The 91322-nt window shown below is 70.4% G+C and carries 77 protein-coding genes and 1 tRNA gene; 40 read left to right on the forward strand and 38 right to left on the reverse strand.

Annotated features, from left to right (window positions below):
• The first annotated feature begins 87 nt into the window (after window positions 1-87).
• The 7 genes from ABD679_RS08745 to alkB all read left to right on the forward strand — a co-directional run bounded on the left by ABD679_RS08745 (window position 88) and on the right by alkB (window position 4930).
• On the forward strand, window positions 88-435 hold the full coding sequence (locus ABD679_RS08745) for a RidA family protein (protein WP_344759664.1): 348 nt from the start codon (window positions 88-90) through the stop codon (window positions 433-435).
• A gap of 136 nt (window positions 436-571) precedes the next feature.
• Window positions 572-871, forward strand: a complete 300-nt coding sequence (locus tag ABD679_RS08750; protein WP_344759589.1) for a hypothetical protein — start codon at window positions 572-574, stop codon at window positions 869-871.
• A 205-nt stretch (window positions 872-1076) separates the two neighbouring features.
• Window positions 1077-1724, forward strand: a complete 648-nt coding sequence (locus ABD679_RS08755) for a glutathione S-transferase family protein (RefSeq protein WP_344759590.1) — start codon at window positions 1077-1079, stop codon at window positions 1722-1724.
• 144 nt (window positions 1725-1868) lie between these two features.
• On the forward strand, window positions 1869-2297 hold the full coding sequence (locus ABD679_RS08760) for a hypothetical protein (protein WP_344759591.1): 429 nt from the start codon (window positions 1869-1871) through the stop codon (window positions 2295-2297).
• A 134-nt stretch (window positions 2298-2431) separates the two neighbouring features.
• Entirely contained in the window at window positions 2432-3520 is a 1089-nt protein-coding gene (gene ada, locus ABD679_RS08765; RefSeq protein ID WP_425561876.1) for a bifunctional DNA-binding transcriptional regulator/O6-methylguanine-DNA methyltransferase Ada, read from the forward strand.
• Window positions 3517-4266, forward strand: coding sequence for a 2OG-Fe(II) oxygenase (locus tag ABD679_RS08770; RefSeq protein WP_344759592.1), 750 nt, complete (start codon window positions 3517-3519; stop codon window positions 4264-4266). The genes ada and ABD679_RS08770 overlap by 4 nt, the downstream gene beginning before the upstream one ends.
• 28 nt (window positions 4267-4294) lie before the next feature.
• The gene (alkB, locus tag ABD679_RS08775) at window positions 4295-4930 is read left to right on the forward strand and encodes a DNA oxidative demethylase AlkB (protein WP_344759593.1); all 636 of its coding nucleotides are present in this window, start codon (window positions 4295-4297) and stop codon (window positions 4928-4930) included.
• 585 nt (window positions 4931-5515) lie between these two features.
• Here the strand turns inward: alkB and ABD679_RS08780 are convergent.
• From ABD679_RS08780 to ABD679_RS08825, 10 genes are all read right to left on the reverse strand, one after another.
• Window positions 5516-6160 carry a hypothetical protein gene (locus tag ABD679_RS08780; protein ID WP_344759594.1) on the reverse strand — a complete coding sequence of 215 codons (645 nt, stop codon included), beginning with the start codon at window positions 6158-6160 and terminating at the stop codon, window positions 5516-5518.
• Window positions 6161-6946 carry a DUF4124 domain-containing protein gene (locus ABD679_RS08785; RefSeq protein ID WP_344759595.1) on the reverse strand — a complete coding sequence of 262 codons (786 nt, stop codon included), beginning with the start codon at window positions 6944-6946 and terminating at the stop codon, window positions 6161-6163.
• Between the two features lie 98 nt (window positions 6947-7044).
• On the reverse strand, window positions 7045-7605 hold the full coding sequence (gene tsaC, locus ABD679_RS08790) for an L-threonylcarbamoyladenylate synthase type 1 TsaC (RefSeq protein WP_344759596.1): 561 nt from the start codon (window positions 7603-7605) through the stop codon (window positions 7045-7047).
• A 134-nt stretch (window positions 7606-7739) separates the two neighbouring features.
• Window positions 7740-10256: a DNA topoisomerase I gene (locus tag ABD679_RS08795; RefSeq protein WP_344759597.1), complete on the reverse strand. Its 2517-nt coding sequence runs from the start codon at window positions 10254-10256 to the stop codon at window positions 7740-7742.
• Window positions 10257-10421: 165 nt separating this feature from the next.
• A complete protein-coding gene (locus ABD679_RS08800; RefSeq protein ID WP_344759598.1) occupies window positions 10422-11306 on the reverse strand; it encodes an RDD family protein in 885 nt (294 codons plus the stop codon).
• A gap of 36 nt (window positions 11307-11342) precedes the next feature.
• Entirely contained in the window at window positions 11343-12071 is a 729-nt protein-coding gene (locus ABD679_RS08805) for a GYF domain-containing protein (RefSeq protein ID WP_344759599.1), read from the reverse strand.
• Between the two features lie 80 nt (window positions 12072-12151).
• Window positions 12152-12520 (reverse strand): VOC family protein, encoded by a 369-nt coding sequence (locus tag ABD679_RS08810; protein WP_344759600.1) that lies wholly within the window; start codon window positions 12518-12520, stop codon window positions 12152-12154.
• 28 nt (window positions 12521-12548) lie between these two features.
• Entirely contained in the window at window positions 12549-13022 is a 474-nt protein-coding gene (locus ABD679_RS08815; protein ID WP_344759601.1) for a DUF494 family protein, read from the reverse strand.
• Window positions 13019-14206 (reverse strand): DNA-processing protein DprA, encoded by a 1188-nt coding sequence (gene dprA, locus ABD679_RS08820; RefSeq protein ID WP_344759602.1) that lies wholly within the window; start codon window positions 14204-14206, stop codon window positions 13019-13021. Before dprA ends, ABD679_RS08815 begins: the two co-directional genes overlap by 4 nt.
• Window positions 14207-14281: 75 nt before the next feature.
• Window positions 14282-15442 carry a LysM peptidoglycan-binding domain-containing protein gene (locus ABD679_RS08825; RefSeq protein WP_344759666.1) on the reverse strand — a complete coding sequence of 387 codons (1161 nt, stop codon included), beginning with the start codon at window positions 15440-15442 and terminating at the stop codon, window positions 14282-14284.
• Between the two features lie 228 nt (window positions 15443-15670).
• Between ABD679_RS08825 and def the strand changes: the two genes are divergently transcribed.
• The 4 genes from def to ABD679_RS08845 all read left to right on the forward strand — a co-directional run bounded on the left by def (window position 15671) and on the right by ABD679_RS08845 (window position 20890).
• Complete coding sequence (gene def / locus ABD679_RS08830) at window positions 15671-16189, forward strand: peptide deformylase (protein ID WP_344759603.1); 519 nt, start codon at window positions 15671-15673, stop codon at window positions 16187-16189.
• Between the two features lie 92 nt (window positions 16190-16281).
• The gene (gene fmt, locus ABD679_RS08835; RefSeq protein WP_344759604.1) at window positions 16282-17208 is read left to right on the forward strand and encodes a methionyl-tRNA formyltransferase; all 927 of its coding nucleotides are present in this window, start codon (window positions 16282-16284) and stop codon (window positions 17206-17208) included.
• Window positions 17209-17822: 614 nt separating this feature from the next.
• A complete protein-coding gene (gene rsmB, locus ABD679_RS08840) occupies window positions 17823-19121 on the forward strand; it encodes a 16S rRNA (cytosine(967)-C(5))-methyltransferase RsmB (RefSeq protein WP_344759605.1) in 1299 nt (432 codons plus the stop codon).
• A 62-nt stretch (window positions 19122-19183) separates the two neighbouring features.
• Window positions 19184-20890 carry a phospholipid carrier-dependent glycosyltransferase gene (locus ABD679_RS08845; protein WP_344759606.1) on the forward strand — a complete coding sequence of 569 codons (1707 nt, stop codon included), beginning with the start codon at window positions 19184-19186 and terminating at the stop codon, window positions 20888-20890.
• Window positions 20891-20920: 30 nt separating this feature from the next.
• On the opposite strand, the gene ABD679_RS08850 is transcribed toward ABD679_RS08845, so the two are convergent.
• Entirely contained in the window at window positions 20921-21994 is a 1074-nt protein-coding gene (locus ABD679_RS08850; protein WP_344759607.1) for a glycosyltransferase family 9 protein, read from the reverse strand.
• 78 nt (window positions 21995-22072) lie between these two features.
• Between ABD679_RS08850 and ABD679_RS08855 the strand changes: the two genes are divergently transcribed.
• Both ABD679_RS08855 and ABD679_RS08860 read left to right on the forward strand, forming a co-directional pair.
• Window positions 22073-23140: a CDP-glycerol glycerophosphotransferase family protein gene (locus ABD679_RS08855; protein ID WP_344759608.1), complete on the forward strand. Its 1068-nt coding sequence runs from the start codon at window positions 22073-22075 to the stop codon at window positions 23138-23140.
• A 125-nt stretch (window positions 23141-23265) separates the two neighbouring features.
• Window positions 23266-24240 carry a glycosyltransferase gene (locus ABD679_RS08860; RefSeq protein ID WP_344759609.1) on the forward strand — a complete coding sequence of 325 codons (975 nt, stop codon included), beginning with the start codon at window positions 23266-23268 and terminating at the stop codon, window positions 24238-24240.
• Between the two features lie 150 nt (window positions 24241-24390).
• Here ABD679_RS08860 and ABD679_RS08865 read toward each other — a convergent pair whose 3' ends face one another.
• From ABD679_RS08865 to ABD679_RS08875, 3 genes are read right to left on the reverse strand one after another with little or no spacing between them, the layout of a single operon-like run.
• The gene (locus tag ABD679_RS08865; protein WP_344759610.1) at window positions 24391-25914 is read right to left on the reverse strand and encodes a PH domain-containing protein; all 1524 of its coding nucleotides are present in this window, start codon (window positions 25912-25914) and stop codon (window positions 24391-24393) included.
• Window positions 25898-26401 (reverse strand): PH domain-containing protein, encoded by a 504-nt coding sequence (locus tag ABD679_RS08870; protein WP_344759611.1) that lies wholly within the window; start codon window positions 26399-26401, stop codon window positions 25898-25900. The genes ABD679_RS08865 and ABD679_RS08870 overlap by 17 nt, the downstream gene beginning before the upstream one ends.
• Window positions 26398-27318 carry a lauroyl acyltransferase gene (locus tag ABD679_RS08875; RefSeq protein WP_344759612.1) on the reverse strand — a complete coding sequence of 307 codons (921 nt, stop codon included), beginning with the start codon at window positions 27316-27318 and terminating at the stop codon, window positions 26398-26400. Before ABD679_RS08875 ends, ABD679_RS08870 begins: the two co-directional genes overlap by 4 nt.
• A gap of 299 nt (window positions 27319-27617) precedes the next feature.
• Here ABD679_RS08875 and dtd point away from each other — a divergent pair, with 299 nt between their 5' ends.
• Together dtd and rpoD are read left to right on the forward strand one after the other, a co-directional pair.
• A complete protein-coding gene (gene dtd, locus ABD679_RS08880) occupies window positions 27618-28058 on the forward strand; it encodes a D-aminoacyl-tRNA deacylase (RefSeq protein WP_344759613.1) in 441 nt (146 codons plus the stop codon).
• A gap of 171 nt (window positions 28059-28229) precedes the next feature.
• Entirely contained in the window at window positions 28230-30128 is a 1899-nt protein-coding gene (gene rpoD, locus ABD679_RS08885; RefSeq protein ID WP_344759614.1) for an RNA polymerase sigma factor RpoD, read from the forward strand.
• 292 nt (window positions 30129-30420) lie between these two features.
• On the opposite strand, the gene ABD679_RS08890 is transcribed toward rpoD, so the two are convergent.
• The 5 genes from ABD679_RS08890 to ABD679_RS08910 are packed head-to-tail and all read right to left on the reverse strand — an operon-like array spanning window position 30421 to window position 36488.
• Window positions 30421-31860, reverse strand: a complete 1440-nt coding sequence (locus ABD679_RS08890) for a glycoside hydrolase family 47 protein (RefSeq protein WP_344759616.1) — start codon at window positions 31858-31860, stop codon at window positions 30421-30423.
• Window positions 31857-33140 (reverse strand): AGE family epimerase/isomerase, encoded by a 1284-nt coding sequence (locus ABD679_RS08895; RefSeq protein ID WP_344759617.1) that lies wholly within the window; start codon window positions 33138-33140, stop codon window positions 31857-31859. Before ABD679_RS08895 ends, ABD679_RS08890 begins: the two co-directional genes overlap by 4 nt.
• Window positions 33137-34123, reverse strand: a complete 987-nt coding sequence (locus ABD679_RS08900) for a carbohydrate kinase family protein (RefSeq protein WP_344759618.1) — start codon at window positions 34121-34123, stop codon at window positions 33137-33139. The genes ABD679_RS08895 and ABD679_RS08900 overlap by 4 nt, the downstream gene beginning before the upstream one ends.
• Entirely contained in the window at window positions 34123-35412 is a 1290-nt protein-coding gene (locus ABD679_RS08905) for a sugar MFS transporter (RefSeq protein ID WP_344759619.1), read from the reverse strand. The genes ABD679_RS08900 and ABD679_RS08905 overlap by 1 nt, the downstream gene beginning before the upstream one ends.
• Entirely contained in the window at window positions 35409-36488 is a 1080-nt protein-coding gene (locus tag ABD679_RS08910) for a LacI family DNA-binding transcriptional regulator (protein WP_425561877.1), read from the reverse strand. Before ABD679_RS08910 ends, ABD679_RS08905 begins: the two co-directional genes overlap by 4 nt.
• A gap of 159 nt (window positions 36489-36647) precedes the next feature.
• On the opposite strand from ABD679_RS08910, the gene ABD679_RS08915 reads away from it, so the two are divergent.
• The 10 genes from ABD679_RS08915 (at window position 36648) to hemC (ending at window position 48072) form a co-directional block, all read left to right on the forward strand.
• The gene (locus ABD679_RS08915; RefSeq protein ID WP_425561879.1) at window positions 36648-38960 is read left to right on the forward strand and encodes a GH92 family glycosyl hydrolase; all 2313 of its coding nucleotides are present in this window, start codon (window positions 36648-36650) and stop codon (window positions 38958-38960) included.
• 57 nt (window positions 38961-39017) lie between these two features.
• Window positions 39018-39090, forward strand: a tRNA-Ile gene (locus ABD679_RS08920).
• A gap of 327 nt (window positions 39091-39417) precedes the next feature.
• Window positions 39418-40155, forward strand: coding sequence for a type IV toxin-antitoxin system AbiEi family antitoxin domain-containing protein (locus ABD679_RS08925; protein ID WP_344759622.1), 738 nt, complete (start codon window positions 39418-39420; stop codon window positions 40153-40155).
• Window positions 40152-41114, forward strand: a complete 963-nt coding sequence (locus ABD679_RS08930; protein WP_344759623.1) for a nucleotidyl transferase AbiEii/AbiGii toxin family protein — start codon at window positions 40152-40154, stop codon at window positions 41112-41114. Before ABD679_RS08925 ends, ABD679_RS08930 begins: the two co-directional genes overlap by 4 nt.
• A gap of 154 nt (window positions 41115-41268) precedes the next feature.
• Window positions 41269-42789 carry an OpgD/OpgG family glucan biosynthesis protein gene (locus ABD679_RS08935; protein WP_344759624.1) on the forward strand — a complete coding sequence of 507 codons (1521 nt, stop codon included), beginning with the start codon at window positions 41269-41271 and terminating at the stop codon, window positions 42787-42789.
• The gene (mdoH, locus tag ABD679_RS08940; protein ID WP_344759625.1) at window positions 42786-44693 is read left to right on the forward strand and encodes a glucans biosynthesis glucosyltransferase MdoH; all 1908 of its coding nucleotides are present in this window, start codon (window positions 42786-42788) and stop codon (window positions 44691-44693) included. The genes ABD679_RS08935 and mdoH overlap by 4 nt, the downstream gene beginning before the upstream one ends.
• Window positions 44694-44807: 114 nt before the next feature.
• Window positions 44808-45518, forward strand: a complete 711-nt coding sequence (locus tag ABD679_RS08945) for a hypothetical protein (protein WP_344759626.1) — start codon at window positions 44808-44810, stop codon at window positions 45516-45518.
• 61 nt (window positions 45519-45579) lie between these two features.
• Entirely contained in the window at window positions 45580-46245 is a 666-nt protein-coding gene (locus tag ABD679_RS08950; protein ID WP_344759628.1) for an alpha/beta hydrolase, read from the forward strand.
• A 129-nt stretch (window positions 46246-46374) separates the two neighbouring features.
• Window positions 46375-47109, forward strand: coding sequence for a LytR/AlgR family response regulator transcription factor (locus tag ABD679_RS08955; RefSeq protein WP_344759629.1), 735 nt, complete (start codon window positions 46375-46377; stop codon window positions 47107-47109).
• Window positions 47110-47154: 45 nt separating this feature from the next.
• Window positions 47155-48072 carry a hydroxymethylbilane synthase gene (gene hemC, locus ABD679_RS08960; protein WP_344759630.1) on the forward strand — a complete coding sequence of 306 codons (918 nt, stop codon included), beginning with the start codon at window positions 47155-47157 and terminating at the stop codon, window positions 48070-48072.
• A gap of 24 nt (window positions 48073-48096) precedes the next feature.
• On the opposite strand, the gene ABD679_RS08965 is transcribed toward hemC, so the two are convergent.
• From ABD679_RS08965 to ABD679_RS08995, 7 genes are all read right to left on the reverse strand, one after another.
• Window positions 48097-48864 carry a DUF481 domain-containing protein gene (locus tag ABD679_RS08965; protein WP_344759631.1) on the reverse strand — a complete coding sequence of 256 codons (768 nt, stop codon included), beginning with the start codon at window positions 48862-48864 and terminating at the stop codon, window positions 48097-48099.
• A gap of 201 nt (window positions 48865-49065) precedes the next feature.
• Window positions 49066-49749, reverse strand: coding sequence for a DUF481 domain-containing protein (locus ABD679_RS08970; protein ID WP_344759632.1), 684 nt, complete (start codon window positions 49747-49749; stop codon window positions 49066-49068).
• A 120-nt stretch (window positions 49750-49869) separates the two neighbouring features.
• Window positions 49870-50817 (reverse strand): dimethyl sulfoxide reductase anchor subunit family protein, encoded by a 948-nt coding sequence (locus tag ABD679_RS08975; RefSeq protein ID WP_344759633.1) that lies wholly within the window; start codon window positions 50815-50817, stop codon window positions 49870-49872.
• 270 nt (window positions 50818-51087) lie between these two features.
• The gene (locus tag ABD679_RS08980; RefSeq protein WP_344759634.1) at window positions 51088-51837 is read right to left on the reverse strand and encodes a 4Fe-4S dicluster domain-containing protein; all 750 of its coding nucleotides are present in this window, start codon (window positions 51835-51837) and stop codon (window positions 51088-51090) included.
• Complete coding sequence (locus ABD679_RS08985; RefSeq protein WP_344759635.1) at window positions 51834-52070, reverse strand: hypothetical protein; 237 nt, start codon at window positions 52068-52070, stop codon at window positions 51834-51836. The genes ABD679_RS08980 and ABD679_RS08985 overlap by 4 nt, the downstream gene beginning before the upstream one ends.
• Before the next feature lie 10 nt (window positions 52071-52080).
• On the reverse strand, window positions 52081-55047 hold the full coding sequence (locus ABD679_RS08990; RefSeq protein ID WP_344759636.1) for a molybdopterin oxidoreductase family protein: 2967 nt from the start codon (window positions 55045-55047) through the stop codon (window positions 52081-52083).
• A gap of 279 nt (window positions 55048-55326) precedes the next feature.
• Window positions 55327-56016 (reverse strand): LolA family protein, encoded by a 690-nt coding sequence (locus ABD679_RS08995; protein ID WP_344759637.1) that lies wholly within the window; start codon window positions 56014-56016, stop codon window positions 55327-55329.
• A gap of 81 nt (window positions 56017-56097) precedes the next feature.
• Here ABD679_RS08995 and ABD679_RS09000 point away from each other — a divergent pair, with 81 nt between their 5' ends.
• From ABD679_RS09000 to ABD679_RS09030, 7 genes are all read left to right on the forward strand, one after another.
• The gene (locus ABD679_RS09000; RefSeq protein WP_344759638.1) at window positions 56098-57066 is read left to right on the forward strand and encodes a helix-turn-helix transcriptional regulator; all 969 of its coding nucleotides are present in this window, start codon (window positions 56098-56100) and stop codon (window positions 57064-57066) included.
• A gap of 4 nt (window positions 57067-57070) precedes the next feature.
• Complete coding sequence (locus tag ABD679_RS09005) at window positions 57071-57955, forward strand: patatin-like phospholipase family protein (RefSeq protein WP_344759639.1); 885 nt, start codon at window positions 57071-57073, stop codon at window positions 57953-57955.
• A gap of 385 nt (window positions 57956-58340) precedes the next feature.
• The gene (locus ABD679_RS09010; RefSeq protein WP_344759640.1) at window positions 58341-58676 is read left to right on the forward strand and encodes a hypothetical protein; all 336 of its coding nucleotides are present in this window, start codon (window positions 58341-58343) and stop codon (window positions 58674-58676) included.
• Between the two features lie 111 nt (window positions 58677-58787).
• Complete coding sequence (locus ABD679_RS09015) at window positions 58788-60929, forward strand: prolyl oligopeptidase family serine peptidase (RefSeq protein WP_344759641.1); 2142 nt, start codon at window positions 58788-58790, stop codon at window positions 60927-60929.
• A 187-nt stretch (window positions 60930-61116) separates the two neighbouring features.
• A complete protein-coding gene (locus tag ABD679_RS09020; protein WP_344759642.1) occupies window positions 61117-61530 on the forward strand; it encodes a GFA family protein in 414 nt (137 codons plus the stop codon).
• A 32-nt stretch (window positions 61531-61562) separates the two neighbouring features.
• Window positions 61563-62096, forward strand: a complete 534-nt coding sequence (locus tag ABD679_RS09025) for a DUF924 family protein (RefSeq protein WP_344759643.1) — start codon at window positions 61563-61565, stop codon at window positions 62094-62096.
• A gap of 185 nt (window positions 62097-62281) precedes the next feature.
• On the forward strand, window positions 62282-64891 hold the full coding sequence (locus ABD679_RS09030) for a hypothetical protein (RefSeq protein ID WP_344759644.1): 2610 nt from the start codon (window positions 62282-62284) through the stop codon (window positions 64889-64891).
• Between the two features lie 157 nt (window positions 64892-65048).
• On the opposite strand, the gene ABD679_RS09035 is transcribed toward ABD679_RS09030, so the two are convergent.
• On the reverse strand, window positions 65049-65579 hold the full coding sequence (locus ABD679_RS09035) for a hypothetical protein (protein ID WP_344759645.1): 531 nt from the start codon (window positions 65577-65579) through the stop codon (window positions 65049-65051).
• Between the two features lie 91 nt (window positions 65580-65670).
• Complete coding sequence (locus ABD679_RS09040) at window positions 65671-65997, reverse strand: rhodanese-like domain-containing protein (RefSeq protein WP_344759646.1); 327 nt, start codon at window positions 65995-65997, stop codon at window positions 65671-65673.
• A 44-nt stretch (window positions 65998-66041) separates the two neighbouring features.
• Between ABD679_RS09040 and ABD679_RS09045 the strand changes: the two genes are divergently transcribed.
• Window positions 66042-66848, forward strand: coding sequence for a polysaccharide deacetylase family protein (locus ABD679_RS09045; protein WP_344759647.1), 807 nt, complete (start codon window positions 66042-66044; stop codon window positions 66846-66848).
• A gap of 17 nt (window positions 66849-66865) precedes the next feature.
• Here the strand turns inward: ABD679_RS09045 and ABD679_RS09050 are convergent, their stop codons facing one another.
• Genes ABD679_RS09050 through ABD679_RS09060 form a run of 3 tightly spaced genes read right to left on the reverse strand, consistent with a single transcriptional unit; the run spans window position 66866 to window position 69539 of the window.
• On the reverse strand, window positions 66866-67537 hold the full coding sequence (locus tag ABD679_RS09050) for a class I SAM-dependent methyltransferase (RefSeq protein ID WP_344759667.1): 672 nt from the start codon (window positions 67535-67537) through the stop codon (window positions 66866-66868).
• An 11-nt stretch (window positions 67538-67548) separates the two neighbouring features.
• Complete coding sequence (locus tag ABD679_RS09055; RefSeq protein WP_344759648.1) at window positions 67549-68298, reverse strand: SGNH/GDSL hydrolase family protein; 750 nt, start codon at window positions 68296-68298, stop codon at window positions 67549-67551.
• Entirely contained in the window at window positions 68295-69539 is a 1245-nt protein-coding gene (locus ABD679_RS09060) for an aminotransferase class I/II-fold pyridoxal phosphate-dependent enzyme (RefSeq protein WP_344759649.1), read from the reverse strand. Before ABD679_RS09060 ends, ABD679_RS09055 begins: the two co-directional genes overlap by 4 nt.
• A gap of 210 nt (window positions 69540-69749) precedes the next feature.
• Here ABD679_RS09060 and rsgA point away from each other — a divergent pair, with 210 nt between their 5' ends.
• Window positions 69750-70871 (forward strand): ribosome small subunit-dependent GTPase A, encoded by a 1122-nt coding sequence (gene rsgA, locus ABD679_RS09065; protein ID WP_344759650.1) that lies wholly within the window; start codon window positions 69750-69752, stop codon window positions 70869-70871.
• Window positions 70872-70954: 83 nt separating this feature from the next.
• Window positions 70955-72217 carry a flavohemoglobin expression-modulating QEGLA motif protein gene (locus ABD679_RS09070; protein ID WP_344759651.1) on the forward strand — a complete coding sequence of 421 codons (1263 nt, stop codon included), beginning with the start codon at window positions 70955-70957 and terminating at the stop codon, window positions 72215-72217.
• Between the two features lie 18 nt (window positions 72218-72235).
• On the opposite strand, the gene ABD679_RS09075 is transcribed toward ABD679_RS09070, so the two are convergent.
• Both ABD679_RS09075 and ABD679_RS09080 read right to left on the reverse strand, forming a co-directional pair.
• Window positions 72236-73135 (reverse strand): LysR family transcriptional regulator, encoded by a 900-nt coding sequence (locus tag ABD679_RS09075; protein ID WP_344759652.1) that lies wholly within the window; start codon window positions 73133-73135, stop codon window positions 72236-72238.
• A 67-nt stretch (window positions 73136-73202) separates the two neighbouring features.
• A complete protein-coding gene (locus ABD679_RS09080) occupies window positions 73203-74963 on the reverse strand; it encodes a gamma-glutamyltransferase family protein (protein WP_344759653.1) in 1761 nt (586 codons plus the stop codon).
• A gap of 210 nt (window positions 74964-75173) precedes the next feature.
• Here ABD679_RS09080 and ABD679_RS09085 point away from each other — a divergent pair, with 210 nt between their 5' ends.
• The 3 genes from ABD679_RS09085 (at window position 75174) to ABD679_RS09095 (ending at window position 81419) form a co-directional block, all read left to right on the forward strand.
• Complete coding sequence (locus tag ABD679_RS09085) at window positions 75174-78293, forward strand: TonB-dependent receptor plug domain-containing protein (RefSeq protein WP_344759654.1); 3120 nt, start codon at window positions 75174-75176, stop codon at window positions 78291-78293.
• A 124-nt stretch (window positions 78294-78417) separates the two neighbouring features.
• Window positions 78418-80160: a gamma-glutamyltransferase gene (gene ggt, locus ABD679_RS09090; protein WP_344759655.1), complete on the forward strand. Its 1743-nt coding sequence runs from the start codon at window positions 78418-78420 to the stop codon at window positions 80158-80160.
• Between the two features lie 41 nt (window positions 80161-80201).
• Window positions 80202-81419, forward strand: a complete 1218-nt coding sequence (locus ABD679_RS09095) for a serine hydrolase domain-containing protein (protein WP_344759656.1) — start codon at window positions 80202-80204, stop codon at window positions 81417-81419.
• Here ABD679_RS09095 and gltS read toward each other — a convergent pair.
• The 5 genes from gltS to ABD679_RS09120 form a co-directional block, all read right to left on the reverse strand.
• Window positions 81391-82623 carry a sodium/glutamate symporter gene (gltS, locus tag ABD679_RS09100; RefSeq protein ID WP_344759657.1) on the reverse strand — a complete coding sequence of 411 codons (1233 nt, stop codon included), beginning with the start codon at window positions 82621-82623 and terminating at the stop codon, window positions 81391-81393. The genes ABD679_RS09095 and gltS overlap by 29 nt on opposite strands.
• A 48-nt stretch (window positions 82624-82671) precedes the next feature.
• Entirely contained in the window at window positions 82672-84282 is a 1611-nt protein-coding gene (locus ABD679_RS09105) for an N-acyl-D-amino-acid deacylase family protein (protein ID WP_344759658.1), read from the reverse strand.
• A 68-nt stretch (window positions 84283-84350) separates the two neighbouring features.
• The gene (gene dgcA / locus ABD679_RS09110) at window positions 84351-85379 is read right to left on the reverse strand and encodes an N-acetyl-D-Glu racemase DgcA (protein ID WP_344759659.1); all 1029 of its coding nucleotides are present in this window, start codon (window positions 85377-85379) and stop codon (window positions 84351-84353) included.
• Window positions 85364-86416, reverse strand: a complete 1053-nt coding sequence (gene dgcN, locus ABD679_RS09115; RefSeq protein ID WP_344759660.1) for an N-acetyltransferase DgcN — start codon at window positions 86414-86416, stop codon at window positions 85364-85366. Before dgcN ends, dgcA begins: the two co-directional genes overlap by 16 nt.
• A 417-nt stretch (window positions 86417-86833) precedes the next feature.
• A complete protein-coding gene (locus ABD679_RS09120) occupies window positions 86834-88177 on the reverse strand; it encodes a hypothetical protein (RefSeq protein ID WP_344759661.1) in 1344 nt (447 codons plus the stop codon).
• A gap of 119 nt (window positions 88178-88296) precedes the next feature.
• On the opposite strand from ABD679_RS09120, the gene ABD679_RS09125 reads away from it, so the two are divergent.
• Window positions 88297-90606, forward strand: a complete 2310-nt coding sequence (locus ABD679_RS09125) for an NADP-dependent malic enzyme (protein WP_344759662.1) — start codon at window positions 88297-88299, stop codon at window positions 90604-90606.
• A gap of 182 nt (window positions 90607-90788) precedes the next feature.
• A complete protein-coding gene (locus tag ABD679_RS09130; RefSeq protein WP_425561878.1) occupies window positions 90789-91250 on the forward strand; it encodes an REP-associated tyrosine transposase in 462 nt (153 codons plus the stop codon).
• The last annotated feature ends 72 nt before the right edge of the window (window positions 91251-91322 follow it).

Raw genomic sequence — 91322 nt, forward strand, 5'->3', positions numbered from 1 at the left:
CCGGAGCGGTATGCTCCCCAACCTGGACTCTACTAAGTAGCAAGTGGCCCTGAGAAAGGGGGCAGGTCATCTCCACTTGAACCTCAAATTGGTTTCTCCCGTGCAGTCCGCGCGGGCAACCTGCTGGCAATCGCTGGTACCGCCCCTATCGCACCTGACGGTTCCGTGGCAGCACCGGGTGATGTCTATGGCCAGACCAAACGATGCCTTGACATCATTGCTGTTGCCATAAGGGATGCTGGCCTGAACATGGAGGACGTGATCCGCACCCGGATCATGCTCACCAATATCGAATCCTGGCGGGACGCGGCGCGGGCACATGGAGAATATTTCGCCAGGATCAAGCCGGCTTGCACATTCGTGGAGGTCGTGCGTTTCATTGATCCGGGTTGGCTTGTCGAAGTGGAAGCCGACTGCGTTGTCGACGCAACTTAGGGACCTGAGCTTGGGGCCTTCCAATGCATTCAAGCCGACGTAGTTCCGCGGCGCGGATCAGTTCAAACGCCAGGGGACACATCCTGTTTCACCTGTCACATGGAAAATCTAAATGCCAAGTTTTTCGCACTGCGCCATGGCTGCCACACTGCTGGTCCTGCTGGCTGGATGTAGCAAAGTCGAGATCCAGTACTCCGGGGATACGTCGGCATCCGATAATCAAAAGGGTCTTGCCACTGCTGGGATCATTGGATACTTCGCAAAAGAGGAAGCCTGCGTGTCCGTTGCACGCATCAGTATCACTGCTCCGGTACAGTCACCGGAGGCTGGGCCGGTTCGTGAGCTGTGGGATGCGACAGGTTGCGGAAAGGACCAGAAGTTCACGGTGGAGTTCGATCGCGGCTCAGACACCGTGAAGGTTGATCCAGCTTCGTAGATCAGTCTCCTGGCAGTTAGTTCAACCCGCCGATTCGTTGCAACTTGTCCAAGCTGCGCCCGCTTTGCAGCTTGGTCGGGCATTAGGGCTTACTCCCGACTATCTGGGAGGATTGCCCACCCGTTCGTTACTCCGGAGGCTCCAAGTCGATGCCGGAGTGCAGCCTTCCCGGTCACAGACAGTCACGTCGGCATGGAGATTGGGCATGACAATCAAGATTTATGGCCATCCTTTCGCGTCGTTTGCCTGGAAGGCTTTCATCGCAGCGTACGAAAGGGATGTGCCGTTCGAGTTCTGCATGGTCGATCCCGATCATCCGGAGAATTCGGCCCGCATGGCTGAACTGTCCCCGACGGGGCAGTTCCCGGCCCTTGTCGATGGCGACCGCCATGTGACCCAGTCCAACTCGGTGATCGAGTACCTCGACCGATTCGGCGATGCGCCACCAATGATTCCCGGCGATCGTGATGCTGCGCTGGACGCCCGCATGCTGGCTTGCGTATTTGATTCGTACGTGTCTGTTCCCGTCCAGCACATCGTTGGCGAGGCACTGCGTCCGGAGGGCCAGCAGGACGAGAGCCGCGTAGCAGAGGCCAAGGCAAGGCTGGACAAGTCGTATGCGTGGCTGTCCAGCCGCATCGGCGATGGCTGGGCGAGCGGGGAAAGCTTCAGCATCGCCGATTGCGCGGCGGCGCCGGCGCTGTTCTACGCTGACTGGGTACATCCAATTCCACCCGGCGCGCTCAAGGCCTATCGGACCCGGGTGCTCGAACATCCTTCAGTGGCCCGCGTCGTCGACGAGGCGCGCCCCTATCGTTCGTTCTTCCCGCTTGGCGCGCCGGATCGTGATTGACTGTGCCGGCAGTCCGTTGCGGCAGTGGACCGCGCTGCGCGGCTTGCCGCCGGTTGAACCCGGGCGTGGCTGGTTCCAGGGAGCGCCGTGCGGCACGGACCGCGGTAAAGTCCACGCTCCCGCCTGCGTGGATCCTTCCTGCACATGCTGAACATCTTCCGCCGCTCCCGTGATCCGAAGTTCGACATCGCGGCCATCGGCGATCACTGGCTGGCGTGGCCGCTGACGCATGACGGCGTGTCCGGCACGCTGCACGTGCGGCAGTTGCCGTTCGATCTGCCGCGGCAGGAGTTCCCGTTCGTGGCGCTGGCGTGGATGGACGGTGCGGAAACGCGCGGCACGGACTCGGCCGTGTTCCGTTCGCTGAAGGGGGTGCTGGAGAAGCGGGGCAGCGGCCTGATCGTCTTGGTCCACGAGACGCCGGGACGGGTGTACTGGTACGCCTACGCGGCCAGCGCGAAGATCCTCGATGAGGCGTTTGCGTCGCTCGACAACGAGGCGCTGCACTGGGGCATCAACGAGGACCGGGGCTGGCCCGAGTACGACAACGCCAAGGGGCTGGTCGGCGCCTGACGGCGGTGTGGAGGCCGGGTAGCTCCGCGCGGCTGGACGCCGTCGCGCGGGGATGAATTCGACCGCAAGGCGTGGATATCGTCGTATCGTCCCCACTTCCATCATGGCTCCGCCAGACAGGCGAAGGAGCCCACATGAAGGCGATGACGAACCGGATTACCGCAAACCAGGCCGCGACGGCCACCGAGCGCGATCCGCGCTGGGCGGCGGTGCTGGCGCGCGATGCGGCGGCAGACGGGCGGTTCTGGTACTCGGTGCGGACCACGGGTGTGTATTGCCGGCCCTCGTGCGCGTCGCGGCGGGCGCGGCCGGAGAACGTGCGCTTCCACGACAGCCCGCAGGACGCCGAACGCGCAGGCTTCCGGCCGTGCAGGCGCTGCCGGCCCGACCGGCCGGATACCCACGCGCGCCATGCGCAGCTGGTTGCCGCCGCGTGCCGGACGATCGAAGACGCCGAACAGACGCCGGACCTGGCGACGCTGTCGGCGCAGGCCGGGCTGAGTCCGTTCCATTTCCACCGCGTGTTCAAGGCCGCGACCGGGCTGACGCCGCGGGCGTATGCGGCCGCGCAGCGCGCGAAGCGGGTGCGCCGCGCGCTGGCGCATGGCGATTCGGTGACCGCGGCGGTCTACGACGCGGGCTACGCGTCCAGCGCCCAGTTCTATGCGCAGGCGGGCGAGGTGCTGGGCATGCGCCCGCGTGACTACCGCGACGGCGGCGCCAATACCGCGATCCGTTTCGCGGTGGGCGAGTGCTCGCTGGGCGCGATCCTGGTCGCGGCCAGCGAACGCGGCCTCTGCGCGATCCTGATCGACGACGATCCCGACGCGCTGGTGCGCGAGCTGCAGGATCTGTTCCCCAAGGCCGAACTGATCGGCGGCGACGCCGGGTTCGAGCGGCTGGTGGCGCAGGTGGTGGGCTTCGTCGAGGCGCCGGGGATCGGCCTGGACCTGCCCCTGGACGTGCGCGGCACCGCGTTCCAGCAGCGCGTGTGGCAGGCGCTGCGCGAAATCCCCGCGGGCCAGACGCTGTCGTACGCGCAGGTCGCCGAACGCATCGGCGCGCCGAAGGCCACGCGCGCGGTGGCCGGCGCCTGCGCGTCGAACAAGCTGGCGGTGGCGATCCCCTGCCATCGCGTGGTGCGCAGCGACGGCGCGCTGTCCGGCTACCGCTGGGGCGTGGAGCGCAAGCGCGCGCTGCTCGAACGCGAGGCGCAGGCGTGAACGCGCGGGTGGTCACGACGGGCGATGCGGGCGTCGATGCGGCGGTCGCCGCGCGTGTCGATGCACTCGACTGGGCGCGGATCGGACGCGAACTGGATGCGAACGGCCGCGCGGTGGCAGCCGGGCTGCTTGCGCGCGATGCCTGCGAGGCGCTCGCCGCGCAGTACGACGACGACGGGTTGTTCCGCAAGCGCGTGGTGATGGCGCGCCACGGCTACGGACGCGGCGAGTACCGGTACTTCCGCTATCCGCTGCCGGACACGGTGCAGGCGCTGCGCGCGGCGTTCTATCCGCACCTGGCGCCGGTGGCCAACCGCTGGAACGAGGCGATGAAGCTTGATGTGGCCTATCCGCCACGGCACGAGGATTTCCTCGCGCATTGCCGCGCCGCGGGGCAGTCGCTGCCGACGCCGCTGCTGCTGCGCTACGGCCAGGGCGACTACAACTGCCTGCACCAGGACCTGTACGGCGAGCACGTGTTTCCGCTGCAGATCGCGGTGTTGCTGTCGCGGCCGGGGGACGATTTCGAAGGCGGCGAGTTCGTGCTTACCGAGCAACGGCCGCGGATGCAGTCGCGGGTGGACGTGGTGCCGCTGCGGCAGGGCGATGCGGTGGTGTTCGCGGTGCATCGGCGACCGGTGGCGGGCGCGCGCGGCATGCATCGCGTCAACATGCGCCACGGCGTGAGCCGGCTGCGCAGCGGCCGTCGCCACGTGCTCGGTGTCATCTTCCACGACGCTGCCTGACACGGGAGGCGCGGACATGCCGACGGTCATGCGCGAACTGTTCGACGATGCGGGCGCGACGCAGTTCGACGACGGTGCGTGGTTGCTGCGCGGTTTCGCGCTGGAGCGCGAAGCCGCATTGCTGGCGGCGATCGAGACGGTCGCCGCGCAGGCACCGTTCCGGCACATGGAGACGCGGCGCGGGCTGCGCATGTCGGTAGCGATGACCAACTGCGGCGAGGTCGGCTGGGTAAGCGACCGGCGCGGCTATCGCTATGCGCCGCGCGATCCGCTGGGCGGCGGGCCGTGGCCCGTGATGCCGGAGGCCTTCGCGGCGCTGGCAGGGGATGCGGCGCGGGCCGCCGGATTCGAAGCCTTTGCGCCGGACGCATGCCTGGTCAACCGTTACGTGCCGGGCACGCGGCTGTCGCTGCACCAGGACCGCGATGAACGCGACTTCGATGCACCGATCGTGTCGGTGTCGCTGGGATTGCCGGCGACGTTCCTGTTCGGCGGCCTGGCGCGTTCGGACCGCACGCGGCGGATCGCGCTGCGGCACGGGGACGTGGTGGTGTGGGGCGGGGCGTCGCGGCTGTTCCATCACGGGGTGTTGGCGCTGGCGGACGGGGTGCATCCGGTGATGGGGGCACGGCGGATCAATCTGACGTTTCGCAAGGCGTTGTGAGGCGGGGTTTTGTTTTTGCCGTTGCAGTGTTTTTGCTGTTGCTATTGCTGTGCCTTTGATCTTCGAGCCTTGGAGCGAGCCGAGCATCGCAGGACGACGGGGCCGAAGAGCGGGTCTTGTTCGAGCGCAGCGAGTTTGGGCCGCGTGCCCCCTCGTCCGGGAAACGCAGGAGTCCGGGCCGGCGCAGCCGGTCCGGATTGCGTCAGGTGACGGCGGTTTGACTCGCGCTTCAGCGCGGAAGCTGTTGTTCTTGAACTTGACCTTCTCAAGCCAGATCAAGATCAACAGCGTTTCGCGCGCTGCGCGCGCGAGCCACCTTTCTTTGCTTGTGCAAAGAAACCTGGCGCAAAGAAACACACCCCGCCTGCGCGCCCGCCGCTGCGCGCCGGGTCCGCGGAGCCGACGGGATTTTCCGAGGGGGCATCCTGCCCCCGCGGAAAACGCCGCACATCCATGTGCGGCGCCCCTGCGGGGTCTTGTCCGCCGGCTCCGCCGCTACGGAGGGGCCCCGAAGGTCAAGAGCAAGATCAAGGGCAAGGGCAACGGCAACGGCAACGGCTCGCGCTTGCGCGCGTTGCCGCGCTGCTAGCTCCCTGCGCCGCAGGTGGTGTCGTTGAGGATCTTCGTCACCCGGGCGAATTCTTCCTGCAGCGCGGCCTTCTGGCCGCCGGGGGCGTAGCGCCAGGTGGATTCGATTTCGCGCTGGCGCTGTTTCCAGCCGTCGCAGGCGGCGCCGTCGGGGACGCGGGCGCAGAGGTCGTATTTCATTTCGCAGGCCTGGCCACCGGCGCGGTTGGGGTCGCCGGCCAGGCCGGTGGTCTGCAGGGTGACGCAGCGGGGCTTGGGTTCGGGGTCTTCGCTCAGGTAGTGGTCGTCGTCCCAGGTGTTGCACTGGTACAGGGGCGGCGGCGGGAGGCGTTCCGCGTCGGCGATATCGGCGGGCAGCGGGGCTTCCGGGCGTTCGGGGGCGGCGGGTTTCTGCTCCGGCTCGGGCTCCGGCTCCGGAACCTGGGTGACGATCGGCGGCGGTGTCTTGAAGCGCGGGATCACCATCGGCGATTCGACCTTCTGCACTTCCTGCTTGCTGCCCTTGGGGCAGGGCACGCCGTTCTGGATGGTCAGCGCGCCGAGGGCGTCGGTGCAGCGGTAGATGGTGTCGGTGCGGGAGTCCTGGGAATGGGCGAGCGTTGCCGCCGCCAACAGCGCGGCTGAAAACAGAAGGCGACGCATTCAGGCTCCTCCGCAATCTTCCGACAGGCGCGCGCTGATGCCGCGCTCTTCGACGTTCAGTGTCTCACGCTCGTTGGCCTGGGCGTTGAAGCGGCGGTGGCGGATCTCCTCGCGGCGGTCGCGCAGCACGGAGCAGGTTTCGGCCTGTGGCAGGACGTGGCATTCGTCGCGCACCCATGCGCCGCCGCTGCCGTAGTTGTGACCGGGGTTGCGATGCCCGTGAGCCGGCGGGGGTGGGGGCGGCGTGGTTTCGGCGCTGCGGAAGCGCAACTGGGGCGGGCCGTTGCCGCCCGACGAGCCGCCGGTGGAGGGCGGTGGCGGTGCCGTCGTGCCGGAAGATGCGCCGCCGCCGCCGCCGCCGCCGCCGGCGTGGCCCGTGCCCCGGTTGCCGCGGCGCGGGCCGGCGGGCTGCCACCAGCCCCAGCCGCCTGCGACCCAGCGCGGATTGCCCTCGCCGTCGTCGCTGGTGTAGCGGCTGCCGTCGTCGCGGATGCATTCGTACATCGGCTTCGGCGCGTGCCGGGCGACGTCCGGTGGCGGTGGTTCCGGAGCGGGTTCCAGCGCCGCTGGGACGACGGGTTCGGCGCGCGGAGGCGGGTCGGTGGGCTGGATCATGCGCCGCGCCTGCTGTTCCTGCCCGCTGGCGCAGGGCGCGTCCTGCACGGTCAGGTGGCCGCTGGCGTCGGTGCATCGGTAGATGGTGATGTCGCTGTCCTGCGCGACCGCGCCGCCGACGCCCGCGGCCAGCAGGGGCAACAGCAGCAGGCGGGGCAGGCGGCTGGCCATGGCCGCATTCTGCGCGCGTAGGGGCGGGAGGTGAAGTGACAGGGGTCGCGTAAGCGGCGCAAACCGCGCAAACGGCGTTTGCCGGCTCCTTCGGCGGCTCAGGCGCGCAGTTCGGCGCCGCTGCGGGCGTCGCGGATCGGGGTCGGGCGGGCCAGGCCGCCGGTGTCGCCGGGCACGCAGCCGTCGATCGCCGCGAGCAGGGCGGGATCGAGGGCGGCCGCGGTGCGCGGGGGCGGGGCGCCGGCCGGATTGGCGCTGGTGGAGACCAGGGCGCCACCGAAGGCTTTGCACAGTGCGATCACCGCAGGATGCGCGCTGACGCGCATCGCGACGCCGTCGTGGGCGCCGGTGATCCAGCGCGGCACGCGGGCGGTGGCGGGGATGATCCAGGTGTGCGGGCCGGGCCAGGAGGCGAGCACGGTATCGCGGCGTTCGCGCGGCAGGTCGGCCCAGTCGGCGAGGCCGTCGAGCTGCGCGACGGAGGCGGCGACCAGGATCAGGCCCTTGTCGACGGGACGCTGCTTGACCGCCAGCAGGCGCAGCACGGCGGCTTCGTCGAGGGGATCGCAGCCCAGGCCCCACACCGCCTCGGTCGGATAGGCGATGACGCCGCCGGCGCGCAGGGCGGTGGCGGCTTGGGCGGGGGAGAGCTGGGGCATGGCGCGATTGTAGGACCTGTCGCCGCGACTTCTGCAGGAGCGGTTTCAGCCGCGGGCTTTCTGCTCCCCTGCCTTCGCAGGGGAGGAGTGAAGGCAAGGACTCGCGGCTGAAGCCGCTCCTGCCAGGGCAGGGGTCAGAAGGGGGCGTCGTCGTCGGCGGGAGCGGCTTTCTTCGCGGCGGCCTTGCTGGTGGCCTTCTTCGCGGTGGTCTTCTTCGCCGCTTTCTTTGCCGTGGTCTTCTTCGTGGTTTTCTTGGCCGTCTTCCTGGCAGCCGCCTTCTTTGCCGGCGCCTTCTTTGCGGCGGCTTTCTTCGCCGGCGCCTTCTTCGCCGCGGCCTTCTTGCCGAAGCGGCCGCGCATCGGCTTGCCGGTTTCCTCCATCAGCTTGACCACTTCCTCCAGCGTCAGCGACGCCGGTTCGCGGTCCTTGGGGATGCGGCCGTTGAGCTTGCCGTCGCTGATGTAGGGGCCGTAGCGGCCGTTGAGGACCTGGATGTCGCTGCCCTCGAACTCCTTGATGATGCGGTTTCGCGCGATTTCTTCCTTTTCCTCGATCAGGAACACCGCGCGGGCCAGATCGACGGTGTACGGGTCGTCTTCCTTCTTCAGCGAGGCGTAGGTGCTGCCGCGCTTGGCGAACGGACCGAAGCGGCCGATGCCGACGCTGACTTCCTCGCCCTTGTCCTCGCCCAGCTTGCGCGGCAGGCGGAACAGATCGATCGCCTGCTCCAGGGTGATCGTGTGCATGCTCTGGCCGGGGCGCAGCGAGGCGAAGCGGGGCTTTTCCTCCTCGTCCTCGGCGGTGCTGCCAATCGCGGCATACGGCCCGTAGCGGCCCAGGCGCACGCTGACCGGCTTGCCGGACTTGGGGTCGGTGCCCAGCTCGCGCGCGCCGGTGGCCTGGCTGCGGTCGACGCTCTCGGTCTTCTCGTCGACCAGTTCCTTGAACGGGCTCCAGAACTTCTCCATCAGCGGCACCCACTCTTCCTCGCCGCGCGACACCGCGTCCAGCTCGTCCTCGAGCCTGGCGGTGAAGTCGTAGTCGACGTAGCGGGTGAAGTGCGTGCTGAGGAAGTTGGACACCGCGCGGCCGACATCGCTGGGGCGGAAGGCGCGGCCTTCCATCTCCACGTACTTGCGGAACAGCAGCGTCTGGATGATCGAGGCGTAGGTCGACGGCCGGCCGATGCCGTATTCCTCCAGCGTCTTGACCAGCGAGGCCTCGGTGTAGCGCGGGGGCGGCTGGGTGAAGTGCTGGTCGGCGTGGATGCGGTCGAGCGGGATGCGGTCGCCGGTCTTCATCGGCGGCAGCTTGCGGCCCTCGTCGTCGTCGTCCTTGCCCTTGCTGTCCTTGCCTTCCTCGTAGACCGCGAGGAAGCCCGGGTCGACCACGGTGGTGCCGCTGGCGCGGAAGCTGTGTTCGCTGCCGGCGGCCAGGTCCACGGACACGGTGTTGAGCGTGGCCGGCACCATCTGCGAGGCGACGGCGCGCTTCCAGATCAGCTCGTACAGGCGGCGCTCGTCGTCGGACAGGAAGCGCGCCACCTGCGCCGGGGTGCGCAGCGCGGAGGTCGGGCGCACGGCCTCGTGGGCCTCCTGCGCGTTCTTGGACTTGGTGGTGTAGGCGTTGGGCTTGTCGGGCAGCGCCTTGGTGCCGTAATCGCGGGCGATGACGTCGCGGATCTCGCCCAGCGCCTCGACCGACAGGTTCACCGAGTCGGTACGCATGTAGCTGATCAGGCCGACGGTGCCTTCCTCGCCGATCGCCACGCCCTCGTACAGCTTCTGCGCCACCTGCATGGTGCGGCGGGTGGTGAAGCCGAGCTTGCGCGAGGCTTCCTGCTGCAGGGTCGAGGTGGTGAACGGCGCGGCGGGGCGGCGCTTGCGCTCCTTGCTGGCAACGTCGGTGACGTGCAGCGCGCCGTTGGCGGCGGCCACGATGCGCCGGCGTGCTTCCTCGGCGGTGTCGCCGTCGGTGACGGTGAACTGTTCGAACTTCTTGCCGTCCAGGCGGGTGAGCTTGGCGGTGAAGGCCTGCGCGGGGTGCGCGCATTCGGCCTCCACGGTCCAGTACTCGCGGGCGACGAAAGCCTCGATTTCCTCCTCGCGCTCGACGATCATCCGCAGCGCCGGCGACTGCACGCGCCCGGCGGACAGGCCGCGCTGCACCTTGCGCCACAGCACCGGCGAGAGGTTGAAGCCGACCAGGTAGTCCAGCGCGCGGCGCGCCTGCTGGGCGTCGACCAGATCGTCGGAGATCTGCCGCGGCTGCGCCATCGCCTCGCGGATCGCGCGCGGCGTGATCTCGGTGAACACCACCCGCTGCAGGGTCTTGCCCTTGAGCAGGTCGCGCTCTTTCAGGATCTCGGCGATGTGCCAGCTGATCGCCTCGCCCTCGCGGTCCGGGTCGGTGGCGAGGTAAATGCCTTCGGCGGACTTGGCGGCCTTGGCGATCGCGGCGACGTGCTTTTCGTTCTTGTCGATCAGGTCGTAGCGCATCCGGAAGCCGTGCTCCGGGTCGACCGCGCCCTCCTTCGGCACCAGGTCGCGGACATGGCCGTACGAGGCCAGGACGGTGAAGTCCTTGCCCAGATACTTGTTGATCGTCTTGGCCTTGGCGGGCGACTCGACGATGAGGAGGTTCTTGGCCATGGCGGGCGGGGTTGTCCTTGCGCTGCGTGCGGGCGGGTGGGGCTGGCACTATAGGTTGCGGCAGAAGATAACGCCCGCAGCCTGGGCCGCGGGCGTTCACATATATATAGTGGAATCACGCCGCGGGCAGCGCTGTCAAGCGCCCCGGCCCCGGCCGGGGCGCCGTCAGTGCGCCGCGAAGGACGCCACCAGGCCGATGAATGCCAGCGCCAGGCCCGCCAGCAGCAGCCCCGCCACGGCCAGGACCACCCAGGTCAGCGCGCCCAGCTCCTCGCGCTGCTGGTCGGCATGGGCGGTGAAGGCCCAGCGGTCGACGACCACCGTGTCGCAGACCATGTCGTGCAGGGCCTGCTTGCGCGCGGTGAAGGCGACCATCAGGTAGCCGACCAGCAGCAACAGGGCGCTCAGGAGGGTGGCGAAATGGCGCCCGAAGCCGCGCCAGAAGCTGCAGCCGCTGCCGTCGCTGCGGACCACCTTGATACCGATCGCCATCTTGCCGGGCGTGGCCTGGTTGGATGAGGCGTAGAAGAATCCGTAGTAGCAGGCGGCGACCAGCAGGCCGCCGATCTGCGTGACTGTCTGGATGGCCAGCAGGCTGCTCGTGGCGAAGCCCTGCGTGGCGCCCATGAGACCGCCGATCAGGGCGCCGGTCATGCCGCCGAGGACGGCCAGGATCACCGCGTCGATGAAATACGCGGCCACCCGCTTCCAGAAGCCGGCGTAGACCACGTGCCCGTCCAGATGGATCTCCGCCGCGCGCTGCACCGGCGCCCGTGGCGGGGCGTAGGGCGAGTCCGGCTCCGCCACCGCGTAGGGGTTGTAGCCGTGGCGCGGGGCAGCGTGGGCGGGGCCGGCCATGGTCGCGGCCGGCGGTGCGGATGCCATCACCTCGTGCATCACGCTGCGCCAGGGCTGCCACTGCGCCAGGCCTTCGCGCCAGACGAGGGTCTCCGGTGCGAGCTGGCCGCCGGCGTGCAGTCCGGCCATGTCGGCGTCGCCGACCGGGCCGAGGCGGTTGCGCTGGTCGTCGCTGTAATACCACTGGGCCATGTGCGGCAGTCCTCTGGATCGTTCGTGGAAGGCGGCTCAGTCGCCGCGGCAGGGCACCGGGCGGTAGCGGTCGGGCAGGTCGCCGCCGCTGCAGTCCCAGTCCACCAGGTCGCCGTCGCGCACGGCTTCGTACACCAGCGTCCGGCCCTCGACGGCGCTGTCGCCGTGCAGGGTGAATTCGAACGCGCAGTTGCCCCCGGCCAGCGTGCCGAAATGCACCGTCGGGCCCTTGTCCTGCGCCTGGAAGCGCTGCAGCAGGGGCGCGAAGTCGTTATCGCCGGGGCAGCGGCCGTGGGCCTGGCTGAACTCCTCGACCGCGCGCTGCATGGCCGACGCCGCGCCGATGATGCCGGCGGTGGAATTCGCGCGGATGGTGTAGTCGTGGTAGGCGGGGACCGCGATCGCCGCCAGGATCGCGATCACCGGCACCGCGGCGACCGCGGCGACGATGGCGACGATCGCGCAGCCCGACAGGCCGCGCTTGGGCGGCGGTGCCGCGCCCCCGACGCCGGGGCCGGGCCGCGACGCGACGCCGGGCGGAGGCGGGGGTGGAAGCGGTGGCGGCCGCGCAGCGTCGGGGCGCACCGTGTGCAGCGCCAGCTCCTCGGCAAAGCGCTCCAGCGGCTGCCATTCCTGCACGCCGGCGTGCCAGGCGAGGGTGTCGGCCTGGATCCGGCGGTCGACGTAGCGCTCGCGCATCTGTCCGGCCGAAAGCGGCCCGACGCGGCCCCCCTGCGCGGGGTCGTGGTAGTACCAGTCGGTCATGTCGTCCCCTGTTTCCCCTTTTCCCTTCGGCGCCGGCATGCCGGTGCCTCGTCCCCTGTGGAACTTCCTTCGCGCCGCGGTCAGCCTTCGGCCGGCGTGCCGGTGTCCTGCCCGATCCAGAGGCGGTTGCCGTCCGGATCCTCGATCCGGAATTCGAGCATGCCGTAGAACGTTTCCTCCAGCGCCGGTACCTGCAGCCCGTTCGCACGCGCACCGCGGTGGAAGTCCCGCACGTCCTCCGGATACAGGTAGAGCACCGCCGTCCGCGGGATGCCGGCGTGCAGCCGGATCGACTGGTCGAGCATCAGCTCGCAGTCGCCGCAGCGCATCCGCGCCCAGCCCCACTCGTCGTGGCGGCGTTCGACGCTGAAGCCGAGCTTTTCGTAGAACGCCACGCTGGCCGGCATGTCCGCCACCGGCTGCATCGGGACAAGGCGTGTCAGGCGCATGCGGCCTCCTTGGCGCGCGCGGGTGCGGCTAGTGCACCGGCTCCGGCTCGTCGATGAACATCTGCGTTTCCATCCACGCGTACGCGGCCTCGGAGCCCGGCTGGTTGAACAGCACCATCAGCACGACCCACTTCAGGTCGTCCAGGTCCAGCTCGTCCTGGTCGAGCGCCATCGCCCGGTCGAGCACCAGTTCGCGCTGGGCCGGGTCGAGGATGCCGTGCTGCTCGAGGAACATCAGGAAGCCGCGGCATTCCAGGTCCAGCTTGTCCAGCTCTGGGCCGAAGAAGACGCGGGTGGGGCCGTCGACGCGGCGGACCGAGGCGCTGGGCCGCTGTTCGGCCAGGGCATCGAGCCAGTCGAAGGCCTTGCTGGTCTCTGCGGGGCTGAAACCGGCCTGGAGCAGGCCGCTCTGGAGGGAGTCGCGGTCGCGGGCGAGGTCCGCGTCTTCGGTGAAGTAGTGTTCGAACAGGTAGAGCAGGACGTCCAGGATGCTCTCTTTCATTTCCCCCGGCCTGCGCCCGGAGGCGCGGTGATCGCGGTGTCATGGCGCTTTCGGGCGTAGCGGCCGTGTTCCACACAGACGCGTCCTTCCAGTTCCATGAGCAGCAGCATGGATGACAGTTCGGCGGTCGTCAATCCGGTGCGTTCGACCAGCCGATCCATACCGGTTGGGTCGTGCCCGAGGGCCTGCCACAAGCGGTTGTAGTCAGGATCGTCCAGCCGGTCCGCCGCCGGGGCGTCCGGCGGGGCCGTTCCGACCCCCTGGATGGGGGCGCCCAGGCGCCGGCGCAAGGCGTCGCCGAGTTCGGCCGCCAGCGGCGCGACGGCCGCGGTGACCTCGCTGGCGGCCTCCACCAGCCCCGCGCCTTCGCGGATCAGGCGATGGCAGCCGCGGGCCATCGGGTTGTGGATCGAGCCGGGCACGGCGAACACGTCGCGCCCGGCCTCGCTGGCCAGGCGCGCGGTGATCAGGGCGCCCGAGCGCTCGGCGGCTTCCACCACCAGCACCCCCAGCGACAGCCCGGCGATGATCCGGTTGCGGGCCGGGAAGTGGCCGCGCTGGACGCCGGTGCCGGGTGGATATTCGCTGGCGACCGCGCCGGTTTCCGCGATGCGTGCGTACAGGCCGGCGTTGGCGCGCGGGTAGGGCTGGTCGATGCCGGTGCCCAGCACCGCCAGGGTGACGCCGCCGGCGGCCAGCGCGGCCTCGTGCGCGGCGGTGTCGATGCCGGCGGCCAGGCCGCTGGCGATGCCCAGGCCGGTGGCGGCGATGGCGCGGGCGAAGTCGCGCGCGTTGTCGCGCCCGCCGGCGGTGGGTGAACGGCTGCCGACCACCGCCACCGAGGGATGCCAGAGCAGGCCGGGGTCGCCGGCCACGAACAGCGCCAGCGGCGGGTTGGGGATCCGCCGCAGCAGGGCCGGGTAATCGGGGTCGTGCCAGCCGAGCAGGTGGTGGCCGGCTTCGGCCAGCCAGGCGTGGCTGCGCTCGCGCGGTGCCGGCGTCGCGGCGGTGGCCTGGAGCGCGCGCACCTGCGCGTCGTCGCAGCCGGCCAGGCGCCACGCGCGCGGACCGGCCTCCAGCGTGGCGACGGGGTCGCCGTGGGCCTCGAGCAGGGCGCGGCGCGGGGCGGCGGGGCCGCCGGCTTCGAGCAGGCGCAGCAGCGCGTCGTGATGGGCAGCAGTCATCCCGCCAGCGTAAGCCGGAAACGACGACGGCGCCCTCGGGCGCCGTCGCGTTGTGCGGTCAGGAAATCCTGAAACTCAGTACGGAGCGTCCGGATGCTTGAGGTGGTAGCCGATCCGGGTGGGCTTGGTGCTGTCCATCACCAGACCGTAGCTGACCTTGTCGTAGGTGCGGAACACGATCACGTGGCCGGCGTATTCGTCGGGCAGGCGGACCTTGCCCTCGAAGCTCTCGGCACCGGCCGGGAAGTCGGCGCTGTGTTCGACGCGGTCGACCACGTTGCTGCCTTCGCGCCAGATCGAGAACACGGTGCCGTTGTCGACGCCGTCCTGGCTGCCGACCGACAGCGCCACCACGTCGCGCGGGCCGCCGTAGGCCACCGTGTCGGTGACCGCCAGCACGCGGGCGCGGCCGTATTCGAGCTGCTGCTGCGGCGGGTGCGGGAAGAACTGCAGGTCGTAGGGCTGTGCGTCCACCGCGATCAGGCGGTCGCCGATGCGGACCTCGCGGCCGGCCTCGTCGAGCAGCACGGTGCTGGCCTCGATGCCGCCGACTTCGCCGCGGGTGACGGTGCCGATGTTCACGCGCATCAGCTCGTAGCCCAGCACCTCGCCGCCCTTGTCGGGAAACACGACGTGGTTCCAGTACTTGCCGAAGTCGACGTCGCGGCGGCCGCGGTAGTCGAGGTCGTCCTTCTCCAGCAGGTCGCAGCACATGCCCGAGCGCTCCAGGCGGGTGTAGCGCACCGTCGGCCGCACCACCAGGTAGCGCTGGCCGGGCGAGGCGGACAGGCCGCGCACGTACACCACCTGGCTTTCGCTGCCGCGCAGGCGGTCGTCCTCGAGGGCGACCACGTAGGGCAGCTGCTCGAACTGGTCGACTACGCGCAGGTCCTTGAGGAACGGCTCGATGTCCGACAGCGGGATCGCGTTGATCGGCTGGGCGACCTCGCGCGGCCCCTGCTGGACGGTGACGCGGTCCAGGTAGGCCAGGCTGATCACGTCGCCCGGATAGATCAGGTGCGGGTTGCGGATCTGCGGGTTCGCCTGCCAGATCTCCGGCCACAGCCAGGGGCGCTGCAGGAACTTGCCTGCGATGTCCCACAGGGTGTCGCCGCGCACGACCACATAAGTGTCGGGGTGATCGCCACGGATGCCCTGCGCCATGGCATAACCCGCCACCATCAGCAGTGCGACTGCAAAACCCGTGCGAAGCCCCTGAGAAAGGCGCTGAAGCATGCCGGCCATCTACTTGCTCCCCTTGGAATTTCCCGGAATTTCCCCATTCCAGCCGGGGCACTATAGCCTACAGAACCCGGCGCAACGCAAGCCCGCGGCGGCTACAATATCGGGGTCAGACCCACGGTTGTGACCGGTGCCACCCTTTGGGCGGCGATGACCTGCTTCGAAGCCGCCGCAGCCGACCCCCGGCGGGTCCGGCGCCCGCAATTCCACCAGAACCCCGCCATGTCCCTGCTTCCGATCCTCGAGCTGCCCCACCCGCGCCTGCGCAACGTCGCCGGTGCGCTGGATGCCGAACGCATCGCCACGCCCCAGTTCCAGCGCCTGCTCGACGACATGTTCGAGACCATGTACACCGCGCCGGGCATCGGCCTGGCGGCCACCCAGGTCGACGTCCACGAGCGCTTCATGGTGATCGACGTGACCGAGGCCCGCGACCAGCCGCTGGTGTTCATCAATCCGGTGATCCACCGCCGCACCGAGCAGCTGCGCGAGCACCAGGAAGGCTGCCTGTCGATCCCCGGCATCTACGCCGACGTGACCCGCGCCGACGGCATCCAGGTCGAGGCCCTCGACCGCCACGGCAAGACCTTCGTGCTGGAGGTCGACGACCTGCTGGCGACCTGCATCCAGCACGAGGTCGACCACCTCGACGGCAAGCTGTTCATCGACTACCTCTCGCCGCTCAAGCGCGACCGGGCGCTGAAGAAGTACGAGAAGCTGCAGAAAAGCCGGGATTCGTAACTGGTGATGGGTAAGGGCGGGGCGCGGCCGGAACTGCCGGCGGCGGGGATGTGGTCGAATCACCACTCACCAATGACCCATTACGGCCTCCCATGAGAATCGTCTTCGCCGGCACCCCCGAGTTCGCCGTCCCCTCGCTCGTTGCCGCCGCCCGCCGCAACGAAGTGGTCGCCGCCTACACCCAGCCCGATCGCCCCGCGGGGCGCGGCCGCGCGCTGTCGCCGTCGCCGGTCAAGCGCGCCGCGCTGGAGCGCGGGATCGAGGTGTTCCAGCCCGGATCGCTGAAGACGCAGGTCGCGCGCGACGCGCTGGCCGCGCTGAAGCCGGACCTGCTGGTGGTGGTGGCCTACGGCCTGATCCTGCCGAAGTCGATCCTCTCCATCCCCACGCAGGGCTGCTGGAACGTGCACGCCTCGCTGCTGCCGCGCTGGCGCGGCGCGGCGCCGATCCAGCGCGCCATCGAGGCCGGCGACACCCGCACCGGCGTGTGCCTGATGCAGATGGAAGCCGGCCTGGACACCGGTCCGGTGCTGCTGTCGCAGCCGCTGGACATCGGCGCCGACGAAACCGGCGGCCAGCTGCACGACCGCCTGGCCACGCTCGGCGCGCAGGTCCTGTCCGACGGCCTCGGCCTGCTGCGCGCCGGCATTCGCCCTGTCCCCCAGCCGCAGCCGGCCGAAGGGGTGACCTACGCCCACAAGCTCGACAAGGCCGAAGCGAAGCTCGACTGGTCGCAGCCGGCGGAAGTACTCGCACGCAAGGTGCGCGCCTTCAATCCCTGGCCGATGGCCGAGGCGCAGGTCGCCGGCGAGCGCCTGCGCATCCACGCCGCCGTGGCGATCGATCGCGAAAGCGACGCCGCCCCCGGCACCCTGCTGGCCGCCGGCCGCGACGGCGTGGACATCGCCTGCGGCGAGGGCGCGCTGCGGATCCGGACGCTTCAGCGGGAGGGCGGCAAGGCGATCACGGCCGCGGATTTCCTCAATGCGAGGCGGGACCTGCAGGGCGCGGGCGCGTAGGCGCGCGAACCCGCCTTTGTCGGTGCCTTTGCCTTTGCCCTTGCCCTGGCTTCTAAAGATGCGGCCGCCACTCCGATGCTGGCAGACCCGGAGGGCGCCGCACATGGATGTGCGGCGTTTTTCTACGGGACAGGATGTCCCTTAGAAAAATCCCTTCATCAGTGAATGGCCGGGTGTGCTGTTGGCACAAAGCGTTTTCTTTGGTTCGTTTCTTTGACGCTTATCAAAGAAATGAACTCGGCCGCGCAGCGGGCGAAACGCCTTTGATCTTGTCTCTGGCAGGCATGCCTCACGCTGGCGTGAAGCAAAATCCATAAGTGCAAACGTCAGAAGCTTTCGCCTTCGGCGACTTCATTTCTTTTGATGACCGTCAAAAGAAACGGAAGCAAAGAAAAACGCTTTGTGTCCAGGGCAAACCCGGCGGTTCATTGATGAAGGGATTTTTCTAAGGGACATCCTGTCCCATAGAAAAACGCTGCACATCCATGTGCAGCGCCCTCCGGGTCTGCAGGCTTGCGCAAGGGCGGCGGGATCCTTAGAAGCTGAAAGGCAACAACAAGGGCAACAGCTCGTGGCTGCGTGCGGCCGCAGGCCGCCTGGCGGAGAATGCGCGGATGAACGATGACAAGGGCGCGCGGCCGCGCGCGATGGCCGCGCAGGTGCTGGATGCGGTGCTGCACCAGGGGCATTCGCTGAAGGCGGAGCTGGCGCGGGCGTTGCCCGGGCTGGCCGACGTGCGCGACCGGGCGCTGGTGGAGGCGATCTGCTTTGCGGCGCTGCGGCAGCGGGCGCGGGCAGAGGCGGCGCTGCGGGCGTGGGTGCCGCGGCCGCTGGGCAGGCGCGACGGTGCGCTGCGGGCGCTGCTGCACGCCGGCTTCGCCCAGCTCGATCCGCTCGGGCTGCCGCCGCACGCGGCAGTGGATGCCACGGTCGGGGCGGCGCGGCTGCTCGGGCGTGCGCACCAGCGCGGGATGGTCAATGCGCTGCTGCGGCGCGCGCAGCGCGAGGGGCTGCCGGACGTGGCCGCCGACGCGGCGTGGCCGGCGTGGCTGCGCGAGCGACTGCGTGCGGACTGGCCGGACGACTTCGACGCGATCTTCGCCGCCAGCGCGGCGCCCGCGCCGATGTGGCTGCGGGTCAACCGCCGGCGCGTCGGTCGTGACGACTACGCCGTGCGCCTGCGCGAGGCCGGAATCGAGGCGTCGATCGATGACGGCCTTGCCGATGCGCTGCGTCTCGACGCGCCAGTCGCGGTGGCTGCGCTGCCCGGCTTCGACGACGGCGACGTATCGGTGCAGGACGGCTCGGCACAGGCGGTGGCCGATGCATTGGCGCCGCCAGCGGGCGCACGCGTCCTTGATGCCTGCGCCGCGCCCGGCGGCAAGGCCGCGCACCTGCTGGAGCGGGATCCGTCGCTGCGTCTGACGGCGCTCGATGTCGATCCCGGGCGCCTGGCGCGCGTGCGCGACACGTTCGCGCGCCTGGGCGTGGGCGGCGATGCCGCCTTGCGGGTGGCCGATGCCGCCGACCCTGAAGTCCTGCGCGAGGCTGGGCCGTTCGACGCGGTGCTGCTCGACGCGCCGTGCTCGGCAACCGGCATCGTGCGCCGCCAGCCGGACGTGCTGCTGCACCGCCGCGTCGCCGACGTCGATGCGCTGGTGGCGCTGCAGGCGCACCTGCTCGACGCCGCCTGGCAGGCGCTGGTGCCGGGCGGGGTGCTGCTCTACGCGACCTGTTCGATCCTGCGGGCCGAGAACGCCGGCCAGGTCGATGCCTTCCTCGCCCGCACGCCCGACGCCGCGGCCGAACCGCTCGGCGGGCGCTTCGGCCGCGCCTCCGGCGCCGGGCACCAGCGCCTGCCGGGCGAGGGCGGCATGGACGGCTTCTTCTACGCCCGCCTGCGCCGCGGCTGAGCGACCGCCGGCGTCGCGCACACGACACGAACCAAACATCGTCCGCGCATATGATCCGCGGCATGGCCACGACCAAGTCCCCGTACGACCGCGAATTCTGGCTGCTGGCCGTGTTCGCCCTGCTGGTGATCGGCGCCGGCATCGGCCTGCGCCACCCGTGGCCGGCCGACGAGCCGCGCTTCGTGCTGGTGGTGAAACAGATGTGGGAGTCGGGTGACTGGTGGTTCCCGCGCCGCGGGCAGGAGCTGTATTCGGACAAGCCGCCGCTGTATTTCTGGCTGCTTGGCGCGTGTTACGCACTGGTGCGCAACTGGACCGTGGCCTTCCTGCTGCCGTCGCTGCTGGCGTCGCTGGGCACGCTGTGGCTGACCTTCGACCTCGGCCGCCGTCTGTGGAGCCGGCGCGCCGGGCTGTGGGCGGCGGCGGCGGTGCTGTGTGCCTTCCAGTTCGCCTACCAGGCCAAGCACGCGCAGATCGATCCGACGGTGGCGTTCTTCATCATGCTCGGCTTCTACGGGCTGGCCCGGCACCTGCTGCTGGGGCCGCACTGGCGCTGGTTCTGGCTCGGTTGCTTCGCGGCCGGGCTAGGGGTGATCACCAAGGGTGTGGGCTTCCTCGCCCTGCTGGCACTGCTGCCGTACGCGTGGATGCGCTGGCGCAGCTGGCAGGGGTTGGCCGCACCCGCGCCCCGCGGCGCCGGGCGCTGGGCGCTGGGGGCGGTGGCGGTCCTCGCCGCGGTGGGACTGTGGCTGGTGCCGATGCTGTGGCTGGCGCTGTCCGGCGGCGATCCCGCGCACCGCGCCTACGTCGACGACCTGCTGTTCCGCCAGACCGCCACCCGCTACGCCGACGCCTGGCACCACCACGAGCCGGCCTGGTACTTCCTGCGGGTGGTGGCGGTGTCGTGGCTGCCGTTGTCGCTGCTGCTGCCGTGGCTGGCCAGGCCGTGGCGCGAGGCCTGGCGCGCGCGCGATGGGCGGGTGTGGTTGCCGCTGGCGACGTTCGCGCTGGTGCTGCTGTTTTTCAGCCTGAGCAGCGGCAAGCGCGACATGTACATCCTGCCGGCGCTGCCGATGCTGGCGCTGGCGGCGGCGCCGTACCTGGACGGCCTGCTCGAACGCCGCGGCGTGCGCCGGGTGCTGTTCGCGCTGGTGCTGCTGCTGGGGGCCGGGCTGCTGGCCCTGGGCGTGGCCGCGCTCGTCGGCGAGCCGGGCTTCGAGCTGAAGCTGGAAACCGGCCGCGGCATGCCGCTCGGACAGGATGGCCTGTGGTGGACGCTGGCGGCGATGGGCAGCGCGATCGTCGCCGCGGCGCTGTGGCTGCAGCCGCGCCGCGCGGTGGCGCTGGTGGCGGGGATGACCGCGGTGCTGTGGTGCGGCTGGGGCCTCGCGCTCGCGCCGCAGCTCGACGGCGAGAGTTCCTCGCGCGACCTGATGCACGAGGTGCGCGAGCTGGCCGGGCCCGGCACCGGGGTCGGGCTGGTGGCGTGGAGCGAGCAGACCCTGCTGCAGGCGCAGGGGCCGACGGTGGAGTTCGGGTTCAAGCGCACGCCGGTGCAGCAGTGGAACGACGGCATGGCCTGGGCGTTGGCGGCGCCGGATTCGCGCGTGCTGCTGGTGCTGGAAGTCGACGAGCTGAAAGGCTGCCTGCGCCGTGCCGGTGCGCGCCACGTGGGCGTGGCCAGTCGCCGTGCCTGGTCGCTGGTGTCGCCGCGGGAGGTGACGGCGGACTGCCGCTCGTTGCCGGAGACGGGTGCCGCCGTGCCGTGATCGCCGCGGGGCGGATGCGGTGTTGCCGCGCTATGTGCCAGGGCGCACGATCTCCGCGGCGCGCCGCGGCAACGCGCGCCAGGCTTCGATGACGGCCGCCGGCGTGATGTCCGAGACCCGGCTGGCCTCGCCGCGTTCGCCGCCCAGCGCGGCCACCGGGCCTTCGCCCAGCGGCATCCAGTTCGCGCGCGGCGCGGGGCCGAACAGCACCACCAGCGGGCAGTCGAGCGCGGCCGCGGCGTGCGCCGGACCGGTGTCGACCGACACCATGCCGTGCGCGACCTCGAGCAGCGCCAGCAGGCGCGGGATCGGCAGTTCGTCGGCGAGGTTGTGCACGCGCGGGTCGTTGCCGGCGGCGCGGCGGATGTCCTCGAGCACTTCACGCTCGGGCGCCGAGCCGCACAGCAGCACGTGGCCGCCGGGCACCGCGTCGAGGATCGCCTTCGCCACCGTCGCCCAGTGTCCGGGCGCCCAGTGCTTGGGATGGTCGGCGGTCATCACCTTGCCGCGCTTGTGGGTGCGCTTGTTGCCCGGCTGGAACAGCACCAGCGGCCCGTCCAGGCCGCGTCGCGCGCGCCAGTCCGCGAGGTCGGTCCGATCGGTGTCGGCCACGACCAGGCGCGGCATGCGGAACTGCGCCGGATCGATCGCAGTCGTCGGCCAGGCGTGCGCCGGGTCGCGCATGCCCAGCGCCAGCCAGCGGTCCGGCCACAGCATCGGGACCGCATCGCCGGCGCGGTCGCGGGCGACGATGTCATCCGGATGCACGCCGGCGCGCGCGAGCAGCCCGGCCATTTCCGGCTTGACGTCGCACAGGTACACCGGGCCACGTCCGCGGCGACGCAGCCAGCGCACCAGTGCCCACTGGCTGGGGCACAGCAGGTAGGGCGTCTTGCGGCTGGTGACCAGCTGCAGGTGGCCCAGCGCGGGTTCGTTTTCCAGCAGCGGCGCGGTCCACGCGCCCGAGCCGACCACGTCGACCGGGTTGCCGTAGCGCGCCGACAGCAGCCGGATCAGCGGCGTCAGCACCACGACGTCGCCGAAGGCGCCGCAGCGGATGACCAGGGGTGGCGCGGGTGGGGGCGTGGGGTTGGGCGTCGGCATGCCGGGATGATACGGGCCGCGCGGGCCGCCGCCGCGCTGCGGCTATCATCGCCAGGCAACCTGCCTGCGAACCCGAGCATGACCGATGTCCTCCTGGCCGGGCGCGAACGCTACGCGCTGCCGATCCTGCAGCCGCTCGCCGATGCATTGGCGGCGGCCGGGTACCGCGTGCACGCCTGGTTCGACGGGCCGCTGGCGCGGGCCGGGGACACGATGCCGGCGCCGGTGAGGATGGTCGACGTGCGCGGCGCGGTGGCGCTGCGGCCGATGGCGGTGTTCTGCGCGATGAACCAGGTGCCGCCATTCTTCGCCGGCGCCAAGGTGCAGCTGTTCCACGGCTTCAACGTGCAGAAGCGCGAGGACCATCGCGGCCACTTCCGCTTGCGCGGGCTGTTCGACCTGTACTGCACCCAGGGGCCGGCGACGACCGCGCCGTTCCGCGCGCTGGCACGGCAGCACCGGCATTTCGCCGTGGTCGAGACCGGCTGGCCGAAGCTCGACCCGCTGTTCCGCGACGACGGCGGCGCGGCCGCGCACATGCGCGCCCCGGCCGGCGCGCGGCCGGTGGCGATGTTCGCCTCGACGTTCACCGAGCGGCTCAGTGCGGCGCCGCACCTGTACGACGCGATCGCCGCCGAGGTCGCGCGCGGCGACCGCTACTGGCTGCTGACATTGCATCCGAAGTGCCCGCCCGAACTGTTCGCGCGCTATCGCGCGCTGGCCGGCGACAACGCCGCGTTCGTCGAGCCCGAACGGATCGTCACCGCGCAGCGCGCCGCCGACGTGCTGCTGTCGGACACCACCTCGGTGGTGCCGGAGTTCATGGTGCAGTACAAGCCGGTGGTGACGTTCCGCAACCGCGTGCCGCAGCCGTACATGCTCGATTTCGACGACCCGGCGCGCCTGCCGGCGATGCTCGACATGGCATTCTCACCGTCGGCGGAGCTGATGGCTGACATCCGGCGCCGCGCCGACGACATCCACCCCTGGCGCGACGGGCATTCGTCCGAACGCGTGATCGCCGCCACCGAGGACCTGGTCGCCGGCCGCCTGGGCGCGCTGGCGCCGAAGCCGCTCATGGCCCGCGTGCGCGGGCTGCAGATCCGCCGCGAGCTGGGCTACTGGGGGCCTGCCGCGCGCGGGTGAAACCGTCGGCCGAATGAAGCCCGGCTGACCGGCAACGGGCTCGACGCCCGAAGCGTGCCGGTCTTCATGTTCCGCACAGCCGGTTTTCAGGATTCTGTGCGTCCTTGCGCCGCCGGGCCTCCCCCATGCCCCTGATCAGGATCCTCAGTCGTGGAAACGGCCACGGCCTGAGCCGCGACCTCGGACTCGTCGCCGGCCTGCTGGCCGACGCCGGCAACACCGTTGAGCCGGTGGCCTTCAGCAACGAGAAGGGCCTGCGCTACCTGCACATGGGCGGCATGTGGCTGGAGCGTGGCTGGAAGGGGCGGGCCGACCTGCAGATCTCGCTCGAACACATTTATCCGCCGGCCCTGCCACTGGCGCGGCGCAACCTGTGGATGCCGAATCCGGAGTGGTTCAAGTCGCGCTGGCGCGACGAGCTCGGCGACCTTTCGGGCACGCTGTGCAAGACGCGCCATGCCGAAGACATCTTCGCCGGCTTCGGCTGCAGGCCGCGCTTCGTCGGCTTCACCAGCCAGGACCGGCTCGACCGCGCGGTGCCGCGGCAGCGCCGGTTCCTGCACCTGGCCGGCAAGAGCCCGGTGAAGGGCACCGAAGCGGTGCTTGAAGCCTGGCGCCGGCATCCGGAATGGCCCGAGCTGGTGGTGGTGCAGACCTCGCGCCACGCACGCGCCGGCACCGTGCCGGCGGGCAACATCGACCACCGCGTCGGCCGGATGCCGAACGACGAGTTGCGCCGGTTGCAGAACGCCTGCCGGTTCCACCTGTCGCCATCGGAAGCCGAAGGGTTTGGCCACTGCCTGGTCGAGGGCATGAGCGTGGGCGCCGTGATCCTGACCACCGATGGCGAACCGATGAACGAGCTGGTCCTGCCCGATCGCGGGCTGCTGATCGAACCGGCGCGGGTCGGGACGCTCGGTCTGGCGCGGCGCCATTTCGTCGACGCCGCCGGCATCGAGCGCGCGGTGGAGCAGGCGCTGGCGATGACCGACGCCGAAGTCGAGGCGATGGGCGCAGCCGCGCGGGTGGCGTTCGAGGCGATGGATCGCGACTTCCGCGAGCGGTTCGCCGGGCACGTGGCGGAGATGTCGCGCCATTGACTTTCGTTGGCCCAGGCTGGGAGCAGCTTCAGCCGCGGGCTCCCGGCTTCCAGTCGACGCCCTGCCGAAAGGTCCGCGGCTGAAGCTGCTCCCACTGGCCTTGTTGGCAGGACGCAGGGCGGACCTCGACGGCTTCGGGTTTGCGGCCCGTCACCACCGCAGCGGCCGCCGTGCCACCTCGCGCGCAAGCCGCGCATGCATTGCGCGCGCCTCGTCCAGCGGCAGGTAGCGCAGCCGCAGCGGCGACGAGGCACCGGCGGTATCCAGCCACAGCGTGGCCATGCCGGTGGCGTGGTCCAGCGGCGACTGGCGCAGCTCCAGCGCCTGCAGCTTGTCGATTTCCGCGAAGCGCCAGCGCCGCGACCACCAGCCGCTGCGCGCTGCGGCCAGCTGCGCGTCGACAGCGTAGCCGGCACGCCGCGCGTGGTGGCGGGCGACGAACACCGCCCACGGCAGCCACAGCAGCGCGAGCAGTCCCCACGGCCCCAGCCGCCAGCACAGCGCCGCGGCCAGCGCGAACGCGAACACGGTCCCGGGCAGGGCCAGCCGCCACCACGCGTGCGGATGCAGTGGTCGCCACTGCGCCGGTGGCCACGCGGCGCCCGGCAGCAGGTGGCGCACCAGCCCGTTGCAGGCCTCGGGCATGGCGATCGGCGCCAGTTCGCGCAGGCCGCGGCGCTGCTGCTGTTCGTTGCCGGCCACGGCCGAGTCGACATCCAGCGTGCGGCGCCCGAACAGGCGGTGCAGCAGGCCTTCGCGCAGCGTCCACGCCTGGATCCGCCGCCGCGGTGCGCTGGTGCGCAGACGGGTGAGCAGGCCGCGCTCGACGGTCAGGCGCCGGCCGTGCTCCTCCAGCCGGAAGCCCCAGTACTGCAGCAGCGCCAGCACCACCGACAGCGCGCGTACCAGCAGCAGCGCCGCGGCGACCGCGGCGGCGATCGCCAGCGCGGACTCGGCCACGCCGGGGTGGTGGCTGCCGAAGAACGCGCGCGCCGCGGCTTCGCCGCGGTCGAACACGTCGTCGGGCAGCACCGAATCGAACTGCCACAGCGCCGCGAACGCGCCGCCGACCACGATCATGCCGCGATTGGAGATCAGCCCCAGGCGCAGGATCTCGGTCGGCGGCAGCGCCAGCAGCACGCGGCCGCCGGCGTCGTGCGCGGGCGCTGCGCCGGCGGCGGGTTCGCCGGCTGCCGCGGGTAGCGCGCCGCGCCGGCGCACCACCGCCTCCAGCGCGACCGCGTCGGCCATGCGCAGCACCCGCATCTGCGCCTCGGGCTTGTCGCCGCCGGCCGATTCCAGCCGCACCTCGGCCACGTCGAACAGCCGGTGCAGCAGCGACTGGTGGATCGCCACGTTGTGGATCCGCGAGAACGGCACCTGCCGCCGGCTGCGTTCGAACAGGCCACTGTCGACCACCACGCTGTCGGCGGTGATGCGGTAGCGGAAGGTCAGGTAGCGCCACACGGCCACGATCGCGAAGCCGCCCACGGCGACCAGCGACCACAGCTGGTAGCGGTCGCCGCGGCCGAGGAACACCAGCACCAGCAGCGGCACCACGAACTGCCTGAGCTGCTGCAGCAGCACGAACAGCCACGACATCGGGTGCAGCCGGCGCGCCTGGCCGTCGCCGCCGGGCAGCGGCGGCGGGACCGCCTCAGTCGGCGTCGTCATCGTCGTCGGTCTGGTGCGCGAGGTGGTCGCGCAGGCGTTCAGCGTCGTCGGCGTCCAGCCCGGACACCGACACCGCGCTGTGGCGCGTGCCCGCGGTGTGGATGACCAGCGTGGCCAGTCCGAAACGGCGCTCCAGCGGCCCGCGGCGGATGTCCAGGTGCTGCACGCGCGAGCCGGGCACGCGCGTGTCCGACTGCCACAGCCGCCCGCGGCGCAGGCCGAAGCCGTCGGCGTCCAGCCGCCAGCGCGTATGCCGGAACCGGCGCCAGCCCAGCCAGCCGCCCAGCGCCGCCGCTGCCAGCAGGCACGCCGGCGCCAGCCAGACCGGCAGCGGCAGCGCCGCGACCACGCCCGACACGCCGGTCGCGATCGCGAACGGCAGCGCGAAGCCGAGCGCCGAGCTGGCCACGAACAGCGTGCGCGCCCTTGCCGGCAGCGGCTGCCAGCCGGTGTCCGGCGCGTCGTGTGCGGGGGCGGGGTCGCTCATCGCCTGCGCTCCAGTTCGCGGTAGGGATTGTCCTCGCCGCTGCCCGCCGGCCGCGCCTTGTAGCGCTTGTAGGTCCACTGGTACTGCGCCGGGTCGCGGCGCGCCATGCGCTCGACCGCGGCGTTGAGCGCGGTGGCCGCGGCCACCGCGTCCTTGCCGGCGATGGCCGCGGGCGCCGGTTCGAAGCGCAGCGTGAACCCGGGCCCGGCGCCGATGCGTTCGCAGCAGGCGAACAGCACCGTCGCCCCGCTGCGCTCGGCCAGCCGCCCGAGCAGGGTCATGGTCAGCGCCTGCACGTCGAAGAACGGCGCGAACACGCCGTCGCCGGCCTTGGGCTGCTGGTCGGGCAGGATCCCGACCACGCCGCCGGCCTTGAGCACCTTGAACAGCTGGCGGATCCCCGGCCCCTCGGCGCGGACCTGGGTCACGCGGTCGCCGCTGTCGGCACGCACGTGGCGCAGGAACGCCTCGCCGATCGCCGACTCGGGTGGCCGGTACAGGATCGCCAGCGGCGTGCGCGCGGCCAGCCACTGGTTGAGCAGCTCCCAGTTGCCGTAGTGCGGCGCGGCGACGATCACTCCGCGGCCGGACGCGACCGCCGCGTCGAACAGTTCGCTGCCGTCCTCGCGCCGGATCAGCGACAGGTTGCGCGCGTGCGGATGCGTCCACAGGTGCAGCGTCTCCAGCGCCTGGCAGGCAGTGGTGCGCAGCACCGCGCGCCGCAGGTCCTCGCGCTGCGACGGCAGCAGCTCCGGGTACGCCAGCTCCAGGTTGCGCATCGCGACCTCGCTCTCGCGCGCCCCCGACCTGCGCCACGCCCAGGCCATCCCCCCGCCCAGCCGGCGCAGCCACGCCCACGGCAGCCGTCCGATCGCGGCGGCGAGCAGGTACAGGAGCCAGGCGGCGAACTTGGTCATGCGGGGAGTGTAGCGAGGGGGTGGGGCGCAGATGGAAGGCGCCGGGAGAAAGCGGGCGGAAGAACACATCGTCATTCCCGCTTTCGCGGGAATGACGGCAAAAAAGTTACGCTGTCCCGACTCCCGACTCCCGACTCCCGACTCCCGACTCCCGACTCCCGACTCCCGACTCCCGACTCCCGACTCCCGACTCCCGACTCCCGACTCCCGACTCCCGACTCCCGACTCCCGACTCCCGACTCCCGACTCCCGATTCCCGACTCCCGATTCCCGATTCCCGATTCCCGGCTCCCAACCCCATGCTCAGCCTCATCCAGCGCGTCACCTCCGCCAGCGTCACCGTCGACGGCGACACCGTTGGCGCCATCGGCCCGGGGCTGCTGGCGCTGGTCGGGGTCGAGCCCGGCGACGGCGATGCCCAGGTCGAGCGGATGACCGCGCGGCTGCTCGGCTACCGCGTCTTCGCCGACGAACAGGGCCGGATGAACCGCTCGCTCGCCGACAGCGCGGGCGGCCTGCTGCTGGTCAGCCAGTTCACCCTGGCCGCCGACACGCGCTCGGGCATGCGGCCGGGCTTCAGCACCGCGGCCACGCCGGACGAGGCTGAACGGATCTTCGACAAATTGCTGGCAAATTGCCGCGAAAACCACCCGCCGGGGGTGGAAACCGGCCGCTTCGGTGCCCATATGGTCGTCAGCCTGGTCAATGACGGCCCGGTGACCTTCCTGCTGAAGGCCTAGGGCCGGCTGGCGTCCGCGACCGCGGTCGGCAGCGCCCCGCCGCTTTCCGCGTTTCCATTGGGGGCGACCAACCCCCGGTGAACGGATTCCCGGTGGCCGGGCAGGCCAGCCAGCCCCTGCGGCGGTATAATGCAGGGTTCTCTTCACTCGAATATTCCGGTGGCTCCCCACATGGCCAACGAACGTCAGGCCCCGCAGTCCGACATCAAGCAGCTGATCAGCAAGGGCCTGGAACAGGGCTACCTGACCTACGCCGAAGTCAACGATCACCTCCCCGACGACCTCGTCGATCCGGACCAGATCGAAGACATCATCGGCATGATCAACGGCATGGGCATCGAGGTGCACGAACAGGCACCCGACGCCGATACGCTGCTGCTGGGCGACAACAACACCGGCAACCGCGAGGTCGACGACACCGCGGCCGAGGAAGCCGCTGCCACGCTGACCGCGCTCGACGCCGAGGGCGGCCGCACCACCGACCCGGTGCGCATGTACATGCGCGAGATGGGCACGGTCGAGTTGCTGACCCGCGAAGGCGAGATCGCCATCGCCAAGCGCATCGAGGAAGGCCTCAACCAGATGCTGCTGTCGCTGGCCAGCTTCCCGTGGACGGTGCAGCTGCTGCTGGAAGACTGGGAGCTGCACAAGGCCGGCAAGAAGCGCCTGGCCGAGATCGTGGTCGGCTTCAACGACAACCTCGACGACGAAGTGCCCGCGCCGCCGGCCGCCGTCGCCGCGGACAAGGACAAGGACAAGGACAAGGACGCCAAGGCCAACGGCAAGGACGACGATGCCGACGGCGACGATGACGACAGCGACGATGACGACGACACCGAGGACACCGGCCCCACCGGTCCGGACCCGGTCGAGGTCGCGCGCCGCATGGACGAACTGGCCGCGCTGTACACCAAGTTCCAGAAGCTCTACGCCAAGAGCGGCGCCGGCGGCAAGCAGGCGGCGAAACTGCGCGAGGACATGGCGAACCTGTTCGTCACCTTCAAGCTGCCGCTGCCGCTGGTCGACGTGCTGGTGCGCAAGCTGCGCGAGGTGCTGGGCGAGATCAAGGACCACGAGCGCCGCATCCTCGACCTGGCCACGCGCAAGGCGAAGATGCCGCGCAAGGACTTCATTCGTTCGTGGGAAGGCAACCAGGCCAACCTGGGCTGGGTCGACGACGTGCTCAAGCGCAAGCAGAAGTGGTCCAGCGGCCTGCGCGAGGTGAAGGACCAGATCATCGCCCACCAGGAAGCGACCATCGCCATCGAGAAGATGATGCGAGTGGACCTGGCCGACATCAAGGACATCAGCCGGCAGATGGCCTACGGCGAGGCCAAGGCGCGCAAGGCCAAGAAGGAAATGGTCGAGGCCAACCTGCGCCTGGTGATCTCGATCGCCAAGAAGTACACCAACCGCGGCCTGCAGTTCCTCGACCTGATCCAGGAAGGCAACATCGGCCTGATGAAGGCGGTCGACAAGTTCGAGCACCGCCGCGGCTTCAAGTTCTCGACCTATGCGACGTGGTGGATCCGCCAGGCGATCACCCGTTCGATCGCCGACCAGGCGCGCACCATCCGCATCCCGGTGCACATGATCGAGACGATCAACAAGTTGAACCGCATTTCCCGCCAGATGCTGCAGCAGTTCGGCCGCGAGGCGACGCCGGAAGAGCTGGCCAAGGAAATGGACATGCCCGAGGACAAGATCCGCAAGGTGATGAAGATCGCCAAGGAGCCGATCTCGATGGAGACCCCGATCGGCGACGACGAGGACTCGCACCTGGGCGATTTCATCGAGGACACCAACGTGATGTCCCCGATCGAGACCACCACCGACATCAACCTGTCGGAAACCGTGCGCGACGTGCTCGCCGGCCTGACCCCGCGCGAGGCCAAGGTGCTGCGCATGCGCTTCGGCATCGACATGAACACCGACCACACGCTGGAAGAGGTCGGCAAGCAGTTCGACGTCACCCGCGAGCGCATCCGCCAGATAGAGGCCAAGGCGCTGCGAAAGCTGCGCCACCCGAGCCGCTCGGAGCAGCTGCGGAGCTTCCTCGACATCGAGTAAGGCATTCGGCACCGGAAGGAAAAAGCCCCGCATCGCGGGGCTTTTTTCATGCCTGCGCGGCAGACCTTTCCGTCCTTTCCGTCCCGTAGGAGCGGCGGAAGCCGCGAGCTTTTGACTTGCCCCTCCCCTGCGAAGGCTGGGATGGGGTGTGTCGGCGCAGCCGCAACTGACCGCAGGTATCGCACGAGTCCGCGCAACCCCCTCCCAACCCCGACGCCTTCGCAGGGGAGGGAGCAAAAGCTCGCGGCTTCCGCCGCTCCTACGGCGGCCGGGACAGCGCCGGTGCGGTGGATTACCGCATCGGCCGCAGCGGATGCGCCTCGGTGTTGAGCACCATCTCCTCCGGGTCCAGCGTGCCGGGCTCCGCGAACAGCAGGTAGAAGTACTTGAACGTCTCGGCCAGCACGAAGCTCTCCATGTCGTCGGCCTTCTCCTTTGTCACCACGCTTTCGAGCGCCGCGAAGCCGCTGTCGGTGCGCGTGTACCGCACGAAGTCGTTGAACATCGACCGCCCCATGTCGCGGTACGCCGTGTCGCCCGTCGCGCGGTACAGGTACCACGCCGACTCCACGATCTCCGGCCGCAGCGGCCACGCGGGCGCGACCACTTCGCCCTTGCGGTAGTCCCACAGCTCCGGCTCGATCCCGTGCGCGTTCCACATCGCGAACGACGAGGCCTGCAGCCGGCGCGCGCGGTCGACGTCGCCCGAGTACGCAAGCAGGCCGGGCATGAACGCGTCCAGCGCGCCGTACAGGCTGGCGGTGCGCGTGCCGGTGGCCATGTCGACGTGGCCGTACCACAGCGCGCCGTCCACTTCCTCGGGCAGGTGGCGGTTGGCCGCGGCGATGCTGTCGTCCCACATCGCCTTGCAGTCGCGGTCGCCCAGCAGTTTCCAGCACTTCCACAGGTACTCGTAGTACGAGTCGATGCGCGCGCCGATGTGCGAGTCCGTGCGCGTCCACGCACCGGTTTCGACGTCGAAACGCTCGCCCACCAGGCCGATCGGCGAGCGGCGCTTGTATGTCTCCACCAGCGCGCGCTTGGCCTTCTCGAAGTAGACCGGCTTGCCGGTCAGGCGCGACAACGTGCCGTACTCGAGCAGCAGCGTGCCGGCCTCGGCCGGGTTGCTTTCGGTGCCGTGCACCTTGCCGGTGCGCAGGTTGACGTACACGTAGGGCAGGCCGGTGGGCGAGTCGAATGCGGGCAGCAGCCGCGTGCCGAGGTCGTCGGCCAGCGCGAGCAGGCGCTCGTCGCCGGTCATCTGGTAGCCCGACAGCAGCCCGCCGAGCAGGCGGATCACGATCTCGAAGTGCTTCACGTCCAGGTCGCGGTCGAACGACAGCCGGCTGGCGATCAGCTCGCGCGCCTCGTCGGCCTGCGCGTCCAGGCCCATCAGCAGCATCGTGTCGAGCGCGTCGACCGGCGTCATCAGCAGCGACTGTCCGTACCAGTCGTGCGCGCCGTCGCTCAGCGGCAGTAGCGCGTCGTGGCCCCAGGCGTATTGCCGGTAGCCGTTCCAGGCGTGCAGGAATTCTGTTTTCACGCGTTCGGCCATGGCCGCGTCGGCGCCGTTGCGGGCGAGGGCGGCGGCAACGCCGGCGTCCGCTTCGGCGTTCGCGGCAGGAGCAGCGGCAGCGGGTGAGGGTGCGTGCGGCATGGGCGCGGTCGCGCAGCCGGCGCAAAACACAAGTGCGCTGGCAAGCAGGCAGGCACGCAACGTGGACGTGTTCATGCATTGTCTCCGCGGTGGGCGCGCAGCACGGCGAGCACGTCGTGGCAGGCACCCATGGTGTGGTAGTCGGTCTTGCCGGCGGGGCTCTTCTCGTCGGAATACTTCGCGTTGCGGCGGTCGAGGATGCGGTACCACGCACCGAACCGGTGGTCGACGAAGTGCCGCCAGGCGTAATCCCAGAGGCGGTGGTACCAGTCGCGGTATTTTGCGTCGCCGGTCGCGAGGAACAGCCGCATCGACGCGGCGATCGCTTCTGCCTGCACCCAGAAATACTTGTCGTCGTCGCAGACGTAAGCATCGCCTTCGACCGCAACCGGCCCGGATGCCGCCGGTTCGCGCAGCGATTCGAACGCGAAGCCGTAGACGATGCCGCCGTGCGCATCGTCCCAGCCGTGTTCGAGCGCCCGGTCGAACAGCGTTCGCGCGGTCGGCAGCAGCCAGTCGGGCGCCGCGCCGCGCGCCGACAGGTGCGTGCGCAGCGTCAGCAGCAGCTTGGCCCATTCCACCTGGTGCCCGGGCTGGAAACCCCACGGCCGGAACAGATGCTTCGGATCGTCGCGGTGGTAGTCCCAGTCCACGTTCCAGTCGGCGTCGTAGTGCTCCCAGACCAGCCCGCCGGCCAGCGCGGCCTGGCGGCGGGTCATGTGGTCGGCCAGCAGCAGCGCGCGGTCGAGGTAGCGGGTTTCGCCACTGGCCTCGAACGCCGCGAGCAACGCCTCGCACAGGTGCATGTTGGCGTTCTGGCCGCGGTAGCCGGAGAACGTCCAGCCGGGCGCCGCCTCGTCGCGGTAAAGCCCGGCGCCGGCGTCCCAGACATGCGTTTCCAGCAGGTCCCACACCTCGTCCATCCAAGCCGCGGTGTCGGTACCGGCCTTGCGCGCGCTGGCACAGGCCAGCAGCACGAAGGCCATGCCGTAGGCGTGGCGGGTGCGATCCTCGGGCACGCCGTTTTGCAGTGTCCAGGCGTAGCCACCGTCCGCTTCGCGGTGCGCCTCGCGCAGGAAGCGAAGCCCGTGGCCGACGGCTGCGCGGTATTCGTCGGCGATGGCGTCGCCGGTGAACTCGTTCGCCGCCATCGCGTAGTCGTAGACGAAGCGCGTGCTGCTCACCAGGTGGCGGTGCGACGCGTCGTACACGCTGCCGTCGTCGCGGAAGTAGTGGAAGAAGCCGCCGGCCGGATCGATCGCGCGCGGATGGTAGAACGCCATCGTGTCGGCGACGTGCGCGCGCAGGAACGCGGGGTCGGCGAAATCGGGCGGCGGGGTCGCGGGCAGGCTCATGGCACGGTCTCCAGCAGCGCCTGCACCCCGGCGCGGTCGGGCATGGCGGCGAAGGCGCCGCGGCGGGTGGTCGCCAGCGCGCCGGTGGCGGCGGCGTGGCGCAGCAGGTCGGTGCGGAGCGGGGCGTCGTCGAAGGCGGCCGCGAGTCCCGTCGCGTCCACGCCGCGTTCGACCAGCCGCTGCAGCAGGCCGGCGACGAACGCGTCCCCGGCCGCGGTGGTGTCGATGGCGTCGACCGCGAACGTCGGCGCGGTCCCGTGGCCCGCGCGCGTGAACCAGCGGATCGGCGCCGCACCGTCGGTGACCAGTACCGCCCGTGTCGCGTGCGACAGCAGTCGTGCCACCACGTCCTGTTCCGCGCCATCGCGGGCGAGGAACGCCAGCTCCTCGCCGCTGAGCTTGACCAGCTGCGCAAGTTCCAGCGCGCGCCACAGCGTCGGCGTCGGATCCACGTCGCGCGGCCACAGCGCCGGCCGCAGGTTGAGGTCCATGCTCACCAGCGCGCCGGCGTCCGCGGCCAGCCGCATGCCGTGCAGCGTGGCTTCGCGGCTGGGCGCGCCTGACAGGCTGTTGGAGCAGACGTGGAACGCGGCCAGGCCGGCGAACGCGTCGGCACCGAAATCGCCGGGACCGAACAGCAGGTCCGCCGCCGGCGGCCGGTAGAAGTTGAAACTGCGCTCACCGTCTTCGCGAAGCGACACGAACGCCAGTGCCGTACGCGCCGCGCCGGTGCGTCGCACCTGGTGCGTGTCCACGCCGAAGCGCGCGAACTGCGCGAGCAGGAAGTCGCCGAACATGTCCTCGCTCAGCATGCCGGCGAAGCGCGCAAGGCCGCCGAGCCGGGCGATGCCGACCGCGACGTTGGCCGGCGCGCCGCCGGCCTGTTCGAGGAAACGGCGTCCGTCTTCGCCCGGCTGCGCCGGCAGCGCGAGGAAATCGATCAGCGCCTCGCCGAAGCACGCGATGGCCGGTGCCTGCGCCATCAGCGCAGCGGCTCCGCGTCGCCAACCGGCTCCGCGTCGGCTTCGTGCCGCGAGCCGCGCAGCGCGTACCAGACGATGAAGACGTAGCAGGCCAGCGGCACCGCGAACGCGTGCTGGATACCGATCCGGTCGGCCAGCCAGCCCTGCACCCACGGCACCACCGCGCCGCCGACGATCGCCATCACCAGCAGGCTCGACGCACGGCTGGTCAGCGGGCCGAGCCGCTCGATGGCGATGGCGAAGATGGTCGGGAACATGATCGAGTTGAACAGGCCGATCGCGATCACGCTCCACATCGCCAGCTGGTCGCGCGTACCCATCGTGGTCGCCAGCAACAGTCCGGCGACGACCGCGAACAGCGCCAGCAGCCGCCGCGCATCCACCCGCCGCAGCAGCGCGGCGCCGGCGAAGCGGCCGACCATCGCGCCGCCCCAGTACAGCGCCAGGTAACGGCTGGCCGTGGCCTCGGTGAGGCCGCCGGTATCGGGGCCGGAGATGTAGTTGATCAGGAAGCTGCCGATCGCGACCTCGGCACCGACGTAGACGAAGATCGCCAGCGCGCCCCAGCGCACGCGCCGCAGCCGCAGCGCGTCGGTGAATCCGTGGCGCGTTTTTTCCACGGCCGCGGCGGCGTCGCGCAGCGTCGGCAGCCGCATCGCCAGCACGAACACGGCCAGCAGCAGCAGGCCGCCGCCCAGCAGCAGGTATGGCAGCTGCACCGACTGCGCCTGCTGCGCGCGGTAGGCCGCCTGTTCGGCGACGTTCATCGCTGCGATCTCGCCCGCGCCGAGCACCGCGGTCGACAGGATCAGCGGCCCGATCAGCCACGGGAACAGCGTGGTGCCCAGCGAGTTGAGCGCCTGCGCGAGGTTCATCCGGCTGGCCGCGCCCGCGGGATCGCCGAGCAGGCTGATGTATGGATTGGCCGCCACCTGCAGCAGGGTCAGCCCGCTGGCCAGCACGAACAGCGCGCCCAGGAACAGCGGATACGACGGCAGCGCCGCGGCCGGGTGGAACAGCGCCGCGCCGACCGCCGCCACCACCAGCCCGATCGCGATGCTGCCCCGGTAGCCGGCGCGCGCCACCACCGCGCCCGACGGCAGCGACATCAGGAAATACGCGCCGAAGAACGTCGATTGGATCAGCATCGTGCGCGCGTAGTTCATGTCGAACACGGCCTTGAGATGCGGGATCAGCACGTCGTTGAGGCTGGTCAGCCCGCCCCAGGTGAAGAAGATCAGGGTGACCACGGCGATCGCCGCGGCGTTGGACAGCGGCTTGCGGGTCATGCGGGGTCTCCCGGCGGGTTCGGTGCGTGTGGAACCAGGCTGCTCGCGCGCACCACCAGCCGCGCGGGGGCGACGGTGCGGCGCGGCGTCTGCGTGTCGCCGCCAAGCCGCGCCAGCAGCAGGCGCGCGGCCTGCATGCCGCGCTCGCGCGGGGCGACGGCCACGGTGGTCAACGGCGGGGTGGAGACCGACGCCTCGGGAATGTCGTCGAAACCGGTCAGCGCGAAGTCGGCGCCGGCGCGGCGCCCCAGCGCGGCCAGTCCGCTGGCCAGCCCCAGCGCGACCGCGTCGTTGTAGCAGACCGCCGCGGTGGGCGCGGGGTCGCGCGCGAACAGCGCGCCGGCCTGGCGCGCGGCCTCCAGCCGGGTCGGCGCGCATTCGACCAGCCACGCCGGATCGGGCGCGATGCCGGCCGCGTCCAGTGCGTCGCGGTAGCCGGCGCGGCGTTCGGTACACGAGCTCGAGTCGCGGTGGCCGCCGAAGAAGGCGATCGCGCGGTGGCCCTGCTGCAGCAGGTGTTCGGTTGCCAGCCGCGCGCCGCGGCGGTTGTCGAGCGCCAGGAAATCCCAGTCGTCGCCGGCACCGTCCAGCGCGCGGTTGAACACCAGCACCGGCATGCGCGCGGCCAGCAGCCGGCGCAGCCGCGCCGGGTCGCTGTGCTCGGCCGGCGACAGGATCACTGCCGCGGGGTCGTGTTCGATCAGCGAGGCCAGCACCGCCTGTTGGCGCTCGGGCGACTCGCCGGTGCTGCCCAGCAGCAGCACGTAGCCGGCCTCGGCCAGCGCCGCGTCGACGCCGCCGGCGAACTCGGCGAAGAACGGGTTCGACAGGTCGTTGACCACCAGCGCCACCGCGTTCGACGTGCGCCGGCGCAGGCTGGCCGCGCCGCGGTGGTAGACGTAGCCGCGGCGCTCGATTTCCGCCTGCACCCGGGCGCGGGTGTCCGCGTTCACCAGCGGGCTGCCGCGCAGCACCAGCGACACGGTCGAGCGCGACACCCCGCAGCCGGCGGCGATGTCGGTGACGGTGACGCGGCGGCGGGCGGGGGAATCGGGCACCGATTTGGATCGATCCAAAGATGCCGCATCGTGCCGCGGACTGCGGCTGCGTGCATTTTGCGGTGCAACATGCGGCGCGGCGCCGGCCGGTGCTACCGTCCGCATTTGGAACGATCCAAACGGGGCGCGGCGATGGCGGGCACGAGGCGTGGAGGACTGGCGGCGATGGCGATCGGGATGTTGATGGCGGCCGGCGCGGCGGCTTCCGCGGACGGCGCCGCCACGCGCGGCGAGGCGGCGGTGGCCGCGGTCGACCCCTTCATCGGCACCGGCGGCGAAGGCCACACCTTCCCTGGCGCGGTGGTGCCGTTCGGCATGGTCCAGCTCAGCCCCGACACCCGCATCCAGCCGCGCAAGGACGGCTACGGCTGGGCAGCCGGCTACCGCCATGACGACACCACCATCGTCGGCTTCTCGCACACGCACTTCTCCGGCACCGGCCATTCGGACCTGGGCGACGTGCTGCTGATGCCGGTCGCGGGCGACACGGTGAAGATCGAGCGCGGCGATCCGGACCAGCCCGGTAGCGGCTACACCTCGCGCTTCTCGCACGACAGCGAACATGCCGAGCCCGGCTACTACGCCGTCACCCTCGATGACAGCGGCGTGCGCGCCGAACTCACCGCCAGCGCGCGCGTGGGCGTGCATCGCTACACGTTCGCGGAAGGCCAGCCGGCGCACGTGCTGGTCGACCTGCGCACCTCGATGTACGACTACCCCGGCAAGGTGCAGTGGTCGCGCATCCGCATGCGCGCCGACGGCACCGTCACCGGCTTCCGCGAAACCCGCGGCTGGGCGCCCGGCCGCCAGCTGTACTTCGCCATGCGCTTCTCGCGCCCGGTGACCGGGCACACCTTCCACGACACCGAGCAGGACATCCCGTACAAGGGCTTCCCGCCGCCGGGCGAGAACGACCCGACGCAGCGCGCGCAGATCGAGGGCCGCCAGCTGGTCGGCAGTTTCGACTTCGGCAACGCCGCGCGCGAGCCGCTGCTGGTCAAGGTGTCGATCTCGCCGGTCAGCGAGGACGGCGCGATCGCCAACCTCGACGCCGAGGTGCCGGACTGGGACTTCGACCGCGTGCGCAGCGACGCGAAGGCGCAGTGGGCGCAGGCGCTGGGCGCGATCGAGGTCGACGCGCCGGAGCCGATGCGCAAGAGTTTCTACACCGCGCTCTACCACGCCTTCATGGGCCCGGGCCTGTTCATGGACAGCGACGGCCGCTACCGCGGACCGGACAACGCCGTGCACCAGGCCGAGGGCTTCACCAACTACTCGACGTTCTCGCTGTGGGACACCTACCGCGCGCTGCACCCGCTGCTGACCCTGGTGCAGCCGGAGCAGCGGACCAACGACATCGTCAACTCTCTGCTCGCCTCGCGCCGCGAAAGTCCCTACGGGATCCTGCCGGTGTGGGCGTTCCACGGCCTGGAGACGTGGTGCATGATCGGCTACCACGCCGTGCCGGTGATCGCCGATGCCTACATGAAGGGCATCCGCGGCTACGACGCCGACGAAGCGCTCGACGCGATGGTGGCCAGCGCCAGCTACGGCCCCTACGACGGCATCGCGCAGTACATGGAGCTGGGCTACGTGCCGATCGACGAAGAAGGCGAGGCGGCGTCGAAGACGCTGGAGTACGCCTTCGACGACTGGACGATCTACCGCATGGCCGATGCCATGGGCCGCAAGGATGTCGCCGCCACGTTCGAGAAGCGCGCCGCGAACTGGAAGCACGCCTTCGACCCGGAGACCGGCTTCATGCGCGCGCGCAAGCGCGACGGCAGCTTCCGCCAACCCTTCGACCCGGACGCGTCCGGCTACGGTACCGACTACACCGAGGGCAACGCCTGGCAGTACTCGTGGTACGTGCCGCAGGACGTCGCCGGCCTGGCCGCCGCGCACGACGGCGCGGACAAACTGCTCGATCGCATCGATGCCGTGTTCGATGCCGACGTCGACCCGGCGGTGTTCGAACACATGGAGGACATCACCGGCCTGATCGGCTGGTACGCGCACGGCAACGAACCCAGCCACCACGTTGCCTACCTGTATGCATATGCGGGACAGCCATGGCGCACGCAGGCGCGGCTCAAGCAGATCATGGACACCCAGTACAAGCCGACTCCCGACGGCCTGGCCGGCAACGACGACCTCGGCCAGATGTCGGCCTGGTACGTGTTCACCGCGCTGGGCTTCTACCCGGTCGCGCCGGGCAGCAACGAGTACATCATCGGCCGCCCATTCCTGCCGCGGGCCACGCTCAACCTGCCCAACGGCAAGCGCTTCACCGTCATCGCCGAAGGCCTCGACGAGGCGCATCCCTACATCGGCGCGGCCACGTTGAACGGCAAGCCGCTCGACCGCGCCTTCCTGCGCCACGAGGAAATCCTCGCCGGTGGCGAATTGCGTTTCACCATGCAGGCCGGGCCGAACGAGGCGTGGCCGGGAGCGGGGGCACCGGCGCCGTACTCGATGTCGTCGCAGTAGGCTTCGTGCCTGCGCCATGGCTGCGCGTCCGCGGCTCACCTAAACTGCGCGCTGCGCGGGCCTATAGCTCAATGGTTAGAGCAGAGGACTCATAATCCTTTGGTTCCAGGTTCGAGTCCTGGTGGGCCCATTCAGCTATCGAAACCGGCTACCTCCGTCTGCACCAGATCATCGGCCGTCCCACCCGTAACGGCAGGCCGGCGATTCCAGCGATCATTCCCGTCTTGCGGTCGAACTGTTGGGCCGGCGTGAAATCCGGCTGCCACTCGCAGCCGGTGCGCACCTTGGGCCAAAACATATGTGGCGGATCGAAGCGTCCGGGCATTGATCGAGCGCGGCTCGATGCAGCCGGGCTGAATGCGAAATTTAGAAAAAACTCATGAATCGCAGTCAGACTACGATTACCGGATACTGCCGAAAGTTGGCGGTTTCTTGGAAAAGTGCTATTAGTCGTAGCATGACTACGACTAATCAGAGCAAACTAAACATTCTCCTGAGTAGCTGGCCGCCGGGCGCCCCCCTGACCTCGGAAGACCTGGCGGCGCTGGGGGTGTCTGCCGACTTGGCCGTGCACTACGTGCGGGCCGGCTGGCTGACGCGCTTGGCGCGCGGCGTGTTCTGCCGTCCCAGCGACACCCTGGCCCTGCACCCCAGTCTGCTGCTGTTGCAGCGCAGGCTCGCGGGGCTGCACGTCGGTGGCAAGTCGGCGCTCGACTGGTACGGAGTACGCCACTACCTGTCCGAGCGGCCGGTCCTGTCCCTGTACGGCTGGGTGACCGGGAGGCTGCCCGAGTGGTTCGTCTCGCGCTTCCCGGCGGAGTACCACCGCAAACGGCTCTTCGACGAAAGCCCGATCGCCCTGCTGCATGTCGCGCCGTTCGAGCAGCGCAGCGATGCGCCGCAGGTCTCGGCGCCGGAACGGGCGCTGCTGGAACTGCTGAGCGAAGTCGGCGTGCGCCAGCCGCTGCAGGAGGCTCGCGAGCTGGCCGAAAGCACCTACGGGCTGCGTGCCGAGGTGCTGCGCGAACTGCTGCAGCGCTGCACCAGCGTCAAGACCGTGCGCTTGTGTCTGCAGCTGGGGCGCGAGCTGTCCCTGCCGTGGGCCGCCAAGCTCGACCCGGCCACGCTGCCGACCGGCAGCGACCGGCCGTGGGTGTCGCAGTCGGACGATGGCCTGCTGGTGCTCAAGCCATGAACCGCCTCTACCTGGAGACCGCGCGCCTGCTGACGCAGATCGCGCCGCTGGTGTTCGCGGACGAGACGTTCGCGCTGAAGGGCGGCACGGCCATCAATCTCTTCGCGCGGGACATGCCGCGCTTGTCGGTCGACCTCGATCTGGTTTTCCCCGACTACACGCTTCCGCGCGACCAGGCGCTCGCGCGCATCGGCGAGGCGCTCCGGCAAGCCGAGGCGCGATTGATCGCGCGTGGGTTCACGACGCACGTTCCCGGCGCCAGTGGCGCCGAGACCAAGCTCCTCGTGCGCCGCGGCGACATCGAAGTCAAGATCGAGGTCAACTTCGTTTTGCGCGGGACGGTGCGGCCGGTGCAACGCGCATCGCTCACGACCAAGGCGCGCGAGACGCTGCTGGCGGACCTGGAGATTCCGGTGGTGTCTCTGGAGGACATGTACGGCGGAAAGCTGGTCGCCGCGCTGGACCGGCAGCATCCGCGCGATCTGCTCGACGTGATGGGGCTATTCGCGAACGAGGGCATCACCCCGGGCATCCGCCGTGCATTCGTGGTCTATCTGGCCAGCCACAACCGGCCGATCCACGAAGTGCTGTTCCCGTCCCTGCGCGACGTGCAGGGCGACTACACGCACGGATTCCAGGGCATGACCGTCGAGCCTGTGCCGCTGGAAGCACTGCTCGCGGCACGCGAACGCATGGTGCAGGAGTTGCAGCAAGGACTCGATGAAAACGAACGTCGATTCCTGCTCTCGCTTGCGGCAGGTAACCCGGAATGGACGCGGCTGGACATCGCGCATCTCGATCAGCTGCCGGGCATTCGCTGGAAGATGCATAATCTGGAACAGCTGCGGAAAACGAACGCGCGCAAGTTCGCCGAGCAGGCCGATGCATTGGCTGCTCGACTGGATTCCGGATCCGAATCAGACCAAACCCGCGAAAGTGGGGCCGGCCGCGAGTCGTAATTTCTGCGCTATGCCATGGAATTCCCATGGCTCAATTGGCTACACCAACCCTTCCAAGACTGGTGGGCCCAGACCAGATCGCGCGCGGTCCGTTTACTTCCTGCTGATCCTGCGCGCCGTATAGTGCGCCGTTGTTTTCGTGCGCGAGGTGGCGGTGCATCGTCGTGAAGTGATCCTGGCGGGACTGTCGTTGCCCATGCTGTCGCTGGGCGGCGCGCTGGAAGCGTTTGCAGCCACCACCGCCGGCACAGATGCGCCCTTCGATGCAGACACCGTGGCCGGCCTGGCCCGGGCGCTTGCGGCGCGGCCCTACCGGCAGCCGGACGACGCGCTGCCGCCGGCGCTGGCGAAGATCGGCTACGACCAGTATCGCGACTACCGCTACCGCGCCGCGCGCGCGCTGTGGGCGGGCGACGGGTTGCCGTTCCAGGCGCAGTTCTTCCACCGCGGCTTCCTGTTCAAGGACCGGGTCGACGTCTACACCGTGCGCGATGGCCGGGCGACGCCGTTCGCATTCTCCACCGACCTGTTCGACTACACGCCGCAGCCGGTGCCGAAGGTGGGTGATGTCGGTTTCGCCGGTTTCCGCCTGCACGCGCCGGTCAACCGCGCCGACCATTTCGACGAGCTGTGCTCGTTCCTTGGCGCCAGCTACTTCCGCGCGGTGGCCAGGGGACTCAACTACGGGCTGTCGGCGCGCGGGCTGGCGCTGGGCACGGGCGAGCCTGCGGCGGAGGAGTTCCCGCGCTTCACCACGTTCTGGCTGGAGCGGCCGGCGGCGGGTGCGCAGGCGGTCGTGGTGCATGCGCTGCTCGACAGTCCCGGCGTGGCGGGTGCGTTCCGGTTCGCGATCGATCCCGGCGACGAGACCGTGTTCGACGTCGACATGCGCCTGTATCCGCGCGTCGAACTCGCGCAGGCCGGCATCGCGCCGCTGACCAGCATGTTCGAGTTCGATCCCAGCGACCGCGTCGGCGTCGACGACTACCGGCCGGCGGTGCACGACTCCGACGGCCTGGCGATGTTCAACGGGCAGGGCGAACAGAGCTGGCGGCAGTTGCAGAATCCCGCGACGCTGCAGCACAGCGGCTTCCAGGACGCCGGCCCCCGCGGCTTCGGCCTGATGCAGCGCAAGCGCCGCTACGCCGATTTCCAGGACGCCGAGGCGCACTACGAGCTGCGCCCGAGCGCTTGGGTGGAGCCGGTTGGCGACTGGGGCGAGGGCGAGGTGCACCTGGTCGAGATCCCCACCGCGGACGAATACCACGACAACATCGTCGCGTTCTGGCGGCCGAAGGCCGCGCTCGCGGCGGGCACCGAACACCGCTGGCGCTACCGCCTGCACTGGTGCCGCGAACACGCATGGGATCCGCAGCTGGCCACGGTGGCCGCGACCCGCATCGGCGCCTCGCACGACGGCGCGCGGCTGGTGGTGATCGACCTTGCCGGCGGACGGCTGTCGACGCTGCCGGACGATGCGAAGCCGCAGGTCGACGCGACCGCTTCGCAGGGCGCGCTGCGCAACCCGGTCGCCTACCGCAACGCCGACACCGGCGGCTGGCGCATGAGCCTCGAACTGCACCCGGGCGATGCGCGGGTGAGCGAGCTGCGCGCGCGGCTGGCCGATGGCGACGGGCCGCTGTCGGAAACCTGGCTGTACCGGTGGCTGGCGTGAACGTGACCGACACCACGCTGCAGGCCGCGCCGGCACTGCCGCCGGACGCGCCGATGGCGATGCCGGTGCAGTCGCTGCGCGAGGGCAAGCTGCGCGGACGCCGGTTCCCGACCACGCCCGGTGGCATGTTCTGGCGCCGGCTGGCGGTCATCGGCGCGGCGGTGCTGCTGACCCTGGCCGCCGCCTACCAGATCTGGTGGCTGCTGCGCGGCGAGGGCACCGACGTGCTGGAAGGCACGCTGCTGGTGCTGTTCGTGCTGCTGTTCGCCTGGATCGTGCAGGCCTTCGTCGGCGCGCTGGCCGGGTTCGTGCTGATCGTGTCGAAGCGGCGCGCGCGGCTCGGGCTGTCGGCGAAGAAGCCGCGGCCGGTGCTGGCCTCGCGCACCGCGCTGCTGATGCCGACCTACAACGAAGATCCCGAGCGGCTGATGGCCGGGCTGCAGGCGATCCACGAATCGCTGGCGGCAACCGGGCAGCTGGACTGCTTCGATTTCTTCGTCCTCAGCGACACCCGCGACCCGGACATTCAGCGTGGCGAGCGCGCGGCGTTCGATGCGCTGCGCGCGCGGCTCGGCGGGGATGCGCGCGTGTTCTACCGCCTGCGCGACGAAAACCACGAGCGCAAGGCCGGCAACATCTCCGACTGGGTGCGGCGCTGGGGCGGCGCGTATCCGCAGTTCCTGATCCTCGACGCCGACAGCCTGATGACCGGCGACACCATCGTGCGCCTGGCCGGGGCGATGGAGGGCCACGACGACGTCGCCCTGATCCAGACCCTGCCGGTGATCGTCAACGGCAACACCCTGTTCGCGCGCATGCAGCAGTTCGCCGGGCGCGTGTACGGGCCGGTGATCGCCTACGGCGTGGCCTGGTGGCACGGCGCCGAAAGCAACTACTGGGGCCACAACGCGATGATCCGCACGCACGCGTTCGCCGAATGCGCCGGGTTGCCGGAACTGCGCGGGGTGAAGCCCTTCGCCGGCACCGTGCTCAGCCACGATTTCGTCGAGGCCGCGCTGCTGCGCCGCGGCGGCTGGGCGCTGCACATGGTGCCGAGCCTGGGCGGCAGCTACGAAGAAGGCCCGCCGTCGCTGACCGACATGCTGGTGCGCGACCGCCGCTGGTGCCAGGGCAACCTGCAGCACGGCGCAGTGCTGCCGGCCAAGGGCCTGCACTGGGTCAGCCGCTGGCACATGCTGATCGGCGTCGGCCACTATTTCACCGCGCCGATGTGGGCGATGCTGATGCTGGTGGGCCTGGCGATCCCGCTGCACCACGCCGGGCTGTCGTGGGGCAACATCGAACTGTCGGGGTTCTCGCCGACCACCTACTGGCGCGAGCAGGATCCGGACCGCTTCGTCTGGGTGTTCGTGTTCACCATGGGCATGCTGCTGGCGCCGAAGTTGATGGGCTTCATCGCCACGATCAGCGACCGCGACATGCGCCGCGGCTGCGGCGGCGCCTGGCGCGCATTCGTCGGCATGCTGCTGGAAACGCTGCTGGCCGCGCTGATGGCGCCGATCACGATGTACGTGCAGTCGCGCGGCGTGGCCGAGGTGCTGGCGGGCAAGGACTCGGGCTGGGAATCGCAGCGCCGCGACGACGGCAGCCTGCCGTTCTCCAGCCTGCTGCGCAGCTACGGCGGGCTGACGTTCCTGGGCGTGCTGGCCGCGGTGATGGCGTGGAGCATTTCGCCGGCGCTGGCGGCGTGGATGTCGCCGGTGATCCTGGGCCTGGTGCTGTCGATTCCGATCGTGATGCTCACCTCCGCGCGCGCGCCGGGGCAGTGGCTGCGGCGGCGCAGGATCTTCTGCACGCCGGAGGAGCTGTCGCCGCCGGAAGTGCTGGTACGTGCCAGCGAGCTGCGCGCGGCGCACGCCGACGCGACGGACGTGGCCGGCTGACCCGGCGGGCCATCCGGGCCGCGCGGGCGTGCGCATCGGCACGGTGCCGGAAGGCACGGGTACCGCATCGCGCCCCTGCCTAAGCTCACCGGACAATGCCAAACGGAGTCCGCGATGAACAGGCTGATGCTCCTGCTCCTGTGCTGCCTGCCGCTGCTGGCGGCGGCGCGCACGCCGGTGACCGAGGTCGTGGTGCTGTCCACCCTGCATGCCATGCACGACGACGTGCCGGCCTACTCGCAGGAAGTGCTTGCGGCGAGCGTGCGCAGGCTGGCCCCCGATGCGCTGTGCATCGAGGTGCGGCCCGACAGGTTCGCCGCGCGCGCGCCGGAGCCGAACAAGATCGAGTATCCCGGCGCGATCTATCCGCTGATCGAAGCGCAGGGCTACCGCGCCTACCCGATGGAACCGGCCGAGCCGGACTACGGCCGCATTCTCGCGCCCTACAAGAGCGCCAACGAGGCATTCGGTGAAGCGCAGCCGCAGCAGGCGGAGGCCTTCGCGGCGCACATGGACGCGATGTATGCCGTGCTGCGCACGTACTGGACCTCGCCGGCGCGCGTGAACGACGCGACTACCGACGCGCAGATGCGCGCCAAGCACGCGTTGCAGGAGGCGCTGGTCGGCGATGGCGAACGCGAGGGCTGGGAAGCGTGGAACCGGCAGTTCATGGCCGTGGTCGAGCGCGCCGTGGCCGAAAACCCCGGCAAGCGCATCGTGGTGCTGGCCGGTGTCGAACACGGCTACTGGTTGCGCGAACGCCTTGCGCGGCGCGACGGCCTGCGCCTGCTCGATACCGCGGCGCTGCTGTCCGCGGGCCCGTGACCGCGGCCGCTGCGCGCCCGCGGCCGGCATAATGTCCGCGCCTTCCACGCGCGGACCCCACATGCTCGACACCATCGAACGCGAAACCGGACCTTCGCCGCGCCACAGCGTGATCTGGCTGCACGGTCTCGGTGCCGACGGCAACGACTTCGTGCCGATTCTGCCGGAGCTGGTGCGGCCGGCGTGGCCGCCGCTGCGCTTCGTGTTCCCGAACGCGCCGGTGCGGCCGGTGACGATCAACAACGGCGTGCCGATGCGTGCCTGGTACGACATCCGCGAGGCCGACCTTGCCAACCGCGCCGACGAGGCCGGCGTGGCCGCGTCGGTGGAGCAGGTCGAAGCCTTGATCGCGCGCGAAGGCGAACGCGGCGTGCCCGCTTCGCGGATCTTCCTCGCCGGTTTCTCGCAGGGCGGCGCGATCGCCCTGGCCGCCGGCCTGCGCCGGCGCGAACCGCTGGCCGGGCTGATCGCGCTGTCGACCTACATTCCCGCCGCGCACAAGGCGGCGGAAGTGCTGGCCGAAGGTGCCAGCGCGCAGCCGGTGTTCATGGGCCACGGCAGCCAGGACCCGGTGGTGCCGTTCCACGCCGGCGAGCAGAGCCAGGCGCTGTTGCGTGAGCTCGGGTTCAACGTCGACTGGCACGCCTACCCGATGCCGCACTCGGTTTGCATGGAGGAGATCCGCGACCTCGGCGACTGGCTGTCGCGGCGGCTGGCAGGCGCCTGAAGCGGGCGCTCGCCGATACGTGTGGGTCCGTGATCGTGGCGGCCGGAGCCGCCCGCGTGGCCCCGGCGCGGCGCGGCGGCTACTATCGGCGCGAATCCGATCCACTGCTGCCGTGGGGGAGCCCCGACCATGAAGGTGGTCATCGCCGACGATGAACCGCTGGCCCGCGAGCGCCTGCGTGCGCTGCTGGCCGCGCATCCGGACCTCGAGCTGGTGGCCGAGGCCGGCGACGGCCGCGAGGCGTTGCACGCCTGCGCCGAGCATGACGCCGACGTGGTGCTGCTCGACATCGCCATGCCCGGCATCGACGGGCTGGAGGCCGCGCGCCACCTGGCCGCGTTCGAGCCGCGCCCGGCGGTGGTGTTCTGCACCGCCTACGACGCGCACGCGCTGTCGGCGTTCGAGGCCGCGGCGGTCGACTACCTGGTCAAGCCGGTGCGCGCCGAACGCCTGCACGCGGCGCTGGAGCGCGCGCGCACCTTCGTCGCCGGCCGCGACGCGAACGCCGCCGCCGGCGACGGCCAGGGCCGCCAGCGTAGCCACCTGTGCGCGCGCCTGCGCGGCAGCCTGCGCCTGATCCCGATCGAGGACATCCACTACCTGCAGGCCGAGGAAAAGTACGTGGTCGTGCACCACGCCCGCGGCGAGGACCTGATCGAGGAGTCGCTCAAGTCGCTGGAGGAGGAGTTCGGCGAACGCTTCCTGCGCATCCACCGCAACTGCCTGATCGCCCGCTACGAACTGGTCGAAGTGCGGCGCGAACCCGACGGCCGCGTGCACGCGATCCTGCGCCACGGCCGCCAGCCGCTGGAGGTCAGCCGCCGCTGCGTGGCCGGGCTGAAGGACGCCGTGCGGCAGCTTTAGGCACGCCGCCGCGGCGGCTTTGGCCGCGAGCGGCGATAATGGCGCATGGCCACGATCCGCATCGCTACCCGCAAGAGCCCGCTCGCCCTGTGGCAGAGCGAACACGCCGCGCAGCGCCTGCGCGCCGCGCACCCCGGCCTGGAAGTCGTGCTGGTGCCGATGAGCACGCGCGGCGACGAGGTGCTGGACCGCTCGCTGGCCGCCATCGGCGGCAAGGGCCTGTTCCTTAAGGAGCTGGAAGTGGCGATGCTGCGCCTTGATGCCGACTGCGCGGTGCACTCGCTCAAGGACGTGCCGATGGAACTCGAAGGCCCGTTCGCGCTGCCGGCGATCCTCGCCCGCGCCGACCACGCCGACGCCTTCGTCAGCAACCGCTTCGACGACCTCGACGCGCTGCCGGAAGGTGCACGCGTAGGCACCTCGTCGCTGCGCCGCCAGGCGCAGCTGCGCGCGCGGCGCCCTGACCTGCAGCTCGCCGACCTGCGCGGCAACGTCAACACGCGCCTGGCCAGGCTCGATGCCGGCGACTACGACGCCATCGTGCTGGCCTGCGCCGGCCTGCAGCGGCTGGGCCTGGGCGAACGCATCCGCGCGCGCCTGGACGCGCCGGAGTGGCTGCCGGCGCCGGCGCAGGGCGCGATCGCGATCGAATGCCGCGAGGACGATGCCAGCACCATTGCGCTGTGCGCCGCGCTCGACGACGCACCCACGCGGACCTGCGTGGAAGCCGAGCGCGCCATGAACCGCGCGCTGCACGGCAGCTGCCACGTGCCGGTCGCCGCGTTGGCGCGGCTGGACGGCGCGCGGCTGCAGCTGCGCGGGCTGGTCGGTTCGGCCGCGGACGGCCACGCGGTGCGCGCCGAGGGCGCCGGCGACGCGGCCCAGGCCGAAGCCATCGGCGCCGACGTCGCCCGCCGCCTGCTGGACGCGGGCGCGGCGGCTTTCCTGCCGCCGCGCGACTGATCCGGCGCGGCCGCCAGACCGCGGTCAGTTGATCTTGTAGACCAGGTTGATCGTGGTCAGCGTGTCGGTCTTGTGCGTGCCCGGCTCGACCGTGCTGTTGTGCCGCGCCTGCAGGCCGGCCTTGAGCGCGAATTTCTCGTTCATCGACACCGCGATGCCGAAGTCATTCTGCAGGAAGGTGTTGTCGCTGCCGGCTTCCACCAGGAAGGTGTCGTACAGCGCGGTGTTGTCGGTGAGCTGGTGCTTGAAGTCGAGCAGGCCGCGGGCGACCGCGCCGCTTTCGACCTCGCCGGTGTCGGCGTCGCGCGCGCGGCGGAAGCCGGGGCCGATCTCGGTGCTCAGCTTGGTGCGCTCGCCGTCGAGGAAGCGGTGGCCATAGCCGACCGAGGCGATCGCCTGGTACTCGTAGGCCGAGAAGTCGTCGTTCTCGTAGCGGGCCGAGCCGACGATGTAGTTGCGCGGGTCGAACTTGTAGGCGCTCGAGGCGCCGAGTTCGTAGCGGTTGGCGCTCAGCTCGTAGCGCTCCTCCTCGACGCCGTCGCCGTCGAAATCGCCGGTGACCTCGCCCTTCGAGCGCAGCGCGGCGGCGTGGAAGGAATGCTTCCAGTACTCGTCCTCGCGGGCGAAGGCGAGTTTGGCGTTGACGCTTTCCGAACGCGCATTGCCGCGCGCCAGCGCCAGGCCGAGTTCGCCCGTGCCGGTCCAGCCTTCGGGCGTGGCAGGGGCGTCCTGTGCGTGCGTGGCGAGCGGGGCGGTGGCGAGCAGCAGGGGCAGGAGGAGCTTGTGGGACATGGGGTTCCTTCGCGGTTCGTGGCTGGGCAGTAGAAACGGACGCGGGCCGCTAAAGGCGGCCCGCATGCATAGCGTAGCGCCCGCCGCGACCGGGCTGAAGGGCAGTCCGGCCCCCTGGGCCGCGCTTGCGCCTGCGGAAGAAGGCGCCGAAGGCGGACGCGGGCGGCTGGGGCGGCTGGAATGGATGCCCGGGGCCTTCGCCTAGAACGCGTAGTGCAGGTTCACCGAACCCTGGGTGTCGGTGCTGCCGCGGCCGCCGTCGCCGGCGCTGTCGTGGTTGACCTCCAGCCTCGACTGCAGGGTCAGGCGCGGCTGCAGCAGGATGTCCACGCCCAGGGTCTGGCGCACGTAGGTGTTGTGGCGGCCCGTTTCCACGTGCACCCGCTGGTCGAGGCGGGCGCGTTCGCCGAAGCGCTGGGTCAGGTGCAGGCCGCCGCTGGCGATCACGCCGATCGCGGCGGTGCCGTAGTCGGCGTAGGGCTGCAGGCGGTAGCCGGTGCCCAGCTCGACCTGCACCTTGGTGTCGGGGCGCTGCACGGCCTGCATGCCGAAGGTGGTGTCGACCTTGGCATTGTTGGCCTCGGCGTCGAACCATTCGCGCTGCAGGGTCGGGGCGTGCAGCGAGGCGTAGCTGCGGGTGGCCAGCGGCGACGTCCGCAGCGGGCGCAGGCTGCGCCGGGCGCCGGGCACGTCGGGCTGCCACAGGGTGGTGTAGTGCGAGGGCGCCAGCCATTCGGCGTCGGGGCAGACCAGCCGGTAGCACGGTGCGCGCAGCGAGACATGCTCGGCCGCCACGGCAAGCGCGGCCGGTTCGCCCGGCGATTCGGGCAGGGGATGCTGGAAAACGGGCAGGCCGGCTAGCGCCAGCCACCAGACCGCGGGCATGGCAGGCAGGGCTCTGTGGAAACGGTTACAGGGCGATTATGCCGGCCCGGCGATGACATTCCAAAGGCGGGAGTGATGATCGGGGTCCCGCATTCAGCTTTTGGCCGGGTTCGGCCGTCCTCAGTAATACAGCGTGACCAGGTGCCGGCCTTGGGCGAAGAACAGCCAGCGCTCAACGAAAGCCCCGGCCAGCATCAGCACCGCCGCCGCCCCCAGCGCCACCGCCGAACCGCCCGCGCCCAGCAGCAGCCAGCCCAGCAGCGGCCCGCCGACGACGAGCGCGCTGGCTGCCACGCGCAGCCAGAGCGCATGGTCGCGCGCGACCTGGAAGGCCATCTCGCGGGTGACGTAGTTGGCCTCGGTGTGCGGGCGTTCGAACACCCCCGCCTCGCGCCCGGGCAGGCCGATCGCGGTGGCCCGGGTTTCGGGCAGTTCGGCGTGGTCGATCTCGTGCCAGTACAGCCACTTCAGCGCGACCAGCAGCGCGGCCACGATCGCCAGCGTCAACAGCATCGAGCCCGGCCCCTGTTCGCCGAGCATCGCCAGCATCAGCGTGAACAGCAGCGCCAGCCCGGTCAGCAGCGCGAACAGCAGGTACACCGGCACCACCAGCGGATGCCGCCAGGCCGCGATCGGCTTGAGCGAGGCGTAGATCATCGCCGTGCAGACCACCGTACCCAGCGCGAACAGCGCCAGCGCGATGCCGCATACCGCCAGCATCGGCGAAACCACGCTGCCGGGTTCGCACAGCAGCAGCGCGCCGACCGCCAGCGCCGGTACCAGCGTTGCGATCGCCATCACGCCCTCGCGCGACAGCCACGATGTGCGCCACTGCGAGAACGCCCGCCAGGCGCGGAACGGCTTGCCCAGGTGCCCGAGCGAGGCCAGCAGGCCGATCGTCGTCAGCACCAGCCCCAGCACCAGCGCCGCCAGCTGCACGCCCGCCAGCGCCGGCAGTACCTGCCCGCGCAGGTTGAGCAGCGCGATCGACACGCCCAGCCACGCCAGCAGGCCGTAGCCGGCGCCGGAGAGGGTGGTGAAGAAGATGACGGAGAGGGCGGGGCGCATGTGGGCTTCGTGGTGGTGGCGTTGGTTGGTGCTGTTGTGGTCTGGTTTCTGTTTGCCTGTTGCTTGCAGCCGGACTTTCTTTGCCGCGTTGCTTCCTGCTCTTTTGCCTTTGCCGTTATTCCCGCGCATGCGGGAACCCGGTGGCTTCGGCCCGGGCAGCGATGACACGGGTGCCGATCACCGGGGCACGCGCTTTCCAGGGTCACCGGCGTACGCACATCCGCAGCACGGCACGCATCGCCGCCGTTCCCCCGGATCATCCCCGCGAGCCTACCGCTTCAGCAGCCGCCCCAGCCAATGTAGCGGCGATGCCGCCTCCGTGCCCGTGTCCTGCGCCACGCTTCCGTCATCGTCGTCGTCGCCCGCGCGCCGCGGCCGTGGCGGCAGGTAGCGGTTGATCGGTGCGTAGCCCAGCTCCGGCATCAGCGCCACGCCACCGCGCTCGGCGACCAGCTTCGACACGTCGGAATCCGGATCGCCAAGGTCGCCGAAATGCCGGGCGCGGGTCGGGCAGGCCTGCACGCAGGCCGGCTGGCGTTCGCTTTCGTCGAGGTTCTCGTTGTAGATCCGGTCCACGCACAGCGTGCATTTCTTCATCACGCCTTCGACCGGCGAATACTCGCGCGCGCCGTAGGGGCAGGCCCAGGAGCACAGCTTGCAGCCGATGCACTTGTCCTCGTCGACCAGCACGATGCCGTCCTCGGCGCGCTTGTAGCTGGCGCCGGTGGGGCAGACCGTCACGCAGGCAGGCGTCTCGCAGTGCAGGCACGAGCGCGGGAAATGCAGGGTCTGCGCGGGCTGCGCGGTCGCGGCGTCCGCTTCCAGCTCGTAGCTGTGCACGCGGTTGAACCAGACGCCGGACGGATCCTTGCCGTAGGGCTGCTCGTCGGTCAGCGGCCCGGCGATGCCGCCGGCGTTCCATTCCTTGCAGCTGGTCGCGCAGGCGTGGCAGCCCACGCAGGTGTCGAGGTCGATCACCAGGCCCATCTTCTTCTTCGACGGCGGCGGCAGCCCGGTCACGGCAGCTGCCGGTGGCGCAGCTTGCCGGTGCCGTAGCCGACCAGCAGCAGCGAGAACAGGAAGCCCAGCGCCGCCCGCCAGCGCGGCGACGGCGGCGGCACCATGCCCCCCACGCCGCCCATGCGCATCTGCGGGAACGCGGACGGGTCGATGAAGGCCCAGGTGCTGACGAGCAACCCGATGACGCCGGCCAGCAGGCAGGCCCAGCGGATGACGCGCATGAGCGTTCTCATCGTGCGGTCCTCATCGGGTACTTCTCCGGGCGCGCATGGCCGCACCGTAGCGCAGCGGTGCCTCGCTGGCTTCGGCGAACGCCAGCGGTGCGAACTGCGGCTGCGACTCGTCCGTCGCGTCGCCCGCCCTGCGGATCGACACGCGCAGGTCGAACCACGCCGCCTGCCCGGTGACCGGGTCGGCGTTGGCATAGTCGCCGCGCGGGGTGATATCGGAAATCAGATGGTTCATCAGGAATCCCTTGTCGCCTTCCGGCGCGTTCTTCGCCAGCCGCCAGGCGCGGCGGCGCTTGCCGATCGCGTTCCAGGTCCACACCGTGTCCGGCTGCACGTTGGACGCGAACTTCGCCTGCACCGTGATGCTGCCGTGGTGCGAGGTGACGGTGATCCAGTCCTCGTCGGCGATGCCGTGCCTGGCGCCCGTGTCCGGGTGCATGTACATGAAGTTGCGCGCGGTGATCTGCCGCAGCCACGCGTTCTGCGAGCCCCACGCGTGGTACATGAACATCGGGCGCTGGGTGATGGCGTGGAGCGGGAAGGAATGCGCCGCCGCCTCCGCCGGGGACGAACCTGCCCCCTTCCCTTCAAGCGGTGTTGGTGCCATGCGGGAGCCGCTGCGATCACCCGCGTCGCCATCCTGTCGGTCGCGCCCACCGTTCTGCGCGGATTCGAAGGGCTCGTACCAGATCGGCAGAGGGTCGAAATACGTCGCCACGCGCGCGCGATGCTCCGCCGGCGGCTGGTACGCACCGTGCCCCTGCGCGGCGAGGCGGAACTTCTGCAGCGGTTCCGAATACAGCTGCAGCACGATCGGCGCCGTCGAGCCGACGAAGCCGAGCTTCTGCGCCCATTCCAGGTAGCCGCGGTTGGCCATCTTGAAATAGCGCGCGTGTTCCGGGATTTCCTCGCGCCAGAAGCCGTCGTTATCGATGTAGCGCTGCAGCTGTTCCGGGTTCGGCGCGCCCTTGCCATGCTGCGTGCCGTCCTCGCCGCGCCAGCCGGCGAGCAGGCCGACGCCGGGCGCGCGCTCGTGGCGGACGATGTAGTCGGCGTAGTCGCGATACTTCGGCGCGCCGTCGGCGTGGACCATGCCCGGCAGCCCGAGGCGCGCGCCGAGGTCGAGCAGCACCGACTGGAAGCCGCGCACGTCGCGCGGCTGGCCGTCGCTGCCGGTTTGCGTGGCCGGGTCGAACAGCGGATGCCGGATCGCGTCGGCGGCGCCGTCGGCGTCGGAGATCGGGCGGTCGAGCAGGCTGATCGCGTCGAAGCGTTCGAGGTAGGTCGTGTCCGGCAGCACCAGGTCGGCGTAGGCGACCATCTCGCTGGCGAACGCGTCCGAGTAGATGATGCGCGGGATGCGGTACTCGCCGCCGTCGTCGCGGTCGGTGAGCCACTGCATCGTCTCGCGCGTGTTCATCGCCGAGTTCCAGCTCATGTTGGCCATGAACATCAGCAGCGTGTCGATGCGGTACGGATCGCCCGCGTGCGCGTTGCGGATCAGTGTGTGCATCATCCCGTGCGCGGACAGCGGATAGGCCCACGAGAACGCGTGGTCGATGCGGCGCGGCTGGCCGGCGTCGTCGACCAGCAGGTCCTCGGGGCCGTGCACGTAGCCCAGCGGGCTGGCGTCGAGGGTGCCGTCGGCGCGGCGCGCCTTGCCGGGGCGGTTGGGCAGCGGGATCGGCTTGGGATACGGCGGCTGGTAGCGGAACGAGCCGGGTGCGTCCACCGCCCCCAGCAGCAGCTGCAGCAGGTGCAGCGCGCGGCAGGTGTGGAAGCCGTTGCTGTGCGCGCTGATCCCGCGCATCGCGTGCATCGACACCGGACGCCCGACCATCTGCGCGTGCTCGCGGCCCCAGGCGTCGGTCCAGGCGACGGGCAACACGAGATTGCTGTCGAACGCGGCCTGCGCCAGTTCGCGCGCGATGCGGCGGATCGTGTCGGCGGGGATGCCGCAGCGTTCGCTCACGGCATCGGGCGAATACTGCGGATCGAGGTAGCGTTCGGCGATGAGCTGGAACACCGGCACGGCGGTGCGGCCGTCAGCGAGCGTGTATTCGCCGACGACGGCAGGCGAGATGTCGACCGCGTCGGCGCGCGCCTGGGCATCGCCGGCCCAGCACAGCACGTTGCCCTCGACGTCGCGCGCGAACAACCCGTCGTCCGCGCCGCCGGGGTTGCGCACCACCAGCCAGTGCGCGTTCGCGTAGCGCACCAGGTAGTCCAGGTCGATGCGGTCCATGCGCAGCAGTTCATGCACCAGCGCGAACGCGAACAGCCCATCGGTGCCGGGGCGGATGCCGATCCATTCGTCGGCGATCGCGCCGTAGCCGGTGCGCACCGGATTGACCGCGACGATCTTCGCGCCGCGCGCCTTCAGCTTGCCCAGGCCGAGCTTGATCGGGTTGGAGTCGTGGTCCTCGGCCACGCCCCACAGCATCAGGTACTGCGTGTGGTCCCAGTCGGGCTCGCCGAATTCCCAGAAACTGCCGCCCAGCGTGTACAGTCCGCCCGCGGCCATGTTGACCGAGCAGAAGCCGCCGTGCGCGGCGTAGTTGATGGTGCCGAACTGCTGCGCCCACCAGCCGGTGAGCGCCTGCGACTGGTCGCGGCCGGTGAAGAACGCGAGTTCGTCCGGGTTGCGTTCGCGGATCGGCGCCAGCCAGTCGGTGGCGATCCGCAGCGCCTCGTCCCACTCGATCTCGCGGAACTCGCCCTTGCCGCGCTCGCCCACGCGCAGCAGCGGCTTCGACAATCGTGCCGGCGAGTAGTGCTGCATGATCCCGCTCGCGCCCTTGGCGCAGATCACGCCCTGGTTGACCGGGTGCGCGGGATTGCCTTGGATGTAGCGTACCTTGCCGCCGTCCATCCACACCTTGATGCCGCAGCGGCAGGCGCACATGTAGCAGGTCGTCGTGCGGACCTCGTCGCCGGGCGAGGGCGACGTGTCGATGGCTGGCTCGGCGGGCTGGCGCATGGCCGGCATTGTGCACGCGCGGCGCCTGTACGGCCACGGCGCGTCGATGGCTGGCTCGGCGGGCTGGCGCATGGCCGGCATTGTGCACGCGCGGCGCCTGTACGGCCACGGCGCGCGTCAGGAGCCGCCGGAACCACGGTGCGCACCCGTGACCAGTGGATATGCGACCACGTTGCGCGCCCATGCGACGGACTCCGGACGCATCTGCGCGCCATGTGCAACGTCCCGCGGCCGGGAGAACGGAGTCCTTCCGGCCGCGGTCGAACGACTGTCACCGGATCATTGCGGCGTCGGGATGTCGAGCGACGGATCGTTGTAGCGCGAATAGCGGGCCGTGGTGGTTCCGGCCTTGCCCGGTTCGGTGACGACCGCCTGGACCTGCAGCGGCAGGCCGTCCGTGCCGACCCATATCGTGATGTCCGCCGGCGTTTCCGCCGAGGGCTTGCGCAGCAGGTACTTGCGCACCGGCTTGCCATCTAGCACGTCGGACCCGAGGGCCTGCACGGTGGTGCCGTCGTAGGCGTCCTCCAGCTGCGCGGGGTTGCGCCACTTGTCCGTCATCCCGGCGGGCATCTTCGAGCGGATGACCTGGCCGCCGGCCTGCATGTACATGGTGTCGCCGATGATCGTCTGGCTGCCCATGCCGCCGGGCATGGTCATGCGGAAGCGGTCGGGGGCAACGAAGTCGAGTTCGCTGTGCATCGTGACGCCCTGGGCCTCGATCTGCATGGTGGCGTGGAAGCTGCGGATGTCCTTGAACGATTCCAGGGCGCCGATCAACTCGGCCTTGGCGTCCGTTGCCGGCACGGCGGCGGGCGTGTCGGCGGCCAGGTTGGCGGCGCCGGCTTCCGCGGCTGCATCGGCCTGCGCGACCGGCGGGGCGGGCGTGGACGGGCCGGCGTTGCAGGCCGCCATCGCGAGTGCGGCGCAGGCGGCCAGGATCGTCATCATCGGGCGGTGCTGGTACATGGAGGCGCCTCCTTGCAAGGGTGATACCCGGGCATACGCAATCTACCAGCGAAACGTGCCAGTCCGCGCCATAATCGCCCCATGGACCGATACGAACGCATCCTCTCCCTGCACCGCATCCTCAAGTCGGCGCGCTACCCGGTGACGGTGGCGCGGCTGCGCGACGAACTCGAGTGCTCGCGCGCGACCGTCTATCGCGACCTCGCGTTCCTGCGCGACGGCCTGATGGCGCCGGTGGTGGGCGACGGCGAGGCAGGCTTCCGCTACGACCCGGACGAGGGCGGGCGCTTCGAACTTCCCGGCCTGTGGCTCAACTCCGACGAGCTGTACGCGCTGCTCGCCGCGCAGCAGCTGCTCTCGCGCAGCGGCGGCGGGGTGCTGTCGACCGCGCTGGCGCCGCTGCAGGGGCGGATCGAGAAGCTGCTGTCCGAGCACACCGCCGGCAAGCCGTGGCCGATGGAGCGCGTGCGCGTGATCCCGCACCGCACCCGGCGCATGGACGAGCACGCCTTCCGCACCGTGTGTTCGGCGGTGCTGTCGCGCAGGCAGCTGAGCTTCGAGTACCGCGCCCGCTCCACCGACGAGAAGACCCGGCGCAAGGTGTCGCCGCAGCGCATCACCCACTACCGCGACAACTGGTACCTCGACGCCTGGGACGAGGAGAAGGAAGCGCTGCGCAGTTTTTCCGTCGACCGCATCTCCGGCGCGCGCCAGCTCGACGCCGCCGCGCGCGACGTCGACGAGGCGCAGCTCGACCAGCACCTGGCCGGCAGCTACGGCATCTTCTCCGGCCCGCCCAAGGGCGTGGCGACGATCGTGTTCAGCGCCAAGGCCGCGCGCTGGGTGGCCGACGAGCACTGGCACTCGCAGCAGCAGGGCCGGCACCTGCCCGACGGCCGCTACGAGCTGAAGGTGCCCTACAGCGCGCCGCGCGAACTGCTGATGGACGTGCTGCACTACGGCAGCGACGCGGAGATCGTCGAACCCGAGTCGCTGCGCGCGCAGGCGCGCACGCTGCTGACCCTGGCGCTGGCCAACTACGAGCGCTGAGTCGATGGCCGCGCCCACGCCCGGACGCGAGCGCGGCGAGCCGATCGCGCTGGCGCTGGGCGCCGGCGGCGCGCGCGGGCTGGCGCAGATCGGCGTGATCGAGGCGCTGGAGGCGCGCGGCCTGCGGGTCGCGTCGGTGGCCGGCTCATCGAGCGGCGCGCTGGTCGGCGGCGTGTACGCGGCGGGCAAGCTGCGCGAGTTCCGCGAAGGCTTCGAGAAGCTCACCCGCGGCGAGTTCCTGCGCCTGCTCGACCCGGTGGTGGGGCGCCCCGGCGTGATCGGCGGCCAGCGGCTGGTCGACGCGATGCGCGAGGTGGTCGGCGATCCGCGCATCGAGGAGCTGCCGCTGCCGTTCACCGCCGCCGCGGTCGACATGGAGCGCCAGCGCGTGGTGTGGCTGCGCAGCGGGCCGCTGTGGCAGGCGCTGCGGGCCTCGTTCGCGATCCCGGGCCTGTTCACGCCGCAGCTGGTGCACGGGCGCGAGCTGGTCGACGGCGGCCTGCTGGCGCCGATGCCGATCACCGCCACGCGGCTGTCCGACGCGCATCGCCTGGTCGCGGTCGACATGCACAGCCGTCCGGCGCAGCCACCCGGCGAGCCGGCCGACGGCACGCGCGCCACGCCGCCGCGCGGTTCGCGGCTGGGCCGCTGGCTGGACCGGCGCTTGGGCAACCCGCCGGGCGAGGCCAGCCTGGTCGACACCATGTCGCGCGCGCTGGACACCATGCAGGCGCAGATCGCCCGCGTGCAGCTGGCGCTGGATCCGCCGGAGCTGGTGATCAGCATCCCGCGCGACGTGTGCCAGGTGTACGAGTTCTGGCGGGCGAAGGAGGCGATCGAGGTCGGCCGCGCGGCGGCGGAGAAGGCGCTGGACGCGGCTGGGTACTGAGTTGTCCGGCGGGCGGTGCAGAGAAGAGCAAATCCCCCATCCCCCCTTTTCCAAAGGGGGCAGGATCAAGAGCCTTCCCTGGCCCCTGGCCCCTGGCCCCTGGCCCCTGGCCCCTGGCCCCTGGCCCCTGGCCCCTGGTCCCTGGTCCCTGGTCAGGCCTGTCATCCCGAGCGCAGCGAGGGATCTGCTTCATGAAGCGACGGGGAAAGCAGATCCCTCGCTGCGCTCGGGATGACCATCGGTCGAGGATGACAGCCGGCCGCTGCCTGGAACCTCTGCCCGTGCTTGCGCACCGGTTCCCGATTTCGGCCCGCTCCCCGGCCGCCGTCGCAGTCCGTGAGATGTCGCCGCGACACGCTGCGCTCCCGACCTGAGGAGCGCCGCCATGACGAACCGCCGACCGCAGTCCCGCGACATCGCCACCGCCGATGCACCGCCGCTGGCCGCCTGGCTGCTGGGCGCGCTGTTCCTCGGCGCCGTGGCGCTGCTCTCGCTGCCGGCCGCGCGCGCCGCCAGCGGCGCCTTCGGCTGGACGCCGCTTTGGCTGCTCGGCATGCCGCTGGCCAGCCTTGCGGCGCTGGCCGCGTCCCGTCTTTCCCTGCGCCTGCCGCGCCGCCGCATGCCGGACTCGTCACCGGCCATGCGGCGGCGCCGGCCGGGCACCGCGCAGGCGCGCCGTCGCACCGTTCCGGTCCGCCAGCGGCTGCCGCGCGCGGCCTGAATCCTGCCGTCATCCCCGCGGCCGGCGCCCGGACTTCCGGCACGCCGACCGCGGGGCGTGCCTGTGCTAGCGTGGCCGGTTTCGACCAACACCGTATCGACGGGGGACCTGATGCCGAAGCTGTCGCACGTTTGCCTTGCCGCGGGAATCGCGGCCGCCGCCGGCCTGGCCGGCACGCCCGCCCTGGCCGCGCAGGCCGACGAGAACGCGCCCACGGAGGACGCCATGCCGGCCGACCCGAACCAGTGGCTCGAGGACGTCACCGGCGACAAGCAGCTGGCCTGGGTGCGCGAGCAGAACGCCAGGACCGAGGCTGAGCTGGCCGGCGCGCCCGGCTTCGACAAGCTCGAGTCCGACATCCTCGCGGTGCTCGATTCCGACGCCAAGATCCCCTACGTCAGCAAGCGCGGCGAGTACTACTACAACTTCTGGCAGGACGCGCAGCACGAGCGCGGCCTGTGGCGCCGCACAACGCTCGAGGAATACCGCAAGGACGAGCCGAAGTGGGAAGTGCTGCTCGACCTCGACGCGCTGAACAAGGCCGAGAACGAGAACTGGGTCTGGCACGGCGCCGACTGCCTGCGCCCGGACTACACGCGCTGCCTGGTTGCGCTGTCGCGCGGCGGCGCCGACGCCGACGTCACCCGCGAGTTCGACCTGTCGACCAAACAGTGGGTGGAAGACGGCTTCTACCGCCCCGAGGCCAAGGGCGACCTGGGCTGGATCGACCGCGACACCGTGTACGTGTCCACCGACTTCGGCCCCGGCTCGATGACCGACTCGGGCTACCCGCGCATCGTCAAGGAATGGAAGCGCGGCACGCCGATCGAATCGGCGACGGTGGTGTACGAAGGCACCGCCAAGGACATGGCGATCGGCGCCGGCCACGACGACACGCCCGGCTACGAGCGCGACTTCGTGCGCCGCGCGATCGCCTTCTACAACGACGAGCTGTACCTGCGCGGCAAGGACGGCAAGCTTTCCAAGGTCGACGTGCCCAACTCGGCGCAGAAGTCGGTACAGCGCGAATGGCTGGGCCTGGAGCTGCGCGAGCCGTGGGAAGTCGACGGCAAGACCTACAAGGCCGGCTCGTTCATCGTCACCCGCTTCGACGACTTCATGGCCGGCAAGCGCGAGTTCGACGTGCTGTTCGAGCCCACCGACACCACCTCGCTGGCCGGCGCGACGATGACCAGGAGCCAGCTGGTGCTCAACGTGCTCGACGACGTCAAGAACCGGCTGTCCGTGGTCCGCCACGGTGCCGACGGCTGGACATCGACGCCCTTGAAGATCGGCGACATGGAGCTGGGCACTACGAGCATCGGCGCGGTCGATGCCGACGAAAGCGATGCGGTCTGGATCACCACCACCAACTACCTGACCCCGACCACGCTGATGCTGGCCGAGCAGCCGGGCCAGGCCGAACCGGAGGTGCTCAAGACCATGCCGGTGTTCTTCGACGCCTCGAAGGACGTGATCGAGCAGCACTTCGCCACCAGCGAAGACGGCACCCGCGTGCCGTACTTCATCGTCCACCGCAAGGACCAGGCGCTCGACGGCAGCGCGCCGACCCTGCTGTACGGCTACGGCGGCTTCGAGATCGCGCTCACGCCCTCGTACTCGGGCACGGTCGGCAAGGGCTGGCTGGAGAAGGGCGGCGTCTACGTGGTCGCCAACATCCGCGGCGGTGGCGAGTACGGCCCGCGCTGGCACCAGGCCGCACTCAAGCAGAACCGCCACAAGGCCTACGAGGACTTCGCCGCGGTGGCGAAGGACCTGGTCGCGCGCAAGATCACCTCGCCGCAGCACCTGGCCGCGATGGGCGGCAGCAACGGCGGCCTGCTGGCCGGCAACATGCTCACCCAGTACCCGGAGCTGTTCGGCGCGATCGTGATCCAGGTGCCGCTGCTGGACATGAAGCGTTACAGCCACCTGCTGGCCGGCGCCTCGTGGATGGCCGAATACGGCGATCCGGACACGGCCGACTGGGAGTACATCAAGACGTTCTCGCCGTACCAGCTGTTCGACCCGGCGAAGGACTACCCGGCGACCTTCATCTGGACCACCACCCGCGACGACCGCGTGCATCCCGGCCATGCCCGCAAGATGGCCGCGAAGATGCTCGCCGCCGACAAGGACGTGCGCTACTACGAAAACACCGAAGGCGGCCACGGTGCAGGCGCCACCAACAAGCAGTCCGCGCACGTGTGGGCGCTGAACTACACGTTCCTCTGGAACGAGCTGGCCAGGTAGCCGCGGCGAAGGCCCCTCTCCTGCGAAGCGGGAGAGGGAGGCGCTAAGCGCCGGGTAAGGGCGGCGTTCTTCGCCGGGACTGCGCGGCAACCGGTACACCCTCACCCCAACCCCTCTCCCGCTTCGCAGGAGAGGGGCTTGCTGCACCCGCGCTAGACTCCGGGCTCCCCCATTGCCCGGAGTTCCCATGTCCATCCGGACCTGTACCGGCAGCTGCCACTGCGGCAACGTGCGTTTCGAAGCCGACATCGACCTCGACGCCGGCGGCGGCAAGTGCAACTGCTCGATCTGCCGCAAGACCCGCAACTGGAGCGCCAGCGTCAAGCCCGAGGCGTTCCGCCTGCTGTCCGGCGCGGACGAGGTCATCGACTACCAGTTCGGCACCGGCAGCGTGCACTGGCCGTTCTGCCGCACCTGCGGCGTGCGCGCCTACGGCCACGGCGACATCCCCGAGGCGGGCGGAAGGTTCTACTCGGTGCGCCTGAACTGCCTCGACGACGTGTCGGCCGAGGCCCTGGCCGCCATGCCCGTGCGCTATGCCAACGGCCGCGACAACGACTGGTGGCACGAGCCCGGCGATGCCGAGAAGCGCTGGCTGTGACCCGGCCGGCGAACAACGAAGGAGGCGCGACCATGGTTGAACCGAAGCAGGTGATCGATTTCTGGCGCGACGCCGGCCCGGACAAATGGTTCGCGCGCGACGACGGTTTCGACGCGCGCTTCCGCGAGGGCTTCGCCGACGCCCACTGGGCCGCGGCGCGGCGCGAGCTGGAACACTGGATGGACACCGCCGACGGTGCACTGGCGCTGTTGCTGCTGCTCGACCAGTTCCCGCGCAACTGCTTCCGCCGCAGCGGCCACGCCTACGCCACCGATCCGCTTGCGCGGCATTACGCCGCCCGAGCGATCGACGCCGGCCTCGATGCGCAGGTCGATCCGGCGCTGCGCGTGTTCATGTACATGCCGTTCGAGCACTCCGAGGACATGGCCGACCAGCGGCGTACGCTCGAACTGATGCGCGCGGTGGACGCCGGCTACATGCAATACGCCGTGGCCCACCGCGACGTGATCGAACGCTTCGGCCGCTTCCCGCACCGCAACCGCGAGCTGGGCCGCGTGAACACGCCGGAAGAGCAGGACTGGCTCGACGCCGGCGGCGGTTTCTGAACAGCGTATCCATCGGGCGAAGCGTTCTCCATCCTGCCGCCTGTCGCCTGATATCTGGCGCGCGCGCATGCGCCCCGGACTTCCTGCTGAACCGCAACCCACGGTCCTAGGGCCTGCCCCAGATGCCCGCGTGCGGACGCGGCCCAGATAATGACCGGGCGAAAAACAACGCCCCGAGGCCATTGATGCTGCCCATCGACGACAGGACCTACGTCGCTCCGCCACCCCCGCCGCCCCCGCCGCCGCCCCCGCCGGTCGACAAGCAGCTGGAGAAGGCAGAGCCTCCGGAGGCGAAGAAGATCGTCGAGCACCTGGACTCGAAGCAGAAGCAGGCGCTGAAGGAGTCCTTCGACGGCAAGTCGCCGACCGAGCAGAAGGCGTTCGCCGACAACCTCGCCGGCAAGCTCGAAGGCAAGCAGCTGTCGCAGGTGCGCGGCGTGCTGGATGCGGACGGCGGCAAGGTGCTGGACAAGGCCGTCGACGCCCATGCGCCCCAAACGGTGCAGGCCGACTACCAGCAGGCCAAACTGGGCGTGAGCGACAAGACGCTGCAGGCGCTGGGGCTGACGACGTCGGACCTCAAGGACGTCACCAAGCCGGTCGCCGACAAGCTCGAGGCGGTGGCCAAGGCGGCTGGCGACAAGGACATCGGTGGCACGGTCGACGCGCTGCAGGACCTGCAGGACAGCGCCGGCCCGCTGGCGCGCGACGTCCTGACCAATCTGGTCGACAAGTCGTCGGCGCCGCAGGCGCTCAAGGACCTGGTCAACGGCGACGGCGAGCTGGCCGGCAAGCTGCTCGGCGCCGGCAAGGACGTGGTGCAGGGCCTGCTGGAAGGCGACCTCGGCAAGGTCGTCACCGACTTGGCCTCGAATACCGGACTGCGCGACGCGGTGGTCAAGGCCGCGACCGACAACCCGGCGATCTCCGGCGCGCTGGAGAAGCTCGGCAACATCACCCCGAAGCAGCTCAAGGACGCCGGTCCCGAGCTGCTCAACGCGGCGGTGAAGGCCGCCAGCGGGGACTACAAGGGCGCGGCGCTGGAGCTGGTCGACGCGCTCAAGGACGGCAGTCCCGCGGCGCAGAAGGCCTTCACCAAGGCCGCCGGGCTGGTCGACGGCCTGCCGCAGCCGGTCAAGGACATCCTGTCCGATCCCAAGCTGCAGGACGCGCTGTCTGGCGCCGGTGCCGACGCGCTCAAGGCGCTGGTCAACGGCAAGCCGCAGGAAGCGTTGTCCGCGCTCACCGATCCGGAACTGCGCGATGCGGTGTTCGACGCGGCCGTGCAGCAGGAGCCGCTCAAGGGCGCGCTTGAAAAGCTCGATATCGATCCGGAGAAGATCAAGGCAACCGGCGACGCGATCCCGCACCTGGTCGAGGCGATCACCAAGCTGGACGACGATCCGGCCGGCGCGCTCAAGGCGCTTGCCGGCGCGACCGACGCGGCCGCGCCGGTCGTTTCCGACCTGGCGGCGAAGATCGGCGAAAAGCTGCCGGGCGACGGCGCCACCGGACAGCTGCTCAAGAGCATCGTCACCGACAAGGCGCTGATGACCCAGCTGCTGGGCAACGACAACGTCCACGGCGCGATCGCCGACCTGTTCAGCGGCAAGGTCAACGAAGGCCTGAAGGGCCTGGGCGACGACGACGCGGCGATGAAGGCGGTCGCCGACCACATCGTCAAGGCCGATGACCCCGCCACCACCGCGCTGCGCGGCAAGCTCGAAAAGCTTGGCTACAGCAAGGCCGAAGACATCGCCACCATCGGCCCCGTGCTGGCCGACGTGATCGAACTCGGCGAGATCGTGTCCGGCGGCAAGAACCCGGCCGAGGCGCTGGTCAAGCTCGGCGAGATCGGCCGCGGCCTGCCCGACGACGTGCGTGGCAACGTGCTCGACAAGCTGCTTTCGCCGATCGCCGACCACCTGCCCAAGCTCAGCCCCGAGGTCAAGGAGCTGGTGAAGGCGACCGTGGTCGGGCTGACCGACCCGGACGTGGCGAAAACCTTCGTCGGCGCGATCCAGTCGCTGCCGAAGGATCCGGCGGCCTTCCTCAAGGGCATCATTTCCACCGCCAGCGCGCTGTCGTCCAACCACGACGTGTCGCTGGCGATGCTCAACGCGCTGGGCAAGATCGGCGACGGCCAGCCGCAGAAGCACGGCAACATCGGCGCCTTCTTCGCCGACGCGGACTTCAACAAGACGCTGGTGGACACCGGCAGCGTGGAGTCGTTCTTCCAGGGCGTGGAGGAGATCCTGGTCAATGGCGATCTCGTCGAGGGCCTGAAGAAGTTCGGCGGCGTGATCGGCAACCTGATCCAGGACGGCGACGACATCAAGATCGGCGGCCAGTTCATCGGCAAGGAAGTGTTCGGCAAGAAGGTCGGCTTCCACCTGCCGTCGGTGAAGCTGCCGATCGGCGAGGACGGCTTCGGCAACATCGGCCAGCTGCTCAGCCACATCAAGGACGGCCTGCCCGAGTCCGCGCGCAACAAGATCGACGGTTTCATCACCGACGCGGCGAGCAAGGTCGTGACCGGCTCGCTGCCGTGGAAGCAGATCCCGAACCTGGTCGGGGACGTCAAGAACACCGTCAGCGAGTGGGGCGACAACTCGATGTTCGAGAACGTCCTCAACGTGTCCGAGATCGTTGCCGGCGCCGGCAGCCTGCTGCCCGGCGCGGGCAAGCTGGTCGAGCCGCTGAAGCTGGTGATCGGCATCGGCCAGGGCCTGATGGATGCCAAGGACGCGGTCGAGACCGGGGTGAACCTGGCGGATGCGCTGGGCGTGACCTAGCCGGCATCCCGCACCCCGCGACACGGGGCCGCGCCTGCTGCTGCGGGCGCGGCTTTTTTTCGCCGTGGATCCCAGGCGGGGCGGAGTCGCGCACGCGCCCGGGTGGTCAGGGCGGACTCTCGGGTCCTGCGGGGAAAACCCGCCCGGGGAAAGCGTGTCAGCCGGCCAGGCCAGCCGCGCGCAGGAACGCCAGGCCCTGCGCCACCCGCGCGTCGTCTTCGATGTCTTCGGGCAGTTCCAGCAGCCGTCCTTCCGGCACCACGGCCGCGCGCTCGCGGATGAAGGCCTTGCCCAGCGTGATCTCGGTGTCACGCGCCTGCATGGCTTCGGCCAGGCTCAGCTTGTCCGCCGTCTCCGGCGAGATCCTGCCAAGCCCGCTCCAGTCGATGATGCAGGCATCCACCTTCGGCGCGAACACGAGCCAGGCAGTGCCGTAGATGCCCACGCGCGGCTGGTCGCCGTACAGCGACTGGAATGCCTTCCAGTAGTGCGGCGCGACCTTCTGCGGCGCGTCCGGATCGAGGAAGGTTTCACGCAGCGCGCGCGCCGCGTCCGCATCGGCCTTCACCACTTCGTCGATCTTCGCCTGGCTGGCTTCGACGTAGCCGGCCGCTTCGATGACCTGTCCTGCCCAGCGCGTTCGTTCCAGCGGCGGCTGGTCGAGAATGATCAGTTGGGGTGCAGGCACGAGGTCGTCCATGGCGGGGAGGTGCCCCCGATTATAGTCACGGCATGGTGACCGTACCGGCGTGCTCCGGGCACGCGGCGCACTGCGGCGTTCAGTAACGGGGCACGGACGGGTCCACGTCCTGCGCCCAGGCGTCGATGCCGCCGACGATGTTGAACACCTCAGTGAACCCCTGCGCGCGGAAGTGTTCGGCGGCCTGCGCGCTGCGGCCGCCGTGGTGGCAGAGGAAGGCCAGCGGCAGGTCGTGCGGCTGGGCCAGCAGCTCCTCGAGGCCGCCGGCGTCGAGCACGGCGTAGGGCAGGGCGATCGCGGCCAGTTCGCGCTCGGGCAGCGGGCGTACGTCGACGATGGTGAGGCTGCCGTCGCGCACGCGGGCGTCGGCTTCGGCCGGGGTCAGGTCCTGGACGTCTGCATTCATGCGCGCAGTCTAATCGCCCCGACGGCGCGTGGCATCATGCCGGCATGGACGCGATCGGCCAGCCGCTGCCTGTACTGCATCGCGTCCCGGGCGCGTCGCGGCCGTGGCTGTGGTGGCTGCTGGCCGCGCACGCCGCGGTCGCGCTGCTGTGGTGGCAGCTGGGCTGGAAGGCCGGCCTGGCGCTGATGGTCGCCACCCACCTGGCGTGTCTGTGGGGCGTGTTCTGGCCGCGCGCGGCGATGTACGGACCGGTGCTCTCGCACCTGCCGGCCAGCGACCGCCGCGTGTGGCTGACCATCGACGACGGCCCGTCTGACGACACGCCGGCGCTGCTCGACCTGCTCGACGCCTGCGGCGCGAAGGCGACCTTCTTCCTGGTCGGCGAACGCGCCGCGGCGCGCCCGGAGCTGGTGCGCGAGATCGCCGCGCGCGGCCACGGCATCGGCAACCACAGCCACGGCCACCCGCAGGCCTGGTTCTGGGCGCTGGGACCGGCGCGGATGCGGCGCGAGATCGTGCAGTGCCAGGAAACGCTGCGCGCGATCACCGGCTGCCCGCCGCGCTGGTTCCGCGCGGTGGTCGGGCACGCGAACCCGTTCGTGTCCGCGCCGCTGCGCGACTGCGGGCTGGCGCGCGTGGCCTGGGACGTGCGTGCGTTCGACGCGGTGCGCGCGGATCCGGCCGGCGTCGTCGCACACCTGGAAAGCGCACTGTCGCCCGGCGCGATCGTGCTGCTGCACGAGGGCTCGCCGCACGGGCGCAACGTGGAAATGATCGCCCTGCTGCTGCAGCGGATGCAGGCGCTGGGCTATGCGACGGTGCTGCCCGAGGAGCTGGAGCGCAGCGTTTAGGGCGGTCTTGCCGGCCGCTACGCGCGGCTGGCCACCACCAGCCAGTTGTTGAACGGCGTGCGCCCCCACAGGGGTTCGATCGCGACCTGCATCCCCGCGCCTCCGAGGATGCCGCGCAGGCCGTCCGCGCTGGGATGGCAGCGCGGCGTCGACTGCATCCAGCCGACCAGGTTTGCCGCGCGGTCGCCGATCCGCGAGACCAGGCCGCGGCGGCTGCCGTCGACCAGGCCGGTGCGGATCACCAGCCGCGCACCCGGTGTCAGCATCGCGGCCACGTTTTCCAGCAGCTGTCGCTGCGCCGGTGCCTGCAGGTACTGCAACACGTCGAGGATGGCGACGCTGCCGGTGTGCGCGGGGAGGTGGTGGGCCAGGTCGACCACTTCGAAACGCGTCGACGCGAGCGGCACGCGCTGCGCGGCGGCGATCGCGCGCTCGATCTTGGCGGCGTCGTTGTCGACGCCGTAGTAGGGCATCGACTGCCCGTCCTGGCGCAGCGCGTGCGCGAGCAGGCCAAGCCCGCAGCCCAGGTCCATCACCGGCGCGCTGCTGCCGCGCAGCGCGCGCAGCACGCCCGGGTAGAGCGGGTCGGTGGACAGCTTGCTGCGGATGTAATGGAAGTCCCAGCGGTTGCGCACGCGGTGCGGCGGCAGGAAGGCGCCGGCGATCTGCGTCGCCTGCGCGCGCGACAGCGGCTGGCCGCTCACGGCGCCAGCATCCGGCGCGCGACCGGCAACGCAAGCGTGGCCCAGTGCGCGTACATCCCGGCCGACGGATGCAGGCCGTCGCCGACCAGCATCCCCGCCTCCGCGCCGCGTGCGCGGCTCAGCGGGGTGATGTCGACGAAGGCCGCGCCGTGGCGTTCGCAGGTCTCGCGTGCGGCCGCGTTGTACGCATCGAGTTCGCGTGCGACCCGTGCCACGTCGCGGCCCTCGCGCGCGGCGAACGGTGTCACGCCCCAGTCGGGGATGGACAGCACCAGCACCCGGCCGGCGCGGTCGCCCGCATACGCGATCGCGCGGGCGAGCAGGGCGGCGAACTGATCGCGGTATTCGCCGACGTCGCGGCCGCGGTACTGGTTGTTGACGCCGATGAGGAGGGTGACGAAGTCCCAGGCCAGTCTCGTCTCCCCGGCTGTCGCAGGAGCGGCGGGAGCCGCGATCCCGCCGTTGCCAGGCCCGGGAAAGGTCGCGGCTCCCGCCGCTCCTGCAGAAGCCCCGGCATCAAACGCATCCAGCGCCGCCGCCAGTTCGTCCGTCGTCCAGCCGGTGGCGGCGACGATCTCCGGATCGCCCAGCCTCACCCCGTCATCGCGCAGCGCGCGCGCCAGCTGCACCGGCCATCGGTCGGCAGGGTCGACACCTTCGCCGATGGTGTAGCTGTCGCCCAGCGCGAGGAAGCGCAGGAGGCGGATGGGCGGCAGCGGGCCACCCGTGGTACGGACCGGCGTCACGCCGCCGTCCGTGTCGCGGCGCGGTCGGCGTGGCGCGCGAGCACGCGGTCGATGCGCGAGAACACCTCGCGCAGGGCGTCGGGCTGCGGCAGCAGGGTGACGCGGAAGTGATTGCGATAGGGCACGTTGAAGCTCGACCCGGGCACGATCAGCACGTCCTCGGTCTCCAGCAGCTCCAGTGCGAAGTCGTGGTCGTCGAAGCCTTCGGCCGCATCGCCGGTGACGCCGGGGAACGCGTACAGCGCCGCATCGGGCGCCACCAGCTTCAGGTGCCTGCTGGCGGCCACGCTCTCGACCACCGCGCGCCGCGCTTCATGCAGGCGGCCGCCCGGCCGGCACAGCGGCGTGATCGTGTCCACCCCGCGCAGCGCGGCATCGATCGCGAACTGCCCCGGCACGTTGGCGCACAGGCGCAGCGCGCCGAGCAGGTCCATGGCGTGGTGGAACGCGTCGCTGCGCGCGGGGTCGCCGGACAGCACCGCCCAGCCCACGCGCCAGCCGCAGGCACGGTGCACCTTGGACAGGCCGCCGAACGACAGGCACGGCACATCGCCGGCCAGCGGCGCGACCGGTTCGAACGTCGCGTCGTCGTAAAGGATGCCGTCGTAGATCTCGTCGCACATCAACAGCAGGTCGTGCTTCGCGGCGATGGCGACGATGCGTTCGAGCAGCGCACGCGGATAGCTCGCGCCTGTCGGGTTGTTGGGGTTGATCAGTACGATCGCGCGGGTGCGCGACGACACCAGCGCCTCGATCTCGTCCGGGTCGGGCAGGAAGTCGTTGGCGACCTTGCAGCGGTAGTAGACCGGGCGGCCGTCGTTGAGGATCGTCGCCGCCGACCACAGCGGGTAGTCGGGCGAGGGCAGCAGCACTTCGTCGCCGGGGTTGAGCAGGGCGCGCAGCGACAGGTCGATCAGCTCGCTGACGCCGTTGCCGATGAACACGCGATCCGGCGCCGCGCCGGGCGTGCCGCGCGTCTGGTGGAAGGCCGCGATGGCTTCGCGCGCGGCCGGCAGGCCCTGCTGGTGGGTGTAGGGATCGGTATCGGCGATGCCGTCGGCGATCGCGCGCTGCAGGTGCTCGGGCGCGCGGAAACCGAAGGCGCCGGGATTGCCGATGTTGAGCTTGATCAGGATCCGGCCGCCGGCTTCCAGTTCGCGCGCCCTGCGGGCCAGTTCGCCGCGGATTTCGTAGCGGACTTCGGACAGGCGTTCGCGGGTCTTCAGGCTGGGGGGCGACATCGGGCGGCAGGGCGGCGGAGTGGCCGCAAAGCCTAGCGGAAAACCCGCTGCCGCGCCCCGCGCGGACACCCCCGTTCCCGTGGGAGCGGCCATGGCCGCGACGAGGCTTGACCGGAAGCGCCCGTCGCGGCCATGGCCACTCCCACCTGTCCGGCGCCCCCGGGCTTGCGCCGCACGACTTGCGCTTAGAATCCCCGCGATGCCCATCCAATGCCGCCACGCTTGAATCCCGCCTTCACCGCCCTGCGCATCATCGGCTGGCCCTGGGCCGGCGAACCCGATGATCCGGCGTGGCGCGAGGCGATGGCCGCGCACCCGCAGGCGCGGCCGGCGCGGGTGGTCGAACAGCATCGCTCCGGCTACGTCGTCGCCGAGGGGCCGGGCGAGGGCTTCACGGTCGAATCGCTGCCCGAATGGCAGCGCCCGGCCGGCTACCGCAAGGGCGGCACCTCGGTCGAGCAGCGCGCCGCGGTCGGCGACTGGGTGCTGATCGACGGCAAGCGCATCGTCGCGCTGCTGCCGCGGCGCAGCGCGATCAAGCGCGGCGCCGCCGGCGAGCACTACAAGCAGCAGGTCATCGCCGCCAACATCGACACCGTGCTGGTGGTGTGCGGCCTGGACGGCGACTTCAACCCGCGCCGGATCGAGCGTTACCTGCTGCTGGTGCACGGCGGCGGCGCGCAGCCGGTGGTGGTGCTGACCAAGGCCGACAAGGACGACAGCGACGTGCCGGCGGCCATCGACGCGCTGGTGGGCGTGGCCGGGCAGGACGTACCGGTGCTGGCGGTCAACGCCCGGGACCGCGACAGCGTCGCCGCGCTCGAACCGTGGCTGCAGGCGGGCATGACCGCGGTGCTGGTCGGCAGCTCCGGCGCCGGCAAGTCGACGCTGACCAACACCCTGCTCGGCAGCGACAAGATGAAGACCGCCGACGTGCGCGAAAGCGATGCGCGCGGCCGCCACACCACGACCCACCGCGCGCTGATCCCGCTGCCCTCGGGTGCCTGCCTGATCGACACGCCGGGGATGCGCGAGCTCAAGCCCACCGGCGAGGAGGACCTGGCCGAAGGCGGCTTCGCCGACATCGAGGCGCTGGCCGAACAGTGCCGGTTCCGCGACTGCAGGCACGACCGCGAACCCGGCTGCGCGGTGCGCGCGGCGATCGAGGCCGGCGCGCTCGACCCGCAGCGCTTCGCCAACTACCTGAAGCTGCGCGACGAGGTCGCCGGCGCCGCCGACAGGCTCGCCACGCGGCTGGCGCAGAAGGCCGATGCAAAGGTGCAGGGCAAGGCGCTGCACAAGCGCCTGGACGACAAGTATGGGAAGCACTGACGCCCCCGATGCCCTCGCATGCGCGGCGGAAGCCGCGACTCGGGGGGCGGTCGCGGCTTCCGCCGCGCCTGCAGGCGACTGACATGGCGTCGCACGCGCCCGACATCGCCCACCACGCCGCCCTCGACGCGCGCATGGTCGCCGCCGCGCGCGGGATCAAGGTGCTGACGCTGGCGAGCTGGCCGGTGCAGCTGCAGCAGCGCTTCCTCGACGGCCATGCGCGTGGGCAGGACCTGCCGCCGCGGATCGAATATCCGAAGCACGACTTCAGCGACGCCCGACGCGAACTCGATGCCATCGCCAGCGCCGCCGATCCCGCGCATCCGCTCGGCGCCTACCTGCTCGAATCCACCCGCAGCTGGTCGATCGCCGCGCAGCTGCTCGAATCGCTGGGCACGCCGGCCGCCGGCGTCCACTCGGCGACGCTCTACGGCCGCCCCGACGATCCGCTGCCGGGCAACGGCCCCACCGCGCGCGAGGCCGCGCGGCACTTCATCGACATCGCCAACGAACTCGACCGCGAACTGCTCGCGCCCGCCGAACAGGTCACCATCTCCGCCACCGCGCTGCAGCTGCAGCTGCAGGCCGAACTCGACGCCTACTTCGGCGAACGGATGATCGCGGTGGAGCTGGACCCGGACATGATTGCCAAGGCCGCCGCCGGGGCGCGCCGCATCCGCCTGCGCACCAGCGCCCAGTACACCGACTACGACCACCACCAGCTGCTCCAGCACGAGGCCTTCGTGCACTCGCTGACCGCGCTCAACGGCCGCGGGCAAACCGTGCTCGGCAGCCTGGCGCTGGCCTCGCCGCGGACCACGGCCACGCAGGAAGGGCTGGCGGTGTTCGCCGAACAGATCACCGGCAACATCGACATCGAACGCATGAAACGGGTCAGCCTGCGCATCGAGGCGATCGCGATGGCGCTCGGCGGCGCCGGCTTCATCGACGTGTTCCGCTACTTCCGCGATGCCGGACAGTCGGCGGAAGAGAGTTTCGCCTCCGCCCAGCGCGTGTTCCGCGGCGTGCCGCTGGACGGCGGCCATGCCTTCACCAAGGACGCGGTGTACCTGCGCGGCCTGATCGGCGTGCACACCTTCTTCCGCTGGGCGCTGGGGCAGGGCCGGCTGCGGCTGTGCCGGCAGCTGTTCGCCGGCAAGATGACCCTGGGCGACGTGCAGCGCTTCGCGCCGCTGTTCGAGGCCGGCGTCCTGCAGCCGCCGCGCTGGCTGTCGCACTGGGTGTCGCGCGCCAACGGCCTGGCCGGGATGCTGGCGTTCTCGCTGTTCGCCAACCGCATCCGGCTGGACCATGTGTCGGGGTCCGCGCCGGATTTCGAACTCTGAGCGGGCGCGCTGCCGCCGTCAGTCGGCGGGCACGCGGATTTCCTCGATGACCGAGGCGAGCAGGTCGATGAATTCCCCGGCCGTTTTCGACGGTGGGCGGTCTTCGAGGTACACGCATTCGATCTTGAACCGGATCGGCGGGTCGAGCGGACGGAAGCGCACCGTGTCGCCGGCGCCCGCGCGCGCGGTGAATTCGTCGACCACGGTCATGCCGGCGCCGCAGCGGGTCAGCGCGGCGGCGATGTAGAAGGTCTGGTTCGACACCACCTCGTGGATCACGACGTCGTGGCGCTTGAGCTCGCTGGTGAACGCGTCGCCAACCGGCCCGCCGGTGGTGAGGCCGACCATGTCGCGGCCGTCCAGCAGCGACAGCGGGATGGCGTCGCCGGCGTCGGGCAGTTCGTCCCGGCCGAACAGCAGCATGAGCTGGCCCATGTCGAGCACGCGGTGCTTCATGCGCGGGTGCTCGGGCGCGTCGTAGGCGATCGCGACGTCGACCCTGCGCTCGTACAGCGCCTGGAACAGTTCGTCGTGGTGCAGCGTCTGCACGTCGAAGGTGACGCGCGGGTGCTGCTTGCGGAAGCGCGCGATCGCCAGCGGCGCCGCGTGCAGCCCCAGCGACGGCACCACGCCCAGGCGGATGTGGCCGCCGCCGACGTTGCGGATGTTGCCGACGGTCTTCTGCAGCGAGGTCAGGCGGTCGAAGATTTCGCTGACTTCGACGAACAGCGCGTGCGCCTCGTCGGTGGCGACCAGCCGCCCGCGCACCAGCGTGAACAGCGTGAGCCCCAGCTGGTACTGGGTGTGGTGCAGGACCTTGCTGACCGAGGGCTGCGACACGTGCAGGGCGCGCGCCGCGGCGCTGATCGATCCGGTCGTGTAGACGGCGTGGAAAACTTCGATCTGGCGAAAGCGCATGGCTTCGATCTTAGGCGAGGCACCGGTGCCTGTCATTCGAAGCCGCGCCGCGCGCGCTGCCGATGCGCTATTCCGGCGACCGGCCGGTGCCTTCGCGGCGCGGATCGGCCGCCCATTCGAGCACGCCGTCGCGCAGGAACACGCCATGCAGGCCGGAGTCCTCGCCCGAACCTGCCTGCACATCCACGCCGCGGCGCGCGAGTGCTTCGCGGATGGCCGGCGCGAAACGCGAGGCTTCGCCGTTGAAGTGCTTGCCGCGCGCGACCAGGTTGGGCAGGTCGACCGCTTCCTGCAGCGGCAGGTGCCAGTAGACCAGGCCGACCAGGGTCTTGGCGATGTAGGCGGGGATCGCCGAACCGCCCGGTGAACCGATCGCGCCGACGAACCTGCCGTCGCGGTCGAGCAGGATCGCCGGCGACATCGATGAGCGCGGGCGCTTGCCGCCGGCGATGGCGTTGGCCGGCGGCACGGGGCCGGCCGCCGGATTCCAGGAAAAATCGGTCAGCTGGTTGTTGAGGAAGAAGCCGTCGACCATGCGCCCGGAGCCGAAGAACGATTCGATCGTGGTGGTGATCGACACCGCGTTGCCCTGCGCGTCGACCACGACCATGTGGCTGGTGCCGCCGGGTTCGTCGGTGCGGTCGCCTGCCGCCGCCGGCGCGCCTTCGGGGTGGCCGGGCGCGGGCGCGGGGCCGGCCGTGTCGCCGACCAGTGCCCGGCGCGCGGCGACGTAGGCCGGGTCGAGCAGGCCGTCCACCGGCACCGGCACGAAGCGCGGATCGCCGACGTACTGGTCGCGGTCGGCGTACATGACCCGGCTGGCCTCGGCGAACAGGAACCACGCTTGCGGATCATCCGGCCCGCGCTGGTCGATGTCGGTGCCGTCGAGCAGCGCCATCAGCTGCAGCAGGCCGACGCCGCTGGTCGGCGGCGGCGGCACGCACAGCACGTACTCGCGCAGCGGCCTGCAGATCGGCGCGCTGGTATCGGGTTTGTAGTCGGCCAGGTCGCGCTCGCTCATCGCGCCGCCCAGCGGCGGCTGGTGCGTGCGCGCGACGATCGCGCGCGCGATGTCGCCGTGGTAGAACGCCGCCTCGCCGCCTTCGGCCAGCGTGCGCAGCGTGTCGGCGTAGGCGGGGTTGCGCAGCAGGTCGCCGACTTCCAGCGCATCGCCCTGGTCGTTGGAGAAATAGGCGACCACGTCGGGCGCGGAGGCCTGCGGGAACTTGCCGTGGATGTGCTCGGACAGCCGCGGGGTGACCTCGAAGCCGGCCTCGGCGCGCGCGATGGTTTCATCGAACAGCTGGTCCCAGCGCAGCCTGCCGTGGTCGCGCTGCGCGGCGGCAAACACCGCGACCGCGCCGGGCACGCCGGTGGCGCGGCCGGTCAGCATCGCCCTGGAATGCGGAAGCGGATTGCCTGCCTCGTCGTCGAGCAGCTGCGGCGTGGCCAGCGCCGGCGCCGCCTCGCGCCCGACGTAGCTGCTCACCTCGCCGCTGGACGCGTCGTACACCAGGATCATGGCGCCGCCGCCCAGGCCCGAGCTCTGCGGCTCGACCAGCCCCAGCATCGCCTGCACGGCGACCGCGGCGTCGATCGCGCTGCCGCCGCGGCGCAGCACCGCGGTCCCGGCGTCGACCGCGAGCGGATGGGCGGCGACCACGATGCCGCGCGTGGCCGGAACGGGCGTGGCCGCCGAAGCGGCAGGCGTGACGGGCGCACTGCGGCACGCGGACAGGACCAGCAGCAGGCACAGCGCAGCGGCCGGCAGCCAGCGGCGCGCACGCGGCGCGGCCGCGGAACGGCTTGGACAAGGGATGGCGTTCATGTTCCCAGCCTAGCGCCCGGCACGGGATCGGCAAGCGCATTGGCTTGCATGGGGCATAACCGGCGGTAATGGATGTCCATAGCCCGGGGTTATACCGATGGCCGGAAAAGCTGGACGACAAGCCGCGGGGCCACTGCCACCCTCGGGTCATCACGACCATCCTGGCTGGCCCCGCCGCCGGCCATAGAAGCTCGATCCGAGGGAGCCAGCATGACCCGCCACTTCAGAAGAACCGTCCTGTTCTGCGCCGTCATCAGCGGCATGAGCGCCACCGCGTTCGCGCAGGAAAACGCCGCCGCGCCCGCCGCGCAGCAGGCCGCGCCCGCGCAGGCCGAACCGGCCGAACCCGCGTCGCCCGACGCCGCCGCCCAGGCCGCGCCGAAGGCCACCGACCTGGACAAGGTCGTGGTGGTCGGCAGCCGCCTGGCCGGCAATAGCGAGACCGGCATGGCCCCGGTCATCGTGCTGGGCGAGGACGAGATCGCCGACACCGGCGCGGTGTCCGGCGACGAACTCCTGCAGACCCTGCCGCAGGTCGGAGACATCCTGTTCGACAACACCGACACCGCCGCCAACATCAACGCCGCGCGCGGCGACGTCGGCTCGATCAACCTGCGCAACATCGGCACCGGCAACACGCTGCTGCTGGTCAACGGACGCCGCGTGGTGCCGCATCCGGGCACGCAGACCGAAAACCTCGTCCCGCGCCAGACCGGCAACATCAACGCCATCCCGCTGTACGGCACCCGGCGCATGGAAACCCTGCTCGGCGGTGCCTCGGCCCTGTACGGTTCCGACGCCGTGGCCGGCGTGATGAACGTGGTGATGGACACCACCTACCAGGGCTTCAAGGTGCAGACCAAGTACGGCGGCTCCGAAGGCACGGACTTCCGCGAGGGCAACGTGAACTTCAAGGCCGGCCACTGGTTCAACGACGGCCGCACCCGGGTGACCCTGCTCGGCGGCTATACCGACCGCTCCGAGCTGGCCGATTCCGAGCGCTGGTACAGCGCGAACATGGATCGGCGCCCATGGCTGGAAGGCACGCCGTTCGAAGGCTATACCGCGTTCGACGACCGCCTGTCGGCGACGTCCTGGGGCACGTTCCAGACCTTCGACAAGGTTGCGGTCCACCGCGACGGGCAGCTGGTCACCAGCGCCTCGGGTTATTTCCACATGGAACCGGGCACGAACGAGTGCGGTGCATCGGTCGATCCGAACGCCTGCATCGCCTCCGGTTCGACGCTTCCGCGCGAGCTGCGCTTCAACGCTGCCACCCAGCGCAACCTGCTCGGCGCGATCAAGCGCCGCAACCTGTTCGGTACCGTCGAGCACGACATCAACGACAATTTCGTCGCGTTCGGCGAGGCCAGCTACTACCGCTCCCGCTACGAAAGCATGCGCGAGCAGGCCGCACCGGTGGGTTCGGCCGCGATCGTGGTGCCCAAGACCAACTACTACAACCCGTTCGGCGCGATGTACCTGCCCGACGGTTCGCTCAACCCCAACCGCCTGCCGGGCATCGACGCGCCGGAAGAGGGGCTGGACGTGAGGATGGTCAGCTATCGCCCGACCGACACGTCGCGTCCGTACACGGTCGACGACGAGGCCTACCGGGTCGTGGCCGGCGTGCGCGGCATGCTCGGCTCGTTCGACTGGGAAAGCGCGGTGCTGTATTCGGCCGCCAAGACCCGCGACGCGCAGCACGGATCGATCAGCAACACGTTGTTCACGCAAGCGCTGGGGCGCAGCGATCCCGGCGCCTACAACCCCTTCAACGGCGGCGACCCGCTGGACTGGAACGCGCCGGACGGCACGCCCAGCGACGCCGACACGATCGCCTCGTTCACCATCCCGGTGATCCGCAAGAGCCGCAGCACGCTGTTCCAGGTCGATTCGCGCTTCCTGCGCGAGGACCTGTTCAGCCTGCCGGCCGGCGATGTCGGCATGGCGGCGGGCGTCGAATGGCGTCGCGAGACGCTCACCGACGACCGCGACGTCCACCACGACGGCACGATCACCTATACCGATCCGGTCACCGGGCAGGTCACCAGCGACATCCTCGGCGCGAGCCCCGCGCCCGACAACGAGGGTGACCGCACGGTCAGCTCGGTGTACGCCGAGCTGGCGGTGCCGCTGGTCTCGCCGCAGATGGGCGTGCCGCTGATGCGCTATCTCGACCTGCAGCTGGCCGGGCGCTACGAGCACTACTCGGACTTCGGCAGCGTGGCCAAGCCCAAGGTCGCCCTCGCCTGGGGCCTGACCGACGACCTGATGATGCGCGCCAGCTGGTCGCAGAGCTTCCTCGCGCCCAACATCATGCTTACCAACGCCAACGACATGAGCGTCAGCAACACGCGGACGGACTACTACGTCTGCGAAGCCGACATCCGCAACGGCGACATCGACAGCATCAGCCGCTGCAGCGAGAGCTACAGCACGGTCGAGCAGCGCAGCGGCAACCAGGACCTGGAGCCGGAAACCGCCGATACCTGGTCGGCCGGGTTCGTGTTCCAGCCCACCTTCCTGCCCGAGGGCTTCGGCAAGCTGACCCTGACTGCGGACTACTGGTCGATCCAGCAGGAAGACGTGATCGGCATCCTCGGCGGCAGCACCCAGCTGGCACTGGACTACGTGCTGCGCATGCAGGGCTCGTACAACCCGGCGGTGATCCGCAATGATCCGGACGACGCCCGCATCGCGCAGTTCGAAGGCACCGGCCTCGAACCGGTGGGCACGGTCGCGCAGATCAACGACATCTACATCAACCGCCTGCCGCGCACGACGCGTGGCCTCGACTTCTCGGCCAACTGGCGCCTGGCAACCGACAACGCCGGCACCTTCAACATCCAGCTCAACGCCTCGCGCCTGATCGAGATGACCCAGGAGCCGACCGCCGACGAGGAGATGATCCTCGAGGCGCAGGCGCAGGGCCTCATCGACGACGGCTTCAACATCAGCCAGGCCGGCAGCCTGGTGGGCTACAACGGCACGCCGGAATGGCGCGCGTCGCTGAGCGCGTCCTGGCAGCGCAACGGCTGGAAGATCGGCACCTTCACCCGTTACGTGGACCGCTTCGAATCCACCAGCGCCGAAGACGACGAGGGCAACCTCTACCAGGTGCCCAGCTGGAGCACGACCAACGTCTATCTGGAGCGCAGCTTCCGCGAGACGGGCAACTTCCTGGCGAACTCCGCGATCCGCTTCAGCGTGAACAACGTCGCCGACAAGGATCCGCCGCTGGGACCGACGACGTCGGGCTTCTACACCAAGGTGCATAGCGCCCGCGGCCGCGGCTACTACCTGACCCTGACCAAGGAATTCGAGTAGGCCGGGATGACACACACGCGGGAGCGGCCATGGCCGCGGCAGGCTCTCCTGCCGGGGGCGTCATCGCGGCCACGGCCGCTCCCGTAGCTGCATCTGGTGCCTGTCCCGTGTCCGGGAGAAACACATGCGCATTGAAGGCTTGACGCGCCGGCTGCGGATCGCCAGCGTGTTGGTGGCGGTGCTGGCCACGTTCGCCGGCCTGTCGCCGGCGGTGGCGCAGACGCGGCAGCTGCTCAACTACGAGGCGATCCACAAGCCCGTGCATGCCGACCGCGGCATGGTGGTGAGCCAGAACGCGGTCGCCAGTGAAATCGGCGCGCAGGTGCTGCGCGACGGCGGCAACGCGGTGGATGCCGCGGTGGCCACGGCATTCGCGATGGCGGTGGTGCTGCCGCGCGCCGGCAACATCGGCGGCGACGGTTTCATGCTGGTGTACCTGGCCGGCGAAGAACGCACGATCGCGATCGACTACCGTTCGATGGCGCCGGCCGCGGCGACGCTCGACCGCTACCTCGACAAGGACGGCAAGGTGGTCGGCGACAGCGCCGGCTACACGGCCGCCGGCGTGCCCGGCACGGTGGCGGGGCTGGCGCTCGCGCACCGCAAGTACGGCCGCCTGCCGTGGGCGCGGCTGCTGCAGCCGGCCATCCGCCTGGCCGCCGACGGCCTGGTGCTGTCGCGCGACGAGGCCTACGCGCTGGACTGGGGCAGGCAGCGGCTGGCGCGCAGCGAGGCCGGCGCGAAGGTGTTCCTGCATCCGGACGGCAGCGCATTGCGCGCGGGCGAGCGCCTGGTGCAGGCGGACCTGGCGTGGTCGCTGCAGCAGATCGCCGACCACGGTGCGGACGCGTTCTATCGCGGCGCGATCGCCGAGCGCCTCGCGGCCGGCATGGCCAGGCACGGCGGCCTGATCGCCCGCGACGACCTTGCCGCCTATCGCGCGATCGAGCGCGACGCGCTGCTGGGCAGCTACCGCGGCCACGGCATCGCCACCATGCCGCCGGTCAGCGGCGGCGGCGCCAGCGTCATCGAGATGCTCAACATCCTCGAGACCCGGGACCTGACGAAGGCCGGCGCGGGATCGGCCGATGCGCTGCACGCGATGGCCGAGGCGATCAAGCTGGCCTGGGCCGACCGCAGCCGCTACGCCGGCGACCCCGGTTTCTCGGACATCCCGGTGGGCGGGCTCACGTCCAAGCAGTACGCCGCGCAGCGCGCGCAGCTGATGTCGCCGGACAAGACCTTGCCCGCGCCGCAGCTCGCGCCCGGCGACCCGTGGCAGTACGAAAGCAAGGAGACCACCCAGATCTCCGTGATCGACGCCGACGGCAACGCGGTCAGCAACACCTACACGCTGGGTTCGGACTTCGGCAGCGGGGTCATGGTCGAAGGCACCGGCTTCTTGCTCGGCAACCTGATCGGCAACTTCCCGACCAGCGCGCAGGCGAGGGCGGGCAAGGACGCGGCCAGGACCATGGCCAACCTGCTGGGACCGGGCCGGCGCCCGGTGTCGAGCATGTCGCCGACGATGCTGTTCAAGGACGGCGAGCTGTGGATGGTCACCGGCAGCCCGGGCGGCAACACCATCCCCGGCACGGTGATGCAGACCATCGTCGACGTGGTCGACTTCGGCATGAACATCGCCGAGGCCACCAGCATGCCGCGCATCCACCAGGAAATGCGCAGCGGCGAACTGCGGGTCGAGCGCGGCTTCAGCCCCGACACGCTGCGCCTGCTGCAGGCGCGCGGGCACGAGGTGTCGCAGGACGAAACGATCGGCAGCACCCAGACCCTGATGCGCACCACGGACGGCGTCGAAGGCGCCGCCGACCCGCGCCGCCCGGGTGCCGCCGCCGTCGCGCAGTAGACGACCTTTCCGGGCACGGCCCGCAACAAAGGGGTGGGAGCATGAAGCAGGGCAGCAAGGCCGGGCGCGCGCTGGCGCTCTGCGCGGCAGTCGTGTTGGCGTGGACCGGCGTGGTGCCGGCAATCGCGCAGGAAAACATCGAAGACCGCCTGGGCCAGCTGATGGCCGCGCACGACACCGTGGGCCTGGCGGTCGTGGTGGTCAGGGACAATGCGATCGTCTACCGCAACAGCCTGGGCTGGAAGGACAGGGAGCGCAGGATTCCCCTCGACGGGGACGACCTGTTCCGGATCGCTTCGATCTCGAAGTCGTTCGCGGCGACCGGCATCCTGCAGCTGGTGGAGCAGGGCCGGCTGTCGCTGGATGCGGACGTCGGCGACCTGGTCGGTTTCCCGGTGCGCAATCCCCGCTTCCCGGACCGGCCGATCACGCTCGCGATGCTGCTCAACCACACCTCGTCGATCACCGACGGCAAGACCTACGGCAGCCTCGACCTGATCAATCCCGGTGCCGGCAAGGACTGGCGCGACCGCTACGCCGACCGCGCGCCGGGCGCGGCGTACGAGTATTCCAACCTCGGCTACAACATGGTCGGGACGATCGTGGAGCGGGTCTCGGGCGAACGCTTCGACGCCTACGTCAAGGCGCACGTGCTCGATCCGCTCGGCCTGTACGGCGGCTACGTGCCCGAGGCACTGGATGCCGGCCGTTTCGCGCAGATCTATCGCTGGCGCGAGGGCGAGGGCTTCGTGCGCTCGGACCAGGCGTACGCACCGCTGGGCGAGCGGCTGGACGGCTACGCGATGGGCTACGACACGCCGGTGTTCTCGCCGACCGGCGGCGTCAAGATCTCCGCGACCGACCTTGCCCGATACATGCTGATGCACATGAACCTGGGCGAATGGAACGGCGCGCGGATCATCTCGGCCGAACATGCGAAACAGATGCAGACGCCCACCGTCGACGTGGACGCGGATTCCGGCTACGGCCTGGCCATCCGCACCGACAGCACCCTGGTGCCCGGCGTCGTGCTCACCGGGCACACCGGATCCGCCTACGGGTTGTACAGCTCGATGTTCTTCGACCCGGAAAAGAAGTACGGCTTCGTCGTGATCACCAACGGCACCCGGGACATGGAAGTGCGGACCGAGGTCAACAGGGCCCTGTACGAGCACTTCATCGCGCGCGCCGCGGACGCGCCGGCGGCGGAGCAGGCATCCCCGCTCGCCCCTACGGCCAGAAGTTCAGGAACCCGGTGATGATCAGCGCGTTGGTGAAGTCGATGAAGAACGCCCCCACCAGCGGTGCGACCAGGAACGCGCGCGGCGCGGCGCCGTAGCGCAGCACCAGGGTGCGCATCACCGCCATCGCGTTGGCGGTGGTGCCGAGCATGAAGCCGATGAAGCCGCCGCCCATCACCGCGGCGTCGTAGTCGCGGCCCATGATGCGGAACACCGGGATGCAGAACGCCACCACCAGCGCGACCTGGATCGCCAGGTTGACCACCAGCGGCAGTGCCAGCCCCGACAGTTCCCACAGCTTGAGGTTCATCAGTGCCACGGCCAGGAACAGCGCCAGGCAGACGTTGCCGATCAGGTCCGTGGTCTGCACCGACAGGCCGACCCAGCCGGTGCGGTCGTCGAGGTTGCGGATCACCGCGCCCACCAGCATCGCGCCGATGTAGACGGGCAGGGTGAGGCCGAGCGAATCGAAGCCCTTGCCCACCCATGCCCCGGCCCACATCGCGATCAGGATCACCACGATGCTCTTGAGCGCGTTGAACTCGCGCGCCGCCTCGGTATCCACGACCACGCCCTCGCCGATGGCGACGTCGATTTCCTCCGCGACCATCGCGGGGACCTCGACGGCCTCGGTGGTCGCATCGCCGCCCTCGGTCTTCAGGCGCAGGCGCCGGATCAGCACGGTGATCGCCGGGCCGCCGACGATGCCGCCGCAGACGATGCCGGCCATCGCCGAGGTGATGGCGATCGATTCGGCGCCGACCAGCCCGGCCTTCTCGAACAGCGGCGCGAACGCCAGTCCCGTGGCCGGCCCGCCGGTGAGCGTGGCCGATCCGGCGAGCACGCCGAACATCGGGTCCAGCCCGAACGACGTCGCCACGCCGATGCCCACCAGGTTCTGCACGACCGCGAACCCCGACGCCAGCGCCAGGAACACCATCACCTGCCGCCCGCTGATCTTCAGCAGGGCGACGCTGGCGTTGACGCCCATGGCGGTGAAGAAGGCCACCATCAGCGGCCCCTGCAGCGCGGTGTCGAACTGGAACAGTACCGTGTCGCGGCCGTGCGCCCACAGCACCACCAGCGCGACCACCAGCCCGCCGATCACGGGCGCGGGCAGGTTGTAGCGGCCCAGCACCGGGATCACCCGGCACAGCGCGTAGCCAAGGAAGAGGGCAAGGCCGCCGAAGGCGACGGTCTGCACCGCGTTCAATTCAAGCATGTGGATTCCCCGGTTCGGATGCGGCCGGTGTCTGGCGTGCGCGGAGCGTCACGGACAGGTCCCGGGCGTGGGAGCGTGGAGACGGACGCGGCCGGCGGCGGTGCCGGTCAGCTTGCCGTCGAGGATCGCCGGCTGTCCGTTGACCAGCAGATGGTCGACGCCGCGCGACAGTTCGCGCGGATGCACGTAGTCGGCCATCGGTGCATAGCGCCCGGGATCGAGCACCACGATGTCGGCGAAGTAGCCTTCGCGCAGGTAGCCGGTGTCCTCGAGGCCGAGGATGTCGGCGCTCAGTCCGCTGGAGCGGCGGATGAAATCGTCGACGCCGATGACGTGGTCGCGCTTCACGTAGCGCGCGTACTTCTCCGGGAAGGTCGCGTACTGGCGCGGGTGGCCGTTGCTGCCGTCCGAGCCGGTGATCACCCACGGCTGGCGCATGAACAGGTCGACGTCGTCCTTGCGCATGTTGAACGAGGCGACCTGGTCGGCCGATCGCGCCGCGCGCTGCGCGCCGGTGCGCTCGCCGCCTTCCGAAATGATGCGCAGCGCGGCGTCGACCGGATCGATGTCCCATTCGCGCGCCATCTCGTCCAGCGTCCTGCCGGTCCACGGCCAGCCGCTGCCGGTCAGCAGCAGCGCGTCGGCGCCGCCGCGGCGGCGCAGGTTGTCGACCATTTCGCCGCGGATGCGGGCGCGCGTCGCGTCGTCCTGCAGCCGCTGCAGCAGCGCCTTGCGGCCGCCGTCGACTGCCCAGCGCGGCAGCAGCGCGGCGCCCATGTGGGTGCCCGAGGCCAGCCACGGATACTGGTCGGCGGTCACCCGCTGTCCGGACGCGCGCGCCTGTTCGATCAGCGCGATGACGTCCGCCGCCTGGCCCTGCACGTCGACGCCCAGCGCCTTGATGTGGGAGAAGTGGACCGGGATGCCGGCGCGGCGCCCGATCTCCAGCACCTCGCGCACCGAGCCGAGCAGGCCGATGCCGTAGGACGACTCGTCGCGCTGGTGGGTGTCGTAGATCCCGCCGCGCAGCGCGGCCTCGCGCGCGAGCGCAACCACCTCGTCGGTGTCGGCGAAACTCTGCGGCGCGTAGAACAGCCCGGTCGACAGGCCGAACGCGCCCTCGCACATGGCGCTGGCCACCAGTCCGCGCATCTGCTGCAGCTCCGGTGCGGACGGCGCGCGGTCGTCCTGGCCCAGCACCCGCGAGCGCACCGCGCCGAAGCCCACATGCATCGCCAGGTTGGTACCGACACCGTGGCTTGCGAACCACTCGCGCTGCGCCGTGATGTCTGGCGAGCCCGAGCCGTCCGAACCGATGAAGACCGTGGTCACGCCCTGAAACAGCCACGGCGCGTTGAGGCGCTGCGTGGCGTCGTCGGAGCGGATGAACCGGTCCGGATGCGTGTGCGGATCGATGAAGCCGGGCGCGACGATCCTGCCGTGCACGTCGAGGTTGCGCCGCGCGCGGAAGCGTGACGCGGCGTCCGGGCCGACGTAGGCGATGCGGTCGCCGACCACGGCCACGTCGGCCTGCCGCGGCGCATCCGCGCTGCCGTCGTGGACCGTCCCGCCGAGCAGCACGATGTCGGCGACCGGCCGCGCGGGCCGCTGCGGTTGCGCGCAGCCGGCCTGCAGGACGGCGGCCACGAGCAGCGCCATCTTCCATCTGCATCCGCGGCGCGTGGCGCGGGCGTGGGTCGGAGCCGGACGCGTGCGCCGGGTGGCCGTCACCGCGCGCCGACCGCCGCGTCGGCGCCGGCAAGGTCTTCGGCCTGGCCCCAGAAGCCGGCGACCGCCGGCTGCAGCGCGCCGTTGTGCGAGCGCACGCCGCCGTCGTGGTCGGCCTTGAGCCACAGCGGACCGTCGAGATCGACGAAGTCGGCTCCGCGCGCCACCAGGAAGGCCGGCGCCACGCCCAGCGACGAACACACCATGCAGCCGACCATGACCTGGAACCCGCTGGCGCGCGCCGCCGCCCGCAGTGCCAGCGCCTCGGTCAGCCCGCCGGTCTTGTCGAGCTTGATGTTGACGGCCTGATAGCGGCCGCGCAGGCGCGGCAGGTCGGCGGCGACGTGGCAGGACTCGTCGGCGCAGATCGGCACCGCCGGCTCGAAGCCTTCCAGAGCGTCGTCGTCGGCCGCCGGCAGCGGCTGCTCGACCAGCGACACGTTGAAACTGGCCAGCGCCGGCTGCAGTTCGCGCAGCAGGTCGATGTTCCAGCTTTCGTTGGGGTCGACGATCAGGCGCGCGTCGGGAACCGCCCGCCGCACCGCCTCGATCTGCGCGACCGGCGCGCTGGCGTCGACCTTGGCCTTGACCAGCCGCGCCGATGCCAGCCGCGCGGCGGCCTCGCCCATGCGCTCGGGCGTGTCGAGGCTGACGGTCAGCGCCGTAGTCAGCACCTGCGGCGGCGCCAGCCGCAGCAGCGACCACACCGACGTCCCGGCCAGCTGCGCGTCCAGGTCCCAGAGCGCGGCGTCCACGGCGTTGCGCGCGGCGCCGGCCGGCAGCAGCGTGGCCAGTTGCGCGCGCGATGCGCCCTGGGCGAGGGCCGTGCGCACGTCTTCGATCTGCTGCAGCACCGACTCGACGGTTTCGCCGTAGCGCGCGTAGGGCACCGATTCGCCGCGGCCGCGGCAGCCGTCCTGCGCGATCTCGACCATCACCACTTCGGCCGAATGCTTGACCCCGCGCGATATGCGGAACGGCGAGGCCAGCGGCCAGCTGCGGTGTTCGGCGCTCAGTCCGCGAAGCATGACTGCAGCCGGTCGACGATGCGTGCGGTACCGGTGCGCACCGGGTCCTCGCAGGGAAGTCCCAGCGCGTCCTCGATTTCGCGGCACTGCCGCGCCGCGGTTTCCGCGTCGGGCGCGTGCGAGGTGTTGGCCGCCACGCCCACGGCGATGACGTCGGGGTTGGTCAGGCGCGCGGCCTGCAGGTTCGCTTCCAGGCACGCCTTGAGGTCCGGCACCGGGTAGTGCGGCAGCCCGCGCATGTGCGCACGGCCGGGTTCGTGGCACAGCACCAGCGCATCGGCCTGCGAGCCGTGCAGCAGGCCCAGCGAGACGCCGGCGTAGGACGGATGGAACAGCGAGCCCTGTCCCTCGATCAGGTCCCAGCCGCCGTCCTCGCGCGCCGGCGAGATCCATTCGGCCGCGCCGGAGATGAAGTCCGCCACCACCGCGTCGATCGGCACCCCGGCGCCGGCGACGAAGATGCCGGTCTGCCCGGTGGCGCGGAAGTCCGCGCGCACCCCGCGCGCCTGCAGCTCGCGCTCGATCGCCAGGGTGGCGTACATCTTGCCGACCGAGCAGTCCGTGCCCACGGTCAGCAGGCGGCGGCCGGCGCGGCGGGCGCCGTTGCCCACCGCCAGCGGCGGCGGCTGGCGTGCATCGAACAGGCAGCGTCCGTTGCGTCCGGCCGCTTCCACGATCGCCGGATGCGAGGACAGCCGCTGGTGCAGGCCGGAGGCGATGTTCATGCCGGCGTCCAGCGCCGCGACCACGTCCTGCACGGTCCCGGCGTCCATCCGCCCGCCGGCGTTGGCCACGCCGACGATCATGGTGTTGGCACCGGCCGCGACGGCTTCCTCGAACCCCATGTCGGGCAGGCCGAGCGTGGTCCTGCAGTCGGGGCCGCGGAACTGGCCCACGCACCACTGCGGGCGCCACTGCGCCAAGCCGCGCGCGGTCTTGGCCGCGAGGTGGTCCGGTGCGTTGCCCAGGTAGAGCAGGTAGGGCGGCGGCCAGCCGGTTTCGGGCAGCGCCGGGGCGAGCGTGGCGGTTGGAGGCATGGGTCGAGGACGATCCGGTGGTGGATGTAGGGAAGGCGCGGCCGTCGAGTGAGGAGCGACGCTGCGCCGCATGCCGCGTCGGTGTGCCGCCCGGGGCAGCCCCGCGCGGCAGGCAATCCACCTTAGCCACTGCCCCGCCGGCCGGCCATTGAAAAGACGCAGGCCGTGCATAACCGCGGGTTATGCGCGGACCCGCGGGAAGGTCGCCGTCACGCCTCCAGTCGCTGCGGGGACACCACGCCGGCGAACCAGATCCGGCGTGGCAACGGATGGCCGATGCGGGTGTCCCGCTGTTCGCCGTCGGCGTGTGCCATGCGGCCTGGCCGGCGCACGGGGGCACGGCATGCAGGCAAAAGAAAGGCCGATGTGGATCGGCCTTCCAGGGTGCGGGTTGGTCGCCGGGCGCGCGGCGGCGGATCAGTAGCGCACGCCGAACCCGAGGTGCAGCTGCGGGTTGTTCTGCAGGATGTCCTGGATCTGCCCGCGGATTTCCGGCGGGATGCCCGGGTCGGACAGTGCTGCCATGACATCGTTGCGGCTGATGTAGCCATCACGCCCGCCGACGCCCGAAGCGGTATCGAGGAGGAAGTAGGCGTACTCCCGGGAATCGACCAGGCTGTCCACCGCCTGCAGGTCGCCCAGGCTGATCCGCCCATCGACGTCCGCGTTGCCGTTTGAGGCAGTGTCCACGACGAAGCGCGCCGTCGGGCTGCTGAGCAGGAACGCAGCGGCGGCGCGCACCTCGGTGGGCAGGTCGAAATTCGGGTTGTCCAGCATCCGTTGCAGTTCGCCAACGGTGATGTAGTCGTCGCCGCCGCCGACCTGGCTGAAATACTGCTGCAGCGTGGTCGAGGCCGACTGCACATCGCCGGTGCCGTCCAGCCGCACCGGCGGGCTGGATTGCCGGGTCAACGGGTCGTAGCCGGCATATTCGGCCATCATCCGGTAGATCTCCGGATGCTCGGCCGCCAGGGTTTCCGGATACTGGCGGAAGCGGTTCTGCAGGTCGGGCCAGGTCTCGCCGCCACGCTCGACGAAGTCAGTCGATGCCAGCGCCGAAAGCATCTCGTCTTCGTATGGGAAATCGCCCGGGAAGATGCTGTCCTGGCCCTCGCGCTGGCTGTAGCCCTGCATGAAGTGGGAGAACTCGTGCTGCGGCACGCTGTCGCCCTTGCTCAGCGCGGAAATCGTGTAGTTGGCGTCCATCCGGATGTGGCCGGCGCCGTACATCGCCCAGCCGGCGGCCTCGCTGCCGTCGTCGGTCAGTGCGGGACCGTCGTAGAAGCGCAGCACCATGTGGCCGTCGCCCTCCGGGCCGCCGTTGTAGGTGTCGTTGTTGCGCACGGCCTCGGCGATCGTGCTGTCCATGATCCCGGGGTTGCCAAACGTGGCCGCGGCCATGCCGCGCAGGGTCATGTCCTCCAGCGCCGGGTTGCGCTCCACGCCCGGCTCGTACTGGAATTCGATGCGCGGGTCGTTGCGCAGCGCCTCCAGCTGGGCGTCGTACTCCCGCTGCAACTCGGGCGTGAGGGTCTGGCGGAAGTTGTCCACTGCATCGAGCGTGGACAGGTCGCCGTTGGCGTTGGCCAGGTTCAGCGCCGCCTTGAACTCGGCCAGCAGCTGTGCCTCGGACTTGGGCTGTCCGTCCGGTCCGGTGCCGTACGGCACGCCGGGTGGGCGCGAAACCTCGGTGGGGGGCGTCGGGAACTGCGGGGGGAGCGGCGGATCCGGCAGCGGGATCGGGCGGATCGGAGGGGACATCAGCGTGTCTCGCGGCAGGGGAGGTTCCACGATAGGGAACGGCGGCGGCGCGGGACACATGGGGAAAACCCCTGCCGGGACCGCTAGAATCGTCGGCATTGCCTGCCGTGCGAACCAAAATGTCCGACCAGAAGCCCGCCCCCGAGTCCGCCGAAGATTTCCGCACCGCGGCGCTCGACTACCACCGCCTCGCCCCGGCCGGCAAGATCAAGGTCGCCGCAACCAAGCCGATGGTCACCCAGCGCGAACTGGCGCTGGCCTACTCGCCGGGCGTGGCCTACGCCTGCGAGGAAATCGCCGCCGATCCCACCAAGGCCAGCGACTACACCGCGCGCGGCAACCTGGTGGCGGTGATCTCCAACGGCACCGCCGTACTCGGACTGGGCGACATCGGCCCGCTGGCCGGCAAGCCGGTGATGGAAGGCAAGGGCGTGCTGTTCCAGAAATTCGCCGGCATCGATGTGTTCGACATCGAGATCGACGAGCACGACCCCGACAAGCTGGTCGAGATCATCGCCTCGCTCGAGCCCACCTTCGGCGGCATCAACCTCGAGGACATCAAGGCGCCGGAGTGCTTCATCGTCGAGCGCAAGCTGCGCGGGCGGCTGAACATCCCGGTGTTCCACGACGACCAGCACGGCACCGCGATCATCGTCGGCGCCGCGATACTCAACGCGCTGCAGGTGGCCGGCAAGGACATCGCCACGGTCAAGGTCGCCACCACCGGCGCCGGCGCCGCCGGCATCGCCTGCCTGGACATGCTGGTCGCGCTGGGCGTGGACAAGGCCAACATCATCGCCTTCGACCGCGAAGGCGTGATCCACGCCGGCCGCCCCGGGCTGGACCCGGACAAGGCCCGCTACGCGGTCGACACCGACAAGCGCACGCTGGCCGAAGTCGTGGACGGCGCCGACATATTCCTCGGCCTGTCCGCCGGCGGCATCCTCAAGCCGGACATGGTCGCGACGATGGCCGACCGGCCGATCATCCTCGCACTCGCCAATCCATATCCCGAAATCCTGCCGGAGGCGGCCAAGGCCGTGCGCCCGGACTGCATCATCGCCACCGGCCGTTCGGACTATCCGAACCAGGTCAACAACGTGCTGTGCTTCCCCTACATCTTCCGCGGCGCGCTGGACGTGGGCGCCACGGAGATCAACGAAGCGATGAAGCTCGCCTGCGTGCGCGCGATCGCGAAGCTGGCGCAGATGGAATCCTCCGACCTGGGCAGCGCCTACGGCGGCGAGGTGACCTCGTTCGGCGCCGACTACATCATCCCGCGCCCGTTCGACCCGCGCCTGCTGACGACCCTGGCCCCGTGCGTGGCGGAGGCGGCGATGGAGTCCGACGTCGCGCTGCGGCCGATCACGGACATGCGCGCCTACCGCGAGAAGCTCGGCCAGTTCATCCACCGCACCGGCCTGATGATGAAGCCGGTGTACGAGCGCGCCCGCGCCGACCTGCAGCGCGTGGTCTACGCCGAGGGCGAGGAAGAGACGGTGCTGCGCGCGGTGCAGACCGTGGTCGACGAACAGCTGGCGCGGCCGATCCTGATCGGGCGCCCGGACGTGATCGGGAACCGCATCGAGCGCCTGGGCCTGCGCCTGCGCGCCGGCGAGGACTTCGACCTCACCAATATCAACGACGACCCGCGCTTCCACGAGTACTGGAGCCAGTACCACGCGCTCACCGAACGTCGCGGCGTCACCCCGGACGCGGCCAAGAACCTGCTGCGCTCGCGGCCCTCGCTGATCGGCGCGATCATGGTCGAGCGCGGCGAGGCCGACGGCCTGATCTGCGGCCTGGTCGGCCGCTTCCACAAGAAGCTGGGCTACCTGCGCAGCGTGTTCGACCTCGATCCCGGCGTCACCAGCACCTCGGCGATGACCGGCGTGATCAACGACGCCGGCCTGTGGTTCTTCCTCGACACCCACGTGCAGCTCGACCCCAGCGCCGAGCAGATCGCCGAAAGCACCCTGCAGGCGACCTACCGGCTCAAGCTGTTCGGCGTCGAACCGCGCGTGGCGCTGCTGTCGCACTCCAACTTCGGCAGCCACGACAACGCCTCCGCGGCGAAGATGCGCAAGGTCCGCGAGATCCTCGCCCGCCGCGCCCCGCGCCTGGACATGGACGGCGAGATGCAGGGCGACACTGCCTGGCTGGAGGACATGCGCCGGCGCATGCTCCCCAACACCACGCTCAAGGGCCGCGCCAACCTGTTCGTGATGCCCAACCTGGACGCGGCCAACATCACGTACAACATGATCAAGGTGATGACCGACGGCGTCGCCATCGGCCCGATCCTGATGGGCACCGACCAGCCCGCCCACATCCTCACCGCCGCCGCCACCCCCCGCCGCGTGGTCAACATGACCGCGATCGTCGCGGTGGAAGCGCAGATCCGGAAGCTCCAGCGCGACGGGAGCTAGGCCGCGAACGCAAAAGACACCTGTAGGAGCGGCTTCAGCCGCGAGCTCTTGATTCTTCTGTCATTGGGAAAACAAAAAGCTCGCGGCTGAAGCCGCTCCTACAGAAGAACGAGGGGTTTCCTGACGCGCCGGGGTGGCATTGGCCGATACACGCCAACCACTCCATCCTGCACGCTGCTTCCATGGGAGCAGGACACCAGGCGCTGCGCCGGGGACGGTGGTCGGAGGCGGGCCGGATCTATCTGGTGACGTTCACGACGGCACGCCGACAACCGCATTTCATCGATTGGCCGGTCGCCTCCGATGCCGCGCGGCTGATGGCCAACTCTTCGGCGTGGCATGAGAGCAGGTTGCTCGCGTGGGTGTTGATGCCGGACCACTGGCATGGCCTGGTCGAGCTTGGCGATGGCGTCTTGCTGGCCGATTGCACGCGACGAGTGAAGGGTGCCAGTGCACGCAGCCTGCGGCAGCGGCATCCGATTCCCGGGCGCGTCTGGGCGACCGGCTATCACGATCATGCGCTCCGCAAGCAGGGGGACCTGCTTGCCGCGGCGCGTTATCTCGTCATGAATCCTGTCCGCGCAAGGCTGGTGTCGCGCGTCGGCGACTATCCGTTCTGGGATGCCGTCTGGATATCCCCCTGATTCTGTAGGAGATTCTATGTATCCCCGCAACCCGCCAGCCGGGGTTGGTACTGGGTCTGGTGCCTGATCAGC

Source organism: Luteimonas lutimaris, from assembly GCF_039537065.1.
GTDB lineage: Bacteria > Pseudomonadota > Gammaproteobacteria > Xanthomonadales > Xanthomonadaceae > Luteimonas > Luteimonas lutimaris.

Excerpts from the sequence above, each read along its gene's own strand:
- ABD679_RS08750 (WP_344759589.1), top strand. The coding sequence starts at position 572 with ATGGCTGCCACACTGCTGGTCCTGCTGGCTGGATGTAGCAAAGTCGAG.
- ABD679_RS08755 (WP_344759590.1), top strand. The coding sequence starts at position 1,077 with ATGACAATCAAGATTTATGGCCATCCTTTCGCGTCGTTTGCCTGGAAG.
- ABD679_RS08760 (WP_344759591.1), top strand. The coding sequence starts at position 1,869 with ATGCTGAACATCTTCCGCCGCTCCCGTGATCCGAAGTTCGACATCGCG.
- ada (WP_425561876.1), top strand. The coding sequence starts at position 2,432 with ATGAAGGCGATGACGAACCGGATTACCGCAAACCAGGCCGCGACGGCC.
- alkB (WP_344759593.1), top strand. The coding sequence starts at position 4,295 with ATGCGCGAACTGTTCGACGATGCGGGCGCGACGCAGTTCGACGACGGT.
- ABD679_RS08780 (WP_344759594.1), bottom strand. The coding sequence starts at position 6,160 with ATGCGTCGCCTTCTGTTTTCAGCCGCGCTGTTGGCGGCGGCAACGCTC.
- ABD679_RS08785 (WP_344759595.1), bottom strand. The coding sequence starts at position 6,946 with ATGGCCAGCCGCCTGCCCCGCCTGCTGCTGTTGCCCCTGCTGGCCGCG.
- tsaC (WP_344759596.1), bottom strand. The coding sequence starts at position 7,605 with ATGCCCCAGCTCTCCCCCGCCCAAGCCGCCACCGCCCTGCGCGCCGGC.
- ABD679_RS08795 (WP_344759597.1), bottom strand. The coding sequence starts at position 10,256 with ATGGCCAAGAACCTCCTCATCGTCGAGTCGCCCGCCAAGGCCAAGACG.
- ABD679_RS08800 (WP_344759598.1), bottom strand. The coding sequence starts at position 11,306 with ATGGCCCAGTGGTATTACAGCGACGACCAGCGCAACCGCCTCGGCCCG.
- ABD679_RS08805 (WP_344759599.1), bottom strand. The coding sequence starts at position 12,071 with ATGACCGACTGGTACTACCACGACCCCGCGCAGGGGGGCCGCGTCGGG.
- ABD679_RS08810 (WP_344759600.1), bottom strand. The coding sequence starts at position 12,520 with ATGCGCCTGACACGCCTTGTCCCGATGCAGCCGGTGGCGGACATGCCG.
- ABD679_RS08815 (WP_344759601.1), bottom strand. The coding sequence starts at position 13,022 with ATGAAAGAGAGCATCCTGGACGTCCTGCTCTACCTGTTCGAACACTAC.
- dprA (WP_344759602.1), bottom strand. The coding sequence starts at position 14,206 with ATGACTGCTGCCCATCACGACGCGCTGCTGCGCCTGCTCGAAGCCGGC.
- ABD679_RS08825 (WP_344759666.1), bottom strand. The coding sequence starts at position 15,442 with ATGCTTCAGCGCCTTTCTCAGGGGCTTCGCACGGGTTTTGCAGTCGCA.
- def (WP_344759603.1), top strand. The coding sequence starts at position 15,671 with ATGTCCCTGCTTCCGATCCTCGAGCTGCCCCACCCGCGCCTGCGCAAC.
- fmt (WP_344759604.1), top strand. The coding sequence starts at position 16,282 with ATGAGAATCGTCTTCGCCGGCACCCCCGAGTTCGCCGTCCCCTCGCTC.
- rsmB (WP_344759605.1), top strand. The coding sequence starts at position 17,823 with ATGAACGATGACAAGGGCGCGCGGCCGCGCGCGATGGCCGCGCAGGTG.
- ABD679_RS08845 (WP_344759606.1), top strand. The coding sequence starts at position 19,184 with ATGGCCACGACCAAGTCCCCGTACGACCGCGAATTCTGGCTGCTGGCC.
- ABD679_RS08850 (WP_344759607.1), bottom strand. The coding sequence starts at position 21,994 with ATGCCGACGCCCAACCCCACGCCCCCACCCGCGCCACCCCTGGTCATC.
- ABD679_RS08855 (WP_344759608.1), top strand. The coding sequence starts at position 22,073 with ATGACCGATGTCCTCCTGGCCGGGCGCGAACGCTACGCGCTGCCGATC.
- ABD679_RS08860 (WP_344759609.1), top strand. The coding sequence starts at position 23,266 with ATGCCCCTGATCAGGATCCTCAGTCGTGGAAACGGCCACGGCCTGAGC.
- ABD679_RS08865 (WP_344759610.1), bottom strand. The coding sequence starts at position 25,914 with ATGACGACGCCGACTGAGGCGGTCCCGCCGCCGCTGCCCGGCGGCGAC.
- ABD679_RS08870 (WP_344759611.1), bottom strand. The coding sequence starts at position 26,401 with ATGAGCGACCCCGCCCCCGCACACGACGCGCCGGACACCGGCTGGCAG.
- ABD679_RS08875 (WP_344759612.1), bottom strand. The coding sequence starts at position 27,318 with ATGACCAAGTTCGCCGCCTGGCTCCTGTACCTGCTCGCCGCCGCGATC.
- dtd (WP_344759613.1), top strand. The coding sequence starts at position 27,618 with ATGCTCAGCCTCATCCAGCGCGTCACCTCCGCCAGCGTCACCGTCGAC.
- rpoD (WP_344759614.1), top strand. The coding sequence starts at position 28,230 with ATGGCCAACGAACGTCAGGCCCCGCAGTCCGACATCAAGCAGCTGATC.
- ABD679_RS08890 (WP_344759616.1), bottom strand. The coding sequence starts at position 31,860 with ATGAACACGTCCACGTTGCGTGCCTGCCTGCTTGCCAGCGCACTTGTG.
- ABD679_RS08895 (WP_344759617.1), bottom strand. The coding sequence starts at position 33,140 with ATGAGCCTGCCCGCGACCCCGCCGCCCGATTTCGCCGACCCCGCGTTC.
- ABD679_RS08900 (WP_344759618.1), bottom strand. The coding sequence starts at position 34,123 with ATGGCGCAGGCACCGGCCATCGCGTGCTTCGGCGAGGCGCTGATCGAT.
- ABD679_RS08905 (WP_344759619.1), bottom strand. The coding sequence starts at position 35,412 with ATGACCCGCAAGCCGCTGTCCAACGCCGCGGCGATCGCCGTGGTCACC.
- ABD679_RS08915 (WP_425561879.1), top strand. The coding sequence starts at position 36,648 with ATGTTGATGGCGGCCGGCGCGGCGGCTTCCGCGGACGGCGCCGCCACG.
- ABD679_RS08925 (WP_344759622.1), top strand. The coding sequence starts at position 39,418 with ATGACTACGACTAATCAGAGCAAACTAAACATTCTCCTGAGTAGCTGG.
- ABD679_RS08930 (WP_344759623.1), top strand. The coding sequence starts at position 40,152 with ATGAACCGCCTCTACCTGGAGACCGCGCGCCTGCTGACGCAGATCGCG.
- ABD679_RS08945 (WP_344759626.1), top strand. The coding sequence starts at position 44,808 with ATGAACAGGCTGATGCTCCTGCTCCTGTGCTGCCTGCCGCTGCTGGCG.
- ABD679_RS08950 (WP_344759628.1), top strand. The coding sequence starts at position 45,580 with ATGCTCGACACCATCGAACGCGAAACCGGACCTTCGCCGCGCCACAGC.
- ABD679_RS08955 (WP_344759629.1), top strand. The coding sequence starts at position 46,375 with ATGAAGGTGGTCATCGCCGACGATGAACCGCTGGCCCGCGAGCGCCTG.
- hemC (WP_344759630.1), top strand. The coding sequence starts at position 47,155 with ATGGCCACGATCCGCATCGCTACCCGCAAGAGCCCGCTCGCCCTGTGG.
- ABD679_RS08965 (WP_344759631.1), bottom strand. The coding sequence starts at position 48,864 with ATGTCCCACAAGCTCCTCCTGCCCCTGCTGCTCGCCACCGCCCCGCTC.
- ABD679_RS08970 (WP_344759632.1), bottom strand. The coding sequence starts at position 49,749 with ATGCCCGCGGTCTGGTGGCTGGCGCTAGCCGGCCTGCCCGTTTTCCAG.
- ABD679_RS08975 (WP_344759633.1), bottom strand. The coding sequence starts at position 50,817 with ATGCGCCCCGCCCTCTCCGTCATCTTCTTCACCACCCTCTCCGGCGCC.
- ABD679_RS08985 (WP_344759635.1), bottom strand. The coding sequence starts at position 52,070 with ATGAGAACGCTCATGCGCGTCATCCGCTGGGCCTGCCTGCTGGCCGGC.
- ABD679_RS08990 (WP_344759636.1), bottom strand. The coding sequence starts at position 55,047 with ATGCGCCAGCCCGCCGAGCCAGCCATCGACACGTCGCCCTCGCCCGGC.
- ABD679_RS08995 (WP_344759637.1), bottom strand. The coding sequence starts at position 56,016 with ATGTACCAGCACCGCCCGATGATGACGATCCTGGCCGCCTGCGCCGCA.
- ABD679_RS09000 (WP_344759638.1), top strand. The coding sequence starts at position 56,098 with ATGGACCGATACGAACGCATCCTCTCCCTGCACCGCATCCTCAAGTCG.
- ABD679_RS09005 (WP_344759639.1), top strand. The coding sequence starts at position 57,071 with ATGGCCGCGCCCACGCCCGGACGCGAGCGCGGCGAGCCGATCGCGCTG.
- ABD679_RS09010 (WP_344759640.1), top strand. The coding sequence starts at position 58,341 with ATGACGAACCGCCGACCGCAGTCCCGCGACATCGCCACCGCCGATGCA.
- ABD679_RS09015 (WP_344759641.1), top strand. The coding sequence starts at position 58,788 with ATGCCGAAGCTGTCGCACGTTTGCCTTGCCGCGGGAATCGCGGCCGCC.
- ABD679_RS09020 (WP_344759642.1), top strand. The coding sequence starts at position 61,117 with ATGTCCATCCGGACCTGTACCGGCAGCTGCCACTGCGGCAACGTGCGT.
- ABD679_RS09025 (WP_344759643.1), top strand. The coding sequence starts at position 61,563 with ATGGTTGAACCGAAGCAGGTGATCGATTTCTGGCGCGACGCCGGCCCG.
- ABD679_RS09030 (WP_344759644.1), top strand. The coding sequence starts at position 62,282 with ATGCTGCCCATCGACGACAGGACCTACGTCGCTCCGCCACCCCCGCCG.
- ABD679_RS09040 (WP_344759646.1), bottom strand. The coding sequence starts at position 65,997 with ATGAATGCAGACGTCCAGGACCTGACCCCGGCCGAAGCCGACGCCCGC.
- ABD679_RS09045 (WP_344759647.1), top strand. The coding sequence starts at position 66,042 with ATGGACGCGATCGGCCAGCCGCTGCCTGTACTGCATCGCGTCCCGGGC.
- ABD679_RS09060 (WP_344759649.1), bottom strand. The coding sequence starts at position 69,539 with ATGTCGCCCCCCAGCCTGAAGACCCGCGAACGCCTGTCCGAAGTCCGC.
- rsgA (WP_344759650.1), top strand. The coding sequence starts at position 69,750 with ATGCCGCCACGCTTGAATCCCGCCTTCACCGCCCTGCGCATCATCGGC.
- ABD679_RS09070 (WP_344759651.1), top strand. The coding sequence starts at position 70,955 with ATGGCGTCGCACGCGCCCGACATCGCCCACCACGCCGCCCTCGACGCG.
- ABD679_RS09075 (WP_344759652.1), bottom strand. The coding sequence starts at position 73,135 with ATGCGCTTTCGCCAGATCGAAGTTTTCCACGCCGTCTACACGACCGGA.
- ABD679_RS09080 (WP_344759653.1), bottom strand. The coding sequence starts at position 74,963 with ATGAACGCCATCCCTTGTCCAAGCCGTTCCGCGGCCGCGCCGCGTGCG.
- ABD679_RS09085 (WP_344759654.1), top strand. The coding sequence starts at position 75,174 with ATGACCCGCCACTTCAGAAGAACCGTCCTGTTCTGCGCCGTCATCAGC.
- ggt (WP_344759655.1), top strand. The coding sequence starts at position 78,418 with ATGCGCATTGAAGGCTTGACGCGCCGGCTGCGGATCGCCAGCGTGTTG.
- ABD679_RS09095 (WP_344759656.1), top strand. The coding sequence starts at position 80,202 with ATGAAGCAGGGCAGCAAGGCCGGGCGCGCGCTGGCGCTCTGCGCGGCA.
- gltS (WP_344759657.1), bottom strand. The coding sequence starts at position 82,623 with ATGCTTGAATTGAACGCGGTGCAGACCGTCGCCTTCGGCGGCCTTGCC.
- ABD679_RS09105 (WP_344759658.1), bottom strand. The coding sequence starts at position 84,282 with ATGGCGCTGCTCGTGGCCGCCGTCCTGCAGGCCGGCTGCGCGCAACCG.
- dgcA (WP_344759659.1), bottom strand. The coding sequence starts at position 85,379 with ATGCTTCGCGGACTGAGCGCCGAACACCGCAGCTGGCCGCTGGCCTCG.
- dgcN (WP_344759660.1), bottom strand. The coding sequence starts at position 86,416 with ATGCCTCCAACCGCCACGCTCGCCCCGGCGCTGCCCGAAACCGGCTGG.
- ABD679_RS09120 (WP_344759661.1), bottom strand. The coding sequence starts at position 88,177 with ATGTCCCCTCCGATCCGCCCGATCCCGCTGCCGGATCCGCCGCTCCCC.
- ABD679_RS09125 (WP_344759662.1), top strand. The coding sequence starts at position 88,297 with ATGTCCGACCAGAAGCCCGCCCCCGAGTCCGCCGAAGATTTCCGCACC.
- ABD679_RS09130 (WP_425561878.1), top strand. The coding sequence starts at position 90,789 with ATGGGAGCAGGACACCAGGCGCTGCGCCGGGGACGGTGGTCGGAGGCG.